This window comes from Enterobacter cloacae complex sp. IR5402 (assembly GCF_049238125.1).
In the GTDB taxonomy this organism is placed as follows: Bacteria; Pseudomonadota; Gammaproteobacteria; order Enterobacterales; family Enterobacteriaceae; genus Enterobacter; species Enterobacter hormaechei_C.
Genome location: NZ_JBMKHO010000005.1, coordinates 170581 through 283998, shown reverse-complemented (window position 1 = coordinate 283998; position 113418 = coordinate 170581). Strand labels below are relative to the sequence as shown.

The 113418-nt window shown below is 55.5% G+C and carries 110 protein-coding genes and 4 tRNA genes (2 of these 114 cut by a window edge); 43 read left to right on the top strand and 71 right to left on the bottom strand.

What is annotated here, in order from left to right:
* Positions 1 to 681, top strand: the 3' portion of a protein-coding gene (ghrB, locus tag ACOTXL_RS11815; RefSeq protein WP_023315194.1) for a glyoxylate/hydroxypyruvate reductase GhrB. Its footprint begins 294 nt before the window's first position; the window shows 681 of its 975 coding nt (coding positions 295-975); the start codon falls outside the window, past its left edge; the stop codon is at positions 679 to 681.
* A 58-nt stretch (positions 682 to 739) separates the two neighbouring features.
* Here the strand turns inward: ghrB and cspE are convergent, their stop codons facing one another.
* Both cspE and ACOTXL_RS11805 read right to left on the bottom strand, forming a co-directional pair.
* Positions 740 to 952, bottom strand: coding sequence for a transcription antiterminator/RNA stability regulator CspE (gene cspE / locus ACOTXL_RS11810; protein ID WP_003860775.1), 213 nt, complete (start codon positions 950 to 952; stop codon positions 740 to 742).
* 243 nt (positions 953 to 1195) lie between these two features.
* Positions 1196 to 1906 (bottom strand): DUF3053 domain-containing protein, encoded by a 711-nt coding sequence (locus ACOTXL_RS11805; protein WP_017383576.1) that lies wholly within the window; start codon positions 1904 to 1906, stop codon positions 1196 to 1198.
* A gap of 330 nt (positions 1907 to 2236) precedes the next feature.
* On the opposite strand from ACOTXL_RS11805, the gene ACOTXL_RS11800 reads away from it, so the two are divergent.
* The gene (locus tag ACOTXL_RS11800; protein WP_003860776.1) at positions 2237 to 2524 is read left to right on the top strand and encodes an HTH-type transcriptional regulator; all 288 of its coding nucleotides are present in this window, start codon (positions 2237 to 2239) and stop codon (positions 2522 to 2524) included.
* A gap of 38 nt (positions 2525 to 2562) precedes the next feature.
* Here ACOTXL_RS11800 and ACOTXL_RS11795 read toward each other — a convergent pair whose 3' ends face one another.
* The 3 genes from ACOTXL_RS11795 to ubiD all read right to left on the bottom strand — a co-directional run bounded on the left by ACOTXL_RS11795 (position 2563) and on the right by ubiD (position 6636).
* A complete protein-coding gene (locus ACOTXL_RS11795; protein WP_045350333.1) occupies positions 2563 to 4182 on the bottom strand; it encodes an ABC-F family ATP-binding cassette domain-containing protein in 1620 nt (539 codons plus the stop codon).
* A 216-nt stretch (positions 4183 to 4398) separates the two neighbouring features.
* Complete coding sequence (gene fre / locus ACOTXL_RS11790; protein ID WP_003860778.1) at positions 4399 to 5100, bottom strand: NAD(P)H-flavin reductase; 702 nt, start codon at positions 5098 to 5100, stop codon at positions 4399 to 4401.
* A gap of 39 nt (positions 5101 to 5139) precedes the next feature.
* Complete coding sequence (gene ubiD, locus ACOTXL_RS11785; protein WP_032608225.1) at positions 5140 to 6636, bottom strand: 4-hydroxy-3-polyprenylbenzoate decarboxylase; 1497 nt, start codon at positions 6634 to 6636, stop codon at positions 5140 to 5142.
* 169 nt (positions 6637 to 6805) lie between these two features.
* On the opposite strand from ubiD, the gene rfaH reads away from it, so the two are divergent.
* Positions 6806 to 7297, top strand: a complete 492-nt coding sequence (gene rfaH, locus ACOTXL_RS11780; protein ID WP_003860779.1) for a transcription/translation regulatory transformer protein RfaH — start codon at positions 6806 to 6808, stop codon at positions 7295 to 7297.
* Here the strand turns inward: rfaH and tatD are convergent.
* The 9 genes from tatD to udp all read right to left on the bottom strand — a co-directional run bounded on the left by tatD (position 7294) and on the right by udp (position 15204).
* On the bottom strand, positions 7294 to 8076 hold the full coding sequence (tatD, locus tag ACOTXL_RS11775) for a 3'-5' ssDNA/RNA exonuclease TatD (protein WP_045350335.1): 783 nt from the start codon (positions 8074 to 8076) through the stop codon (positions 7294 to 7296). The two genes, rfaH and tatD, sit on opposite strands and share 4 nt — an antisense overlap.
* Positions 8077 to 8117: 41 nt before the next feature.
* A complete protein-coding gene (gene tatC, locus ACOTXL_RS11770) occupies positions 8118 to 8888 on the bottom strand; it encodes a Sec-independent protein translocase subunit TatC (RefSeq protein WP_023315191.1) in 771 nt (256 codons plus the stop codon).
* A gap of 2 nt (positions 8889 to 8890) precedes the next feature.
* The gene (gene tatB, locus ACOTXL_RS11765; RefSeq protein WP_003860783.1) at positions 8891 to 9433 is read right to left on the bottom strand and encodes a Sec-independent protein translocase protein TatB; all 543 of its coding nucleotides are present in this window, start codon (positions 9431 to 9433) and stop codon (positions 8891 to 8893) included.
* Between the two features lie 3 nt (positions 9434 to 9436).
* Positions 9437 to 9691, bottom strand: coding sequence for a Sec-independent protein translocase subunit TatA (tatA, locus tag ACOTXL_RS11760; RefSeq protein ID WP_003860787.1), 255 nt, complete (start codon positions 9689 to 9691; stop codon positions 9437 to 9439).
* 76 nt (positions 9692 to 9767) lie between these two features.
* A complete protein-coding gene (gene ubiB, locus ACOTXL_RS11755; protein WP_022650180.1) occupies positions 9768 to 11408 on the bottom strand; it encodes a ubiquinone biosynthesis regulatory protein kinase UbiB in 1641 nt (546 codons plus the stop codon).
* Positions 11405 to 12010, bottom strand: a complete 606-nt coding sequence (gene ubiJ, locus ACOTXL_RS11750) for a ubiquinone biosynthesis protein UbiJ (RefSeq protein WP_003860788.1) — start codon at positions 12008 to 12010, stop codon at positions 11405 to 11407. Before ubiJ ends, ubiB begins: the two co-directional genes overlap by 4 nt.
* A gap of 13 nt (positions 12011 to 12023) precedes the next feature.
* On the bottom strand, positions 12024 to 12779 hold the full coding sequence (ubiE, locus tag ACOTXL_RS11745; protein ID WP_003860790.1) for a bifunctional demethylmenaquinone methyltransferase/2-methoxy-6-polyprenyl-1,4-benzoquinol methylase UbiE: 756 nt from the start codon (positions 12777 to 12779) through the stop codon (positions 12024 to 12026).
* Between the two features lie 66 nt (positions 12780 to 12845).
* Positions 12846 to 14303: a DNA recombination protein RmuC gene (gene rmuC / locus ACOTXL_RS11740; protein WP_023315189.1), complete on the bottom strand. Its 1458-nt coding sequence runs from the start codon at positions 14301 to 14303 to the stop codon at positions 12846 to 12848.
* A 139-nt stretch (positions 14304 to 14442) separates the two neighbouring features.
* Positions 14443 to 15204: a uridine phosphorylase gene (gene udp, locus ACOTXL_RS11735; RefSeq protein ID WP_003860792.1), complete on the bottom strand. Its 762-nt coding sequence runs from the start codon at positions 15202 to 15204 to the stop codon at positions 14443 to 14445.
* 259 nt (positions 15205 to 15463) lie between these two features.
* On the opposite strand from udp, the gene ACOTXL_RS11730 reads away from it, so the two are divergent.
* Positions 15464 to 16270: a dienelactone hydrolase family protein gene (locus ACOTXL_RS11730; protein WP_023302906.1), complete on the top strand. Its 807-nt coding sequence runs from the start codon at positions 15464 to 15466 to the stop codon at positions 16268 to 16270.
* A 47-nt stretch (positions 16271 to 16317) separates the two neighbouring features.
* On the opposite strand, the gene metE is transcribed toward ACOTXL_RS11730, so the two are convergent.
* Positions 16318 to 18579 (bottom strand): 5-methyltetrahydropteroyltriglutamate--homocysteine S-methyltransferase, encoded by a 2262-nt coding sequence (metE, locus tag ACOTXL_RS11725; protein ID WP_023315188.1) that lies wholly within the window; start codon positions 18577 to 18579, stop codon positions 16318 to 16320.
* Positions 18580 to 18695: 116 nt separating this feature from the next.
* Here metE and metR point away from each other — a divergent pair, with 116 nt between their 5' ends.
* Complete coding sequence (gene metR / locus ACOTXL_RS11720; protein ID WP_045350336.1) at positions 18696 to 19649, top strand: HTH-type transcriptional regulator MetR; 954 nt, start codon at positions 18696 to 18698, stop codon at positions 19647 to 19649.
* Here the strand turns inward: metR and ACOTXL_RS11715 are convergent.
* From ACOTXL_RS11715 to pldB, 3 genes are all read right to left on the bottom strand, one after another.
* A complete protein-coding gene (locus tag ACOTXL_RS11715) occupies positions 19537 to 20436 on the bottom strand; it encodes a carboxylate/amino acid/amine transporter (protein WP_003860795.1) in 900 nt (299 codons plus the stop codon). The two genes, metR and ACOTXL_RS11715, sit on opposite strands and share 113 nt — an antisense overlap.
* An 82-nt stretch (positions 20437 to 20518) precedes the next feature.
* Positions 20519 to 21319 carry a sugar/pyridoxal phosphate phosphatase YigL gene (gene yigL, locus ACOTXL_RS11710; protein WP_003860797.1) on the bottom strand — a complete coding sequence of 267 codons (801 nt, stop codon included), beginning with the start codon at positions 21317 to 21319 and terminating at the stop codon, positions 20519 to 20521.
* A 31-nt stretch (positions 21320 to 21350) separates the two neighbouring features.
* On the bottom strand, positions 21351 to 22343 hold the full coding sequence (gene pldB / locus ACOTXL_RS11705) for a lysophospholipase L2 (RefSeq protein WP_015570002.1): 993 nt from the start codon (positions 22341 to 22343) through the stop codon (positions 21351 to 21353).
* 111 nt (positions 22344 to 22454) lie between these two features.
* On the opposite strand from pldB, the gene rhtB reads away from it, so the two are divergent.
* Positions 22455 to 23075, top strand: coding sequence for a homoserine/homoserine lactone efflux protein (gene rhtB, locus ACOTXL_RS11700; protein ID WP_045350337.1), 621 nt, complete (start codon positions 22455 to 22457; stop codon positions 23073 to 23075).
* Here the strand turns inward: rhtB and rhtC are convergent.
* The 3 genes from rhtC to pldA form a co-directional block, all read right to left on the bottom strand.
* On the bottom strand, positions 23072 to 23692 hold the full coding sequence (gene rhtC, locus ACOTXL_RS11695) for a threonine export protein RhtC (protein WP_023323988.1): 621 nt from the start codon (positions 23690 to 23692) through the stop codon (positions 23072 to 23074). The two genes, rhtB and rhtC, sit on opposite strands and share 4 nt — an antisense overlap.
* A 61-nt stretch (positions 23693 to 23753) precedes the next feature.
* Positions 23754 to 25583, bottom strand: a complete 1830-nt coding sequence (recQ, locus tag ACOTXL_RS11690) for an ATP-dependent DNA helicase RecQ (protein WP_003860800.1) — start codon at positions 25581 to 25583, stop codon at positions 23754 to 23756.
* Between the two features lie 90 nt (positions 25584 to 25673).
* Positions 25674 to 26543, bottom strand: a complete 870-nt coding sequence (gene pldA / locus ACOTXL_RS11685) for a phospholipase A (RefSeq protein ID WP_003860803.1) — start codon at positions 26541 to 26543, stop codon at positions 25674 to 25676.
* A gap of 160 nt (positions 26544 to 26703) precedes the next feature.
* Here pldA and yigI point away from each other — a divergent pair, with 160 nt between their 5' ends.
* Positions 26704 to 27171 carry an acyl-CoA thioesterase YigI gene (yigI, locus tag ACOTXL_RS11680; RefSeq protein WP_006812366.1) on the top strand — a complete coding sequence of 156 codons (468 nt, stop codon included), beginning with the start codon at positions 26704 to 26706 and terminating at the stop codon, positions 27169 to 27171.
* A gap of 51 nt (positions 27172 to 27222) precedes the next feature.
* Positions 27223 to 28119, top strand: coding sequence for an EamA family transporter RarD (gene rarD / locus ACOTXL_RS11675; protein WP_045350338.1), 897 nt, complete (start codon positions 27223 to 27225; stop codon positions 28117 to 28119).
* 83 nt (positions 28120 to 28202) lie between these two features.
* Here rarD and corA read toward each other — a convergent pair whose 3' ends face one another.
* The 8 genes from corA to lptM form a co-directional block, all read right to left on the bottom strand.
* Complete coding sequence (gene corA, locus ACOTXL_RS11670) at positions 28203 to 29153, bottom strand: magnesium/cobalt transporter CorA (protein ID WP_003860807.1); 951 nt, start codon at positions 29151 to 29153, stop codon at positions 28203 to 28205.
* A 150-nt stretch (positions 29154 to 29303) separates the two neighbouring features.
* Positions 29304 to 29360, bottom strand: a complete 57-nt coding sequence (gene ysgD / locus ACOTXL_RS11665) for a YsgD/CorL family protein (protein ID WP_212743980.1) — start codon at positions 29358 to 29360, stop codon at positions 29304 to 29306.
* Between the two features lie 149 nt (positions 29361 to 29509).
* The gene (gene uvrD / locus ACOTXL_RS11660) at positions 29510 to 31672 is read right to left on the bottom strand and encodes a DNA helicase II (RefSeq protein WP_017383586.1); all 2163 of its coding nucleotides are present in this window, start codon (positions 31670 to 31672) and stop codon (positions 29510 to 29512) included.
* 79 nt (positions 31673 to 31751) lie between these two features.
* Positions 31752 to 32468 (bottom strand): 5-amino-6-(5-phospho-D-ribitylamino)uracil phosphatase YigB, encoded by a 717-nt coding sequence (yigB, locus tag ACOTXL_RS11655; RefSeq protein WP_003860811.1) that lies wholly within the window; start codon positions 32466 to 32468, stop codon positions 31752 to 31754.
* Positions 32468 to 33370, bottom strand: a complete 903-nt coding sequence (gene xerC / locus ACOTXL_RS11650) for a tyrosine recombinase XerC (RefSeq protein WP_022650173.1) — start codon at positions 33368 to 33370, stop codon at positions 32468 to 32470. The genes yigB and xerC overlap by 1 nt, the downstream gene beginning before the upstream one ends.
* A complete protein-coding gene (locus ACOTXL_RS11645; RefSeq protein WP_045350339.1) occupies positions 33367 to 34074 on the bottom strand; it encodes a DUF484 domain-containing protein in 708 nt (235 codons plus the stop codon). The genes xerC and ACOTXL_RS11645 overlap by 4 nt, the downstream gene beginning before the upstream one ends.
* Positions 34071 to 34895: a diaminopimelate epimerase gene (gene dapF, locus ACOTXL_RS11640; RefSeq protein ID WP_022646661.1), complete on the bottom strand. Its 825-nt coding sequence runs from the start codon at positions 34893 to 34895 to the stop codon at positions 34071 to 34073. Before dapF ends, ACOTXL_RS11645 begins: the two co-directional genes overlap by 4 nt.
* Before the next feature lie 35 nt (positions 34896 to 34930).
* Entirely contained in the window at positions 34931 to 35134 is a 204-nt protein-coding gene (lptM, locus tag ACOTXL_RS11635; protein ID WP_003860815.1) for an LPS translocon maturation chaperone LptM, read from the bottom strand.
* A 135-nt stretch (positions 35135 to 35269) separates the two neighbouring features.
* On the opposite strand from lptM, the gene cyaY reads away from it, so the two are divergent.
* Positions 35270 to 35590, top strand: coding sequence for an iron donor protein CyaY (gene cyaY, locus ACOTXL_RS11630; protein ID WP_003860816.1), 321 nt, complete (start codon positions 35270 to 35272; stop codon positions 35588 to 35590).
* A gap of 91 nt (positions 35591 to 35681) precedes the next feature.
* Here cyaY and cyaA read toward each other — a convergent pair whose 3' ends face one another.
* Positions 35682 to 38225 (bottom strand): class I adenylate cyclase, encoded by a 2544-nt coding sequence (gene cyaA / locus ACOTXL_RS11625; protein ID WP_045350340.1) that lies wholly within the window; start codon positions 38223 to 38225, stop codon positions 35682 to 35684.
* A gap of 350 nt (positions 38226 to 38575) precedes the next feature.
* Here cyaA and hemC point away from each other — a divergent pair, with 350 nt between their 5' ends.
* The 5 genes from hemC (at position 38576) to ACOTXL_RS11600 (ending at position 44050) form a co-directional block, all read left to right on the top strand.
* On the top strand, positions 38576 to 39517 hold the full coding sequence (gene hemC / locus ACOTXL_RS11620) for a hydroxymethylbilane synthase (RefSeq protein WP_032628002.1): 942 nt from the start codon (positions 38576 to 38578) through the stop codon (positions 39515 to 39517).
* A complete protein-coding gene (hemD, locus tag ACOTXL_RS11615) occupies positions 39514 to 40254 on the top strand; it encodes a uroporphyrinogen-III synthase (protein ID WP_045332949.1) in 741 nt (246 codons plus the stop codon). Before hemC ends, hemD begins: the two co-directional genes overlap by 4 nt.
* A 20-nt stretch (positions 40255 to 40274) precedes the next feature.
* Positions 40275 to 41468 carry a uroporphyrinogen-III C-methyltransferase gene (gene hemX / locus ACOTXL_RS11610; RefSeq protein ID WP_006812379.1) on the top strand — a complete coding sequence of 398 codons (1194 nt, stop codon included), beginning with the start codon at positions 40275 to 40277 and terminating at the stop codon, positions 41466 to 41468.
* Between the two features lie 2 nt (positions 41469 to 41470).
* A complete protein-coding gene (gene hemY, locus ACOTXL_RS11605) occupies positions 41471 to 42670 on the top strand; it encodes a protoheme IX biogenesis protein HemY (RefSeq protein WP_026080629.1) in 1200 nt (399 codons plus the stop codon).
* Between the two features lie 168 nt (positions 42671 to 42838).
* Complete coding sequence (locus tag ACOTXL_RS11600; protein WP_045346008.1) at positions 42839 to 44050, top strand: hypothetical protein; 1212 nt, start codon at positions 42839 to 42841, stop codon at positions 44048 to 44050.
* Positions 44051 to 44555: 505 nt separating this feature from the next.
* Here ACOTXL_RS11600 and ACOTXL_RS11595 read toward each other — a convergent pair.
* From ACOTXL_RS11595 to trxA, 17 genes are all read right to left on the bottom strand, one after another.
* Positions 44556 to 44632: transfer RNA gene (locus ACOTXL_RS11595), tRNA-Pro, on the bottom strand.
* A 44-nt stretch (positions 44633 to 44676) separates the two neighbouring features.
* Positions 44677 to 44763: transfer RNA gene (locus tag ACOTXL_RS11590), tRNA-Leu, on the bottom strand.
* A 21-nt stretch (positions 44764 to 44784) separates the two neighbouring features.
* A tRNA-His gene (locus tag ACOTXL_RS11585) sits at positions 44785 to 44860 on the bottom strand.
* Between the two features lie 67 nt (positions 44861 to 44927).
* Positions 44928 to 45004, bottom strand: a tRNA-Arg gene (locus tag ACOTXL_RS11580).
* 102 nt (positions 45005 to 45106) lie between these two features.
* Positions 45107 to 46492, bottom strand: a complete 1386-nt coding sequence (gene thrP / locus ACOTXL_RS11575; protein WP_023315180.1) for a bifunctional threonine/serine APC transporter ThrP — start codon at positions 46490 to 46492, stop codon at positions 45107 to 45109.
* A 198-nt stretch (positions 46493 to 46690) separates the two neighbouring features.
* Positions 46691 to 47431 carry a lipopolysaccharide N-acetylmannosaminouronosyltransferase gene (wecG, locus tag ACOTXL_RS11570; RefSeq protein ID WP_045332951.1) on the bottom strand — a complete coding sequence of 247 codons (741 nt, stop codon included), beginning with the start codon at positions 47429 to 47431 and terminating at the stop codon, positions 46691 to 46693.
* A 12-nt stretch (positions 47432 to 47443) separates the two neighbouring features.
* Entirely contained in the window at positions 47444 to 48796 is a 1353-nt protein-coding gene (gene wzyE / locus ACOTXL_RS11565; RefSeq protein ID WP_023323983.1) for an ECA oligosaccharide polymerase, read from the bottom strand.
* Positions 48793 to 49872 carry a TDP-N-acetylfucosamine:lipid II N-acetylfucosaminyltransferase gene (locus tag ACOTXL_RS11560; RefSeq protein ID WP_032608216.1) on the bottom strand — a complete coding sequence of 360 codons (1080 nt, stop codon included), beginning with the start codon at positions 49870 to 49872 and terminating at the stop codon, positions 48793 to 48795. Before ACOTXL_RS11560 ends, wzyE begins: the two co-directional genes overlap by 4 nt.
* Positions 49869 to 51119, bottom strand: a complete 1251-nt coding sequence (gene wzxE / locus ACOTXL_RS11555; RefSeq protein ID WP_032665664.1) for a lipid III flippase WzxE — start codon at positions 51117 to 51119, stop codon at positions 49869 to 49871. The genes ACOTXL_RS11560 and wzxE overlap by 4 nt, the downstream gene beginning before the upstream one ends.
* Position 51120: 1 nt before the next feature.
* Positions 51121 to 52251 (bottom strand): dTDP-4-amino-4,6-dideoxygalactose transaminase, encoded by a 1131-nt coding sequence (gene rffA / locus ACOTXL_RS11550; RefSeq protein WP_032608214.1) that lies wholly within the window; start codon positions 52249 to 52251, stop codon positions 51121 to 51123.
* A 4-nt stretch (positions 52252 to 52255) separates the two neighbouring features.
* Complete coding sequence (rffC, locus tag ACOTXL_RS11545) at positions 52256 to 52933, bottom strand: dTDP-4-amino-4,6-dideoxy-D-galactose acyltransferase (protein ID WP_045350341.1); 678 nt, start codon at positions 52931 to 52933, stop codon at positions 52256 to 52258.
* Entirely contained in the window at positions 52930 to 54192 is a 1263-nt protein-coding gene (wecC, locus tag ACOTXL_RS11540; RefSeq protein ID WP_022650164.1) for a UDP-N-acetyl-D-mannosamine dehydrogenase, read from the bottom strand. The genes rffC and wecC overlap by 4 nt, the downstream gene beginning before the upstream one ends.
* Positions 54189 to 55319 (bottom strand): non-hydrolyzing UDP-N-acetylglucosamine 2-epimerase, encoded by a 1131-nt coding sequence (wecB, locus tag ACOTXL_RS11535; RefSeq protein ID WP_006812390.1) that lies wholly within the window; start codon positions 55317 to 55319, stop codon positions 54189 to 54191. The genes wecC and wecB overlap by 4 nt, the downstream gene beginning before the upstream one ends.
* Before the next feature lie 56 nt (positions 55320 to 55375).
* Positions 55376 to 56422: an ECA polysaccharide chain length modulation protein gene (gene wzzE, locus ACOTXL_RS11530; protein WP_017383601.1), complete on the bottom strand. Its 1047-nt coding sequence runs from the start codon at positions 56420 to 56422 to the stop codon at positions 55376 to 55378.
* A 13-nt stretch (positions 56423 to 56435) separates the two neighbouring features.
* Complete coding sequence (wecA, locus tag ACOTXL_RS11525; protein WP_045350342.1) at positions 56436 to 57539, bottom strand: UDP-N-acetylglucosamine--undecaprenyl-phosphate N-acetylglucosaminephosphotransferase; 1104 nt, start codon at positions 57537 to 57539, stop codon at positions 56436 to 56438.
* Positions 57540 to 57781: 242 nt separating this feature from the next.
* Positions 57782 to 59041 carry a transcription termination factor Rho gene (gene rho / locus ACOTXL_RS11520; protein WP_001054528.1) on the bottom strand — a complete coding sequence of 420 codons (1260 nt, stop codon included), beginning with the start codon at positions 59039 to 59041 and terminating at the stop codon, positions 57782 to 57784.
* Positions 59042 to 59382: 341 nt separating this feature from the next.
* Positions 59383 to 59712, bottom strand: a complete 330-nt coding sequence (trxA, locus tag ACOTXL_RS11515; protein ID WP_006812392.1) for a thioredoxin TrxA — start codon at positions 59710 to 59712, stop codon at positions 59383 to 59385.
* A gap of 144 nt (positions 59713 to 59856) precedes the next feature.
* Here trxA and rhlB point away from each other — a divergent pair, with 144 nt between their 5' ends.
* A complete protein-coding gene (gene rhlB / locus ACOTXL_RS11510) occupies positions 59857 to 61125 on the top strand; it encodes an ATP-dependent RNA helicase RhlB (protein WP_003860827.1) in 1269 nt (422 codons plus the stop codon).
* Positions 61126 to 61131: 6 nt separating this feature from the next.
* Entirely contained in the window at positions 61132 to 62616 is a 1485-nt protein-coding gene (gppA, locus tag ACOTXL_RS11505) for a guanosine-5'-triphosphate,3'-diphosphate diphosphatase (protein WP_045350344.1), read from the top strand.
* Positions 62617 to 62666: 50 nt separating this feature from the next.
* Here gppA and rep read toward each other — a convergent pair whose 3' ends face one another.
* Complete coding sequence (gene rep, locus ACOTXL_RS11500) at positions 62667 to 64691, bottom strand: DNA helicase Rep (protein ID WP_045350345.1); 2025 nt, start codon at positions 64689 to 64691, stop codon at positions 62667 to 62669.
* Positions 64692 to 64776: 85 nt separating this feature from the next.
* Here rep and ppiC point away from each other — a divergent pair, with 85 nt between their 5' ends.
* Positions 64777 to 65058, top strand: a complete 282-nt coding sequence (gene ppiC, locus ACOTXL_RS11495; protein WP_006812396.1) for a peptidylprolyl isomerase PpiC — start codon at positions 64777 to 64779, stop codon at positions 65056 to 65058.
* A 54-nt stretch (positions 65059 to 65112) separates the two neighbouring features.
* On the opposite strand, the gene cysE is transcribed toward ppiC, so the two are convergent.
* The 5 genes from cysE to ACOTXL_RS11470 all read right to left on the bottom strand — a co-directional run bounded on the left by cysE (position 65113) and on the right by ACOTXL_RS11470 (position 68222).
* Positions 65113 to 65934 (bottom strand): serine O-acetyltransferase, encoded by an 822-nt coding sequence (gene cysE / locus ACOTXL_RS11490; protein ID WP_022646641.1) that lies wholly within the window; start codon positions 65932 to 65934, stop codon positions 65113 to 65115.
* Between the two features lie 75 nt (positions 65935 to 66009).
* Positions 66010 to 67029, bottom strand: a complete 1020-nt coding sequence (gene gpsA / locus ACOTXL_RS11485) for an NAD(P)H-dependent glycerol-3-phosphate dehydrogenase (protein ID WP_006812398.1) — start codon at positions 67027 to 67029, stop codon at positions 66010 to 66012.
* The gene (gene secB / locus ACOTXL_RS11480) at positions 67029 to 67496 is read right to left on the bottom strand and encodes a protein-export chaperone SecB (protein WP_003860835.1); all 468 of its coding nucleotides are present in this window, start codon (positions 67494 to 67496) and stop codon (positions 67029 to 67031) included. Before secB ends, gpsA begins: the two co-directional genes overlap by 1 nt.
* A 31-nt stretch (positions 67497 to 67527) precedes the next feature.
* Complete coding sequence (grxC, locus tag ACOTXL_RS11475) at positions 67528 to 67779, bottom strand: glutaredoxin 3 (protein WP_045332955.1); 252 nt, start codon at positions 67777 to 67779, stop codon at positions 67528 to 67530.
* An 11-nt stretch (positions 67780 to 67790) separates the two neighbouring features.
* Positions 67791 to 68222 carry a rhodanese-like domain-containing protein gene (locus tag ACOTXL_RS11470; protein WP_003860840.1) on the bottom strand — a complete coding sequence of 144 codons (432 nt, stop codon included), beginning with the start codon at positions 68220 to 68222 and terminating at the stop codon, positions 67791 to 67793.
* Between the two features lie 248 nt (positions 68223 to 68470).
* Between ACOTXL_RS11470 and gpmM the strand changes: the two genes are divergently transcribed.
* From gpmM to ACOTXL_RS11455, 3 genes are read left to right on the top strand one after another with little or no spacing between them, the layout of a single operon-like run.
* Positions 68471 to 70015, top strand: coding sequence for a 2,3-bisphosphoglycerate-independent phosphoglycerate mutase (gene gpmM / locus ACOTXL_RS11465; protein WP_022650159.1), 1545 nt, complete (start codon positions 68471 to 68473; stop codon positions 70013 to 70015).
* Between the two features lie 33 nt (positions 70016 to 70048).
* Positions 70049 to 71308 (top strand): murein hydrolase activator EnvC, encoded by a 1260-nt coding sequence (gene envC, locus ACOTXL_RS11460; protein WP_026094345.1) that lies wholly within the window; start codon positions 70049 to 70051, stop codon positions 71306 to 71308.
* Between the two features lie 3 nt (positions 71309 to 71311).
* Positions 71312 to 72244: a divergent polysaccharide deacetylase family protein gene (locus ACOTXL_RS11455; RefSeq protein ID WP_032634365.1), complete on the top strand. Its 933-nt coding sequence runs from the start codon at positions 71312 to 71314 to the stop codon at positions 72242 to 72244.
* An 11-nt stretch (positions 72245 to 72255) separates the two neighbouring features.
* Here the strand turns inward: ACOTXL_RS11455 and ACOTXL_RS11450 are convergent, their stop codons facing one another.
* The gene (locus tag ACOTXL_RS11450) at positions 72256 to 73056 is read right to left on the bottom strand and encodes a glycosyltransferase family 2 protein (protein WP_045332956.1); all 801 of its coding nucleotides are present in this window, start codon (positions 73054 to 73056) and stop codon (positions 72256 to 72258) included.
* Positions 73057 to 73261: 205 nt separating this feature from the next.
* Between ACOTXL_RS11450 and ACOTXL_RS11445 the strand changes: the two genes are divergently transcribed.
* Positions 73262 to 74467, top strand: a complete 1206-nt coding sequence (locus ACOTXL_RS11445) for a glycosyltransferase (protein ID WP_045350346.1) — start codon at positions 73262 to 73264, stop codon at positions 74465 to 74467.
* 15 nt (positions 74468 to 74482) lie between these two features.
* Positions 74483 to 75397 carry a hypothetical protein gene (locus ACOTXL_RS11440; RefSeq protein WP_045350347.1) on the top strand — a complete coding sequence of 305 codons (915 nt, stop codon included), beginning with the start codon at positions 74483 to 74485 and terminating at the stop codon, positions 75395 to 75397.
* A 27-nt stretch (positions 75398 to 75424) separates the two neighbouring features.
* On the opposite strand, the gene tdh is transcribed toward ACOTXL_RS11440, so the two are convergent.
* Together tdh and kbl are read right to left on the bottom strand one after the other, a co-directional pair.
* Entirely contained in the window at positions 75425 to 76453 is a 1029-nt protein-coding gene (tdh, locus tag ACOTXL_RS11435; RefSeq protein ID WP_017383610.1) for an L-threonine 3-dehydrogenase, read from the bottom strand.
* A 9-nt stretch (positions 76454 to 76462) separates the two neighbouring features.
* Positions 76463 to 77659 (bottom strand): glycine C-acetyltransferase, encoded by a 1197-nt coding sequence (kbl, locus tag ACOTXL_RS11430; RefSeq protein WP_045332959.1) that lies wholly within the window; start codon positions 77657 to 77659, stop codon positions 76463 to 76465.
* Positions 77660 to 77872: 213 nt separating this feature from the next.
* On the opposite strand from kbl, the gene rfaD reads away from it, so the two are divergent.
* The 6 genes from rfaD to ACOTXL_RS11400 are packed head-to-tail and all read left to right on the top strand — an operon-like array spanning position 77873 to position 84058.
* The gene (rfaD, locus tag ACOTXL_RS11425; protein ID WP_045332960.1) at positions 77873 to 78805 is read left to right on the top strand and encodes an ADP-glyceromanno-heptose 6-epimerase; all 933 of its coding nucleotides are present in this window, start codon (positions 77873 to 77875) and stop codon (positions 78803 to 78805) included.
* Between the two features lie 2 nt (positions 78806 to 78807).
* A complete protein-coding gene (gene rfaF / locus ACOTXL_RS11420; protein WP_003860863.1) occupies positions 78808 to 79854 on the top strand; it encodes an ADP-heptose--LPS heptosyltransferase RfaF in 1047 nt (348 codons plus the stop codon).
* A 3-nt stretch (positions 79855 to 79857) separates the two neighbouring features.
* Complete coding sequence (rfaC, locus tag ACOTXL_RS11415) at positions 79858 to 80841, top strand: lipopolysaccharide heptosyltransferase RfaC (RefSeq protein ID WP_032608202.1); 984 nt, start codon at positions 79858 to 79860, stop codon at positions 80839 to 80841.
* A gap of 3 nt (positions 80842 to 80844) precedes the next feature.
* Positions 80845 to 81954, top strand: a complete 1110-nt coding sequence (locus ACOTXL_RS11410; protein WP_032608201.1) for a glycosyltransferase family 9 protein — start codon at positions 80845 to 80847, stop codon at positions 81952 to 81954.
* Positions 81955 to 81959: 5 nt separating this feature from the next.
* Positions 81960 to 82859 carry a glycosyltransferase family 2 protein gene (locus ACOTXL_RS11405; RefSeq protein WP_045350349.1) on the top strand — a complete coding sequence of 300 codons (900 nt, stop codon included), beginning with the start codon at positions 81960 to 81962 and terminating at the stop codon, positions 82857 to 82859.
* Positions 82847 to 84058 (top strand): O-antigen ligase family protein, encoded by a 1212-nt coding sequence (locus tag ACOTXL_RS11400; RefSeq protein WP_023315170.1) that lies wholly within the window; start codon positions 82847 to 82849, stop codon positions 84056 to 84058. The genes ACOTXL_RS11405 and ACOTXL_RS11400 overlap by 13 nt, the downstream gene beginning before the upstream one ends.
* 26 nt (positions 84059 to 84084) lie before the next feature.
* Here the strand turns inward: ACOTXL_RS11400 and ACOTXL_RS11395 are convergent, their stop codons facing one another.
* The gene (locus ACOTXL_RS11395; RefSeq protein ID WP_022650150.1) at positions 84085 to 85038 is read right to left on the bottom strand and encodes a polysaccharide deacetylase family protein; all 954 of its coding nucleotides are present in this window, start codon (positions 85036 to 85038) and stop codon (positions 84085 to 84087) included.
* Positions 85039 to 85188: 150 nt separating this feature from the next.
* Here ACOTXL_RS11395 and rfaQ point away from each other — a divergent pair, with 150 nt between their 5' ends.
* From rfaQ to coaD, 7 genes are all read left to right on the top strand, one after another.
* Positions 85189 to 86259, top strand: a complete 1071-nt coding sequence (rfaQ, locus tag ACOTXL_RS11390) for a putative lipopolysaccharide heptosyltransferase III (protein ID WP_003860870.1) — start codon at positions 85189 to 85191, stop codon at positions 86257 to 86259.
* Positions 86256 to 87383 (top strand): glycosyltransferase family 4 protein, encoded by a 1128-nt coding sequence (locus ACOTXL_RS11385; RefSeq protein WP_045350351.1) that lies wholly within the window; start codon positions 86256 to 86258, stop codon positions 87381 to 87383. The genes rfaQ and ACOTXL_RS11385 overlap by 4 nt, the downstream gene beginning before the upstream one ends.
* A gap of 2 nt (positions 87384 to 87385) precedes the next feature.
* On the top strand, positions 87386 to 88486 hold the full coding sequence (locus ACOTXL_RS11380) for a glycosyltransferase (RefSeq protein WP_022650148.1): 1101 nt from the start codon (positions 87386 to 87388) through the stop codon (positions 88484 to 88486).
* A gap of 11 nt (positions 88487 to 88497) precedes the next feature.
* Positions 88498 to 89487, top strand: a complete 990-nt coding sequence (locus ACOTXL_RS11375) for a glycosyltransferase (RefSeq protein WP_045332963.1) — start codon at positions 88498 to 88500, stop codon at positions 89485 to 89487.
* A gap of 66 nt (positions 89488 to 89553) precedes the next feature.
* Positions 89554 to 90828, top strand: coding sequence for a lipid IV(A) 3-deoxy-D-manno-octulosonic acid transferase (waaA, locus tag ACOTXL_RS11370; RefSeq protein ID WP_003860874.1), 1275 nt, complete (start codon positions 89554 to 89556; stop codon positions 90826 to 90828).
* Entirely contained in the window at positions 90828 to 91598 is a 771-nt protein-coding gene (locus ACOTXL_RS11365) for a glycosyltransferase family 2 protein (RefSeq protein ID WP_003860875.1), read from the top strand. The genes waaA and ACOTXL_RS11365 overlap by 1 nt, the downstream gene beginning before the upstream one ends.
* A gap of 3 nt (positions 91599 to 91601) precedes the next feature.
* The gene (gene coaD / locus ACOTXL_RS11360; protein ID WP_023315165.1) at positions 91602 to 92081 is read left to right on the top strand and encodes a pantetheine-phosphate adenylyltransferase; all 480 of its coding nucleotides are present in this window, start codon (positions 91602 to 91604) and stop codon (positions 92079 to 92081) included.
* A 2-nt stretch (positions 92082 to 92083) separates the two neighbouring features.
* Here the strand turns inward: coaD and mutM are convergent, their stop codons facing one another.
* The 4 genes from mutM to radC all read right to left on the bottom strand — a co-directional run bounded on the left by mutM (position 92084) and on the right by radC (position 94275).
* Complete coding sequence (gene mutM, locus ACOTXL_RS11355; protein WP_003860879.1) at positions 92084 to 92893, bottom strand: bifunctional DNA-formamidopyrimidine glycosylase/DNA-(apurinic or apyrimidinic site) lyase; 810 nt, start codon at positions 92891 to 92893, stop codon at positions 92084 to 92086.
* A gap of 72 nt (positions 92894 to 92965) precedes the next feature.
* On the bottom strand, positions 92966 to 93133 hold the full coding sequence (gene rpmG / locus ACOTXL_RS11350) for a 50S ribosomal protein L33 (protein WP_003024094.1): 168 nt from the start codon (positions 93131 to 93133) through the stop codon (positions 92966 to 92968).
* A gap of 22 nt (positions 93134 to 93155) precedes the next feature.
* Positions 93156 to 93392 (bottom strand): 50S ribosomal protein L28, encoded by a 237-nt coding sequence (gene rpmB / locus ACOTXL_RS11345; RefSeq protein ID WP_002436699.1) that lies wholly within the window; start codon positions 93390 to 93392, stop codon positions 93156 to 93158.
* A 217-nt stretch (positions 93393 to 93609) separates the two neighbouring features.
* On the bottom strand, positions 93610 to 94275 hold the full coding sequence (gene radC / locus ACOTXL_RS11340) for a RadC family protein (protein WP_006812419.1): 666 nt from the start codon (positions 94273 to 94275) through the stop codon (positions 93610 to 93612).
* A 173-nt stretch (positions 94276 to 94448) separates the two neighbouring features.
* On the opposite strand from radC, the gene coaBC reads away from it, so the two are divergent.
* The 3 genes from coaBC to slmA all read left to right on the top strand — a co-directional run bounded on the left by coaBC (position 94449) and on the right by slmA (position 96814).
* On the top strand, positions 94449 to 95660 hold the full coding sequence (coaBC, locus tag ACOTXL_RS11335) for a bifunctional phosphopantothenoylcysteine decarboxylase/phosphopantothenate--cysteine ligase CoaBC (RefSeq protein ID WP_086532025.1): 1212 nt from the start codon (positions 94449 to 94451) through the stop codon (positions 95658 to 95660).
* A complete protein-coding gene (dut, locus tag ACOTXL_RS11330) occupies positions 95638 to 96096 on the top strand; it encodes a dUTP diphosphatase (protein WP_045350353.1) in 459 nt (152 codons plus the stop codon). Before coaBC ends, dut begins: the two co-directional genes overlap by 23 nt.
* Positions 96097 to 96217: 121 nt before the next feature.
* On the top strand, positions 96218 to 96814 hold the full coding sequence (gene slmA / locus ACOTXL_RS11325; RefSeq protein ID WP_003860901.1) for a nucleoid occlusion factor SlmA: 597 nt from the start codon (positions 96218 to 96220) through the stop codon (positions 96812 to 96814).
* Between the two features lie 82 nt (positions 96815 to 96896).
* Here the strand turns inward: slmA and pyrE are convergent, their stop codons facing one another.
* Both pyrE and rph read right to left on the bottom strand, forming a co-directional pair.
* Positions 96897 to 97538, bottom strand: coding sequence for an orotate phosphoribosyltransferase (pyrE, locus tag ACOTXL_RS11320; RefSeq protein WP_003860903.1), 642 nt, complete (start codon positions 97536 to 97538; stop codon positions 96897 to 96899).
* Positions 97539 to 97604: 66 nt separating this feature from the next.
* A complete protein-coding gene (rph, locus tag ACOTXL_RS11315; protein ID WP_015570044.1) occupies positions 97605 to 98321 on the bottom strand; it encodes a ribonuclease PH in 717 nt (238 codons plus the stop codon).
* 125 nt (positions 98322 to 98446) lie between these two features.
* Between rph and ACOTXL_RS11310 the strand changes: the two genes are divergently transcribed.
* Together ACOTXL_RS11310 and ACOTXL_RS11305 are read left to right on the top strand one after the other, a co-directional pair.
* Positions 98447 to 99310, top strand: a complete 864-nt coding sequence (locus ACOTXL_RS11310; RefSeq protein ID WP_003860907.1) for a YicC/YloC family endoribonuclease — start codon at positions 98447 to 98449, stop codon at positions 99308 to 99310.
* 208 nt (positions 99311 to 99518) lie between these two features.
* Positions 99519 to 100136 carry a trimeric intracellular cation channel family protein gene (locus ACOTXL_RS11305; RefSeq protein WP_015570045.1) on the top strand — a complete coding sequence of 206 codons (618 nt, stop codon included), beginning with the start codon at positions 99519 to 99521 and terminating at the stop codon, positions 100134 to 100136.
* A 26-nt stretch (positions 100137 to 100162) separates the two neighbouring features.
* On the opposite strand, the gene etk is transcribed toward ACOTXL_RS11305, so the two are convergent.
* From etk to ligB, 8 genes are all read right to left on the bottom strand, one after another.
* A complete protein-coding gene (gene etk, locus ACOTXL_RS11300) occupies positions 100163 to 102340 on the bottom strand; it encodes a tyrosine-protein kinase (RefSeq protein ID WP_045350354.1) in 2178 nt (725 codons plus the stop codon).
* Positions 102341 to 102362: 22 nt separating this feature from the next.
* Positions 102363 to 102806: a protein-tyrosine-phosphatase gene (locus tag ACOTXL_RS11295; protein WP_015570047.1), complete on the bottom strand. Its 444-nt coding sequence runs from the start codon at positions 102804 to 102806 to the stop codon at positions 102363 to 102365.
* Positions 102794 to 103927: a polysaccharide export protein gene (locus tag ACOTXL_RS11290; RefSeq protein ID WP_045342684.1), complete on the bottom strand. Its 1134-nt coding sequence runs from the start codon at positions 103925 to 103927 to the stop codon at positions 102794 to 102796. Before ACOTXL_RS11290 ends, ACOTXL_RS11295 begins: the two co-directional genes overlap by 13 nt.
* A 43-nt stretch (positions 103928 to 103970) precedes the next feature.
* The gene (locus ACOTXL_RS11285) at positions 103971 to 106064 is read right to left on the bottom strand and encodes a YjbH domain-containing protein (protein WP_072223425.1); all 2094 of its coding nucleotides are present in this window, start codon (positions 106062 to 106064) and stop codon (positions 103971 to 103973) included.
* The gene (locus ACOTXL_RS11280) at positions 106064 to 106801 is read right to left on the bottom strand and encodes a capsule biosynthesis GfcC family protein (protein ID WP_045350356.1); all 738 of its coding nucleotides are present in this window, start codon (positions 106799 to 106801) and stop codon (positions 106064 to 106066) included. The genes ACOTXL_RS11285 and ACOTXL_RS11280 overlap by 1 nt, the downstream gene beginning before the upstream one ends.
* Entirely contained in the window at positions 106798 to 107442 is a 645-nt protein-coding gene (locus ACOTXL_RS11275; protein ID WP_045350357.1) for a YjbF family lipoprotein, read from the bottom strand. Before ACOTXL_RS11275 ends, ACOTXL_RS11280 begins: the two co-directional genes overlap by 4 nt.
* Before the next feature lie 115 nt (positions 107443 to 107557).
* Positions 107558 to 107854 (bottom strand): hypothetical protein, encoded by a 297-nt coding sequence (locus ACOTXL_RS11270; RefSeq protein WP_022650140.1) that lies wholly within the window; start codon positions 107852 to 107854, stop codon positions 107558 to 107560.
* Positions 107855 to 108562: 708 nt separating this feature from the next.
* The gene (gene ligB, locus ACOTXL_RS11265) at positions 108563 to 110233 is read right to left on the bottom strand and encodes an NAD-dependent DNA ligase LigB (RefSeq protein WP_045350359.1); all 1671 of its coding nucleotides are present in this window, start codon (positions 110231 to 110233) and stop codon (positions 108563 to 108565) included.
* A gap of 250 nt (positions 110234 to 110483) precedes the next feature.
* Between ligB and gmk the strand changes: the two genes are divergently transcribed.
* The 3 genes in view from gmk to spoT are tightly spaced (at most 54 nt apart) and all read left to right on the top strand, a layout consistent with a single transcriptional unit that may run on beyond the window.
* On the top strand, positions 110484 to 111107 hold the full coding sequence (gmk, locus tag ACOTXL_RS11260) for a guanylate kinase (protein ID WP_006177710.1): 624 nt from the start codon (positions 110484 to 110486) through the stop codon (positions 111105 to 111107).
* 54 nt (positions 111108 to 111161) lie between these two features.
* Positions 111162 to 111437: a DNA-directed RNA polymerase subunit omega gene (gene rpoZ / locus ACOTXL_RS11255; protein ID WP_000135058.1), complete on the top strand. Its 276-nt coding sequence runs from the start codon at positions 111162 to 111164 to the stop codon at positions 111435 to 111437.
* A 19-nt stretch (positions 111438 to 111456) separates the two neighbouring features.
* Positions 111457 to 113418, top strand: the 5' portion of a protein-coding gene (spoT, locus tag ACOTXL_RS11250; RefSeq protein ID WP_003860921.1) for a bifunctional GTP diphosphokinase/guanosine-3',5'-bis pyrophosphate 3'-pyrophosphohydrolase. 153 nt of this gene lie beyond the right edge of the window; the window shows 1962 of its 2115 coding nt (coding positions 1-1962); its start codon is at positions 111457 to 111459; its stop codon lies beyond the right edge, outside the window.

Here is a 113418-nt window from a genome sequence, read left to right as displayed (position 1 = left end):
CTGACGGAGACCGTCGCCGACACGCTGATGGCGCTGGTGCTTAGCACCGCCCGTCGTGTAGTGGAAGTGGCCGAGCGCGTGAAAGCGGGCGAATGGACCAAAAGCATTGGCCCGGACTGGTTCGGCGTGGACGTTCATGGCAAAACGCTGGGGATTGTTGGGATGGGCCGTATCGGTCTGGCGCTGGCACAGCGCGCGCATTTTGGCTTCAACATGCCCATTCTGTATAACGCGCGCCGTCACCACAGTGAAGCTGAAGAACGTTTCAACGCCCTTTATTGCGAGCTTGATACGCTGTTGCGGGAAGCCGACTTTGTCTGCCTGATCCTGCCGCTGACGGATGAAACGCGTCATCTCATCGGCAAAGCGGCGTTTGAAAAGATGAAGAAATCGGCCATTTTCATCAACGCGGGTCGTGGTCCGGTGGTCGATGAGAAGGCGCTGATTGAGGCACTGCAAAACGGTGAGATCCACGCCGCTGGTCTGGACGTGTTTGAACAAGAGCCGCTGCCGGTGGATTCTCCGCTACTGACCATGCCGAACGTCGTCGCCCTGCCTCACATCGGCTCTGCAACTCATGAAACACGCTACAACATGGCGGCGACCGCCGTGGATAACCTGATTGCCGCGCTCGGCGGTAAAGTGGATAAGAACTGCGTTAACCCGCAGATACAACAGTAGAAACGAAAAAACCCGCCAGAAGGCGGGTTTTTGAATTTAGTGCTACTGGGCTGGAAGCTTACAGGCTTACAACGTTACCAGCTGCTGGGCCTTTAGCGCCGCTTTCGATGGTGAAGGAAACTTTCTGACCTTCATCCAGAGATTTGTAGCCATCGTTCTGGATAGCAGAGAAGTGTACGAACACGTCTTTAGAGCCATCGTCAGGAGTGATGAAGCCGAAACCTTTATCAGCGTTGAACCATTTTACCAGACCAGTCATTTTAGCAGACATAGAAATTACCTTATTAACAAATATATTGTGCCTTCCGGCTTGATGGATTGCGTTACAGATTTTTAAGCGATGAAGGAAGGGTCACTACGAAGGGTATCTATGGATAACAATCTGGACTGCTTTACTAAACTGCTTTAGGTCTGTGTAACAAACCGACGAACATAGTTATACCGATGTGGTAGATGAATGACAAGCGTTATTTTCATCAAGCATAAAAAAACCCCGCCGAAGCGGGGGTTTTTCTTATTCCGTAGCAGCGACCGCTGCGCTCCAGGCCTGGCTAAAGGCCTGATGCTGGGACGCGAGCGGACCGATCAGCGCGTTATACTGGCTCGCCTGCTGGGAGGTCGGGAACTGGATACCGTTAGAGACAAAGCTCACCTGCGTACCTTGTTCACTAATAAAGTCACCCACCTGGACCAACTGCTGAGTAAAGACCTGCGCCGCCGGGATCAGCGGTTGCAAAGCGTTTGACGGCTTGGTCACGACTTTCTCATACACCTGGTCATAGACCGGTTTAAGATCCTCGCCCTGCTTCAACGCGGAACGCGACGCATCAGCCTGCATTTTGGCATTTTGCAGCTGCTGGCTCAGTACCCCAAGCGCGCCATTTGACTGGCGTAGCGGTTCGCGCTGGGTCATATAATCCTGTGGAACACGGATGGCATTCACGCTATCCACTACCGGGCGAATACCGGAATCCATCGCCTGGCTTACCTGCTGAGAATAGCCATACAGAATGGCGTAATCCGACACGAATGGACCAAACTGTTTTTTCTGATCCGCAGTCAGCGTTGGTAAACGCTCGCCGCTACGCATCACTGTATTCTGTAGAAAATCGATAAACGCTTTGCGCTGATCGCCTTCTTTATCGAAACACCCACTCAGGCTAACAACCATCAATAACGCCGCAATAGGCGCAAACCAGCGAGAGCAGGACTTTCCTGTCGCCATTTTATTACTCCTTTCACCCAAAAAGCGCACACCGGCACACGCGTGCCCAACGCTGACAAGGATAGTCCAGGTCAGCCTTGCAAGATAGAGTTTTCATGCAAAACGGGTATTCCCGTTTTTGTACTGACTATTTACAAAAAAATACCTGTGAATCCCTACATATGACTAATCAGGTAATTAGCATAACTATCCATATAGCTGAAACGTGTAAAGCGATCGTTATCGCACAATTAATCACAGCCGTGACGATCCTGTGTCTGGTTTAGGGACTATTCTTAACAGGCTCTCTGATGTTCATGATCCCGATGTGTGATTTATGAGGAGTTCTCAATGGAATTAAAAGATCCTGAGTTTGAGCTGCTGAGCAGCCTGGAACAGATTATTTTTAAAGATGTACCGCCGACGGTTACCCTGAATCAAAAGTCCAATCCTTTTAGTGAATTTGAGCGTTTACGCAAAGGATCGGGCCTGAAAACAGATGAATTCGCAAGAGCGATGGGTGTCAGCGTAGCAATGGTGCTGGAGTGGGAGTCAAAACGTGAAAAACCTACCCCAGCCGAGCTAAAGCTGATGCGCCTGATCCAGGCAAACCCTGACCTTCGCAAGCAGTTAGCCTGATAAAGTTTGTTTGCCCCCGCCCTTGCGGGGGCTTGTGCTTACAGGCTTTCACATCGCCATCCCGTCTCTTCCCACACCAGTTCATGCGTCAGCTTCAGCCCTGCCAGAAAAGCTTCATCGTGCGACACCACCAGCAGCGCGCCGGGATAATCGGCCAGGGCCGCTTCAATGGCCTGAACAGAGGCCAGATCAAGATGGTTGGTCGGCTCATCCAGAAGCAACAGCTGCGTTGCCGCTTCACGCCACAATACGCAGGCCAGCGCGGCCTTCAGGCGCTCGCCGCCACTCAGTTCGGCCAGTGGTAGTGTCACTTTCTCTGCGCCCAGTTGAAGCTGCGCTAAACGGGTACGCAGCGCCCCCTCTTCGAGCGGCGTATTGCCCAGGCTAAGGTGAGTCATCACCGACTGCGACAGATCCAGCCGGGAAAGATGCTGATCGAGATAAGCACACCTGACAGAGACCTTACAGATTCCCGTAACACGGGCGGTTTCGCCCAACATCACTTTCAACAGCGTGGATTTTCCACAGCCGTTCGGCCCGCGTAGCGCCACGCGCATCGGGCCATCCATTCGCCAGTTTATCGGTGGGACAGGCACGTGCGGAAGCACCAGTTCTTCCAGCACCAGCACCTGTTTCCCTTCCGGGATTTCACTGCCCGGCAGGGTAAACATCACCGCATTATCCTCTTCAACCCGCTCGCGTGCCTGGTTGACCGCAGCGTTCAAAGCATGGTTTTGATCGCTATGCTGTTTTTTCCAGGAACCAATACGCTCTTTCGCCGCCCCTTTGTATTTGACCCGTTCAAACGAGGCGATGTTAAGGCTGTCGACCGTGCGAAGCGTTTTGGCTGAACGCCGCAGGCTGTCGTCATGCTCTTTATGCATACGGGCGCGGGTACGCTTGCGCTCGGTGGCAGCATGCTCCAGCGCGGCGCGGGCAGCCAGCTGTTCAGCATCACGCTGGGTTCGATAGTCAGCATAATTCCCACCGTAGCTGCGCAAGCCCAACGCGCTCAGTTCAAGGATTCGCGGTACCTGGGCCAGCAACTCACGGTCGTGAGAGGCCACCAGCACCCCGCCCTGATACCTGGAAAGCTGCTCGTAGAACCACTTGCGGCCTTGCCTGTCGAGGTGGTTGGTCGGTTCGTCCAGCAGCAGGTAGTCAGCATCCGCGGTGAATGCGCTGCACAGCAAGGCACGAATGCGCTCGCCACCGCTCAACTCTGCCGCGCGTTTACTCGGGTCAAAAGGGGGAAGTTTTGCAGCGATAAAAGCCTGGCTCAGCCGTTCAGCCAGATCCCAATAACCGTCGAGCGTGTCGAGATCGTCGGGTTCATAATGACCGCTGTCGATGCGCGTGCGCGCCGCAAAGATCGCGTCGTAACCAAGCAGTTCGGCAAGCGTGGTATCCGCAGAAATATCCTGCTGCTGCGCCACGTAGACGTGTGTACCAAAGCGTTCAATATGACCGCTGGCGGGTTCATCAACTCCTGCCAGCAACCGGAGAAGGCGTGTTTTACCGCTGCCGTTGCGGCCAACCAGCGCGCACACTGACGCATCCAGAGAAAGATTCAGTGGACCAAAAAGGATATCGCCCGTCGCAAACTGACAGGTGACCTGATGCAAAATAAAAGAGGGGGACTGCGCAAAATGAGCCATAAGCACTCCTGAATGAAATCAAAACATCCCCTGCCGACGCGATGCGTTGAGCAAGGATCGAAATTCATCAGTCGTGTTTGTTCATTTTTGGGGGGCGCTCCTGAGGGCGAAATTTAACGGGAACAAGAATAACGGCAATGCGCCGCCCATTTCAAGGTTAAATTTTCACCAGGCTATTGCCCGAGCATAAAAAACCCGCCGAAGCGGGTCTCTCAATCAGATAAACGCAAACGCATCGCCAAACAGACGATCTTCCCGCGCGTCACGCTCGTTGCAGAACAGGTCGCGGGCAATTTTTGCCATTTCAAAGCGACCGGCAATGTAGATATCGTGCCCGGCCAGCGTCCCGTGATCCTGCAATACCGCAGTCAGCACCGTACCGCTGCGCCCGCGCCAGCCCTCTTCCGGCTGCTCGACAACCGGCTCAATGCGCAGGTTTGGATGATTTACGCTCAGCGCCTCCAGCTCAGACAGATCGTAAAGGTGCTTCTCTTCACGGCCGCCCCAGTAGATGGTGATATCGCGATTTGGATTACGCGCCAGCGCCGTCAGCAGAATAGAGCGGACATAGGAGAAGCCCGTGCCACCGGCAATCAGGATCAGCGGACGGTCTTCGTCTTCACGCAGCCAGGCCTCGCCATGAGGAATATCGACCACGATTTCACGCTCTTTCAGGATGCGGTCCATCACGGCCATCGCGTACAGGTTAAGCTCAGACGCACCAATATGCAGCTCAATAAATTCCTTCTCTGCTGGCGTTGAGGCCATAGAGAAAGGACGCTTATCACGCTCGTCCATCACGACCATCAGGTACTGACCGGCACGGAATGAGAATGCCGCTTCAGGAACCAAACGGACGCGATATACGGTGTCGGTAATAGCATCTACCGACGTCACTTTACAGCTTAAGGTTGTCATTCGCTCTCTCTGTCGGGAAGTCTATAGGGCTAAACGGTCTTATTCTGCCTTACCGTTATTCATTATGGCCAGCTCGTCCCAGATCGCGTCAATTCGCGCGGTCACGGCAGGATCTTTTTCGATCGGGCGACCCCATTCACGGTCGGTTTCGCCAGGCCATTTGTTCGTGGCATCCAGTCCCATTTTTGAGCCAAGTCCGGAAACCGGCGAGGCAAAATCCAGGTAATCAATCGGCGTGTTTTCCACTAACACCGTATCACGCGCCGGATCCATACGCGTGGTGATGGCCCAGATAACGTCATTCCAGTCGCGGGCATTGACGTCATCATCGCAGACAATCACAAACTTGGTATACATAAACTGGCGCAGGAAAGACCATACGCCCATCATCACGCGCTTAGCGTGACCGGCATACTGCTTCTTCATCGTCACCACCGCCAGGCGATACGAACACCCTTCCGGCGGCAGATAAAAATCAACGATTTCCGGGAACTGCTTTTGCAGGATCGGCACGAACACTTCGTTCAGCGCCACGCCCAGTACCGCCGGTTCGTCGGGTGGACGGCCGGTATAGGTGGAGTGATAGATGGCATCTTCACGCTGGGTAATGTGGGTGACGGTGAACACCGGAAAGTTATCCACTTCGTTGTAATAGCCGGTGTGGTCGCCGTACGGCCCTTCGGGTGCCAGCTCGCCCTGTTCAATGTAACCTTCCAGCACAATCTCTGCGCTGGCCGGTACTTCCAGGTCATTGGAGATGCACTTCACCACTTCGGTTTTGGTGCCGCGCAGCAGCCCTGCAAAGGCATATTCAGACAGCGTATCAGGAACAGGCGTCACCGCGCCCAGGATGGTTGCCGGATCGGCACCCAGCGCGACGGAAACCGGGAAGCGTTCGCCCGGATGGGCCGCGCACCACTCCTGGAAATCCAGCGCCCCGCCGCGATGGGACAACCAGCGCATGATGAGCTTGTTTTTGCCAATCAGCTGCTGGCGGTAAATGCCGAGGTTTTGACGCTCTTTATGCGGCCCACGCGTCACGGTGAGGCCCCAGGTGATCAGCGGTGCGGCATCTTCAGGCCAGCACTGCATGATGGGAATATTGGTCAGATCCACCGCATCGCCTTCCAGCACTTTTTGCTGGCACGGCGCACCGCGCAGGCGTTTGGTGGGCATATTCAACACCTGCTTAAACTGCGGCAGTTTGTCGAACAGGTCGCGGAACCCTTTTGGCGGCTCCGGCTCTTTCAGAAAGGCCAGCAGTTTGCCCACTTCACGTAACGCCGTGACATCTTCCTGCCCCATCCCCAGCGCCACGCGGCGAGGTGTGCCAAACAGGTTGCACAGCACCGGCATGGTGTAGCCTTTTGGGTTTTCAAACAGCAACGCCGGGCCGCCCGCGCGCAGGGTGCGGTCAGCGATTTCTGTCATTTCCAGATACGGATCAACAGGAAGCGTAATGCGTTTGAGTTCGCCCTGCTTTTCCAGCAGCGCCAGGAAGTCGCGTAGATCGTGGTATTTCATGCAGTTAATCATGGCCTCTCTGTAAGCGCTTCATTATACGGCGTAAGACCGCGTGATGCTGTAATTTTGTTAAATTAGCGTGAACTTCCACGACTTACTCTCTTTTTCGCCATTATAATCACCTTAGCGATCCCGCCAGGGTTTTGGTATGCTTGCGCCCCGAACAATGGGAAGAGTGATTATGCAGGCCTGGTATTTACTGTATTGCAAACGCGGGCAACTTCAGCGCGCGCAGGAACATCTTGAACGTCAGTCTGTTAACTGCCTGACACCCGTGATCACGCTTGAAAAAATGCAGCGTGGAAGACGCACGACCGTCAGTGAGCCTCTGTTCCCGAATTACCTGTTCGTCGAATTCGACCCCGAAGTGATCCACACCACGACGATCAGCGCCACGCGCGGCGTCAGCCATTTTGTGCGTTTTGGCGCCCATCCGGCAAGAGTACCGTCATCGGTTATTCATCAGCTTTCTGTCTACCAGCAGCCTGAAGATATTACCGATCCGGAAACCCCTTATGCCGGCGACAGCGTGGTGATCACCGAAGGCGCCTTTGAAGGCTTACAGGCCATCTTCGCTGAGCCGGACGGTGAAGCGCGCTCCATGCTGCTGCTCAACCTGCTGAACAAAGAGGTGTTGCAGAGCGTGAAAAACACCGATTTCCGCAAAGTTTAGAACTGCACGCCGAACAGACGACGCACGTTATCATCGGTTTGTGCTGCCAGCCACTGCGCATCTTCTCCCAGCCAGTGCGCCACTCGCTCAGCAATATGCCCCAGGTAGGCCGGTTCATTACGTCGTGATGGCGGTTTGGGCTGCATATCCCGGGGCAACAGATACGGCGCATCCGTTTCCAGCAGCAAACGATCGGCCGGGATAACGGGTAACAGCTCACGCAGTTCCAGCCCACGACGCTCATCGCAGACCCAGCCCGTGATACCCAAATAAAGCCCGCGGTTCAGGCAATCCAGCGCTTCCTGACGGGAGCCCGTAAAGCAGTGCAACACCGCGCCCGGCAGTTTCTCCAGCCAGGGTTCCAGTAGCGCCATAAAACGTTCATGCGCATCGCGACAGTGCATAAACACCGGCATCTCCAGCTCTGCTGCCAGCGCGAGCTGGGCGGTAAATGCCTTCTCCTGCTCTTCAGGCGTCGAGAAGTTACGGTTGAAATCAAGCCCGCATTCGCCAATGGCAACCACTTCTGGCGTTTGTGCCAGACGATGAAGCGCCTCAGCGCTTTCATGCGTCCACTGGCTGCTGTCATGAGGATGCACGCCTGCGGTGGACCAGCAGTGTTGATAGCGTTGCGCCATCTGCCGTGCCTGCTCACTCTCATGCAGATTCGTTCCCGTCAGTAGCAGCCCACCCACGCCGGCGGCAAAGGCGCGCGCCACCACCTCATCGTGGTCTTTCGCAAACTGGGAGCTAGTGAGGTTAAGCCCGATATCAAACATACGTGTCCCCATATGACAACCGCCCTGACGGGCGGTTGGTTTTATTCTTTAGTGGTCTCTTCAGACGGCTCGTCTTCTTCGTCCCGGGTACGCCCCTTTCCGACGTAGAAACGAGCGAAGAATACGCCGACTTCAAACAGGCAGTACATCGGTATCGCCAGTAAGGTTTGCGAGAAGACGTCCGGTGGCGTTAACAGCATACCTACAACAAATGCCCCCACCAGGATGTACGGGCGCTTCTTACGCAGATCGTCAGGCGTGGTCACCCCTACCCAGCAGAGCAGGACAATCGCTACGGGCACCTCGAAGGCGACACCAAAGGCCATAAACAGCGCCATCACGAAGCTGAGGTAGCTGGCGATGTCCGTCGACACCTGCACCCCTTCTGGCGCGGTATGCGTCAGGAAGCCAAAGGCCAGCGGGAAGACAACGAAGTAGGCGAACGCCATGCCGATATAAAACAGCAGCGAACTGGACACCAGCAGCGGAATAACCAGCTTGCGTTCATGCCTGTACAGCGCGGGCGCCACAAATGCCCAGACCTGATACAAAATGACCGGTGCAGATGCAATCAACGATACCCAGAAGGTCAGCTTGATGGGGGTAAAGAACGGTGAAGCAACGTCCGTTGCAATCATCGTCGCGCCCAGCGGCATCTGTTTAATCAGCGGCGCGGAAACCACCTGATAGATATCGTTGGCGAAATAGACCAGACATAAAAAAATGAGGAAAACCGCAATAATGCAGTTTAACAGGCGCTTACGCAGCTCAATGAGGTGCGCAATCAGCGGTTGAGTATCATCTACTGCCATGTTTACGCTTTATCACTCGACGAGGGGGATGATTCGGAAACGGGCGCGGCGGGTTTTACCTCAGCCGTTTTGACCACGGGCTCTTCCGGCGGCACCTGCTTTTTCACTTCGGGCTCCTGCGGCGATTGCTCTGGCGAAGCAGCCTGATGCTCCGCGCTGGAAGGCGTTACACCCTCGCGCTGCTCTTCGCTACCCTTCACCACCGGATTGTGGATGGTGTTTGCTTCATCGCTCGCCTTCTCAGGATCGTTAATGCTGTAAGAGCGCTTCATGGATTCAGCCGCTTCGCGTAACTCATCCATTGATGCTTTCAGCTCCGGCGTCAGGTTATCCATGCTCGCCTTTTCAACCTTTTTCAGGCTGTCCTGAAATTCCTGAAGCTTCAGCTCCTGCGCCAGCTCGTTCTGCACGGTAGTTGCCAGCGAGCGAAGTGCCCGCACCCAGCCCACGACGGTTTTCACCGCAACGGGTAAACGCTGCGGCCCCAACACAATCAGACCAATCACAAAGACCAGCAGTAACTCACCAAAACCAATGTCGAACACGAATTACACCTGCTCTTTATCGTGACGTTTAGCCTCTTCCTTTTTGGCTTCGTCCTGCTTATCGGCGATGGATTTAGCGGTAAAATCAGCATCCTGACTGGTTTTTTCCTGCTTATTCTCATCATCGCTCATGGCTTTCTTGAAGCCTTTGATTGACGCGCCCAGGTCGGAACCAATCGATCCGAGTTTTTTCGTGCCAAACAGCAGCACAACGATGACGGCAATGATCACTAACTGCCAGATACTGATACCACCCATGCGTGTTCCCCAGTGATAGATGATTAATTAGTCAGATCGCATTATACGTATGCAATCTCTCGATAGCGACGCTAATTCAGCGCGTTTTTCGCCAGCCAGCAAGCCAGACAACCACACCGGCAGCCATAATCCAGGCTGGCATCATTTCCCAGTCCGGACGATTGATCAACAGCAACGTGCCGCTTATCAGCAGCGTCGCGCCAATTCCGAAGAGATAGCGGGACTGCCCCTGACGCACGCGACTGGATTGAAGCTCGTGCGCGATTTTATCCATGCTGTGCTGAAGGTTCTTGCTCTGACGCAAACTGTCGTAAACCAGTTCAGGAATTTCAGGCATTTTTTCAATCCAGAACGGGCCTTTCTCTTTAAGCGAGCGAACCAGGGCTGGAATACCGACCTGATCCTTAATCCAGGATTCGAGGAACGGTTTCGCGGTTTTCCACAAGTCTAACTGAGGATAGAGCTGGCGGCCTACGCCCTCAACGTAAAGTAATGTTTTCTGAAGTAAAACTAATTGTGGCTGCACTTCCATATTGAAACGGCGTGCGGTGTTGAACAGGTTGAGAAGGACGTGTCCGAAAGAGATCTCCGAGAGCGGCTTTTCAAAAATCGGCTCACAGACGGTGCGGATCGCAAATTCAAACTCTTCCACGTTGGTATCTGGCGGAACCCAGCCTGAATCCACGTGCAGCTCGGCCACCTTACGGTAGTCGCGATTGAAGAAAGCGATAAAGTTCTCGGCGAGATAACGCTTATCCTCTTTATTCAGCGAGCCGACAATACCGCAGTCGATGCCGATGTATTTAGGATCTTCCGGGTGCTCATAGCTGACAAAAATGTTGCCCGGATGCATGTCAGCATGGAAGAAGCTGTCGCGGAAAACCTGAGTAAAGAAGACCTGCACGCCACGTTCGGCCAGCAACTTCATGTTGGTGCCCTGTTTTTCCAGCGCCGTCACGTCCGAGACCGGAATACCGTAGATACGTTCCATCACCATCATGTTCTGACTGCAATAGTCAGAATAGACTTCAGGAACATACAGCATCGGGCTGTCTTCAAAGTTTCGACGCAGCTGAATGGCGTTCGCCGATTCACGCAGCAGGTTAAGCTCATCAATCAGCGTTTTTTCGTATTCCCGTACCACTTCCAGCGGACGCAGACGGCGGCCATCCGGCAACAGACGCGGCACCCAGCGAGCCAGGCGATAAATCAGCTTCATGTCTGCTTTGATAACCGGCAGGATATCCGGACGAATCACTTTAATGACCACCTCTTTGCCATTTTCCTTCAGGCGCGCAGTATGAACCTGCGCAATAGAGGCAGAGGCCAGAGGCTGAATATCGAAATCATCAAACCAGGTCTCGATGGGGATATTGCCCATCGCTTCTTCGATTTGTTTCTTCGCTCTCTCTCCGTCAAACGGAGCGACGCGATCCTGCAATAGTGCGAGCTGATCGGCAATCTGCGGTGGAAAAAGGTCGCGACGTGTTGAGAGCATCTGCCCAAACTTGATCCAGACCGGTCCCAGCTCCTGCAACGCAAGACGCAGGCGTGCGCCCAGCTCCTGATCCTTATGGCGATTCGGCATCCAGAACAGCGTGCGACGCCAAAGCCGAAGCGGCAGAGTGATACGCATTCTGGGGATAAGCTCGTCGAGCCCGTAGCTCAAAAAGGTGCGAACGATAAAATAGAGGCGCCGAATTTCACCAGGCGTCATTTGCCCTCCAGTTTTTCCAGCCGTTTGGTTAACGCATCAACTGCGCGCTCAACTGCCGCGGTCTCTTCTGCAAACCAGGCGACTTCTAAAGGCCCCGGCGCCATACGCCACTCTTCGGTCAGCACCTCGGCAGCATAGCGCTGTTGACGGAGCAGACCTTTACGCAGGAAAGCGGAACCCGTGCGCAGCGTTTTGCTTATCCCTTCAGCCGCGATGTCGCCGATATAGGGCGCCAGCAGTTCCGCCGGGTCGAATTCAGCCTGATCGCTGAGTGCAACGAAGTTCTGTACCACCTGAATATCGCCTTCGACCTCCAGCTCACCGCTGCGAATAAGCGCCGTCATCTGCTGACGGTCACGCAGTTTTGGTAAGACGCTCATGTGCGTAATTACCGAGCAATCAGCTTCGCCTTCCCACTCCCCCAGAACGTCAAGCTGACGTTCGCTGAAGACCAGCACAAGCGGCGTCGAGAACTCCTTTAACACGATGCGCAGCACCTTTCCGTTAAGCCGCTGACGTGCGGTTTTCAGCGCCGGAGCGCGATACAGAAAGGCATTCAGTACATTCTCGATGCCTGCGGTGACTAAGGGTTTAATGGGCACGGGAAACCTCCACTCAGAACTTGTAACCACGATGCAGCGCGACGACACCCGCCGTCATATTGAAGTATTCCACGTTTTCAAACTCGGCATCCTGCATCATCGCTTTCAGCGTGTCCTGATCCGGGTGCATTCGGATGGATTCGGCCAGATAACGGTAACTTTCTGCATCGTTTGCCACCAGCTCGCCGATGCGCGGCAGAACGTGGAAGGAATAGGCATCGTAAGCTTTGCTCAGCGGGTCGATAATCGGTTTAGAAAACTCGAGAACCAGCAGTCGGCCGCCCGGCTTCAGCACGCGGTACATGGAGCGCAGCGCTTTATCTTTATCGGTCACGTTACGCAGACCGAAAGAGATGGTGATGCAGTCGAACGTATTATCCGGGAACGGCAGCGCTTCGGCGTTGGCCTGAACATATTCAACGTTGCCTACCACGCCGATGTTACGCAGCTTTTCGCGTCCCATTTTCAGCATGGAGTCGTTGATATCCGCCAGCACCACGCGGCCGGTTTCGCCAACCAGACGGGAGAATTTAGCGGTCAGATCCCCTGTGCCTCCGGCTAAATCCAGCACCGTTTGTCCACGGCGCACGCCGCTGCAATCAATAGTGAAGCGTTTCCACAAGCGATGAATGCCGAATGACATCAAATCATTCATCACATCGTACTTCGCCGCCACGGAATGAAATACGTGGGCCACCATGTCAGCTTTCTGCGCTTTGGCGACAGTCTGAAAGCCAAAGTGCGTTGTGTCTTGTGAATCGTCAACCATCTCAGAGCCTGCTAATCAGTCAAATGTTCGTGAAGTGTAACAGATTGGGCGCATTTGCCCTACGTTTCAACCACCGTGAAAGAAACGTGCCGGCTGCGCTTCGGGGGATAAACTCGCCGCTAAACCGTTGTCTTCATTGCGGCTATTTTGCTCACCGTCGCCTTCACGCAGACGAAACTCTTCGTCCTGAGCGGTAGCCTGCTCCACCAGTTCCGGATTAATCTCGCGTTTAACTTCCACCCCCAGGCTGCGAAACGCCTCCGCCTGCGCCAGCAAATTGCCACGCCCGGAGGAGAGTTTTTTCATCGCCTGTCGGTAGTTATCCTGCGCGCGATCCAGGCTTTGCCCCACCGAGGACATATCGTCCACAAACAGCCGCATTTTGTCGTACAGCTTGCTGGCGCGATCGGCAATCTGCTGCGCGTTACGGCTTTGGTGCTCATAGCGCCACAGGTTGGCAATGGTACGTAACGCCACCAGTAGCGTGGTGGGGCTGACCAGCATAATGTTATTTTTCAGCGCTTCGGTGATCAGTTCGGGCTGTCTGTCGAGCGCCAGCAGGAAGGCTGGCTCAACCGGAATGAACATCAGCACATAATCCAGCGATCGCAGCCCCGGCAACTGCTGATAATCTTTTCTGCCCAGCAGACGGATATGGTTACGCACGGAGGCGATGTGCTCCTGCAACGCTGTTTCGCGGGTGTAGTCATCTTCCGCGTTGAAGTAGCGCTCATAGGCCACCAGCGTCATTTTGGCGTCGATAACCACATCTTTGCCCTGTGGCAGACGAACAATGACATCCGGCTGCATCCGCGAGCGCGCATCGTTTTCAATGCTGACCTGCGTTTCGTATTCGTATCCTTCGCGCAGGCCAGAGGCCTCCAGCACGCGCGTCATGACCACTTCGCCCCAGTTTCCCTGCGCTTTGTTATCACCTTTCAGTGCGCGCGTCAGGTTAACCGCCTCCTGCGCCATCTGCGCATTCAGCTGCTGGAGATTACGAATTTCATGCGCCAGCGTGTGGCGCTCGCGGGCCTCCTGACCAAAGCTGTCCTGTACCTGACGTCGAAAGCCGTCCAACTGCTCACGCAGGGGCGTCAGCAGGCTGTTCAGGCTCTGACGGTTCTGCTCATCCACGCGGCGATTGCTGTGCTCAAAAATGCGGTTCGCGAGGTTCTCAAACTGCTCGCTAAGACGCTGCTCGCTGTTGATCATCTGACGGATTTTGTCTTCGGCGTGCAGTTGGGTGGACTCAAGGCGGGTGGTCACTTCCCGGAGATCGGCCTCCAGCGAGGTGTTAATGTCGCGCAGATTGCGCAGTTCGTTATTGAGCAGTTCACACTCATCGCGCCAGTGGTCACTCAGCGCAAGCTGTTGTTTCGTCGCGCTGAGTTCGGCGACGATCTCTTCGCGCTCTGCCAGCTGTTCGGCTTTCTGCTGCGCATGCTGGTAGCCGGAAATGAGCCAGCCAATCCCCACGCTCACCAGCGCAACTACCGCATAAACCAGGATTGAGATATCCACAATGCCCCCTGCATCCACGTCTAACCCGCACAAAATAGAATTGTGCTGTATGAACGTCCAGTTTGAAAGGGTTTTCCTGCGAGGCGTTACGCAAAAAGAAAAGGCCGAGCATGTCGGCCTTTTAGCACTGAAGAGAGAATTAGATCAGGCGGCGCGCCGCTTCAACCACGATTTTCACCGCATGGCTTTCAGTCTGCTTCATGGTTTCAGCGTTCGGGATCTCCTGTTGGGTACGGTTGACGATAACGCCCGCCACCATACCGGCACGCAGACCCTGGCTCGCGCACATGGTCAGCAGCGTCGCAGATTCCATTTCGTAGTTCATGACGCCCATCGACTGCCACTCTTCCATGGAGCCTTTGAAACGGCTCACCACGCGACCAGAGAAGGTGTCGTAACGCTCCTGGCCCGGGTAGAAGGTATCGGAAGAGGCAGTTACGCCCACGTGGGTGGTGGCGCCCACGGATTTCGCGGCTTCAACCAGCGCGGTGGTGCATTCGAAATCAGCCACTGCCGGGAATTCCATCGGTGCAAAGTGCAGGCTTGCCCCGTCCAGACGCACGGATGCGGTGGTAACCAGCACGTCGCCCACGTTGATGTGCGGCTGAATGGCGCCTGTGGTGCCGATGCGCAGGAAAGTACGAATGCCCAGCTGCGCCAGCTCTTCAACGGCGATAGAGGTAGACGGGCCACCAATACCGGTAGAGCACACGATCACCGCTTTACCGTCCAGCTCTGCGCGCCAGGTGGTGAATTCGCGATGCGCTGCCAGCTTAACCGGCTTATCCATCAGCGCGGCGATCTTTTCCACACGCTCTGGATCGCCAGGGACGATAGCAAGCGTAGCCCCTTGTAAATCGTTTTTAGTGAGGCCGAGATGAAAAACATCAGACTTAGACATAGGTGACTCCTCTGTGGGTCGGTTTGTCAGAAGAAGTAAAACGGTACTTTACAGAAGCAATGTGCATTATTTCGTGACACACCTCACCATGAATGAAAATGATTGCAGCTAATTTCCATAAAACAGTGATTCACATCACATTAACAAGTTATATCGCCGGGTGCTGCACAAAAGATAGACGCTATAAGGCACTGTGGGTTGTTAACCTGGTGTCTATATTTATCTTTGCGCTAATCCATTCATTGGTACGGAGAATGCCATGACTGAAAAAATCGGTTTTGCACCTGCTGCGGCCCCGCACGCTTCAACCATCGTCTCAACCCCTGAAGAAGCCATTACCGCAGGCGAGACCTCCATTCCCTCCCAGGGAGAGAACATGCCAGCGTACCACGCGCGGCCAAAATCTGCCGATGGCCCGCTGCCCATCGTGATCGTGGTGCAGGAAATATTTGGCGTTCATGAACATATTCGCGACCTCTGCCGCCGTCTGGCGCTGGAAGGTTACCTGGCCGTTGCGCCGGAACTCTATTTCCGTCAGGGCGATCCGAATGATTACAGCGACATCCCGACGCTGTTCAGCAACCTGGTCAGCAAAGTGCCGGACGCGCAGGTACTGGCCGATCTCGACCACGTTGCCAGTTGGGCGGCGCGCAACGGTGGCGACCCGCACCGTCTGATGGTGACCGGCTTCTGTTGGGGTGGACGCATTAGCTGGCTGTATGCCGCGCACAATCCGCAGTTGAAAGCGGCCGTGGCCTGGTACGGCAAACTGGTGGGCGAAAAGACGCTGAACTCGCCGAAACATCCGGTTGATATCGCCACCGATTTAAATGCCCCGGTGCTAGGGCTGTATGGCGGTCAGGATACCGGCATTCCGCTTGATACCGTCGAGACCATGCGCCACGCGCTGCGGGCGGCAAACGCGAAGGCCGAAATCGTGGTGTACCCGGATGCGGGACACGCGTTTAATGCCGATTATCGTCCGAGCTATCACGCGGAATCCGCGAAAGATGGCTGGCAGAGAATGCTGGCGTGGTTCAGCCAGTACGGCGGGAAGAAAGCGTAATACCAAAAGCCCGGTGGCGGCTACGCCAACCGGGCAATCCAGCACCACTACGCCTGACGCAAATTCTGCGCCGCCTGCACCATGTTCGCCAGCGCCGCGCGGGTTTCAGGCCAGCCACGGGTTTTCAGGCCGCAATCCGGGTTTACCCACAGACGTTCCGCCGGGATGCGCTGGGCCGCTTTTTGCAGCAGCGATTCAATCCACTCCACGCTTGGCACGTTAGGGGAGTGAATGTCATACACGCCCGGCCCGATTTCGTTCGGGTAGTCGAACTCTTCGAACGACTCCAGCAGCTCCATGTCTGAACGCGAGGTCTCGATGGTGATCACATCGGCGTCGAGCGCGGCAATGGAGTCCATGATGTCGTTAAATTCGCAGTAACACATGTGGGTGTGGATCTGCGTGTCGTCCTTCGCGACGGCCGCGTTGAGGCGGAAAGCCTCCACGCCCCACTGTAAGTAAGCATCCCAGTCGCTGCGACGCAGCGGCAACCCTTCACGCAGCGCCGGTTCGTCGATCTGAATGATGCCAATCCCCGCCGCTTCCAGATCTGCCACTTCATCACGCAGCGCCAGGGCGATCTGTTTGGCGATGGTTTCCCGGGATACATCTTCACGCGGGAACGACCAGCAGAGAATGGTCACCGGCCCCGTCAGCATGCCTTTTACCGGTTTGTCGGTCAGAGACTGGGCATACTTCGCCCACTCCACGGTGATCGCTTCCGGGCGGCTGACGTCGCCGATCACCACCGGCGGCTTCACGCAGCGGGAGCCGTAGCTTTGCACCCAGCCGTTCTGGGTAAAAACGAAGCCGTCCAGGTGTTCACCGAAGTATTCCACCATATCGTTACGCTCGGCCTCGCCGTGCACCAGCACGTCCAGACCCAGACGTTCCTGCTCGACGATCGCCTGTTTGATGTGTTCCGCAATGCCGGTGCGGTAGTGATTCGCATCCAGATTGCCCTTTTTGAAGTCCAGGCGCAGGCCGCGGATCTCGGTAGTCTGCGGGAAGGAGCCGATGGTTGTGGTCGGCCACGCGGGCAGGTTAAAGCGCGCACGCTGGGCTTCGGCGCGCACTTCATACGGGCTCTGGCGCTGGCTGTCCCGGGCGGTGATGGCCGCCAGACGTTTTTCCACCACAGGGTTATGCACGCGCGTCGAGTGACGGCGCGCCTGGATCGGAGCGCTCCAGTCGGTAATCGCTGCCGTGTCGCCGCTGTTTAGCGCGTCGCGCAGCAGAGCCAGCTCCTCACACTTTTGCAGAGCAAAGGCAAACCAGCTTTTCACCTCAGGGTCGAGTCGGGTCTCCACGCTCAGGTCGATCGGGCTGTGCAGCAGGGAACAGGAAGAGGCTACCCACAATTCACGTTTACCGACAATGTCCTTAATTTGTGCATATTTCTCGGTGAGATCGGCACGCCAGACGTTACGACCATTCACCAGACCGGCAGAGAGCAGCCACTCCGCAGGCAGACGCTTGTGCAACTCTGCCACATCGTCTTTGCCGTGAACGAGATCAACATGCAGACCCTGAACCGGCAGCGCAGTAATGGTGTCGAGGTTAGGCGTTACGCCCTCGAAATAGGTGGTCAGCAGCAGCTTCACCTGGCCCGTGAGCGCGTCATACGCCGGTTTGAAGGCATCCAGCCACGCCTGCGGCAGCTCAAGCACCAGCGCCGGTTCATCGATTTGCACCCACTGAATACCGCGCTTACCCAGCTCAATCAGCACCTGCTTATAAACCGGCAGAATATCGTTCAGCAGGCTGAGGCGGTCGAACTGCTCACCTTTCACTTTGCCCAGCCACAGGTAGGTGACCGGCCCCAGCAGCACGGGTTTCACCTGGTGACCCAGCGCCAGCGCTTCGTCCACTTCATCCAGAAGCTGGGTCCAGGTCAGTTTGAACTGCTGGCCCTTAACGAACTCCGGCACCATATAGTGATAGTTGGTGTTAAACCACTTGGTCATTTCCGCCGCTGCCGCTGGCTCACCCGTTGGCGCGCGGCCACGGCCGATGCGGAACAGGGTATCGATATCCACCGATCCATCGTTGTTCTGATGACGAGCCGGCACGTTGCCAAGCAGCAGGCTGGTGGTCAGAACATGGTCGTACCAGGCGAAATCGCCCACCGGCAGCAGGTCTACGCCCGCCTGTTTTTGCTGATCCCAGTGACGCGCGCGCAGCTCGCGTCCCACCGCCAGCAGTTCTTCGCGGGTGGCGTTACCCGCCCAGTAGCTTTCTTGCGCTTTTTTCAGCTCGCGACGCAGACCAACGCGAGGGAAACCGAGAGTGTGAGTGCGGATTGTCATGGCATACCCCTTGTAGAAATTCGTTATTTAGACGTCCAGATGTTTACACTTCTATAATTGGCAGGTACTGTATATTCCTCAAGCGCAAAATGTTCATGCCGAAGTGAAGGACTTTCATGATCGAGATTAAACACCTGAAAACGCTACAAGCGTTGCGGAACTGCGGTTCTCTTGCGGCGGCAGCGGCCACGCTGCACCAGACTCAGTCTGCCCTTTCTCACCAGTTCAGCGATCTGGAACAACGCCTCGGCTTTCGTCTTTTTGTGCGTAAGAGCCAGCCTTTGCGCTTTACGCCGCAGGGCGAAATTTTGCTTCAGCTGGCGAACCAGGTGCTGCCGCAGATTGCCAGCGCGTTGCAGTCCTGCAACGAGCCGCAGCAGACCACCCTGCGCATCGCCATTGAGTGTCACAGCTGTATTCAGTGGCTGACCCCCGCGCTTGAGAACTTCCGCCAGAAGTGGCCGCAGGTGGAGATGGACTTCAAATCCGGCGTCACGTTTGATCCGCAGCCGTCGCTTCAGCAGGGTGAGCTGGATCTGGTGATGACCTCAGATATTCTGCCACGCAGCGGTCTGCACTATTTGCCAATGTTTGATTTTGAGGTGCGTCTGGTGCTGGCCCCGGACCATCCGCTGGCCGCCAAAACGCGTATCACGCCGGAAGATCTGGCAACGGAGACGCTGCTGATTTACCCGGTACAGCGCAGTCGTCTGGATATCTGGCGCCATTTCCTGCAACCCGCAGGCATCAGCCCACAGCTGAAAAGCGTGGATAACACGCTGCTGTTAATTCAGATGGTGGCGGCCAGAATGGGAATTGCGGCGCTGCCGCACTGGGTGGTCGAGACGGTTGAACGCCAGGGTCTGGTGGTCACCAAAACCCTGGGTGAAGGACTGTGGAGCCGGCTGTACGCCGCCGTGCGCGATGGCGAGCAACGTCAGCCAATTACGGAAGCGTTTATTCGCTCAGCGCGGAACCACGCGTGCGACCATCTTCCGTTTGTGCGGAGCGCGGAGCGACCCAGCGGCGATGTACCCACAGCGAAGCCAGGATCACCGTTCCCCCAATAAGGAAACTCGGCCAGTGCGGCTGCTCCTGCCAGATGGCGAGGTTCACCAGTAGCCCTGCCGGCACGTGCACGTTGTTCATGATCCCCAGCGTTCCGGCGTCTACCTGCGTCGCGCCGTAGTTCCACATAAAATAGCCCAGCCCCGAGGCCACCACGCCCAGCCAGACCAGAACGCTCCACTGCACGGGGGTGGTCGGCAGCTTTTGCGGGTTGCCGAGCATAAACCATGCCGCAATCGCGACAATCGCCGCGCCCATATAGAACCACGCAAACGCGTTATGCTGCGGCATCGGGCGGGTCTCCATCAGGCGTTTGTAACCCACCATCCCGATGGCAAAGCTGATATTAGCGAGCTGGACGAACATCAGCCCGGTCCAGAAGTGATCGCTTACCTTGTCATAGCGAATAATCGCCGCGCCAATGACTGCCAGCGCAGCGCTCAGCAGATATCCCCAGCGCAGGCGGCGCCTGCTGAGCAAGTCATAAATCAGCGTGATGTAGAGCGGCGTCAGCACGGTGAAGAGCAGAAATTCCGAGACGGACAGGTAAACGTAGGCCCGGAAGCTGAACAGGTACATGATGCCGAGCTGCATCGCGCCTACCAGCATGTACAGCAGAATAGTTTTTAGCGACTGCCCGCGGGTACGCAGGAACGGCAGGAACACCAGCGCCGCCAGCCCCACGCGCATCAGCACCGAAAAGTAGCTGTCGACCGATCCGGCAAGGTATTCGCCAATCAGACTAAAGGAGAAGGCCCACAGGATAGTCGTGATAATGAGTAGCGCCACAATGCTTGTCTCTCAGAAAGAAGGAGAGGCATTGTAGCGAACTCTTTAGTTGACATCTGAATAATAAACAATCAAATGAAGATTATTCAAGGAACAGTTTGCGCAGATACTTAGGTACCGCGTTGTCTGCGTTCGTGCCAATCACTTCCAGCTCCGGGTGCAGATCTTTCAGGCGCTGGTGCGCGTTCTGCATGATGCAGCCTTTACCCGCCATGGAGAGCATCTCGGCATCGTTCATGCCATCGCCAAAGGCGATACAGTCTTTCAGATCAAAACCCAGCCGTTTCGCGACCGCTTCCAGCGCGTGACCTTTGGACACCCCGCCCGCCATCACTTCCAGACAGGTCAGCGTGGAGAAGCTCACGTTCACGCGGTCGCCCCAGCGGGCGTTGATCGCCTGCTCCAGCGGCAGTAACTCCTCATGATTTACACAGGTGAAGAACACCTTACTGATCCCTTCCGGCTCCAGCAGACCCGGCTCGTACAGTGAGTACTGGAATACGGCTTCCTTGAAGAAGCGCATCTCTTCCGGGCGATGGCGGTTCATAAACCACTCGTCGTCGCGGTAAACGTTAGTCACGATATCCGGGTTGTTATGCACAATGCCGAACAAATCGGTGGCGATGTCACGATCGAGATTATGGGTAAAAATCAGGTTGCCGTCCGTGTCATGTACGCGCGCACCGTTAGAGGTGATCATGTACGACTTGATCTCCAGGTTATCGCGGATCTGCCCCACGTCCACGTGGTGGCGACCGGTGGCGAACACGAAGTTCACGCCACGGGCAGTCAGGAGTTTTAGGGTCTCTTTCGCATAAGGCGACAGGGTGTGGTCGGGGGAAAGCAGCGTGCCATCTAAATCAGATGCAACAACCTGGTACATAGGGATTTCAACCTCTGGTGGAAAACAATAATCAGTTATGCCTGTTGAAAAATTCAACAATGGCGTTGAGCGCGACTGAGCGCATAGCGTCCTTTTCAAAAAGGATCTCATGGTACGCACCGTTGATGACCAGCGGTTTACCCCCTTCACAGGGATGGCCCGCAGCGGCGCGAAGTTCACAATAGCGGTCATGCATGCGGTTATCCACCACACGCTCTTCTTCCGCCTGGATCAGGAGCGTCGGCGTGTCATCATCGCCTACGCCTGCCAGCACCTGTTCACCGGCATGAATACCTTCCCGCACCCAGTGCCAGGTGGGGCCGCCGACCCGCAGACGCGGTTCATCGGCATAAAAACGCAGGTTGCGCCGATAACGCTGCCGACTGTGGGTTAACACGTTGATGGCAAACGGTAACGCCCGCCAGCGTCCTGTTCCGATGGCATAGCCTTCTCGAATGCGCTGATGGCCCTCAGCCCAGTCGAGAAGATGGCGCACCATCCAGTCAGGAAAACGTATCACAATGCCGTACATCGGCGCGGTCAGCGCAATGGCGTCGCACTGGTGCTTATGGCGCTGCAAAAACAACGTCGAGATCGCGCCCCCCATGGAGTGGGCAAGAATATAACGCTTGCGCCACGGTCCGGGCTGCACTTCCTGCTGCCAGAACGCGGCCAGATCGTCGACGTAATCGCTGAAGTTATCCACGTGGCCGCGATGGGTATCCGGTAACATCCGGCCAGAAAGCCCCTGCCCGCGATGGTCGATAATTAACACATCAAAGCCCAGATGGAACAGGTCATACGCCAGCTCGGCATATTTGATATAGCTTTCGATGCGCCCGGGGCAGACCACAATCACCCGGTCATTTTTTTCATCACGGAAACGAACGAAGCGTACCGGGATTTCCCCGACGCCCATAAACTCATCTTCCTCACGCTGGCGCCAGAAATCGGTCAGCGGCCCCATGGAGAAAGCAGCAAATGCGTTTTCTCGTGTTTCCCAGTCCTTTTTCTGCTGAAACATTGGGTTTCCACCCCCCGTAATTCAGGGAATATCGTTTTTTTCGTCACCGGTCACAAAATGACTCAACAATAGCGTATTGTGGCATAAAAACAGACGATCCGGGAGTTTCAAATGACCTTCGAGTGGTGGTTCGCCTACCTGCTGACATCCATCATCCTCAGCCTTTCACCTGGCTCGGGCGCAATCAACACCATGACCACCTCCCTTAATCACGGCTATCGCGGCGCGGTGGCGTCAATCGCCGGTTTACAGACCGGGCTTGGCATTCATATTGTGCTGGTGGGGATTGGTCTGGGCACGCTGTTCTCCCGTTCGGTGCTGGCCTTCGAGGTGCTGAAATGGGCTGGCGCAGCGTATCTTATCTGGCTGGGTATTCAGCAGTGGCGCGCCGCAGGCTCGATTGATCTGCATACGCTCTCCCGGACGCAAACACGCGGCCACCTGTTTAAGCGCGCGGTGTTCGTTAACCTGACCAACCCGAAAAGCATCGTGTTCCTCGCCGCCCTGTTCCCGCAGTTTATCGTGCCGCATCAGCCACAGGTGATGCAGTACGTGGTGCTGGGCGCAACCACCATTATTGTCGATATCATTGTGATGATTGGTTACGCGACGCTGGCGCAGCGAATTGCGGCGTGGATCAAAGGGCCTAAGCAGATGAAGGCCCTGAACAAAGTCTTTGGTTCGCTGTTTATGCTGGTTGGCGCGCTGCTTGCGTCAGCGCGTCATGCTTAGCGAGAAATGATGAGATGAATGCCGAAGCCGGCGAACAACGCGCCGGCGAAGCCGTCGATCCACTTCGCGATGCGCTGGTAGCCGCGACGCATCGCCGGTAAGGCAAACAGGCTTGCCACAACGGTAAACCAGGCGAACGTTTCCACAACGATCAGCAGGAAGATCCCCCAGCGCGCGCCCGCGCCGACGTTATCCCCCACAAACAGCGAGAATACCGAGCCGAAGTAAATAATTGCTTTCGGGTTCGCCAGGTTGGTCAGCAGCCCTTTCACAAAGCTACGGCCGCCCGTTGCCAGCTCAACCTTTGGCTCTTCCGGCTTGTTCTCTTCTTTCTTCAGCGCCCCGCGCAGCATCTGGTAGCCCATCCAGCACAGGTACAGACCGCCGCCAACCATAATGATGTTATGCAGCCACGCCATTTTCGCCAGGATCAGGTTCAGACCGAGCAGCGCAACCGCCGCCCAGACCATGACGCCCATGGTAATACCGAGCACACCCATCATCGCCTCTTTGCGGGAGCGGCTGACGGCCGTTTGCGACACGAAGAAAAAATCAGGGCCTGGGCTCATCAGCGCAACGATGTGCACTAACGCCACGGTGAGAAATAGCATTAACATAATTAGCTCGCGGGGAAATAATACAGTGAGTCACCATCCTGGCACTTTTTCGCCCGGCTGACTACTCCTCATCATCACCATCAGCGTGGGAACGGATGAGCGCCATAAACTCTTTACCGAAGCGCTCCAGCTTACGCGTGCCGACGCCGTTGACGCTGAGCATCTCGCTGGCGCTGAGCGGCATTTGCTCGGCCATCTCGATCAGCGTCGCGTCGTTGAACACCACGTATGGCGGGATGTTCTCTTCATCGGCAATAGCTTTACGCAGCTTACGCAGCTTGGCGAACAGCTTGCGGTCGTAGTTACCGCCGTAGGATTTTTGCATCACGCGCGGCTTCAGGGCGACGACGCGCGGAACGGCGAGCTTCAGTTCAACCTCGCCACGCAGGACAGGTCGCGCCGCTTCGGTCAGCTGAAGCGCAGAATGCTGGGCAATATTTTGCGTGGCAAAGCCGAGGTGGATCAGCTGGCGGATAATACTCACCCAGTGCTCATGGCTCTGGTCTTTCCCGATGCCGTAAACCGGTAGCTTGTCGTGACCCATATCGCGGATACGCTGGTTGTTAGCCCCGCGCAGCACTTCAACGACGTAGCCCATCCCAAAGCGCTGGTTCACGCGTCCGATAGTCGAGAGCGCTTTGCGCGCGTCCATCAGGCCATCGTACTGCTTCGGCGGGTCGAGGCAGATATCGCAGTTGCCGCACGGCGCCTGACGCCCTTCACCAAAGTAGTTGAGCAGCACCAGACGGCGGCAGGTTTGCGCTTCGGCGAAGGCCCCCATCGCGTTAAGCTTGTGGCGTTCGATATCCTGCAACTGCCCCTGCGGTTTCTCTTCCAGACAGCGGCGCAGCCACGCCATATCCGCCGGGTCGTAAAACAGCATCGCTTCCGCAGGCAGGCCGTCACGCCCGGCGCGGCCGGTCTCCTGATAGTAGGATTCGATATTGCGCGGAATGTCGAAATGCACCACAAAGCGCACGTTGGGCTTATTGATCCCCATCCCGAACGCCACCGTTGCGACCACGATTTGCAGGTCGTCGCGCTGGAATTTTTCCTGCACGTCGGCGCGGATGTGGTTCTCTAACCCGGCATGGTATGCCGCCGCGCTAAAGCCGCGATTTTGCAGACGCGCAGCGGTGTCTTCCACCTTTGCGCGGCTGTTGCAGTAGATGATGCCGGACTTGCCGCGCTGCTCCTGCACGTAGCGCAGGAGCTGATCCAGCGGCTTGAACTTTTCCATCAGCATATAGCGGATGTTCGGGCGGTCGAAGCTGCTGACCTGAATATACGGGTCGTTCAGTCCCAGCAGGCGAACGATGTCCTGACGCGTGGTGTCGTCCGCCGTGGCGGTAAGCGCCATAAACGGCAGCTCGGGGAAGCGCTGACGAAGCTGGCCGAGGGCGGCGTATTCCGGGCGGAAATCGTGTCCCCACTGGGAGATACAGTGCGCTTCATCCACCGCCAGCAGCACCGGGTTCCAGTGCGCCAGGTGGTCGAGGAAGTTGTCCAGCATCAGGCGCTCTGGCGCGATATACAGCAGGCGAACCTGTCCGGTGCGGCACCCGGCCATCACCTCTTGCTGCTGCTCGCGAGTTTGCGTTGAGTTAAGACAGGCCGCCGCCACGCCGTTGGCGAGCAGCTGGTCGACCTGGTCTTTCATCAGGGAAATAAGGGGTGATACCACAACCGTCAGGCCATTAAGCACCAGCGCGGGTACCTGATAGCAGAGCGATTTACCGCCGCCGGTCGGCATGACCACCAGGCAATCGCGGCCTTCCAGCACGGTTTCAATGATGGTTTCCTGGCCAGGACGGAACTGCTGGTAGCCAAAGGTTTCATGCAAAACCTGTTTAGCCAGCGATTCCTGATTCAATACTTCCGCCTGCGCCACGTTAACCCCATATGCCAGAAATGAAACAGGCGCTATTTTCAGCGCCTGAGAGAGAAACTTCAACGTTTAACGCAAAAACATTCGAGCAGCTTAGAAAATATCGTTCAGCATGACGCCCACACCGACGCGGGTCTGGTTGAAGTTGTAGTCGATCAGCGATTCGCCATACCCGCTATACACCTGAGTATAGAGACGAACGTGTTTCGTTACCGGGTAGCTCAGGCCCAGCTCTGCACCGCCGTAGCCGGTATTCCAGTTGTACTGGCCTTTGGCACTTAGCACCGCGTCACCCAGCTGATAGCCCACTTTAAGCTGATAGTAGCCCATATATTTGGTGATATCCGGGTTGTCATCGGTGCTGCCTACTACGTACCACGGCTTCACTTCCACCATGAAATTGCCGTTCTGCGCCATCAGACGCGTATAGATGCGGTTCCAGCTGCGTGAGGTTGGGTCGGAACGACCGTTGGAATCGTGGTTATAGCCCACCTCCACGTCTCGCAGCGTCCAGCCTGCAAACTCATAATCGGTGGCGAAACCGAGGAACAGCTGCGGTTCATAGTTGGTTTCGCGGAACGGTGATGATTCCCCGCTGTTGGAGAGCTGCCACCATGACTTCTGCGTGTAGGACGCGCCAAGTACCGAGTTCGGCCCCAGGATGCCGCGCCAGAACGGGAAGGCGAGGCTGAGCTGGAACTTCACCTCATCTTTACGCGCATTATCAGACCAGTTATAGGAGCTTATCGCCTCTTTGTTGAGATCGCTGGTCTGGGTGTAGATCACGTAGTTTGTGTCATACGGGTACAGCGTGAACGGATTGTCATGCTCCTGAAGCATATTGGCGATGATGCTACCCTTAACGGCAGGTTTATCATGCACCTCTTTGATCGTCGCTTCCTGCGCATATGCTGTGAGGGGCAGCGCAACCGCCGCCAGTAACCAACCCAGATACGTCCGCATCGGTGGTGTTCTCCTGAAATGGTGACATTTAATGAATAGTTTTGTCCGGGCATTCTACAGACTTCTGCGATAACTTCCGCTTCCTCGTTTCTTAAAGTGGCATTCCTTTATCCTGAAGCATAAAATCAACATTTTGTTAACAACAAGGATGCCACGTCAGATGTCAGCCACACTCACCGCCGAAGAAACCTTAAAGCTCGTGGGCGAGATTTTTGTGTACCACATGCCGTTCAACCGTGCACTGGGTCTTGAGCTGGAGCGATACGAAAAAGACTTCGCTCAGCTGAGTTTCAATAATCAGCCAATGATGGTCGGTAACTGGGCGCAAAGCATTTTGCACGGCGGGGTAATTGCCTCCGCGCTGGACGTGGCGGCCGGTCTGGTGTGCGTGGGCAGCACGCTGACGCGCCACGACACCATCAACGAAGATGAATTACGCCAGCGCCTGTCGCGCATGGGCACCATCGATTTACGCGTCGACTACCTGCGCCCAGGACGCGGAAACCGCTTCACCTGTACCAGCAGCCTGCTGCGCGCCGGGAATAAAGTTGCCGTCGCCCGCGTTGAGCTGCATAACGAGGAGCAGGTTTATATCGCCAGCGCAACCGCCACTTATATGGTGGGTTGAGACGGCAAATTCGGGTAAAATTACTTCACTTTTTTGTAACGGATTTTCCCGATGGATGCTAAACAGACGCGGCAGGGCGTTTTACTCGCCCTTGCCGCTTATTTTATTTGGGGTATAGCACCGGCGTACTTCAAACTTATTGCCTATGTTCCGGCGGACGAGATCCTCACTCACCGCGTCATCTGGTCGTTTTTCTTCATGATTGCGCTGATGAGTATCAGCCGTCAGTGGTCAGGCGTCAAAACGCTGCTGAAAACCCCGAAGAAGGTCTTCCTGCTCGCCCTCTCTGCGGTGCTGATTGGCGGAAACTGGCTGCTGTTTATCTGGGCGGTGAATAACCATCACATGCTCGAAGCCAGCCTGGGCTACTTTATTAACCCGCTGGTCAATATTTTGCTGGGGATGATTTTCCTCGGCGAGCGCTTTCGCCGGATGCAGTGGGTGGCAGTGATTCTGGCCTTCTGCGGCGTGCTGGTACAGCTGTGGACCTTCGGCTCACTGCCGGTTATCGCCCTGGGGCTGGCGTTCAGCTTTGCCTTCTACGGCCTGGTGCGTAAAAAAATCGCCGTGGAAGCGCAGACGGGAATGCTGTTTGAAACCCTGTGGCTGCTGCCTGTCGCCGCGATCTACCTGTTCGGTATTGCCGACAGCGCCACCAGCCACATGGGCAGCAACCCATGTTCGCTGAACCTGATGCTGATAGCCGCGGGCGTGGTCACGACGATTCCCCTGCTGTGCTTCACCGGCGCGGCAACGCGTCTGCGCCTCTCCACGTTGGGCTTCTTCCAGTACATTGGCCCGACGCTGATGTTCCTGCTGGCGGTGGTGTTTTACGGCGAGGTGCCGGGTGCGGATAAGATGGTGACGTTCGCCTTTATCTGGGTGGCGCTGGCCATCTTTGTTGCGGATGCGATTTATACCCAGCGCAGGGTGCGCAAAGGGCTGTGATGTTGCCCTCACCCTAACCCTCTCCCACAGGGAGAGGGAATTCGATCGTAGGGCGGGTAAGCGCAGCGCCACCCGCCAGATTTTTACAGCCAGTTCTTCCGCTTAAAGTACAGATACGGCGCCAGCCCGGCGAGGATCATAAAGATAATCGCCCCCGGGTAGCCAAAGCTCCACTTCAGCTCCGGCATAAACTCGAAGTTCATCCCGTAGCTGGACGCCACCAGCGTCGGCGGCAGGAACACCACGGACACCACCGAGAAGATCTTGATGATGCGGTTCTGCTCGATGTTGATAAAGCCCATCGCCGCCTGCATCAGGAAGTTGACCTTCTGGAACAGGGATTCGTTGTGCGGCAGCAGGGATTCGATATCGCGTAAGATCTCACGCGCCTGCTCCAGCTGACCGCCCGGCAGACGCGCCTTGCGCACCAGGAAGTTCAGCGCGCGCTGGGTATCCATCAGACACAAACGCACCTTCCAGCCGATATCTTCCAGCTCAGCCAGCGTGGACAACGCTTCGTCGTACTCATCGCCCTGATGGCCTTCCATGATCACGCGGCTCAGCTTTTCCAGGTCGCTGTAGATGTTTTCGATTTCATCCGCCAGCTGTTCGATTTTGGTTTCGAACAGATCCAGCAGCAGCTCATAAGCGTTGCCGTCCATCATCGCCTGGCTGCGGGCGCGCATACGGTAGAGACGAAACGCAGGCAGTTCGCGCTCGCGCAGGGTGAACAGGCGGCCATCGCGGATGGTAAACGCCACGGTGGAGTTCCCCGCGTGGTCTTCGGCATCCTCGAAAAAGAAGAAGGAGTGAATGTGCAGGCCGTCTTCGTCTTCAAAAAAACGGGCGGATGCTTCGATGTCTTCCAGTTCCGGGCGTGTCGCCAGGCTTTGCCCCAGTTCAGATTGTACGCGAAGGCGCTCATCGTCGTCCGGCTCGACCAGATCCACCCATACGGCATCAATGAGGGGCTGTGACTCTTCGGCTTCAAGCCGAGTCAGTCGGTTATTTTCGAGTTGAAATGCGCTCAACATGACCGGGACTCCCAATGCAAAAAATATCGGACAGTTCGGTGGGCACACAGAAACAAATTGGGTTTCAGACCATTAAACAGCCTGACTCAGCGCGACGGGAATGATGCAGTCGCTGACAACCACTAAGGCCATCAGCAAGAGGAGATAGCCTTAGGAGTTGTTCCTGGATGACAGGGAATTGAGCCAGTATCTACTGGGTGTGTCCAAGGCGAATGTCCTCTTAGCGTAATCGTGCGCGCATGTTACGCCAGCAATAACTGTGGCGTCAACACGCAACGGAACGCTGAAGGGCATTAATTGACCTTCAACGTATAAGGCTAGCAGATTATTACAAAATAGTGATATTTTTCTGAAAGTTACACACTTTCCAGCTTGGCATAGGCTGCCACCAGCCATTTGATCCCCTGCCCCTGGAACGCTACCTGCAAACGGCTGTGCTCGCCGCTGCCTTCCAGGTTGACGATGGTGCCTTCGCCAAACTTCGAGTGGCGCACGCGCTGGCCCAGCTTGTAACCGGTGTCGGTTTCAGAGATCGGCGAGCCCATACGCTGATGGCTGACCGGACGGCTGATGCTGGCGCGCAGGCGCACCTCTTCCACACACTCTTCCGGCAGTTCGCCGATAAAGCGCGACGGACGGTGATACACCTCTTTCCCGTACAGGCGGCGGGTTTCCGCGTAGGTCAGAGTCAGTTTCTGCATCGCACGGGTCACGCCCACGTAGGCCAGACGACGCTCCTCTTCCAGACGCCCGCCTTCATCCAGCGACATCTGGCTCGGGAACATCCCCTCTTCCATCCCGACGATGAACACCTGCGGGAACTCCAGACCTTTCGCGGAGTGCAGGGTCATCAGCTGAACCGCATCCTGCCAGGTATCGGCCTGCCCTTCACCCGCCTCCAGCGCGGCGTGAGAGAGGAATGCCTGCAACGGCATCAGGTCTTCGTCTTCTTCGTTGTAGCTGAACTGGCGCGTTGCCGTCACCAGTTCCTCTAAGTTCTCAATACGGGTCTGGCCCTTCTCGCCTTTTTCCTGCTCGTACATGGTGCGCAAGCCGGAATCTTTAATCACCCGGTCGGTCTGGACGTGCAGCGGCATGTCGGCCGTTTCCTGCGCCAGCGCGTCGATTAACTCCAGGAAGCGCTGCAATGCGCTGGCGGCGCGCCCGGCAAGGGCTTTTTCCTGTAACAGCTCGCGGCACGCCTGCCACAACGTGAGCTGACGATCGCGCGAGGCCTGACGCACCACGTCCAGCGTACGATCGCCGATGCCGCGCGTCGGCGTGTTCACCACGCGCTCAAACGCCGCATCGTCGTTACGGTTGGCAATCAGACGCAAATACGAGAGCGCATCTTTGATCTCCTGACGTTCGAAGAAGCGCATACCGCCATAAATGCGGTACGGCATGCTCACCTGCAACAGCGCCTCTTCCAGCACGCGCGACTGGGCGTTGCTGCGATAGAGAATGGCACACTGCTCCAGCGCGCCGCCGTTCTCCTGCCAGGTTTTAATGCGGTTCACCACGAAGCGGGCTTCGTCGAGCTCGTTGAAGGCGCAGTAAATCGAAATCGGTTCGCCGTCTACGCCATCGGTCCACAGCTTTTTACCCAGGCGCCCGTTGTTGTTCTCAATCAGGGCGTTGGCCGCGCTCAGAATGTTGCTGGTAGAACGGTAGTTCTGCTCCAGACGGATGGTTTGCGCGCCGGGGAAATCGTTGAGGAAGCGCTGGATGTTCTCCACCTGCGCGCCGCGCCAGCCGTAGATAGACTGGTCGTCATCGCCTACGATCATCACCTTGCCGGTATCCCCGGCCAGCAGGCGGATCCAGGCGTACTGGATGTTGTTGGTATCCTGGAATTCGTCCACCAGGATGTTGGTAAAGCGTTCACGGTAGTGTTGCAGGATATGCGGTTTGTTCAGCCACAGCTCGTGGGCACGCAGCAGCAGTTCGGCGAAATCCACCAGACCGGCGCGATCGCACGCTTCCTGATAGGCCTTGTAGACGTTCTGCCAGGTCTGCTCGACCGGGTTACCGAAGCTCTGAATATGATGCGGACGCAGCCCTTCGTCTTTCTGACCGTTGATGTACCACATCGCCTGACGCGGCGGCCACTGCTTCTCGTCGAGATTCATCGCCTTGATCAGGCGTTTCAGCAGGCGCAGCTGATCTTCGCTGTCGAGGATCTGGAAATCCTGCGGCAGGTTAGCGTCCATATGGTGCGCGCGCAGCAGACGGTGCGCCAGGCCGTGGAAGGTGCCAACCCACATGCCGCCCTGGCTGGTGCCCATCAGCTGTGCGATACGGTGGCGCATCTCCGCCGCCGCCTTGTTGGTGAACGTCACGGCCATAATCGAGTACGGCGAACAGTTCTCCACGCTCTGTAGCCAGGCGATACGGTGAACCAGCACGCGCGTCTTACCACTGCCCGCTCCAGCCAGTACCAGCAGGTTTGTACGCGAGGCGGCAACCGCGTCACGCTGTTTATCATTAAGGCTGTCGAGCAGGTAAGAAACGTCCATTGGCACCGTCACGTCATGGCGGGCAGGCAAATGTTTCCATTCGCCAAAACCCTGTTAATTTATACAGAACAATTGATGATTATATCAGCGTCGTGAGGGATGCCAACCGTGAAATTTCCACGTGCGGCAGAAGACGGCTATCCGGGGTAGTCATCAGATCGGCATTTTCCGGCTTGATCCAGCAGGCCTGCATGCCGCAGCGGATCGCCCCGGCGACGTCCGTGGTCAGGTCGTCGCCCACGTGCAGGATCTCACCGAGCGGCAAATCCAGTTTTTCCGCTGCCAGATGATACATATCGTTGAACGGCTTCGAGCGTCCGTGCGGGCCCGCGCGCAGAACGAACTGAAAATAGTTCCCCAGACCAAACAGTTCAGGCTGAGCGTTGCCGTTGGTGATGGCCACCAGCGGCCACTTTTCGGCGAGCTTCGCCAGCGTGTCGTGGGTCTCCTGCGGCACGTCGATCCGACTGCGCCATTTGGCAAAGTTTTCCATGGCCGCTTCGGCACCCGTGGCCGCGTCCTGCGCGCTCAGGCCGGCATTGAGCATCGCCTGCTCAACCGCACGGCGGCGCCATTCGGTCACGTCATGGTAAATTTCCGGCTCGGTTTCCCGCAGGGACTGACGCAGCTTCTGGAAGTCTTTGTTCTGCATCGTTTTCAGCGCAGGATGGTAGTTCTGCACAAACGCCAGCGACTCCTGCTCGGTACGCAGGATCACCGGACGATTGTCGTAAAGGGTGTCATCAAGATCAAACGTCAGGGCTGAGATCTGACCGAGTGGGCGGTAAAAACGCATTATTTCCCCCGTTTGGCGCGTGGATGCGCCGCGTCATACACCGAGGCAAGGTGTTGGAAGTCTAAGTGGGTATAGATTTGGGTGGTCGACAGATTCGCGTGACCAAGCAGCTCCTGTACGCCGCGCAGGTCGCCGCTTGATTCCAGCATGTGCGTCGCAAAGGAGTGGCGCAGCTTGTGGGGGTGAACGTGGCTGTTCAGCCCCTGCTTAATGCCCCACTCCGCAAAGCGCTTCTGCACGTTACGCGCCGAGATCCGCTTGCCGAGTTTCGACAGGAACAGCGCATCTTCGTCGGCGCCAAACAGCCCGCGAAGGTCCAGCCAGTGCTCAATCCAGGAGACCGCATTGCGGCCGATCGGCAGGCGGCGCTCTTTGCTGCCCTTGCCCATCACCCACACCTCGCCGGATTCCAGATCGAGGTGCTTCAAGTCGAGGTTCACCAGCTCAGAGAGACGCAGGCCCGCGCCGTACATCACCTCCAGCATTGCGCGGTCGCGAACGGCCAGCGGATCGTTAAGATCGATATCTAGCAGGCGGTTTACGTCGTCGACGTCGATATTTTTCGGCAGATGACGCGGGGCTTTCGGCGTGGCGATCCCTTTCGCCGGGTTGGCTTTCAGACCGCCCTGACTGACCAGCCAGTCGAAGAAACTGCGCAGGGCAGAGAGCCGGAGCGCCAGGCTCGCCGGGCTTAAGTTTTTTTTACGGCTACGCACGACGAACCCGCGTACCGTGGCGGCGTCACATTGTTGCCAGCTTTTCAGGCCGATTTCATCGGCAATCTGCATGATGGCATCAAGCTGACGCTGATAGTTGAGCAGCGTAATAGGGCTGAGCTGACGTTCTACGCCCAGATAGCGCAGAAAGCGGGTGACGTCAGTGGCGAGCAGTCCGTCCGTCATACGCGCTCAATCCAGCGCTCCAGCAACTCAGGCAACATCAGGGCGATCTCCTGCAACAGTTGCGTACCCTGCCCCTGTTCATAGTGATGCGCGTCGCGGCTGGTAAATAACATCACGCCCAGGTCACCATCGCGCCCCATCAGCGACATCGCCACCGAGCCGATAGCTTTGGCTTCCGGCAGCATCACCAGCAGTTCTGGCCCGTTGAGCGGCCCCAGATAATGGTGCTCATGGCCCAGACGCTGAATGCGCAGCGGCTCAAACGCCTGACGGCTCAGCGCCAGATGGGTAAACCCGGACGGCGCGCCAATGCGCCAGCGGTCAGGGAAGAGACGGATCGTCGCGCCTGCCAGCCCCAGCTCGCGCGCCCAGCGGTGGAAGCGGTTGAGGAACTCTTCGAGACTGTGTGCGGAAGCCAGACGCGCCTGAAGGTGCAGAAGACGGTAGAACAGGCTTTCGTTATTGCTGGCCTGCTCCATCAGCAGCGTCATGTTCTCTTCGAGCTGATTGATGTGGTTGCGCGAGCGCGCCATGTGCCATTCAACCAGCGACACGGTCTCGCGAACCGGATGCGGCACGCGCATCCGTTCGACGACGCGTGCATTGCGGATAAAAAACTCAGGATTGTGCAGCAGATAATCCACAACAGTGCTGTCGTCCAGCTCTGTTACAGGTTCCCGCAGTTCTTCCCCTGGTTGCTTCATAGATGGATAAACCCGTCATAAACATGTGTCGCCGGGCCAGTCATGTACAGTGGATGACCCGCTCCTTTCCAGGCGATATCAAGCCGACCGCCTGGTAATTCCACGCGAACCTCTTCTGCCAGTAACCCCTGTGAGATACCGACGGCCACCGCCGCACAGGCACCGCTTCCGCAGGCCTGGGTTTCGCCCGCGCCGCGCTCGTAAACCCGCAGGCGAATATGTTCACGCTTCACCACTTGCATGAAACCGATGTTCGCCCGCTCCGGGAAGCGCTCGTGGCTTTCCAGCACCGGGCCGAGCGTTTCAACCGCCGCGGTTTGCACATCATCCACCTGAATCACGCAGTGCGGGTTACCCATTGAGACGACGCCGCACAATACTGTCTGCTCGGCGGCACGCATGATATAGGTCTTTTCCGCTTTGTTGGCGCGAAACGGCACGGCAGAGGGTTCGAAGTTCGGCTCTCCCATGTTCACGCGCACCAGTTCGTCGTCGGTGACGCTGAGCACCATCCGGCCATTGGCGGTGCTGACGCGGATATCGCGCTTGTTGGTCAGCCCTTTCAGCCGTACAAAGCGGGCAAAACAGCGCGCGCCGTTGCCGCACTGGGAAACTTCGCTGCCGTCGGCGTTAAAAATGCGATAGTGAAAGTCCAGGTCAGGATCGTAAGGCGGCTCCACCACCAGCAGCTGGTCAAACCCCACGCCCACGTGTCGATCCGCCAGACGACGGATCAGTTCCGGGGAGAAAAAGACATTCTGCGTTACCGCGTCGACGACCATAAAGTCGTTGCCAAGGCCATGCATTTTAGAGAACTGCATCATTTGCTCCATTGCGCGGGTACAGAACGTAATTGTCAGAGATTGACCTGAGTCGGGCCGCCGTTATTGCCGCGATCGTTGGTATCCGGCGTAGATGACTCGATACCACTTTGCACCGGTTTTGTCGGCGGTGGTGCGTTTTTATCCTCTGGCGGGAAGTACAGTGGTCCCTTCAGTCCACAGCCGGTCAGGCTAAACAGAGTGACAAGAACGACAAGCGTTCGGAAGACGTTTTTCATGTAGAGGTTGCCCGTAAGTTCAAATCTGTTTCTATCATCGCAGGAGAAGACACAAAAGCAAGAGTTTGCCGCTTTCCTGCAACGGGAATTATTTAGCGTTATACTGCCGCCATCACGAAAAACAGGAATAAAACCATGAACGACAGTGAATTTCATCGCCTTGCCGATACCCTGTGGATGACCATCGAAGAGCGTATCGACGACTGGGACGGCGACAGCGATATCGATTGTGAAATCAACGGCGGGATCCTGACCTTAAGCTTCGAAAACGGCAGCAAGATTATTATTAACCGTCAGGAGCCGCTTCACCAGGTGTGGCTGGCGGCGAAACAGGGCGGCTATCACTTTGATCTGAAAGGTGACGAGTGGGTCTGCGACCGCAGCGGCGAAACGTTCTGGGATCTGCTGGAGCAGGCGGCGACCGCGCAGGCGGGTGAGGACGTGAGTTTCAGGTAGTTTTGTTGCCCGGTGGCGGCTACGCCTTACCGGGCCTACAACGGCTCGGACCGTAGGCCGGGTAAGCGATAGCGCCACCCGGCGAAAAGCCTCAGGAAAAATACTGCTGCAACAGCGGCGCAGTTTCCTGGTTAGCGGGCGCCGCAGGGGTAATCGCCTGCGTACGGAACGGGATCACCTGCGCTCGCCCATCCACATTCACAATCTGGTAGAACTGCGGCAGGTTGAAGTTGATAAAGCTTGAGCCGTAGGTAAAGCGATCGTGCGAAGACGAATAGAAGCGGCTGACGTCGCGCACCAGCTCCTCTTTGCTGCCTTCACAGTGGTGATACACCTCGGCACGGTTGGTTTCATCCAGAATGTAGATGTTAAACCCGGCATTATCGCCCGACTCTTCGAAGAAGAACTGAATAATCCCTTCACTCGCAAAGCCATCTACCACCTGCGGCAGCTTAACGTGATTGGTTTCCACCTGAACCGACAGGCCATGCAGTTTGTTGTGTGAAATCGCGCCGTAGAATTCAATGGCGTTCTCCAGCTTCTGCACCGACACGTTCAGGCGCTCAAAGAACAGGCCCCAGGTCTGGCCGGAGACGCGCAGCGCTTTAAAGCGCCCGGTTTCCTGACGGGTGCTGGAGAGACGCAGTTCGATGCACTCAGACACCAGCTGCTGCACGCGGGTACGAATCAGGCCGCGCAGGTGCTGGCTGTAGCAGAACACCTCCACGCTGTCCGGGGGTGCGGCATCCTGGTGCATCTTGCCGAGGATCGTTTTCAGCGCCTCGATCATCGCCTGCTCGCCGTTAAAGTGTAAGGTACGCACTTCGTTCCACGAGTTGCGGTACAGCAGATCCACGCTACCCACCAGGCAGTTTTGCTGCTCGCCGAAGCTAAAGACGTCCAGCTTGCGGAAGTCAAAGTGAACCACCTGATTGCGGAAGGCCGCCGTCGGGTCGTATTCCAGGTTGACGATGATCGCCAGATGGCGGATCTCACACGGGCTGTAGAGCGCCTTTGGCGTCGGCGCAGGCAGACGCAGTGGGAAGTGGTGCGAGACATCCGCCACCATCTCCTGCAACTTGGCTAAATCGACCACCTCGTTACCCTTGATAAACAACCGGGTGCGTGAGGTGAGAAGGCCGTTAAACCAGGCCCAGGCCACCAGCTTGTTCAGATAGCGGTTATATTCCAGCGGCTGATGGCTGATGATCGAATCCATGCTTGGCGCACGGTTGTACAGATACCACCCGGTGCGGTTTGCGCGGCCCGGCGGCACGTAGATAAAGGTCAGATTCGGCTCAGACAGGTCAGGCGAAATCTGTGGGTTAACCAGCGTAACCTTGCCCGGCAACGCTTCAAACGCGGCGTACAGTTTACGGGTCAGCACCCCGATATCCTGTGGGCTGGCAGAAACGCTAAGGTTGTTACGGCGGGCAAAGCGGATCAGGTTGCGGTAGCTCTGCATCATCGCATCAAGCAGCTCGTTGTGCGCCTCGCGCACCTGATCGATCTTCCAGTTGGCGCGGTTGTCCAGCATGGCGAGACGCGCATCGTCCCATCCCCACTCTTTGACTAACTGGCTGACGACTTCACGACGCCAGCCCACGCAGGCGCGTTCGCGGCTCAGTTTTTCACAAACTTTGAGATAGAAACATCGACGCACCAGGTCAAGACGCGTGGCGTCCTCAATGGCGGTCAGGTATTCGGTGACGCGTTCCAGCATCATGCAGTAGGCATCAAGCCCGTAGGAGACGATCTCCCCGTCGTGCAGACGCTGTTTAATATCTTTCGCCAGCAGGCGCGGCGTGGGGTATTCCCAGGAGTAAGCTTCCAGCAGCAGGGTTTTCAGCACCGCTTTGTACGGTGAATCAATGCTCTTGTAAAGCTGCCAGAGGCTTGCGCCAAAGTACTCTTCGGCGGACAGGGAGCTCAGGCCGCCCAGATCCAGCCACTCGTTTGGCGTCAGAACGCCCTGCGAGTAAAGCGACATGACGTAGTCGTCATAATTCTCTTCTTCATCGCACGGCACCATATTCCACAGAATACGTTTCCCGGCCAGGCGAACGGCAGTACGGTAAAACTCATCCAGCAACAGGATGTGCTGAGTCGAGCCGCAGTCTTCACCACCCAGACTGCCGCTTTCGTTATGGCGGAAACGGTTTTCATCAATCAGGAAGAAGCTCACTTCCACGCCGAGCGACGCCGCCCAGCTCTCCAGCAGGCTGCATTTACGCTGCAACAGCTGGCGCTCTTCATTGTCGAGCCAGGACTGATGGCAGACCCAGATATCCAGGTCAGAAGAGCAGCTTTGCCCAACCGATGATGTGCTGCCCATGGAGTAAACCCCGGTAATCGGTAGCTCGCCTTTCGGCGAATCCTGCGGCGGCATACCACGGTAGAGTTCAAGTTCAGTCAGGTAATGCTGTTGGGTTTCATCAGGCGTGAAGAGGCAAATGCCCTGGGGAACGTTACCATCGAGGTAACCCGGCATTAGCGGATGGTGATAGTGCAACAATGTCGGCAGAAGACTGTATACCTGCTGGAAAGCAGGGCCCATGGCAGCAAGCGCGCGATCCACGCGCAATTGATTGATGGCATCCAGTCTCTGTTTCAGAGTCTCAATATAGAGGTACAAGACGTATCGCCTGATGTTTCCTGGTGTCGCATGCCAGTCAGAACAGAAAAAGCAGCGGACCCGCAGTATTTCAAAAAATAACCGTTACCCTTTTTTCGCCTTTTGCTTTTCTGGTGGTACAGACGAAAAAATGGTCTAAAACGTGATCAATTTAACACCTTGCCGGTTGACCGTAAAGAAAGATGCGCTACATACAAGTGTAGCACCGTTCTGTACGTGTAAATTCCTGAATACGGCGATGGCTGACGAATACGCCGCCCTGTCCCTCTCACTCTTCATCAACCGTAAAACTGCCATCCGAGTGTCAACAATGTTAGGATGGTTAGCGATTGATAATGACGGTAACAAGCATGTTAGACAATGTTTTGAGAATTGCCACACGCCAAAGTCCTCTTGCACTCTGGCAGGCACATTATGTTAAGCAGCGCCTGGAAGCCTGCCACACCGGATTACGCGTTGAGCTGGTGCCAATGGTTACGCGTGGCGATGTCATACTGGATACGCCGCTGGCCAAAGTGGGCGGAAAAGGTCTGTTTGTCAAAGAGCTGGAGCTGGCATTGCTTGAGAACCGCGCCGATATCGCCGTGCATTCGATGAAGGATGTGCCCGTTGAGTTCCCGGAAGGGCTGGGGCTGGTGACCATCTGCGAGCGCGAGGATCCGCGCGATGCGTTTGTCTCTAATCGATATGACTCGCTCGATGCGTTGCCGGCAGGCAGCGTGGTCGGCACGTCAAGTTTACGCCGCCAGTGTCAGCTGGCTGAACGTCGCCCGGATCTGGTGATCCGTTCGCTGCGCGGGAACGTCGGCACACGCCTTGGCAAGCTGGATAACGGCGACTACGATGCCATTATTCTTGCGGTTGCGGGCCTGAAACGCCTGGGGCTGGAAGAACGTATTCGCGTGGCGTTGCCGCCGGAGCTGTCGCTCCCCGCCGTCGGCCAGGGCGCCGTCGGCATTGAGTGTCGTCTGGATGATGTGCGCACTCAGGCACTGCTGGCGCCGCTGAATCATGACGATACCGCCGTTCGCGTAAAAGCCGAGCGCGCGATGAATACACGCCTCGAAGGAGGCTGTCAGGTGCCAATTGGCAGCTATGCTGAATTAACTGACGGTGAACTGTGGCTGCGTGCGCTGGTTGGCGCGCCGGACGGCTCGCATATGGTTCGCGGTGAACGTCGCGGCAAACCGCAAGATGCCGAGGCGCTTGGCGTATCGCTGGCGGAAGAGCTGCTAAATAACGGCGCACGTGAAATTCTGGCCGAGGTCTATAACGGAGAGCCCCCTGCATGAGCATACTTGTCACCCGCCCTTCTCCCGCAGGAGAGCAGTTAGTGAGCCGTCTGCGCGCACTGGGGCAGGTGGCCTGGAGTTTTCCGCTGATTGAATTCTCCCCCGGTCGCGAGCTGCCTGAGCTCGCTGACCAGATGCGTCTCTTGCAGGAAGGCGATCTGCTCTTTGCGCTGTCGCAGCATGCCGTGGAGTTTGCCCATGCGCAGCTGCAACAACAGGGCGTTCGCTGGCCTCACGCCCCCCGCTATTTCGCCATCGGGCGCACTACGGCGCTGGCCTTACATACCGCGAGCGGAATCGATGTTCGTTACCCGTTAGATCGGGAAATCAGCGAAGTCTTGCTACAATTACCTGAATTACAAAACATTGCGGGAAAGCGCACACTTATTTTGCGCGGCAACGGTGGCCGCGAACTGCTGGGCGAGACGCTGCGCGAACGCGGCGCAGACGTGACGTTTGTGGAGTGCTATCAGCGTTGTGCAAAACACTATGATGGCGCGGAAGAAGCAATGCGCTGGCACGCCCGCGGTATTAATACGCTGGTGGTCACCAGCGGTGAAATGTTACAACAGCTTTGGTCGCTGATTCCGCTTTGGTATCGCGAAAACTGGTTACTCCGCTGTCGGCTTCTGGTCGTCAGTGAGCGTCTGGCGAACCACGCCCGGGAACTGGGCTGGCAGGATATTCGGATCGCTGAAAACGCCGACAACGATGCGCTGCTGCGCGCATTACAATAACTCTCAAATGGGAAGCCATAATGACGGAACACGAAAAATCCTCCGCCGTGGTTGAAGAGACCAGGGAGACTGTGGACACCACGTCACAGCCAGAGACGACAGACACAACCGTTGAGAAGAAAAACGGCAGCAATAAAACCAGCCTCACGCTGAGCGTGATTGCCATCGCGATTGCGCTGGCCGCAGGCGTGGGTCTCTACGGACTGGTGAAGAAACAAGGCACCAACCAGACGGCCACCAGCGACGCGCTGGTTAACCAAATCACTGCCCTACAGAAAGCGCAGGAGACGCAAAAAGCTGAGCTGGAAGGTGTGATCAAACAGCAGGCTGCCGCCCTCGCCGACGCGAACAGCAAACGTGAAGAGTTGACCAAACAGCTGAGCGAAGTGCAGGAAAAAGTCGCCACAATTTCGGGAACCGATGCCAAAACCTGGCTACTTTCACAGGCCGATTTTCTGGTGAAACTAGCCGGGCGCAAGCTCTGGAGCGATCAGGATGTCACCACCGCCGCCGCGCTGCTGAAAAGCGCCGACGCAAGCCTGGCTGATATGAACGATCCGAGCCTCATCAACGCACGCCGCGCTATTACGGAAGATATCGCCAGCCTGTCCGCGGTTTCTCAGGTCGACTACGACGGTATCATCCTTAAGGTGAATCAGCTCTCGAACCAGATTGATAACCTTCAGCTGGCCGATAACAACGACGATGACTCTCCGATGGATTCCGACGGTACCGAGCTGTCCAGTTCCCTGAGCGAATGGCGTATCAACCTGCAAAAGAGCTGGCAGAACTTTATGGACAGCTTTATAACCATTCGCCGCCGCGATGAAACTGCCGTGCCGCTGCTGGCACCGAACCAGGACGTCTATCTACGCGAAAACATTCGTTCCCGCCTGTTGGTCGCGGCGCAGGCCGTGCCGCGTCACCAGGAAGAGACCTACAAACAGGCGCTGGATAACGTTTCAACCTGGGTACGTGCTTACTACGATACCAATGATGCAACCACGACCGCGTTCCTCGAGGATATCGACAAGCTGAGCCAGCAAAACATCACCATGAACGTACCGGACAAGCTGGAAAGTCAGCCGATTCTGGAGAAGATCATGCAGACGCGCGTGCGTAACTTGCTGGCCCAGCCGGGCGTTCCGGCAGAGCGTCCGGCTGAAGCACCTGCCGCCGCGCCAGCGCCTGAAAGCGCGCCGCAAGGAGAGTAATGATGCTAAAAGTCTTCTTACTCTTCATCCTGCTGATCGCCGGGATTGTACTGGGGCCGATGCTTGCGGGTCACCAGGGTTACGTATTGATCCAGACCGATAACTACAACATCGAAACCAGCGTAACAGGGCTGGTGATTATCCTGATCCTGGGTGTGGTCGTTCTGCTGGCAGTGGAGTGGCTCCTGCGTCGTATTTTCCGTACCGGCGTACATACGCGCGGCTGGTTCGTTGGCCGTAAGCGCCGTCGCGCCCGTAAGCAGACCGAGCAGGCATTGCTGAAGCTGGCCGAAGGTGACTATCAGCAGGTTGAAAAGCTAATGTCGAAAAATGCCGACCATGCAGAACAGCCGGTTGTTAACTATCTGCTGGCCGCTGAGGCGGCGCAACAGCGAGGCGATGAGGCCCGCGCCAATCAGCATCTTGAACGCGCGTCTGAGCTCTCTACTAAGGATCCGATTCCGGTTGAGATCACCCGCGTTCGTCTGCAACTGGCGCGCAATGAAAACCATGCCGCACGTCACGGCGTTGACCGTCTGCTGGAAATTACCCCTCGTCATCCGGAAGTGCTGCGTCTTGCTGAGCAGGCATATATTCGGACCGGTGCATGGGGCTCGCTGCTGGACATTATCCCTTCCATGGCGAAAGCCGACGTGGGCGATGATGAACATCGTGATGAACTTCAGCGTCTGGCCTGGATTGGCCTGATGGATCAGGCGCGCGCCGATCTCGGCAGCGACGGCCTGAAAACCTGGTGGAAAAACCAGAGCCGCAAAACGCGCCAGCAGGTTCCTCTTCAGGTTGCGATGGCAGAACATCTGATTGAGTGTGACGACCATGACACCGCGCAGGAGATCCTCCTCGACGGTCTCAAGCGACAGTATGATGACCGCCTGGTGATGGTCATCCCGCGTCTGAAAACCAACAATCCGGAACAAATTGAAAAAGCACTGCGCCAGCAGATCAAAACCGTGGGCGATCGTCCGCTGCTGTGGAGTACGCTGGGCCAGTCTCTGATGAAACACGGCGAGTGGCAGGAGGCGAGTCTCGCCTTCCGCGCCGCGCTGAAGCAACGCCCGGACGCATTTGATTACGCCTGGCTTGCTGATTCGCTGGACAAGCAGCACAAGCCGGAAGAGGCCGCAGCTATGCGCCGTGATGGGCTGTTATTGACGTTGCAAAATAACGGAACGCAGCAGTAATTAACAGGAGGCCAGATGGCCTCCTTTTTTTATCTCATTTCTCCTGCTACATTCTTTTAACACTTACCAGCAAACGAACCCGCCAATGTAACGATGTCTTTTCCTTAACTTTTTTTTTGCACACGCGCTTACCCGCGTGGAATAAACCGTTTCTGAAAGGATATCGTCATGAACTCGCTTTTATATGCGCTTTTCGAAGCGCTGCGGTGCTATCGCTGGCTCCGCCTGCTGGCCTGCGCCTTTATCTTTAGCTCCCTGGGTAATGGCTTAACTCAGGTTGTTGTTTTCGGATTATTGTTACAGTGGTCAGCCCCGTCAGCGCTGTTAACCCTCGCCTTCCTTTTTGCTACGGTGCCCGGTTTTATCGGCAGCCTGATTGGTGAAAAGCTGTGCCAGCGGTTTTCACCTCTCTACCTGTTGATGCTGACCGAATGGCTGGGCTTGCTCGCCCTGCTCTTTCCCCTTTCAGGCGCACATTACCACAGCATACCGGCGCTGCTTGCGGTGCAATCCACAGAAGCGTTGCTGAGCGGGATGAGCTGGCCTGCGTTAACGCTTCTGTTTAAACGCGGACTGCATGAGGCAGAACTGCCTGCGGCAACGTGTCTGGAAAATGTGATTTTTGCCTCCCAGGTTTTGTTAGGAACCGGGCTGGGTGTGGTGTTGTTCCAGCGCATCCCGGTCTTCGCCTTACTGGTCATCGACGCCGCCAGTTTTATGGGATCGCTGGTCATGCTGTTTCTCGCAGAACGCCAGTATGTAGCGCGTCCAGCACCGTTGCCTGTCGGGGACCCTCAACCTGTGGCATTGCGCTGGCAAACTCTGACCCTTCGACAAAAACGCAGTTTGCTGATTTTGCCTGCCCTTGCTGCCGTAGGCTCGCCTGCAATGGCGTTGCTGCCAGCACTGGCGCAGCAGATCAACCCCGAGAATGCCGCTGGGCTTGCGCTGCCCTTGCTTTTTGCCAGAAGCCTGGGACAGCTTTGTGGCCCCTTGCTGCTCAGAAAAGAGAGTCTGACGCGCTTTGCAGCAAGAACGCCTTTGCTACTTAGCTGTCTTGCTCTTTTTCTGGCAGCCTATGGGTTGCTTCCGTTTTTATCCGCATGGGTCGTGCTTGCGCTGGGGATGATCTTTATCGCGCATCTGGCGTCGAATATCGTTTTTGCGGCGGGTACGTTTGGGGTACTGAGTAATTTTCAGGCTATACAGATATCCGCTGCCAGCGGTAAGGCCTGGCGCTGGCAAACGTTGAGCGCTTCCCTTTTTACGGGCCTCGCCGCAATGACGGCGACGATATTGGGAGCGGCTCAGACGCTATATGCTGTCTCTGCTATCGCACTGCTGTTGGTGGCGCTGGTCCTGGCCCATTATCGTGAATAAGGCATAAAAAAACGCCTGCTATAAAAGCAGGCGTTAAAACAGGTCTGTAAGACAACATATTTGGTGCTTCACTCAACGTTGTGTCCATGGTGTCTGATGAGGCCGAAGCGACATCTGTCAGTGGACGATAAGCACCGTAAACGGCTCTGCGTCATTCCTGAGTTTATGAGGCCTTAAGGCGAACATAAGAGATGGAATGAGCATCTACACGCATATTATTGCATGTAATGTGCCAGGTTTACACGCAGAACTTTTACATCGCGCAACATTTTAAGATAAAAGGAAATTATGCTGTTAAGAACCGCCTGAAGCCATACAACATCGCGCTAAAGTCGGTGAACTGTCGCCACAAGGAGACAGGTTAAGAGGTAAAATAACAAATACTTAAATATTAATGGTTTATATGTCGCTGAATCGCGACAAGGATGTGGGGTGTTGTCGGGAAATGACTACAGGATAAAAAAACGCAGAAAACAAAAAACCCCGCCGAAGCGGGGTTCAAAATTGGTCGGCGAGAGAGGATTCGAACCTCCGACCCACTGGTCCCAAACCAGTTGCGCTACCAAGCTGCGCTACTCGCCGATGTACTGCTTTTTTGAATTTTTAGTTCAACTCATTAAAAGTCGTGGTGCGAGGGGGGGGACTTGAACCCCCACGTCCGTAAGAACACTAACACCTGAAGCTAGCGCGTCTACCAATTCCGCCACCTTCGCAATTCACAACTCTTTCAATAATGGGGTGGCTAATGGGATTCGAACCCACGACAACTGGAATCACAATCCAGGGCTCTACCAACTGAGCTATAGCCACCACTGTATTCTTTCACGCGGTTCTGACTACTTCTCAGACCACCGCAGCTCTAGCGCCGGGACTAAAATGGCGCGCCCGACAGGATTCGAACCTGAGACCTCTGCCTCCGGAGGGCAGCGCTCTATCCAGCTGAGCTACGGGCGCTTAGCGCCGTTGCGGGGCTGGATATTACGTACCTCCGTCCCCGCTGTCTAGTGCTTTTTTGAAAAAAATGCGCGTTTGGTTATGGTTTGCACATTTTGCCGCTTATTCCTCCACTTTATGGGCGGAGCCACGGCGACCCAGGCCAAAAAGTTTATATGCAGCTGTGACGGCAGCCAGGAAGATCATCCCGACAAACAGCGACATGCGGGTATCTTCATTAAAGTACATTCCAATTAATACGCAAATCAGGAACGCCATCGTCAAATAGTTCGCATACGGGAACAGAATGGAGCGGAACGGATGGCTGGCGATCGCTTTTTTGTGCGCCTGCCGGAAACGCAACTGGCTAATCAAAATGACAAACCACGGTACCATCCCCGGCAGCACGCTGGCGCTATAGACGTAAACAAACACGCGCTGCGGATTTGGGATGATGTAGTTCAGGCAAGAGCCAATCAGCAAAATCACAATCGACACCGCTACGCCCGCCACCGGTACACCTACGCGGGAGACTTTGCCCATCACAGCCGGCAGCTGTTTGTTTTGCGAGAGCGCGTAAAGCATACGCCCACAGCTGTACATTCCGCTGTTACAGCCGGAAAGCGCCGCCGTCAGTACCACAAAGTTGATAATGGCGGCTGCCGCCGTGATGCCAATCTTAGCGAAAGTTAGGACAAACGGGCTGCCGGTGGTGCCGATCTCGTTCCATGGGAAAATGGTCACGATAACGAAGATCGCGCCCACATAGAAAATCAGGATACGCCACAGCACCTTGCCTACCGCGCTACGCAGTGTGACCTGCGGGTTTTTCGCCTCACCGGCGGTAATGCCGATCAGCTCAACGCCCTGATAGGAGGCGACAACGATACAGAGCGCCGTCAGAAAGCCCTTCCAGCCACCCGCAAAGAAGCCGCCGTGCCCGGTCAGGTTACCGAAACCGACAGCGTGCCCGCCGTTACCGAAGCCAAAGAAGATGACACCCAGACCCACAACAATCATCACGATGATGGTGGTAACTTTGATCATCGCAAACCAGAACTCGATTTCACCGTAAAGACGAACGGCGGCAAGGTTCGCCAGCGCCACCAGCCCTACGGCAATAAGCGCAGGTATCCACTGGGCCATCTCCGGGAACCAGAACTGCACGTAGACCCCGATGGCGGTGATCTCCGAAATCCCGACGGCCATCCACATAAACCAGTACGACCAGGCCGTGAGATAACCAAAGAACGGGCTCATATACCGGTGGGCGTAAACGGCGAAAGAGCCCGTTACCGGCTCCAGGAACAGCATTTCGCCCATTGAGCGCATGATGAAGAAGACGAACAGTCCGGCAATAATATACGCCAGCAGGACGGAAGGCCCCGCCCATTTCAGCGTGCTTGCCGAGCCCATAAACAGGCCAACGCCGATAGTCCCGCCCAGCGCGATCAATTCAATATGTCGAGCTTCCAGCCCACGCTGAAGCTCCGGTTTTTTCTCTGCCATAATTCCTCGGTTGTGTTTGCTGTTTCCCGACTTATTGCCGGGTATTGTTTTTGAGGGGTACTGAAATACGGAGCGAATGGTTTCTTAAATTCTGGCAAATGGCAAACAATGCATTAAAAAAATGAATGCATTGCACAGAAATTCAGCAGCTTTGCAGGGGGCGTTGCAGCGCGAACAGCAGATCGCGCTGCATATTGATTACATTTTCCCGGTGTAGTGCCAGGCGAGGTAGCGCAGAAGACGGATCTGTCGTTTGATTCGTGTCGGTTGAGAAAGCAGGCGGTAGAGCCACTCCAGCCCCAGGTTTTGCCAGACTTTGGGCGCACGCTTAACGTGGCCGGTAAAGACGTCGTAGGTGCCGCCGACGCCCATATAGAGCGCATCCGGGCTGACCAGACGGCAATCGCGCATCAGAATTTCCTGGCGCGGCGACCCCATGGCGACAGTGACAATTTTCGCCCCGCTGTCGCGTACGCGCTCATATAACGTCTGGCGATCTTCCGGCCTGAAATAGCCATCCTGACTGCCCACGATGTTAACATTCCACTGGTTACGCAGCTTTTGTTCGGTCTGCGCCAGCACCTCTGGCTTGCCGCCGATCAAAAATACCGGTGTGCCTTCAGCGCCTGCGCGTTCCATAAGCCGCTCCCAAAGGTCAGCTCCCGCCACGCGAGACACATTAGCGTCTGGAAACTTTTTACGAATTGAACGCACCACGCTAATACCGTCTGCGTATTTAAACTCCGCGGCTTCAATCAGGCTTTTCACTTCCGCATTATCTTCAACCGCCAGCATTTTTTCTGCGTTGATGGCCACAAGCGTGCCCGATTTCATCTGCCCGTCCGCGAACAGGAAATCCAGCGCGTGCTGCATGTCTCGCCAGCCAATCAGCTGTAGCCCGCGCAGCGCATAACGCGGGGCTGAAGTTGTATCCGTCATGATAATCCCTACTCAGACTTGCGACAGCGTTGTGCTGCCCTGTGGCTCACGTCTGTGCACAAGCCCTGCACTGTCAAACAACCAGTACAGCAGTTTTGCCAGCAGCAGACAGAGTCCGAAAACGACCATAAAGAACACCACGCGTGAGACGAATGAATCCAGCCCCTCGCGCGCCAGAACGATCATATTGAAAATGGCACCGAAACAGAAACTGTGCAAAACAGCGGCTTTGTAGCGGTTGGTCTCTTCGTTACCCAGCGTATATAGCCAGTCGAACCATTTTATTATCAACCCGACCGCGATCGCGCCCGGCAGGATAAACCACGTTCCGCCCATCACTACCAGCGAGCCAATCAGGGTTGGGGAAATCGCCAGGCCCGAATGGTTGTTCAGCACTTCCCAGGTAAAGTAGTTCGCCGTGTTCAGGACAATACCGGGACGGTCAGGCCACAGCCACGTCGGTATAAAGACATAGAAATCGCGAACAATCGGCGCCAGCCCCTGGAATTCGATTTTGTCGTAGTTTTGCAGCAGCAATGCCAAGTTTTCCCACGGCGAGAAGGTGTCGCGCGTCAGATACAGGAAGGTATAAAACGCTTCGTCGCCCGCCACGTTCAGTCCGTAGCGCTTCAGCGCCAGCCAGAACATCCCCACAATGCCAAAGACGCCTGCCGCCGCCAGCATCCACAGCGAGATCCAGCCGCGAATAATGCCGATAAACAGGAAAATCGCGAAGGCGATAATGATGTTGGCGCGGGTGCCGCCGACGATCATGTAGGTCAGAATGCCAAATGCGACGGTGCTGACCAGGAAGAACAGCCAGGCTTTGCTGTCCTGACGCAGGAAAAAGACCACCAGCATCGCCGGAATGAAGAAATAGAAGAAACGCTTGAGTGCGACACCAGAGACTTCGGCGGAGAAAATCTGGCTATAGGACTGTAACTTAAACAGTAAAAAGCCGTTATGCATGAAGAAAATCGCCACGCTGACGAGGGCGATTGTCATCAGCATAACCCACGTCAGATGGGTTTCTACCCGGTTCATGGTAAACAGCGGACGACGGGGTGCGGTGTCTTTCGCCGCGCGCAGGCGCGTTTTATAGGTGACGTAATACACCGCGTAGAAGCAGGTCGCAGAGAGCAGTGCCTGCAACAAGATTTCCGGCGGAGCGACGCCAACATCAAAGCGGAACACGAGGATGCTGGTCAGCGGGAAGCCAAAGAAAAAGGTCAGCAAAAACAGCAGCGAGAAGAAAACGTTGAAGTTAAAACGTACGCGCCGGAACTCAAACCAGGTGAGCGTGGCGATAAACAGCGTGCTCAGCAGCCAGACCACCAGCAAGCCGCTAAATTGCAACTGGCTCATGCGTTGTCTCCTGAAGCAATACGCAGCGCGTGGTGCCACGGCGTGAGGTAGTTCGGGCTGAAAAAGTCGATGCTATTTTTATCCACCAGCGTGAGCTGACGCTGCGCTTCCCGTACTACCTCGACATTAAGCGTGTCAGAGGTAAACAGCACCGGAATATGCTGTTCGGCCATGTCCTGCCAGAACGGGTTTTCGCGGTTGAGCACGCACGGTACGCCCGCCTGAATCAGCAGACACAGCGTACCAATCCCCTGCTGACGGGCAAAGATGAAATAGCCCAGATCGCATTTTCGCAGGAGCGCGAGATAGTCATCAAATTCCAGCTTATCGTTGAGAATGTGCAGATTTTCCGCGCTAAACAGCGCAAGCCCCTGCTGGCGAACGTCATTGATGTAGGCGTCGTTATTGGCGGGATAGCCCATCGGCACCACTACGTTCACCGTATCGCCAAACTGCTGATGTACCGCCCGCAGCGCCGCGACATGCTCGTTACTGCGATCGCCGGAATTTCCCACCAGGATGGTCAGTTTGCCCTCACGAACCGCGTCATTCGCCAGGGTGTTCAGCGCAGGATCCATACGGGTCGGAAAATAGAGCAGCTCCCCGCGAACCTTCGGGTGCTGTTTAGCAAAATAGTTGAGATCGCCACGGGTAGCAAAAACGCAGCCCACGCGCGCCTGGGCCAGACGACGCAGCGGATAGAAAAGACGGAATTTCCAGCCACGGGAGACTTCGTAGAGATCCGCTCCCCAGATATGCCAGCTGAACTGGGAAGGTTTTATCCCGCCGCTTAACAGCGCCAGCCACAGGCCAGTATTGAACTGTCCGTGGAAGAAGAAACGCTGGCTTCGGTCCGCTTTAGCTTTCGCGACAACGGCTTTGGTCAGCGCCGCTTTGTCTGGCCAGAAGGTGATGTGCAATGCCGGACACGCCGCGCTCAGACCGTTATCGCGTCCAACGACCATAAACTCGCGCGCATCGGGCGTGCCGGATGCCAGTTCATCATTGAAGAAACGTAGAACGGTCTGGTTGTGATGCGGGATATCCGATCCCAGTATGTGTATCAGTGCAGTCATGCGCGTTTACGCCAAAGTAAAAATACGCCGCAACAGGCAGCGAAATAAACGATATAAGTTGCCATATAGGCCTGAGCCGCCCCCAGCGCACCGTGGGTGGGGATCAGCCAGTGAGAAAATGCCGTCAGCAGCGCAAACTGGCCGATCTCAGCCAGGATATACAACCGCAGCGAAGCCTTCGCAATCACCAGATAGCCGAAAACGTATGCCCCCACTTTCAGCACATCGCCGACCAGTTGCCAGGCAAACAGATCGCGCATGGCGGTAAACTTCGCCGAAAACAGCAGCCAGATGGCGAAATCACGCATTAACCAGACGGTAAAGCTGGCGATCGCAACCGCCGGCAACACAAAACGCAGGGAGCGAAAAATCTCGCGGGTAATATCCTGCCTGGAAGTCAGGCGCGATAAGGTTGGCAGCAAATAGACGCTAAAGGAAGCCGTAATAAATTGGAGGTAAGCATCTGAAATACTGCTCACGCCCTGCCAGATCCCCACTTCATCCCAGCTGTAATGCGCTGCCAGCAGGTTTCGCATCATCACGTAGGCAACGGGAAGCGTTACCGAAGTGATGAGCGCCATCAGGGTAAACTTACCGAGCTGCCCCGCCAGTATCTTGTCCCACTGCGGTTTCAGGTAACTCAGCGGGACATTGCCTCTGCGCATCAGCATAAACGCAGCCGGAATGACAACGAGCGCAGGCACCAGCGCCAGCCCCAGCAGCGCGCCTTCATAGCCGCCCAGCCGATAGCAAAAGTAGTAGGCGATAACGCCGATGATGCTGCCGAGGATCAGCGCCAGCGCATTCCCGGCGGCATCACGGAAGCCTTTCATCAGCGCCAGCAGCAGGTTTGCCCAGGCGATCCCCATCTGAACGAGCGCCACCAGGCGCACCAGCCCCTGATAATGCGTGTGTCCGAACAGCCCCTGGCTGATGGGTGCCGCCGCCAGCAAAAAGACGACGGCCAGCAACGTAGAGAAGCCCAGCACCATAGCCGAGGAGGTGCCCACCACCGTGCGGAGCTTTTCGGCATCGTCATGATGCTGCGCGACGTATTTGGTGACGCCATTGAATATCCCGGCTCCCGCCAGCACGCCAAGCACCGTGACCAGCTGGCGGAAGTTCCCTGCCAGCCCAACGCCTGACGGACCAAATGAGACGGCCAGCAGCTTGACGACCAGTAACCCGGCGCCAATTTTTACTAGCGTGGACGCTGCCGTCCACACCGACGCTTTTGCCAGAGACATATCAGGCGAAATAACTCAGAAGCGAATTGATCACCGTACGCTGGTTCACCGGCGCGAGGTTGTAGAACAGGGGCAGGCGGAGCAGACGTTCGCTCTCTTTGGTGGTGTAGCGGTCTTCACCGGCAAACATCCCGAAGGCTTCGCCAGCCGGGCTGGAGTGCAGCGGAATATAGTGGAATACCGCCATAATTTCCGCCTCTTTCAGCCAGGCAATCAGCTTGCTGCGATCGTCGTTATCGCGCAGCTTGATGTAGAACATGTGAGCGTTGTGGATACAGTCTGCCGGAATAGTCGGCAGTTCAATACGTCCGGCTTTTGCCAGCGGCTCCAGCGCGTCGTAGTAGGTTTGCCACAGGGAGAGGCGTTGCAGATTGATTCGCTCTGCCGCTTCCAGCTGCGCCCAGAGATACGCGGCCTGCAAATCCGCCATCAGGTAGCTTGAGCCGATATCGCGCCAGGTGTACTTATCCACCTGACCGCGGAAGAACTGGCTGCGGTTGGTCCCTTTTTCACGGATCACTTCCGCACGCTCCACCAGGGCACGATCGTTAATCAGCGTCGCGCCGCCTTCGCCGCCTGCGGTGTAGTTTTTGGTTTCGTGGAAGCTAAAGCAGCCGATATGACCGATGGTGCCCAGCGCGCGCCCTTTGTAGGTGGACATCACGCCCTGCGCGGCGTCTTCCACCACAAACAGGTTGTGCTTTTTGGCGATGGCCATGATGGTGTCCATCTCACAGGCCACGCCCGCGTAATGCACCGGCACAATCGCCCGCGTTTTGTCAGTGATCGCCGCTTCAATCAGCGTTTCGTCGATGTTCATGGTATCCGGACGGATATCCACAAACACGATTTTCGCCCCGCGCAGGACAAACGCGTTCGCCGTGGAGACGAAGGTGTAGCTCGGCATGATCACTTCATCGCCAGGCTGGATATCCAGCAGCAGCGCCGCCATCTCGAGCGATGCGGTACAGGACGGCGTCAGCAGCACCTTGGCACTGTGAAAACGTTGCTCCATCCACTGCTGGCAGCGGCGGGTAAAACCGCCGTCGCCACAGAGCTTGCCGCTGCCCATAGCCGACTGCATGTAATCAAGTTCAGTGCCCACAACGGGAGGCGCGTTAAATGGAATCATCTTGTCACCTGTATAACCAGTAGGCGGTGGCGTCGATGCTGGCACCACTCGCAATATAACGTTTAAGCGCAGCGGTGTTGCCCATCTGGGTTGCGACCCGCAGCGTCGATACCTGTTGTTGCTCCGCCCAGTGCAGCGCCGCCTGCATGAGTTTCTCGCCCATGCCGCGCCCGGCTAACAGTCCGATGCGCGCCTCGTGCTCGGTGAGCCTGCGAAGCGAAACAAAACCCTGAATCTGTCCCCCGTCAGTACGGAACACCAGACATACGTGGTCAAACGTGCCTTTGACCGCATTCTCTATCCACTGAGCATAAAAGCGACCGTTGTCATCGGGCGCATACCAGGGCGCCCGGAAACGGCTCTGAGCGAAGGCCAGCGCCGCCATCTTGCGCAGCGTGGGGATATCCTGCTCCGTTGCAATTTCCGCGCCCGGTGAGGCGTAGCGAGCCACGGTAACAGAGAGATCAACCTCGCCCTCGACCAGCCGGAATCCGTGCTGCTGGAGGGCGTCCAGCAGATCGGCGCGGTCCGCCGGGATCTTAGCCTGTACGCGCTGCCAGGCGCTGAAGTCTGCATCCTGCAACGCAGGGGCATTGTCGCGCAGACGCACTATCGCTGAGGGACGCGCAAAAAATGCGCTTTCCCACTCAAGAGACTCCAGCACGCCGTTGAGGATACTCAACGCCACACGCCTTTGGTATCAACAACATACTGCTGACGTACGGCATCACCGGAAACCGCTTTAAACGCATTGTGATCCACCAGCAGCACCAGCACATCCGCCGTCGCCAGCGCGTCATCCAGGGCGGTAAGGGTGCAGTGACCGGCAAGTTTTGCCGGCAACGCATGAATATTCGGCTCAACCACCAGCGTTTCACCGCTGTGCCAGGCAGCGATCATTTCGGCAATTTCCATCGCCGGGCTTTCGCGCAGATCGTCAATATTCGGTTTGAATGCCAGACCAAAGCAGGCAATTTTCAGCTCACTGGCGCGTTTGCCGCTGTCGGCCAGGCAATCCGCGACCGTGGCTTTGACCTGGTTGATAACCCAGTGCGGTTTATGGTCGTTTACTTCGCGCGCGGTGCGAATCAGGCGTGCCTGTTCCGGATTTTGCGCCACGATAAACCACGGATCGACCGCGATGCAGTGCCCACCCACGCCCGGCCCCGGCTGAAGGATGTTCACGCGGGGGTGACGGTTGGCAAGACGAATAAGTTCCCAGACGTTAATCCCCTGATCGGCGCAAATCAACGACAGTTCATTCGCAAACGCGATGTTAACGTCGCGGAAACTGTTTTCGGTCAGTTTGCACATCTCGGCGGTGCGGGAGTTGGTCACCACACATTCGCCTTCAAGGAAAATTTTATACAGCTCGCTGGCGCGCGCGGAGCAGACTGGCGTCATGCCGCCAATCACGCGGTCATTTTTAATCAGTTCCACCATCACCTGGCCTGGCAGTACGCGCTCAGGGCAGTAGGCGATATTGATATCGGCCTGGTCGCCCACCTGCTGGGGGAAGCTAAGATCGGGACGCGCCTCGGCCAGCCACTGTGCCATCTGCTCGGTTGCCCCAACAGGTGAAGTGGACTCAAGGATAACCAGCGCCCCTTTCTTCAGCACAGGCGCAATGGATTTTGCCGCCGCCTCGACGTAAACCATGTCAGGCTCATGATCGCCTTTAAAGGGCGTTGGAACCGCAATCAGGTACGCATCGGCTTCTACCGGCGTGGTGCTGGCGCGCAGGAAGCCACCGTCCACCGCCTTTTTCACCACGCGATCGAGATCGGGCTCCACGATATGAATTTCGCCACGGTTGATGGTTTCCACCGCGTGCGCGTTGATATCTACGCCAACGACCTGCTTTTGACGAGAGGCAAAGGCCGCCGCAGTAGGCAGCCCGATATAGCCAAGACCAACAACAGAGATGGTAGTAAAACTCATAGCGTTACCCGATTGTGTTTAAGTGCGTGCAAAATACGACCACAAGCCTGCCCGTCACCGTACGGATTGTGGGCCCGGCTCATCGCCTGATACTCTTCATCGTCATGCAGTAAGCGCGTGACCTCTTCGACAATACGACGCGGATCCGTTCCCACCAGACGCACGGTACCGGCAGTAACCGCTTCCGGGCGTTCGGTGGTTTCACGCATCACCAGTACCGGCTTACCGAGGGAGGGCGCCTCTTCCTGAATGCCGCCAGAATCGGTCAGGATCAGCCAGGCGTGGTTCATCAGCCAGACAAATGGCAGATAGTCCTGCGGCTCGATCAGGAGCACGTTTTCCACGTGACCCAGGATACGGTTGACCGGTTCGCTGACGTTCGGGTTGAGGTGCACCGGATAGACAATCTGCACATCCTCGTTCTGCGCGGCGATTTCAGCCAGCGCGTGGCAGATTTGCTCAAAGCCACGGCCAAAGCTTTCGCGGCGGTGGCCCGTCACCAGAATCGTTTTCTTGCCGTTGTTCAGGAACGGATAGCGCGCAGCAAGTTCTGCCTGAAGCTCGCTGTTAGCCAGCACGCGGTCACGCACCCAAATCAGCGCATCAATGACCGTATTGCCGGTGACGAAGATCTTGCTGTCGCTGATATTTTCGCGCAGCAGGTTTTGGCGTGAGTTCTCGGTTGGCGCAAAATGGTACATCGCCAGGTGACCGGTGAGCGTACGGTTGGCCTCTTCCGGCCACGGGGAATAGAGATTGCCGGTACGCAGACCCGCTTCAATATGACCAACGGGGATACGCTGATAGAACGCGGCCAGGCTGGTTGCCACGGTAGTAGTGGTGTCGCCGTGCACCAGCACTACATCCGGCTTGAACGACTCCAGAATAGGCTTTAATTCTTGCAGAATACGGCAGGTTATTTCCGTCAGTCCCTGTCCCGGTTTCATTATATTGAGATCGTAATCCGGGACGATAGAAAAGAGGGTTAAGACCTGATCGAGCATCTCACGGTGCTGGGCAGTCACGCACACTTTCGCTTCAATATCAGGATCTCTGGCCAGCGCATGAACCAGAGGCGCCATCTTGATGGCCTCCGGCCTGGTGCCAAATACGGTTAGTACTTTCACATCGATTCTCTTCGATTAGACGATGAAGGTCACAGCCTTCATCGTAGACGGCGTTCTTAGTTTGTGCGGCGACGCAATAACGCTACGCCAGCGCCAGTCAGTGCGCCCACAATCCCCCACATGATCATCAGGAATGCGCGACGCGGACTATCGCGTTTTACAGGCTCTTCAGGCGTTCTTAAATAACGATAGGTCTGAAAACGCGGGTCCAGCGTTGGACCGACGTTGAGCGTATTGAGCATGGCGCGGTTTTGGTCGTAATCAAGGTCAAAGTCAGGGCCAACGGCCTGGATATTTTCCAGACGAGCCTGAAGCATTGGGCGACCAAGAAGGAACATTTCTGAATCCGGGAGTTCGTCCGCCGGAACATCCGTTTCGCTACGGGAAATATTGTGCTGTTCCGCAATCTTCAGCGCCTGCTCAAGATTATGCACGCGACGGGCGAAGATGGCCTTAGCGACCTCTTCCTGGCGTTTGACCTGCGCTTTCATCTGGATAGTGCGCGCAGCCCAGGCGCCTTTCAGCTCGTCATTCAAATGGCTGGCCGCGCGCTGGCTGGCAAAAGCAACGTACTGACGCAACAGGTTATTGGCGTCCGGCGCCGTTTCCGCAATCAGCTTCACGCTGTCGCTAACGTTACGAAGCACATCGCCAGGCATAAACTGAATGTTATTAATCAGATCATCCAGCAGCGCGGCATCCGCTTTGCTGTTACCGACCATGCGCTGCTTGTAGTAGTCCGTCTGGGACCAGAAATCGCGACGTGTATCCCACGACGCCAGCTGCATCACAAACTCTTTGTAGGATTCATCCATCACCGAGGCCTGATCCGGGGTCGCCAGATTGGCCTTGATATCAAGATTACGCAGGAATTGCTGCTGGGAGTAGTAGCCTCCAAGCATATTCACCGTTGGTCGGTCTGTGATCGCCGTGGCGCTCCACTCTTGTTTTGCAAAGAAGGTGTAAGCAAGCGCTAACAGCGCGAACCCCAAGGCAATCCCTACAATCCACAGTTTGCCCTGCCATAACACGCGAAACAAACCACGAATATCCAGCTCGTTCTCAGTGCCCACTGATTTCGCTCCCGCCAACGGTTGAGTCATCATAGTCCCGGTTTTACTTAGTTAATGTTGTGTTTTTGCCACTGTTCCGACGCATCCTGCGTTTTAAACGTTTAATAAAACGCGCGACTTTCCATGCACGCTTGATGCAGTAACCGTACATGAAAAATGCTAGCAAGAATAATACCAACATTACCCATTCAGGAATGAAATGTGCGTATTCTGCGGCAACGCCAATCGCAGCCAGAATAGCAGCCGCAAGCGTAATCAACACAAATGCCTGACGAGACGTGAAGCCGGCGCGCATAATCAGGTGGTGAATATGCTGCCGATCGGGAGAAAACGGGCTCATTCCTTTACGCAGACGGCGGTACATAATAGCGACCATGTCCATCAGCGGGATGGCGATAATCCAGAGAGCCGTTACCGGGCTGATAGGGTGCGTTTTACCCTGCGTGGTTTCCAGCAGGACCCAGATAACCGTAAAGCCAATCAGGGTACTGCCCGCATCGCCCATAAAGACTTTATAGCGACGCCCTAACACACCCAGGTTCAGGCAGATGTATGGCAGGATGGCGGCAATCATAGCAAAGCACCACATTGACAGGCTGTACTGGCCGTCAAACCATAAGATGATGCCGATCGCGCCAAACGAAACAGAGGACAGCCCACCAAGCAGACCGTCTATACCGTCAACCATGTTAAAGGCGTTGATAGCCGCCCACACGGCAAACAGCGTCAGGAAGAAGCCGAATGGCCCAAGCACCAGCTCCCAGGGACCAAACACGTAGCCCAGGCTTCTGAGATAGAGGCCGCCTACCACCATCATAATGATGCCAATGGCCGCCTGTACCGTCGCGCGGAACTTCACGCTGATATCAAAACGATCATCAAGGGCGCCGACCAGTACCAGCACACCGGCACATGCCAGATAGAGTGCGGCATGGGGGATATAATAATCCGCGATCCCGAATGTGAAACAGATGCCTGCGTATACCGAAACGCCGCCCACCAGCGGAATAAGCCCCTGATGACGTTTACGGAAGTTCGGTTTGTCCACTAACCCAATTCTTTTTGCTACCTTGCGCGCAATGAACAAAAAACAGGTTGTGAATAAAAAAATACTGATCAGCTCAGTTACTGCAGTGAGTAGATTCACAATGGATTGCTCTCAACAAATGTTAGTCCCGGAAGTATAACCATGAAGCCACTGCCTCAGAAGGATTAAAGATGGCTTCTCACAACTCCCTTTGTATGTTTTTCAATCAATTATTTCTTTGACTGTGCAAACATTCTTATTGTCGCACCGACAGGTCAAAATTGGGAGTGTGTGGTAATAGCGTATAGTCCATAAATAAAAAACGCCACGTAAAAACGTGGCGTTTACTGGGATTATTTGCGTTACGAGCGTTTCATCATGTCGAAGAAATCGTCGTTCGTTTTGGTCATCGCCAGTTTGTTGATGAGGAATTCCATTGCGTCGATTTCGCCCATTGGATGGATGATTTTGCGCAGGATCCACATTTTCTGAAGCTCTTCCTGAGTGGTAAGCAGCTCTTCTTTACGGGTACCGGAACGGTTGTAGTCGATCGCCGGGAAGACGCGTTTTTCTGCGATTTTACGAGAAAGGTGCAGTTCCATGTTGCCTGTACCTTTGAACTCTTCGTAGATAACTTCGTCCATTTTGGAGCCGGTATCGATCAGCGCCGTCGCGATAATGGTCAGGCTACCGCCCTCTTCCACGTTACGCGCCGCACCGAAGAAACGCTTCGGACGATGCAGGGCGTTGGCATCCACACCACCGGTCAGTACTTTACCGGAAGCCGGCACCACGGTGTTGTAGGCACGCGCCAGACGGGTGATGGAGTCGAGCAGGATGATCACATCTTTCTTGTGCTCAACCAGGCGTTTCGCCTTCTCGATAACCATTTCCGCAACCTGAACGTGGCGGGAAGCAGGCTCGTCGAAGGTAGACGCAACCACTTCCCCTTTCACCAGACGCTGCATCTCGGTCACTTCTTCCGGACGTTCGTCAATCAGCAGCACCATCAGCACACAGTCTGGGTGATTGTAAGCAATGCTCTGCGCGATGTTTTGCAGCAGCATGGTTTTACCGGCTTTTGGCGGCGCTACAATCAGACCACGCTGGCCACGACCAATTGGCGATGCCAGATCCAGCACACGCGCGGTTAAGTCTTCAGTAGACCCGTTACCACGCTCCATGCGCAGGCGAGAGTTCGCGTGCAGCGGCGTTAAGTTCTCGAACAGGATCTTATTGCGGGAGTTTTCCGGTTTGTCGTAGTTGACTTCGTTAACCTTCAACAGCGCAAAGTAGCGTTCACCCTCTTTTGGAGGACGAATCTTACCTGAAATGGTGTCACCAGTGCGGAGGTTGAAACGGCGGATTTGGCTAGGGGATACGTAGATGTCGTCAGGGCCGGCGAGGTAGGAGCTGTCTGCGGAGCGGAGGAAACCAAATCCGTCTTGCAGTATCTCCAGCACACCGTCGCCAAAGATATCTTCGCCACTCTTAGCGTGCTGCTTCAGGATGGCGAAAATGATGTCCTGCTTGCGCATACGAGCCTGGTTTTCCAGTCCCATATTTTCGCCGAGAGTGATCAGCTCAGAAACCGGCGTATTCTTTAATTCGGTAAGATTCATAATGGTGTGGGTTCTTAAACTCGGGGTGATTCTCGAACTTAATGTTGTGAATGGTATGGCAGGGTCATCCATGCCTGTTTAGCGGCCATCACCTCATGTCTGTTCGCTGTCTGGTCACAGGGAAAGAACGCAGAACTGAAACGACAAGACGGATTGAGTGACAAGCCCGGAATCTAGCAACTTCACGCACTGTTTATGTTAACAACGGGAAGTATCGGGTAAAACAAGATTCAAACAACAAGATATGTTTAAAACGTAGTCATAGCTAACTTAGCACGACTAAAGCCGGGCGTCCAGATCTCGCCGTTAATTAGGCGCTCTGGACGCTCAGCTGAGAAACCTTACGCCAGGTTAGCGTCCAGGAACTCTTTCAGTTGACCTTTGGACAGTGCGCCCACTTTGGTCGCTGCCACGTCACCGTTCTTGAACAGCAGCAGGGTCGGGATGCCACGGATACCGTATTTTGGCGCGGTGCCCGGGTTCTGGTCGATGTTCAGCTTGGCAACGGTCAGTTTGCCCTGATATTCGTCAGCGATTTCATCCAGAATCGGAGCGATCATTTTGCAAGGACCACACCATTCAGCCCAGAAATCAACGAGGATCAGCCCGTCAGCTTTAAGTACGTCCGTGTCAAAACTGTCGTCAGTCAGGTGAATAATTTTATCGCTCATATATAACTCCACAGGAATAAGCCTGGTACGTTGGTTTTGTCTCCACCAACGACGTGTTGATGTCGCATTAACCAACTAAAGGTTGACTTTATTTCACCGGATACGCTTTCGTAAAGCAATAGTAAGCTGATATTCTACCACACTATGAGCAAAACACATTTAACAGAACAGAAGTTTTCCGACTTCGCCCTGCACCCAAAGGTGATCGAAGCCCTTGAAACTAAAGGGTTTCATAACTGCACGCCCATTCAGGCTCTCGCCCTGCCGCTGACGCTGGCCGGTCGCGATGTTGCAGGGCAGGCGCAAACCGGTACTGGCAAAACGATGGCGTTTTTAACGTCAACGTTTCATTATTTACTTTCTCACCCAGCGATTGCAGACCGCAAAGTTAACCAGCCGCGCGCGCTAATTATGGCCCCGACGCGAGAACTGGCGGTACAGATCCACGCAGACGCTGAGCCCCTGGCGCAAGCCACCGGCCTGAAACTTGGCCTGGCCTACGGCGGCGACGGCTACGATAAACAGCTGAAAGTGCTGGAAAGCGGCGTCGATATCCTGATTGGGACCACCGGCCGTCTTATCGACTACGCCAAACAGAACCATATCAACCTCGGCGCAATCCAGGTCGTGGTGCTGGATGAAGCAGACCGCATGTACGATCTGGGCTTCATTAAAGACATCCGCTGGCTGTTCCGCCGTATGCCTGCGGCAAACCAGCGTCTGAACATGCTGTTCTCCGCAACCCTGTCATACCGCGTACGTGAACTCGCATTCGAGCAGATGAACAATGCGGAATATGTGGAAGTAGAACCGGAGCAGAAAACCGGGCACCGCATTAAAGAAGAGCTTTTTTATCCTTCTAATGAAGAGAAAATGCGCCTGTTGCAAACCCTGATCGAAGAAGAGTGGCCGGATCGCGCGATTATCTTCGCGAACACCAAACACCGCTGTGAAGATATCTGGGGTCACCTGGCGGCAGATGGTCACCGTGTCGGCCTGCTGACCGGCGACGTGGCGCAGAAAAAACGCCTGCGCATTCTCGACGAATTTACTCGTGGCGACCTTGATATTCTGGTCGCGACCGACGTGGCGGCCCGTGGCCTGCACATTCCAGCCGTGACGCACGTCTTTAACTATGACCTGCCAGATGACTGTGAAGACTATGTACACCGTATCGGTCGTACTGGTCGTGCAGGCGCAAGCGGTCACTCCATCAGCCTTGCGTGTGAAGAGTATGCGCTGAACCTTCCGGCCATTGAGACCTACATCGGTCACTCTATTCCACAGAGCAAATACAATCCGGAAGCGCTGTTAAGCGAGTTGCCGCCACCTAAGCGCCTTACACGTCCACGCTCCGGCAATGGCCCGCGTCGTTCCGGCGGTGCACCGCGTAATCGTCGTCGTTCAGGTTAAGAAAATATGCTCAGCTCCACCTCGCTTTATGCGGCAATTGATCTCGGTTCGAATAGTTTTCATATGCTGGTTGTGCGCGAGGTGGCGGGAAGCATACAAACGCTGACGCGCATTAAGCGCAAGGTCCGCCTCGCGGCGGGCCTGAGCAGCGATAATCATCTCTCCCCGGAAGCCATGGAACGTGGCTGGCAGTGTCTGCGTCTGTTTGCAGAACGTTTACAGGATATCCCGCTCAGTCAAATTCGCGTTGTTGCCACGGCGACCCTACGTCTTGCGGTTAACGCTGGCGATTTCATTGCCAGAGCACAGGAAATTCTGGGCTGTCCGGTGCAGGTCATCAGCGGTGAAGAAGAAGCGCGTCTGATTTATCAGGGTGTGGCGCATACGACCGGCGGCGACGATCGTCGTCTGGTGGTCGATATCGGTGGCGCCAGTACCGAACTGGTCACGGGCACAGGCGCGCAGGCGACGTCGCTCTTCAGCCTGCCAATGGGCTGTGTGACCTGGCTGGAACGCTACTTTACCGATCGAAACCTTGCCAAAGAGAATTTTGACGAGGCGGAAAACGCGGCGCGTGCGGTCCTGCGCCCGGTCATGGACGAACTGCGCTATCACGGCTGGAAAGTGTGTGTCGGCGCGTCTGGAACCGTGCAGGCGTTGCAGGAAATCATGATGGCACAGGGGATGGACGAGCGGATCACGCTTGCCAAACTCCAGCAGCTTAAACAGCGCGCCATCCAGTGTGGTCGTCTGGAAGAGCTTGAAATAGAAGGGCTGACGCTTGAACGCGCGCTGGTTTTCCCCAGTGGGCTCGCCATACTGATTGCCATTTTCACCGAGCTTAATATCCAGTGTATGACCCTGGCAGGCGGTGCGCTGCGTGAAGGTCTGGTCTACGGAATGCTGCACCAGTCGGTCGATCAGGACATCCGTAGCCGTACGCTGCGTAACGTTCAACGCCGCTTTATTGTGGATACCGACCAGGCGCAGAGAGTGAGTCAACTGGCGTCACAGTTTGCCGATCAGGTGAAAAAAAGCTGGGATATTGAACCGTTAAGCCGCGATCTGTTGCTAAGCGCCTGTGCGCTACATGAAATTGGTCTCAGCGTGGAGTACAAGCAGGCACCGCTGCACGCGGCCTGGCTGGTGCGTAATCTCGATTTGCCGGGTTATACGCCCGCCCAGAAGAAGCTGCTGGCCACCCTGCTGCTGAATCAGACTAACGCCGTCGATCTCTCTTCCCTTCACCAGCAGAACGCTGTGCCGCCGCGCGTGGCGGAGCATCTGTGTCGTCTGCTTCGGCTGGCGATCCTGTTTGCCAGTCGGCGTCGAGATGATTTGCTGCCAGCGATTACGCTGGCGGCAGACGATGAGAAACTGACGCTGACGCTACCGGAAAACTGGCTTGAGGATCATCCCCTTGGGGCGGAACTGATTGAGCAGGAGTACCAGTGGCAGAGCTATGTGCACTGGGCGCTTGATGTGAAGTGACCCTTGAAGCGTGCCGGGTGGCGGCTTCGCCTTACCCGGCCTACAAATAGTTATCCCTTCTCTTTGGCTTTTGCCAGCATCGCGCGAATGTTTGCCACGTTTGCCTGCCCTTTATGCATACGCTCTTCAGCGGTAATGACTTTACGCTCCTGCTCCCAGATAAGATCGCCCTGAGGCAACTCCAGCAGAAAACGGCTCGGCTCCGGGCGCACCAGCTCACCATACTGACGGCGCTCTTTGCACAGCGTAAACGTCAGCTCTTTCTGCGCACGGGTGATCCCAACGTAGGCCAGACGGCGCTCTTCGTCGACGTTATCTTCATCAATGCTGCTCTGGTGCGGCAATAGGCCCTCTTCCATCCCCACCAGATAGACATAAGGGAACTCCAGCCCTTTCGAGGCATGTAACGTCATCAGCTGAACCTGATCGGCCTCTTCTTCGCTTTCCCCGCGCTCCATCATATCGCGCAGCGTGAAGCGGGTGACCACCTGCGTCAGGGTCATGGGCTCGTCAATCTCAGATCCTTCAAGCATTTCGGTCATCCAGCTGAAGAGCTGGTTAACGTTTTTCATGCGCATCTCTGCCGCTTTCGGGCTGGCGGAGGTTTCATACAACCAGGATTCGTAATCAATGCCGTGGATCAGATCGCGTACTGCCGCCACAGGCTCGCGCTCAGCCAGACGCTGCACCTCACCCAGCCAGTGGGTAAAGCGGGTTAAGGCCTCATAGCCGCGCCCGGTCAGGGTCTGGCTCAGCCCCATATCGAAGCTGGCGGTGAACAGGCTTTTGTTGCGGGTCATCGCCCATTCACCCAGCTTTTGCAGCGTCGCAGAGCCAATCTCGCGCTTCGGCGTATTTACAATGCGCAGGAAAGCGCTGTCGTCATCCGGGTTGGTCAGCACGCGCAGATAGGCCAGCAGATCCTTGATTTCCGGACGCGAAAAGAACGACGTACCGCCGGAGATTTTGTAGGGGATGCGGTTCTGCATCAGCATCTTTTCAAAGACGCGCGACTGGTGGTTACCGCGATAGAGGATCGCGTAATCCTTGTATTCAGTTTTGTTGACGAAGTGATGGGCAATCAGCTCGCCGGTTACGCGCTCCGCTTCGTGCTCTTCGTTATTGGCGCTAAGGACTTTCAGCTCGGTGCCGTAACCCAGTTCGGAGAACAGGCGCTTCTCAAAGACGTGCGGGTTATTGGCAATCAGGATGTTCGCCGCCTTCAGGATACGCCCGGAGGAACGGTAGTTCTGCTCCAGTTTAATCACCTGCAACGCCGGGAAGTCTTTGCTCAGCAGCACCAGGTTTTGCGGACGTGCGCCACGCCAGGAGTAAATCGACTGATCGTCATCGCCTACAACGGTAAAACGCGCGCGCTGTCCTACCAGCAGCTTTACCAGCTCGTACTGGCTGGTGTTGGTATCCTGGTATTCATCCACCAGCAGGTAACGAATTTTGTTCTGCCAGCGCTCGCGCACCTCTTCATTCCGCTGAAGCAGCAGCGTCGGCAGCAGGATCAGATCGTCGAAATCCAGGACGTTACAGGCTTTCATATGCGCGTCGTAAAGACCGTAGCAGTGGGCAAAGATGCGGTCGCGCTCGCCTTTGGCACTTGCCGCTGCCTGGGCCGGCGTCATCAGATCGTTTTTCCAGTTCGAGATCGTCGAGATCAGCTGTTGCAACAGCACTTTGTCATCTTCGATCAGCCCTTCCGTTAGCTCTTTAAGCAGCGCCACCTGGTCGGTGTCATCAAAGAGAGAAAAGTTGGACTTCATGCCCAGCGCCGCGTATTCGCGCTTGATAATATCCAGACCCAGCGTGTGGAAGGTGGAGATCATCAGCCCGCGCGCCTCTTTACGGCCCAGCGTCTGGCCGACGCGCTCTTTCATCTCACGCGCCGCTTTGTTGGTAAAGGTGACCGCCGCGATATGGCGCGCCTGGTATCCACAACCCCGAATTAAATGGGCGATTTTGTTGGTGATCACGCGTGTTTTACCGGATCCCGCTCCCGCCAGCACCAGGCAGGGTCCGGTGACGAATTCGACAGCTTGTTGTTGTCCGGGGTTTAAACGCATAAATGATCACTCAATGAAAGTCGGGAGAGGAGGAAAAACGCGTGGTAGTATACCGACCGTAAACTCGTTGACTCAAGGCACGATCATGGCAAAAACAGCAGCAGCACTGCATATCCTTGTTAAAGAAGAGAAACTGGCACAGGATCTGCTCGAACAGATTAAAAACGGCGCCGACTTCGGCAAACTGGCGAAGAAACACTCGATTTGCCCGTCAGGCAAACGCGGTGGTGACTTAGGCGAGTTCCGCCAGGGCCAGATGGTCCCGGCATTTGATAAAGTGGTTTTCTCCTGCCCGGTGCTGGAGCCAACCGGCCCACTGCATACGCAGTTCGGCTATCACATTATCAAAGTGTTATACCGCAACTAATCAAAAGCCCGGTGCATTGACTCACCGGGCTTTTTTATTTGGCTGTTCCGGCGTTCAGATGCCGTCGCCGTATTCGAAGGTGTGGTGAATACCGTTGAAGTGCTGATCCATATCCATCGACGGCTTATCGCTGTCTGGCTTACCGACGATGCGCGCCGGGACGCCAGCGGCGGTGGTGTGCGGCGGTACAGGCTGGAGCACAACCGACCCCGCGCCAATCTTCGCGCCGCGTCCGACTTCAATATTGCCGAGGATTTTAGCACCCGCGCCAATCATCACCCCTTCACGAATTTTCGGATGGCGATCGCCGCTGGTTTTACCGGTACCGCCCAGCGTAACGGATTGCAGGATCGACACGTCATCTTCGATCACCGCCGTTTCACCGACAACAATGCCGGTGGCGTGGTCGAGCATGATCCCGCGGCCAATTTTCGCCGCCGGATGAATATCGACCTGGAAGGTCACGGAAACCTGGTTTTGAAGAAAGATGGCCAGCGCGCGGCGTCCCTCATTCCATAACCAGTGGCCGATGCGGTACGCCTGTAAGGCGTGGAATCCTTTGAGATACAGTAGCGGCGTGGAGTATTTATCCACCGCCGGGTCACGCGTACGCACGGCCTGAATGTCGCAGGCGGCAGAAGCAATCATCTCCGGATCTGCGGCGTAGGCCTCTTCCACCACCTCGCGAATGGCAATAGCAGGCATGATAGGGGAAGCCAGTTTATTGGCGAGCATATAGCTCAGGGCGCTGCCGAGATTTTCGTGCTTAAGTAGCGTCGCGTGATAGAAACTGGCCAGCATGGGCTCACAGTCGGCCAAAGCTCGGGCTTCGGCTTTAATATTATTCCAGACGATATCCAGTTCTTCACACGGCATTGCTTGCTCCAGACGATAGTTAATGACCAGCCAGTTCTGCGCTGGCTGGGTCATTCAGGTGACGATACTTCCCGGCTAATTGCTGCTGCGCTCGTCCTTGCGCGCACGACCTAATAAGGTCAATGCTGCCTCGCGCGCATTTTTTCCGCAATACAATACCTGATAAATTTCCTCGGTTATTGGCATTTCGACACCGAAACGGTGCGCCAATTCGCGAACTTCTTTGGTATTGCGATAGCCTTCAACCACCTGACCAATCTTCTCCTGCGCGCTTTTTACATCGCTGCCCTGTCCGAGCATCATGCCAAAGCGGCGGTTACGCGACTGGTTATCGGTGCAGGTCAGCACCAGGTCGCCCAGCCCAGCCATTCCCATAAAAGTGGCCGGATCGGCACCGAGCGCTTCGCCCAGGCGGGACATTTCGGTCAGACCACGGGTGATCAGCGCCGTACGCGCATTCGCGCCGAAACCGATGCCGTCAGACATCCCGGCCCCGATGGCAATGACGTTCTTCACCGCACCGCCCAGCTGTACGCCGATAAAATCAGGGTTGCTGTACACGCGGAAGCTTTTGCCGCAGTGCAGCAGTTGCTGAAGATCGTCGGAAAATGCCTGGTCGGTGGACGCCAGCGAGATCGCCGTCGGCAAGCCCGCAGCCAGCTCTTTGGCAAAGGTCGGCCCCGAGATCACCGCCAGCGGGATCGCTGTTCCCAGCGCTTCGCGGGCAACGTCCTGCAACAGACGTCCGGTTTCCGCTTCCAGCCCCTTCGTCGCCCACACAATACGCGCATCCGCACGCATCAGCGGCTTAATCTGACGCAGGACTTCGCCAAACACGTGGCTTGGCACCACAATCAGAATATTGCGGCTGGCCGCCAGCGCGGTCGCGAGGTCGCTTTCCAGATAGAGAGAGTCAGGGAACGGAACGTCCGGGAGAAACGCCACGTTGCAGCGGTCGTGTTGCAACGTCGCGATATGTTTTGGATCGTGGCCCCACAGGACCACGTCGTGACCATTTCTTGCCAGCGTGATGGCAAGAGCGGTGCCGTAAGAGCCGGCACCGATCACAGTCATTGACGCATTAACAGTGCTCATCAGGCATCCTGATGTTGTTCGGCACCTTCGCCAGCCTGCTGCTGTAGATAGTTCATGAACAGCGCATCAAAGTTTACTGGCGCGAGGTTCAGTTGCGGGAATGTACCGCGAGAAACCAGGCTGGTGATGCATTCACGCGCATACGGGAACAGGATGTTCGGGCAGTATGCACCCAGGCAATGCGCCATCTGGTTGCCTTCGATGCCGCCGATGGAGAAGATACCGCCCTGCTGAACTTCGCACAGGAACGCAGTTTCTTCGCCCAGAGAGGCGGTCACGGTGACACGCAGTACGACTTCATACACATCATCCGCCAGCTGGGTGGATGCGGTATCCAGATCAAGTTTAACCTCTGGCTGCCAGTCTTTCTGGAAAACGTGCGGCGCATTTGGCGCTTCGAAAGAGACATCCTTGGTGTAGATGCGCTGGATCTGGAAAGTCATCTCGGTGTTATTTTGTTCTGACATGGAAAAACCCTTTTTAATTGTCCTAAAGTCTCTAGCTCAGCAGCGGATCGAGTCCACCACGGGCGTCGAGCGCATACAAGTCATCACAGCCGCCAATGTGCTGCGCATCAATAAAAATCTGTGGAACCGTTGTGCGACCACTGCGTTGGATCATCTCTTCGCGTTTAATCGCGTCACCATCGATCGGCAGTTCCTTGAACTTTACGCCTTTGCTGGACAGCAGCGCTTTCGCTCGGTGGCAGAACGGGCACGTTGCTTTGGTGTAGATCTCAATATTGGCCATCACTTAACTCCTTATTTACCGCGCACTAAAGGAAGATTCTCCCCGCTCCAGCCGGAGATGCCTTCTTTCAGCACCGTTACGTTTTCAAAGCCTGCTTTATGCAGTGCGTTGGCAGATTCCTGCGCCTGCATGCCAGTGCCGTCAACAACAATAATCGGCTGAGCTTTATGCTTCTCCAGCTCACCAATGTTGTTCGCTTTAATTTCCGCTGGCAGCAGGTTGATAGCACCTGCAATATGGCCCTTGCGGAAATCGTCGCGCTGACGCAGATCGACAACCACGGCGTCCTCTTTGTTGATCAGACGTGTCGCTTCACCGCGGGTGATCACCTTAATTTTAGACGTCAGTCCTTTAAATGTGGTGAACAGTACAGCGACCAGCAGGCCAATCCACGCGATGCTCAGAACCGGGTGGCGGCTAACGAATTGCATAATTTCTTGCATGGGGGGTAACAACTCCCGACTAAGTGATTAAAAAAACCAGGACAGGAGTATACCTGTGCGCTGTGGCAAATACAGCCAGCGACATAAAGCTAATCTATTTTCTGCGGCATGCCACGTAAAAAAAGCCTCAAAATGGCCTGAGAACAGCCTTGCCCCCGCGCTTTCTTTGATCTTCTGCGGCTATTTTATCGATTCAGCTGTAGTAAAATTACGCAAATTTTTTGTCTCTTGAGCATGAGGTTGTCGCAATGTCGGTTTCTAAAAAACCTATGGTACTGGTGATTCTGGATGGCTATGGCTACCGTGAAGATCAACAGGATAACGCCATTTTCAACGCCAAAACCCCGGTTATGGATGCGCTATGGGCAAAACGTCCCCACACCCTGATTGATGCGTCTGGCCTGGAAGTGGGTCTGCCGGATCGTCAGATGGGCAACTCAGAAGTGGGTCACGTTAACCTGGGTGCGGGCCGTATCGTTTATCAGGACCTGACACGCCTGGACGTTGAAATCAAAGAACGTACATTCTTTGCCAACCCAACGCTCACCGGAGCGGTTGATAAAGCCGTTGCCGCAGGCAAGGCCGTTCACATTATGGGTCTGCTCTCTGCGGGCGGTGTTCACAGCCACGAAGATCACATCATGGCGATGGTAGAACTGGCCGCTGAGCGCGGTGCGGAAAAAATCTATCTGCACGCCTTCCTGGATGGTCGCGATACGCCACCACGCAGCGCAAAAGGTTCTCTTGAAGCGTTTGAAGACAAATTTGCCGCACTGGGCAAAGGCCGCGTGGCGTCCATCATTGGTCGTTACTATGCCATGGACCGCGACAACCGCTGGGACCGCGTTGAGCAAGCCTATGATCTGCTGACCCTGGCAAAAGGCGAGTTCCAGTTCCCGACCGCCGTTGAAGGCCTGGAAGCGGCTTACGCGCGTGATGAAAACGACGAATTTGTGAAGGCAACCGTGATCCGCGCTGAAGGCCAGGCCGATGCCGCCATGGAAGATGGCGATGCGCTGATCTTCATGAACTTCCGTGCCGATCGCGCGCGCGAAATCACCCGCGCCTTCGTCAACAGCGATTTTGACGGTTTCGCCCGTAAGAAAGTGGCGAAAATTGATTTCATCCAGTTGACCGAATATGCAGCGGATATCAAAGCCCCATGCGCGTATCCGCCCGCCTCGCTGGCAAACACCTTCGGCGAGTGGATGGCGAAAAATGACAAAACGCAGCTGCGCATCTCCGAAACTGAGAAGTATGCGCACGTGACATTCTTCTTTAACGGCGGCGTAGAAGAGCCGTTTAAAGGCGAAGACCGCATCCTGATTAACTCACCGAAAGTCGCCACTTACGATCTCCAGCCAGAAATGAGCTCTGCGGAGCTGACCGAAAAACTGGTGGCCGCGATCCAAAGCGGTAAATACGACACCATCATCTGTAACTATCCGAATGGCGATATGGTGGGCCACACCGGCGTGATGGAAGCAGCCGTTAAAGCGGTTGAAGCGCTGGACCACTGCGTTGAGCAGGTTGCGAAAGCGGTTGAATCCGTAGGCGGCCAACTGCTGATTACCGCTGACCACGGTAACGCAGAACAGATGCGTGACCCGGCAACCGGTCAGGCACATACCGCCCATACCAACCTGCCTGTTCCACTGATTTATGTGGGTGATAAATCAGTGAAAGCAGTGGAAGGCGGCAAGCTTTCCGACATCGCGCCAACCATGTTGTCGCTGATGGGTATGGAAATCCCTGAAGAGATGACTGGCAAGCCGCTGTTCATCGTGGAATAATCGCTCCCCATGAGGGGAAAGGCGATTTTTTCAATCACATGGGTCGTGAAGCCGCTTCGGTTATCAGTCAGACCTCTGCTTTGCGCCAGCGCACTCAGCGCTGGCGTATTGCTGTGCGCCGCATCCGCCCACGCGGATGACCGCGATCAGCTTAAATCCATTCAGGCCGATATCGCCGCCAAAGAGCGTGCGGTACGTCAGCAGCAACAGCAGCGCGCCACCCTGCTCGCCCAGCTTAAAAAGCAGGAAGAGGCCATTTCCGCCGCCGCGCGTAAGCTGCGTGAAACACAAAACACCCTTGCCCAGCTCAATAAGCAAATCGATGAAATGAACGCGTCGATTGCGAAACTGGAGCGTCAGCGCGATGCCCAGGAGCGGAACCTTGCTGCACAGCTTGATGCTGCTTTCCGTCAGGGTGAACACACAGGTCTTCAGCTGATCCTCAGCGGTGAAGAGAGCCAGCGAGGCCAGCGTTTACAGGCCTATTTCGGCTATCTTAACCAGGCGCGTCAGGAGACCATTGCGCAGCTGAAACAGACGCGCGAAGAAGTCACCACGCAAAAAGCCGAGCTGGAAGAGAAGCAGAGCCAGCAGCAAACGCTGCTCTACGATCAGCAGGCGCAGCAGGAGAAGCTTGAGCAGGCGCGCAATGAGCGTAAGAAGACGCTCGCCGGGCTGGAGTCCTCTATCCAGGCAGGACAAAGCCAGCTGAGCGAAATGCGCGCCAACGAATCGAGACTGCGTAACAGCATTGCCCGGGCAGAAGCCGCGGCCAAAGCGCGCGCCGAAAAAGAAGCGCGCGAAGCGCAGGCGGTGCGTAACAAGCAGCAGGAAGCCTCCCGGAAAGGCACCACCTACAAACCGACTGAAAATGAACGTTCCCTGATGTCCCGTACCGGCGGCCTCGGCTCCCCGCGTGGTCAGGCTTACTGGCCCGTTCGCGGTACGATCCTGCATCGCTATGGCGAACAGTTGCAGGGTGAGCTACGTTGGAAGGGGATCGTTATCGGTGCGTCTGAAGGTAGCGAAGTGAAAGCCATCGCCGATGGCCGCGTGATCCTGGCCGACTGGCTACAGGGTTATGGGCTCGTGGTGGTGGTTGAACACGGTAAAGGCGACATGAGTCTTTACGGCTACAACCAGAGTGCGCTAGTCAGCGTTGGCACTCAGGTGCGCGCGGGTCAACCCATTGCCCTTGTGGGCAGCAGTGGCGGTCAGGGCCGCCCGTCACTCTATTTCGAAATTCGTCGTCAGGGTCAGGCGGTCAATCCACAGCCGTGGTTGGGAAGATAAGTTTTGCTTCAATTTCGTCGAATTGTTTTTTCCGTAGTCAGCGCACTGGCGCTGGCTGCACCGGTTTATGCAGGCAAACTCGCGATTGTGATTGATGACTTCGGTTATCGACCACACTATGAAAATCAGGTGCTGGCGATGCCGTCAGCCATCTCTGTCGCCGTCCTGCCTAATGCGCCTCACGCGCATGAAATGGCGACCAAAGCGCACAATGGCGGCCATCAGGTCCTTATCCATCTGCCGATGGCCCCCCTCAGCAAGCAGCCGCTGGAAAAAGATACCCTGCGCCCGGACATGAGCAGCGACGAGATCGATCGCATCATCCGCGATGCGTACAATAAAGTGCCGTATGCCGTGGGTCTGAATAACCATATGGGCAGCGCGATGACCTCCAGCCTGTACGGTATGCTGAAAGTGATGCAGGCGCTGGAGCGTTACAACCTCTATTTCCTCGACAGCATGACCATCGGCAACAGCCAGGCGATGCGTGCCGCTCAGGGAACGGGCGTGAAAGTCATCAAGCGCAAAGTATTCCTGGATGACTCCCAGAACGAAGCGGATATCCGCGTCCAGTTCAACCGCGCGGTACAGCTGGCGCGCCGTAACGGTTCGGCGATTGCCATTGGGCATCCGCATCCATCTACCGTTCGCGTTTTGCAGCAAATGTTGCCGGGCTTACCCGCCGATATCACGCTGGTGCGTCCGAGCGATCTGCTCAATGAACCTCAGGTGGATACTTCTCGTCCGGGTAGCGCGCAACCACCCGCAACGCGGCCACGTAATCCATTCCGCGGCGTGAAGAACTGCACGCTGAAACAGCCGCCTGAACCGGTCTATGCAACCCGCTTCTTCACGGTGATTGGCGAAAGCATCAGCAGCAGTACGCTGGTTAAATACGTCCAGCAACAGTGGCAGGGTTGGGGAAAAAAAGCCTGATCGGCTAACGCCTATTCTGCCAGATAAGAGTCCGACTGCTCTTTTGCAACGGACTCTTTCTTTTCCCGATTCTGATACCAGGCCTTGAAATACTTCAAAAAACTGTACGCCGTGGCATAAAACCCTGTCACCACACCCACTTTGCCCTGACGCCAGGCACCACTAAACAGATACCATTTGAAAAATGCGCCGATAGCGCTGATCGCGCCGCGACCAAGAGAGGGACGTATCGTCTGATATTGAACCAGGCGAGTGGTATATCCGTTTAATTTATTGAAAAGTTCATGCAGTGAATAAAACGTATCATGTCTGACATAGCCAGGAATACGTTCAGAACGGAGAAAACCTTCGACCTGATCGTCTACTGGCCGGTTATTAAATCGCGACTGCGTACGGTTAAAAAGACGCACCGGATAATCCGGTGATGAGACGGGATAAATCGTTCGGACATTTTCTCCCAGAACAAACCAGTGACGACATATCCGCCACGCCATATCCGATTCGGGTTCATCGCCCATTTTTAATTTTAAAATAGCATCAACGGTTTCTTGATCGAGTATTTCGTCGCTGTCCATGCACAGCACCCAGTCGTTGTGTGCATGGGATACGGCATGGTTCATCTGCTCGCCGTGCCAGCTATATTTTTTGAATATGGCCGACAATCCATAACTCTGGCAAATATATATCGTTGCGTCTGTACTTCCGGAATCAACTACAACGAATTCATCCGCTATTTTTAAAAGAGGAGGAATAACATCGTGCAACGTTCTTTCGGAGTTAAACGTTAATAAGCAGACCGTTATTTTAAACATTTTCTCACTCTCTCAATAACAACATAAATACTTTCGCTAATAGTATCTAATTGAGAAGAGGCGATTAAAGTCTTAAATCACACTTTTAAAATAAGCGCGTTTAAAACGTTTTCTTATAAAAAGACAAAGAAATACAAAAAATCTATTTTATTTCAACAAATTCTTTATAATGCGGTCAGATGAAGGGTAGCATACGGATTCAGACATGCCGCAAAAACGTAAAATCCTCCTCCTGGACACGGGCAAAGAATGGGGGGGAGGTACCAACAGTATGCTTGAGCTTCTGAAGCGAATCAACCGCGAAAAATTCGACATTACTTGTTGTTTTTACAGTGATTATAGTCGTGCTGAAGGTGAAACGATAGGCCAGGTGCTCAATAGCATTGGGATACCTCTACTCGTTATCCCTCAACGTAAGCAACCGGCATGGGCAAAACTCCTGAAAGAAGCGGGACGTGGTCTGCTGTTTTTCTCGCGTTCGGCGCGCAAAGCATTTACGCGACATATCGATACCCTGTGGCGCATTCGCCCCAACGTCAGCAAGATCGAGACCATTTTCAGGGAAGGTGGTTTCGATACGCTGTATATGAACAACCAGCCAGGCTCTAACGAAGAAGGGTATCTGGCGGGCGCAAACCTGCATGCGCGGATAATCCAGCACTGCCGGATTGAACCGGTGCTGACCCCGCCGCTGGTGAAGCTGGTGAATGCCCATGCCACAAAAATCATCGCCGTCTCGCACGGCGTTGAACGTGTGCTACTTCAGCATGGCGTCCGGCCAGCGCTGTGTACCACGGTCAACAATGCTATCGACATCCACCAGCCTTTGCCTGACCGACGCGCGATGCGCCAGCGCCTGAACATTGATGACGACACGTTTGTGTTCGGCAGCATTGGCTCGCTAATCCCTCGCAAAGCCAACCACCATACGCTGGAGGCGCTGGCACAGTTCAGCCAGAGGCACCCGCAGGCAAAATGGAAGATGGTGCTGGTCGGTGAAGGGGCGGAGCGCGGCGCACTGGCGGCACAGGCTGACGCGCTGGGTATTGCTGAGCACGTCATTTTTACCGGTTTCCAGAACACGCCTTTTGACTATCTCGCCACCTTTGACGCATTTATTCTGGCCTCGAAGAGCGAAGGCCTGCCGCGCGTCGTGCTGGAGGCAATGCTGCTGAATATTCCCGTGATTGGTTCAAAGGTGACCGGCACGGCAGAATTGATCGATCATGAGTCGACCGGCCTGCTGTTTCCCTGGAGCGACGTGTCGCAACTTGCTCAACATCTGGATAATATCTGGCAGGATCCTGCTCTGCGCGCCCGGCTCGCCGCTGCCGCACACCAGAATGTCTGCAACATGTATGCCATTGAAAGCTATGTTAACGGTGTCGAGGCCGTTCTTGGCGCGCAATAACCAAACGAGAAGAACATGTTTAAATTCCTGAATGCTCGCTACCGCCACATTACCGGGCGTCATAACATTCCCTACGCTTCCCTTCCGGTCACGCGCGATCTCGTTGCGGTTGATTCCATCGTGATCCCGTGTACGGGCGCGGATTTCGTCGAAGAGGCGTTATTATCAGCGACCTTTGCAGAGCGTTACGCCACCGACGTCAGCGAGATTGTTATCGTCAGCGATCAGCCTGAATCCGCTTTCGGCGAGCTGCCGCTAAAAACCCGCGTTGTGACCCTCACGCTTCCAAAACGTGAAGAAGACTACCGCTATAAGCAAATCTACCTCAGTCGTCTGGTGAAGCTTAATGCTCCGTTGCAGGCGCGCGGTGAAGGGGTGCTGATGATCGACTCCGATCTCAACCTGCTTAAAATGCCAGAGATCAACATGGCGGATATGCACATCTACTCCAGCTTCCGTCAGGGCAAAATGATTGCCAAGCTGGACGGTGCGCCAGCGGAGAAAGTGCCGGCATATTACAAAGAAACGGTGCGCCCGTATCTGGTCGATCACGTTAACGGCGCGTTTCTTGCGGCCACCAAAAAGACCTGGCGCCGTATCTGCCCGCTGTGGCTGACGCTGTTCCAGGATACCTGGGAGCTGATGGACGATACGCAGCCGCCGACCGATCAGCTGCCGCTCGCTGCGCTGCTGGACATGCTGGATGTAAAAACGGTTAACCTGGGCGACTGGATGAACTGGCCGGTCTCCAAGAAGATCGGCGGTCAGGAAGCCGTTGTGCCGAAAGAAGTGATTGGCGCGCACGGTGGTTTCCCGCTTTCCGAGTGGCAGAAGTATCTGGAATCGCCGGATAACAAACTGCTGTTCAAAGGTCAGGACTACACCCGCAAGGTGCGTTACCTGACGGACGAAGAGAAAAAGAATCAGTAAAAAAAGGGGCCGCTGGCCCCTTTTTCATTATTTATCCCAGCTCAGGATCACTTTCCCTGACTGGCCGGAACGCATCGCGTCAAAGCCCTGCTGGAACTCATCGATGGAGAAACGGTGAGTGATAATCGGGGACAGATCCAGACCAGACTGGATCAGCGCGGCCATCTTGTACCAAGTCTCAAACATCTCGCGGCCATAGATGCCCTTAATGAATAGCCCCTTGAAGATGACTTTGTTCCAGTCGATGGACATATCTGACGGCGGAATACCCAGCATCGCGATACGACCACCGTGGTTCATGGTGTCGAGCATGGTGCGGAACGCGGGTGGCGCGCCGGACATCTCCAGACCCACGTCAAAGCCTTCGGTCATGCCCAGCTCTTCCATCACATCGGTCAGGCTCTCTTTCGAGACATCCACCGCGCGGGTGACGCCCATTTTGCGCGCCAGCGACAGGCGGTATTCGTTCACGTCGGTGATCACCACGTTGCGCGCACCCACATGCTTCGCCACGGCTGCCGCCATAATACCGATGGGGCCTGCGCCGGAGACCAGCACGTCTTCCCCCACCAGGTCGAAGGAGAGCGCCGTATGTACCGCGTTGCCGAACGGGTCGAAGATGGAGGCCAGATCGTCAGAGATATTGTCCGGGATTTTGAACGCGTTAAACGCCGGGATCACCAGGTATTCCGCGAAGCAGCCCGGACGGTTCACGCCCACGCCGACGGTGTTGCGGCACAGGTGGGTACGCCCACCGCGACAGTTGCGGCAGTGACCACAGGTAATGTGGCCTTCACCGGAGACGCGGTCGCCAATGTTGAAGCCTTTCACTTCCTGGCCGATGCCGACTACTTCGCCGACATATTCGTGGCCGACTACCATTGGCACGGGAATAGTTTTTTGCGACCACTGGTCCCAGTTGTAGATGTGAACGTCAGTACCGCAGATGGCGGTTTTACGAATTTTGATCAGCAGATCGTTATGACCGACTTCCGGCTCCGGTACGTCGGTCATCCAAATCCCTTCTTCCGCTTTCAGTTTGGATAACGCTTTCATCACACGTCCTCAGGCAATTACGCCCAGCTGTTTGCCGATGCGGGTAAAGGCTTCCACCGCACGTTCAATTTGTTCAGGCGAGTGCGCCGCAGACATCTGGGTGCGGATACGCGCCTGACCTTTTGGTACCACCGGGAAGAAGAACCCGGTCACGTAAATCCCTTCTTTCTGAAGCTCACGAGCAAATTGCTGCGCGACAACCGCGTCGCCCAGCATCACCGGAATGATCGCGTGGTCAGCACCGGCCAGGGTGAATCCTGCGGCACTCATTTTTTCACGGAACAGGCGGGCGTTAGCCCACAGGCGGTCGCGCAGCTCAGCGCCGGATTCCACCATCTCCAGCACTTTAATAGAGGCAGCCACAATCGCCGGCGCCAGGGAGTTGGAGAACAGGTACGGGCGGGAGCGCTGACGCAGCCACTCAACCACCTCTTTACGCGCAGCGGTATAACCGCCAGACGCGCCGCCGAGCGCTTTGCCCAGCGTACCGGTGATGATGTCCACGCGGCCCATTACGTCACAGTATTCGTGGGAGCCGCGACCGTTTTCGCCGACAAAGCCAACCGCGTGAGAGTCATCCACCATCACCAGCGCGTCGTATTTATCCGCCAGATCGCACACGCCCTTCAGGTTGGCGATCACGCCATCCATGGAGAACACGCCGTCGGTGGCGATCAGCACGTGGCGGGCACCGGCTTCACGGGCCTCTTTCAGGCGGGCTTCCAGCTCAACCATGTCGTTGTTGGCGTAGCGGAAACGCTTCGCTTTACACAGGCGAACACCGTCGATGATGGAGGCGTGGTTCAGGGCGTCGGAGATAATCGCATCTTCTGCGCCGAGCAGGGTTTCAAACAGACCGCCGTTGGCGTCGAAGCAGGATGAGTACAGAATCGCGTCTTCCATTCCGAGGAAGTTCGCCAGCTTTTGCTCAAGCTGCTTGTGGCTGTCCTGGGTACCGCAGATAAAGCGAACGGAGGCCATACCGAAACCGTGGGTGTCCATGCCGCTTTTCGCCGCGGCAATCAGCTCAGGGTGATTCGCAAGACCTAAGTAGTTGTTCGCGCAAAAGTTGATCACATGGCTGCCGTCGGCAACGGTGATGTCCGCCTGCTGGGCAGACGTGATAATACGCTCTTCTTTGAACAACCCTTCCGCACGTGCGGTCTCGAGGTCGCTGTTTAACTGTTTGTAAAAATCACCACGCATTGCAATTCTCCAGACTCGGCAAATTTTGGCACATATTACCCAAACCAATAGTTCATGACGAGATGACGCAGTATCTCTTCTCGTTTTTGCAGCATAAATCACGCGTACCCCTGCTGCATATCGGTGAATGGCTGAAGCCTGAGCATTGTGATGATATGATAAAGAGATTAGCGTTCGGGATACTCCCCGACTCATACTTCAAAGGTTACAGTTATGATCATCGTTACTGGCGGCGCGGGCTTTATCGGCAGCAATATTGTTAAGGCCCTCAATGACAAAGGCATCACCGACATTCTGGTGGTGGACAACCTGAAAGACGGCACCAAGTTCGTGAACCTGGTGGATCTGAACATCGCTGACTACATGGATAAAGAAGACTTCCTTATCCAGATTATGGCGGGTGAAGAGTTCGGCGAGATCGAAGCCATCTTCCACGAAGGTGCGTGCTCCTCCACCACCGAGTGGGACGGCAAGTACATGATGGATAACAACTATCAGTACTCCAAAGAGCTCCTGCACTACTGCCTGGAGCGTGAAATTCCGTTCCTGTATGCCTCTTCCGCGGCAACCTACGGTGGGCGCACTTCAGATTTCATCGAATCCCGCGAATATGAGCAGCCGCTGAACGTCTACGGTTACTCCAAATTCCTGTTTGATGAGTACGTGCGTCAGATCCTGCCAGAAGCGAACTCGCAAATTGTCGGCTTCCGCTACTTCAACGTCTACGGGCCGCGCGAAGGCCACAAAGGCAGCATGGCGAGCGTGGCGTTCCACCTGAACACCCAGTTAAATAACGGCGAAAGCCCGAAACTGTTCGAAGGCAGCGACGGCTTCAAGCGTGACTTCGTCTACGTGGGCGACGTGGCGGCAGTGAACCTGTGGTTCCTGGAAAATGGCGTGTCCGGCATTTTCAACCTGGGCACCGGCCGCGCGGAATCCTTCCAGGCGGTGGCAGACGCGACGCTGGCGTACCATAGGAAAGGCAGCATCGAGTACATTCCGTTCCCGGATAAGCTGAAAGGCCGCTACCAGGCATTCACTCAGGCGGACCTGACTAACCTGCGCGCCGCAGGCTACGACAAGCCGTTCAAGACCGTTGCCGAAGGCGTAACGGAATATATGGCCTGGCTGAACCGCGACGCATAAGTATGAAAATTCTGGTGATCGGCCCGTCATGGGTGGGCGACATGATGATGTCGCAAAGTCTCTATCGCACGCTCAAGGCGCGTTATCCCCAGGCGATAATCGACGTGATGGCACCCGCATGGTGCCGTCCGCTGTTATCGCGTATGCCGGAAGTGAACGAGGCGATCCCGATGCCGCTCGGCCACGGGGCGCTGGAAATCGGTGAACGCCGCAAACTCGGCCACAGCCTGCGCGAGAAACGCTATGACCGCGCCTACGTGCTACCTAACTCCTTCAAATCTGCCCTTGTGCCCTTCTTTGCGGGCATCCCGCATCGTACCGGCTGGCGCGGTGAAATGCGCTACGGCCTGCTGAACGATGCTCGTGTGCTGGATAAAGAGGCCTGGCCACTGATGGTCGAGCGCTACGTGGCGCTGGCCTACGACAAAGGCGTGATGCGCAGCGCGAAAGATCTGCCGCAGCCGCTGCTGTGGCCGCAGCTCCAGGTAAGCGATGGGGAGAAATCCCACACCTGCAACGCATTTGGCATTTCGTCCGAACGCCCGATGATTGGGTTCTGCCCTGGCGCGGAGTTTGGTCCGGCAAAACGCTGGCCGCACTATCACTATGCAGAGCTGGCGAAACAGCTTATCGATGAAGGCTATCAGATTGTGCTGTTTGGCTCGGCGAAAGATCATGAGGCGGGCAATGAAATTCTCGCCACGCTCAGTACCGAGCAACAGGCCTGGTGCCGAAACCTGGCCGGGGAAACGCAGCTCGAGCAGGCGGTTATTTTGATTGCCGCCTGTAAAGCCGTGGTGACGAACGACTCCGGTTTAATGCACGTCGCCGCCGCGCTGGATCGTCCCCTGGTTGCGCTGTATGGCCCAAGCAGCCCGGACTTCACGCCGCCGCTGTCGCACAAGGCGCGCGTGATCCGTTTAATCACCGGCTACCACAAGGTGCGTAAAGGCGATGCCGCAGAAGGCTATCATCAGAGCCTGATCGACATCACGCCGCAGCGCGTCCTTGAAGAACTCAACGCATTGCTGTTGAGCGAAGAAGGATAACGGATGCGGGTATTGATCGTTAAAACCTCCTCAATGGGTGATGTTCTGCATACGCTGCCGTCGCTGACGGACGCCATGCGGGCCATTCCCGGCATCCGTTTTGACTGGGTGGTGGAAGAAGGCTTCGCGCAGATCCCCACCTGGCATGAAGCGGTTGATCGCGTGATCCCGGTGGCCATTCGCCGCTGGCGCAAAGCGTGGTTCTCCGCACCGATTAAAGCCGAACGCAAAGCCTTCCGCGAAGCGGTGCAGGCCCGGCGTTACGACGCGATCGTCGACGCCCAGGGGCTGGTGAAAAGCGCCGCGCTGGTCACGCGTCTGGCGCATGGCGTAAAGCACGGCATGGACTGGCAAACCGCCCGCGAACCGCTGGCGAGCCTGTTCTATAACCGTCGACACCATATTGCGAAACAACAGCACGCCGTGGAGCGCACCCGCGAGCTGTTCGCGAAAAGCCTGGGCTATGCAAAACCTGAAGCCCAGGGTGACTACGCTATTGCACAGCATTTTTTGCGCGAGACGGAGGAGCATGCCGCGCCGTATCTGGTGTTCCTGCATGCCACAACGCGCGACGATAAGCACTGGCCGGAAACGCACTGGCGAAGGCTGATTGAACTAATGCAACCTTGCGGTATCCATATTAAACTCCCGTGGGGCGCTGAACATGAGCGTCAGCGTGCGGAGCGTCTGGCAGCCGGTTTTTCCCATGTCGAGGTGTTACCCAAACTCACGCTGGCGCAAGTTGCCGCACAGCTGGCGGGCGCAAACGCCGTCGTTTCTGTGGATACAGGGTTAAGCCATTTAACCGCCGCACTGGATCGACCTAATATCACGATTTTCGGCCCGACCGATCCGGGGTTGATCGGGGGTTACGGTAAAAACCAGCATCAGATGGTCAGCCCTACGCAACAAACGAAGGATATTAGCGCAGATGCTATTTTTTCATTTTTACAGGGCAGCCATCGGCTTTCCAACAGGGATATTTAACCCATGAGTTATGTATTTCTGCTGATTTTACTCTTTCCGGTGAAACTCATCCGGAAGCTGTTTCGAAAGGACACGGGCAAGAACCTTGTCATTCAAACAGCCAAAATCGGTGACTTTATTAATGCGACGCCTCTTCTGGCCTGGCTGCAAAAAAGCGATGTGTTGATCAGTCGCAGCGTTGGTGCGCTGGCGAAGCATGATGAGACTATCGAGCAGATCTATTTTATTGAGCAGCATAAGCGCAACCTGTGGCGTAAACTGTGCTTCGCGTGCAGGATCATGAACCGCTACGACAACGTCTACCTGCTACAGCCCAACAGCGTGAACCTCTTTTTTGCCGCCGTCTGCAATGCCAAAAACAAACAATTTTTAAGCATTTACACGCGCAGGTGGTATCACGGGATTTTCTATCTCGCGGCCGACGGTACCGTTGAGCATGGCAAAAAAACGCTTTCGGTGACGAACTACCTGAAACTGGCCGACCGCTCGCTCACATGGCAAGACTCTCCCAAGCACGCCACAAAGCCGCTCTTCAAGCCGACGACCTGGCCGGCTATTCTTGATAAACCTGACGTTATCCGCATCGGCATCAGTATTGCGGCAGGCAATAAAGCCAAAACCGTCCCTCCGGGTATCTGGAAGCGGATTGTTGATCAACTCGCTGATTTACCCTGCGAGTTTTATGTCTTCGGCGCGCCAAACGAACAGTCGTGGATGGATGATATCACCCGCCTTTACGGTGAAATCCCTAATTTTATTAATCTTATTGGCAAAATTTCGCTAGAAGAGCTTCCCTGGGCCATTTCAAAGATGGACTGCTATATCGCGTCTGACTCGGGGAATGTCTATATCGCAGACGCCGTCGGCGTGCCGGTGGTCCTGCTGTTTGGACCGTGTTGTCATTACGAACAGCGTCCGCTTGGCAATGTGATGCTGATCGGGAATGACGACAACATTTGTTCTTATGTGTTTGAAACGCGCTATTACTTCCCGCAAGAACGGGAAGCGCTATTCTCTGTCACTGACTCCGCGTTACACGATCTTCAGCAGTTTGTCCGTACATTACCCAAAGCCCGCTCACTGGCTAGCGCTACCGACGCTCAAGGAAACTAATTTTTATGGCTTTTTTAAGCGTCATTATTGCTGCGCATAACGCTGAAGCTACGCTGCACGCCACGCTTTCAAGCCTGCTGGCAGCAATCGGTCAGGACACTGAAGTCATTATTTTCAATGACAGTTCTGAGGATGCCACGCAGGCAATAATTGAAGAGTGGTCGCCGAAATTTCCTCAGATCATCACGCGCACCGTGAACTTTCGTAACGTAGGCCGGGTACGAAACAGCGCTGTCGCGCTGGCATCGGGAGAGTATATTACGATGCTCGACAGTGACGATTGCTTAAAGCCGGGCAGCCTCGGGGACGCAATAGCCTTCCTGAAAGCGCAACGTCCGGATATGTTACTGACACGTTTGCTTGAGATTCGCGATCCCCGGAAAATGACTTCAGACTGGCAGGGATTTAATCCTGTGCCATTGCCACAACATGAAGCAGTCGCTCGTTTCTTGCGCCATAAAGACTTTCAGGCGCATCTCATTGGCCAGTTTATTCATCGTAGCCTGTACGAGAGTAACCCTATTCCTCCGATGTTATGTTATGAGGATTTCGCTGTCTTCCCTGGAATGCTGATGCAATCGAACAAAATAGTCTATCAACGCCAGGGGCATTATTATTACATCAAGCGTCGCGACAGTTTGTCGAGCACTCTGGACGCCAGCAAAATTTCAACGCTTGTCGAATGCACGTTACAGATGGAAAGAACATTTCCGTCACGCTACAAACATCTCGTCAATTGCCACTGGTTTGATATTTACAGCAACCATCGGTCCTGTCTGACAGACCAACAATTGCAGCTCGTGAAACAACGCGTAAAGGCCATGTATACATTGTCTTTTTTCCTCTCCACCGATGTTCGTTTTAGCTATAAAAAAAGGGTTATTGAGGCATTATGGAAAAAATAAAACCACGGCTCTATCAACTGACGATCGCTTTGAGCCTCATCTCTTTGATACTGGCTTTAGTCAGTTCAGGGAAGCAAAGAGAGTTTTTCTATATTGCTATTTACGTCAGTATTATTGGCCTGGCTTTCGAATATAAAAAAATCACTCTGCGACCTTTTACTATAGCGCTGCCCATTCTGCTGATTGGATTACTTAACCTCGGCTGGTATTTACTCTATGAGTATCATAACGAGGGACTCAACCTTTACAGCGACTATCTCGGTGCCAGCAAAAAATTAATTTTAGCGAGTGTCCTGATTTTCTATATTGACCGCTTTAAGTTTTATATCGATAAGGACACCTTCAGGAAATTTTTCTTCTTCGCAACGGCCTTAGGGTTTGTGCTCGCCACAGGGTATGGCTTGTGGCAGGCCTCACAAGGTATGACTCGCGTTGAGATGGCAATTAACCGTGCCACCGTTTCAGCCTATGTTTATTCTGTCCTGTCACTGGCTTTCGTATACAGTCTTTACCTTCAACAGAACGTGAAGCTGTATGTTGTTGCGGGCTTCACTATATTAATCTCTTACTTCGTCATACTGTTGACGGGGACCCGTGCTGCGATGGGTTTATATCTGCTTCTGGCAATTGTGCTCACGCTTTATCATTTCAGAAAGATTCATCTTAAATCCGCCCTCATCTTTCTATGCATTGTTGCAGGCGTTGTAATCGTTAGCTACAAGCCATTGATTTCGCCGAAAATTAAACAAACCCAACGTGAGGTTGAACGTTATCAACAAGGTTTTGACCGCACGTCATTGGGCGCACGTTTTTCGATGTGGACTGTCGGGATCGAGAATGGTCTTGCGCATCCGTTAGGGCAATCGCTGGAACAGCGTGAAGCGTGGACGCGGCAGTATATTAAAGACGGACATCCGCACCTTGGCAGTGCACTCGAATACATCAAAGTTCATCTGCATAATGAATTTATTGAGAAATACTCTTTGCAGGGGATCCCCGGCGTAGCGGTAATGCTCTTTTTCTTCGTTTCGATGATTGCGTATGCCCTACGAAACAGAAACGCGCTGCTGCTAACGTCAATGCTTCTTTTGCTTTTGTATGGACTGACGGATGTCATACTGCTCAGTTCAGAAGCCTTAATCTTCTTTATGATTTTGTTTGCGTTAAGTACACCTTTCTCACAAACAAAGCAGCAATAATAAATATGCCCGCCTGGCGGGCATAACTATTTTTTGTACTGGTAAAACTCCGCAAGCGTCATCCCCACGGTCTTATCTGATAACCAGGTAAAGAGCTGCTCCAGATCCTGATACAGTCCCTCAATCGCGGCCTGGTCTTTAAAAGTAGGGCTGCCGCCAGGCATAAATTCCGACGAATGCAGCATGAACTCTACGTAGTCATTCCCCTGAGCCAGGCACTGCTGCGCAACCTTAATCATCTCCTGCGCGTTACCGCCGGACGGGCGTAACCAGTTAACTGACGGAGAACGGTATTTACCGCGCAGACGATCGTAACCCTGCTTCAGGGAATTCAGCCATGCCGGGTGTTTATACTGGATACTCATCGGCACTTCGAGGAGAGGGCTGTTTCCCGGCCGGGAAATGTCGTCTACGTCCAAAAAATAGGCGCGATCGGGAAAATGCTGGTAATTCGTTCCGCCATTACCCTGCGGGGCACCTTTCGCGTTGCGCCAGTTCACGCGCGGCGTAACGGAACAATCTACCTGATACCCCAGCTCAATCAGCAACCGGGCGTAACGGCTGTCGAATGCCCAGCGCCCGGCGCGATGGCTGAGCATTTTTGTCTGGAAAGTCTCTTCCAGTAAGCGGGTCATGAACAGCACTTTCTCACGCATGACCTCGTCTGAAAACTCAATCAGATAAGGCTGCCAGCGCCAGTCATCACCGGTCAGATCGTGCTCCGGAGGGCTATTCCAGGCATGGAGATGCATTCCCACCTCACCCTGGCCGCGGGCTATGACCTCTTTCGCGAACTCAATGAATACCGGTTCGACGGCCATCTCGTAGTTGGTCAGCCAGACGGGCTTAAAGCCGAAGCGTTCACAAAGCGCCTGAAACCGCGCCAGGTAGCGCGCGTTTTCCGTTTTGATCACCCGGTGGTTCTGCCAGAGATTATCCCCTTCGGTATCGATCGTGATGATAAACGCTGGTTTTTTCATAATAAGTCCGCAAGACAAAATAGTTAGCGCTATGTTACGCACGCCCGAAAGCAGGAGTAAACCCTTCCAGGGAAATTCCTGACATTATGGAGAAAGAGTGCAAGTCGTTACCAGGTCTATTAGAATTGCCAATAGTACAACGCCGATAAGATGATGATGAATAACTTACCTGACACGCCTGATTTGCGCATTTTACTGATCAAACTTCGCCATCATGGCGACATGTTACTCACCACCCCCGTCATCAATTCATTACGCCAGAAATGGCCTGAAGCCCAAATCGACGTGCTTCTCTATGAAGAGACGCGAGACATGCTCGCCGCGCATCCGGCAATCGGGACGATCTATGGTATCGATCGTAAATGGAAGCAGCTGGGGACGCTGAAGCACCTGCAAAAAGAGTGGCAGTTGCTTCGTGCTTTACGCGCTCAGCATTATCATCTGGTGATCAATCTTGCCGATCAGTGGCGCAGCGCGATTGTTACCCGCTTCACCGGCGCACCGGTTCGGCTCGGGTTCGCTTTTAACAAGCGCAAGAATGCCTTCTGGCGTTTTTGTCACAGTGAACTGGTCTCGGTCGCCAGCCATCAGTCGCTGCACACCGTTGAACAAAATCTCTCCATACTGTCAGCGCTGCCGGTAATGGCCAACCCTACCGTCACCATGGCTTACAGCGCGGATGACTGGCGCCATGCTCACCAAAAGCTGACACAAAAGGGCGTGGGAGACCGCTACATCGTTATTCAACCCACGTCACGCTGGTTCTTTAAGTGCTGGGACGAAGGCAAAATGGCGCAAACTATCGCCGCGTTGCAGCAGGACGGCCACACTATCGTCCTTACGGCGGGACCGGATAAGAAAGAGCTGGCGATGATTGACCGCATTCTTGCCGCCTCCCCGCAGACGGGTGTTGTATCGCTGGCAGGGCAGTTAACCCTGCGCCAGCTGGCCTCGCTAATCGATCACGCGATCCTGTTCATTGGCGTTGACTCCGTACCCATGCACATGGCCGCCGCCCTTCAGACGCCCTGCGTGGCGCTGTTTGGCCCGTCAAAATTGACGTTCTGGTCGCCATGGCAGGTTAACGGCGAGGTCATCTGGGCAGGTAACTACGGCCCGCTTCCCAACCCTGACGCCATTGATACAAAAACGACAGAACGTTATCTCGACGCCATCCCCGTTGATGCTGTCGTCTCCGCCGCAAGGAGATACCTGCAATGAAGCTTCATCGTCTGGCCATTGTGCGCCAAAAATATCGTCCGGATGGAGGAGCAGAACGTTTTGTCTCCAGGGCACTTACCGCGCTGAGCAATCAAAATCTTGAGCTCAACGTCATCACCCGCGAGTGGCAGGGCGAAAAGCAGGACGACTGGCATATTCATATTTGCGATCCACGAAAGTGGGGCCGCATCAGCCGTGAGCGCGGCTTTGCACACGCCGCACGCGCGCTGTGGCAGCAACAGCAGTTTGATATTGTCCAGAGCCACGAACGTATTCCGGGCTGCGATATTTACCGCGCCGGGGATGGTGTACATCGACGCTGGCTGCTACAGCGTACGCGTATTCTTCCCGCCTGGCGTGCGAAGCTGCTTATGCACGATCGTTATCACCGCTACGTGATGAACGCAGAACGTGAAATGTACCAGGCTCCCGAGTTGAAAGCCGTTATCTGTAATGCGGAGATGATCAAACGCGAAATCGTCGAAGACTTTGATATTGACGCAAAAAAGATACATGTGATTTATAATTCAATAGATTCCAGCCGCTTCGTTCCGGCAGAAGAGAGACAACGCGCTGTACTGCGTCAGCAATTTGGCTTACCCGCTGATGCCGTCATTTTCTGCTTCGTGGGTTCAGGGTTTGAACGCAAGGGGCTGGCAAGCGCTATTCGGGCTATAGCAGGAACATCGGCGTGGCTGGTTGTGGTCGGTCAGGATAAAGCGGAAAGCCGTTATCGCGACCTCGCCCGTTCATTAGGCTGTGAAAGGCAAATCCGTTTTCTGGGGATGCAAAAAGAGACGCTGCCATTTTATCAGCTTTCTGATGGTTTACTGCTGCCGACGCTGTATGATCCTTTCCCTAACGTCATACTTGAAGCAATGGCCTGTGGATTGCCCGTCATTACGTCAGAGAGTTGCGGTGGTTCAGAATTTATTGAGCAAGGCCAGAACGGGTTTTACTGTGATGCACTTGATATCCACACATTGAAGGAGGCCGTCATGTCCATCCCTTCACTGGAAAAAAATAATAATATGGGGCTTGCGGCGCGTGAACGCGTCAGAGAAGCAACCCCTGAAAAACTATCAAGTCAGCTTATTTCGCTTTATCAAAAATTACTGGATTAATAATGCGCATCCTAATGATTATTGATGGTTTACCCGGTGGAGGAGCCGAAAAAACGGTTCTCACCCTCTCCAGCGGACTGACAGAACTGGGGCATCAGGTCACCCTTTTCTCCTTACGGAAGGTGTGCGACTACGCCATTCCGGAAGGCATCGATTTTCAGATTGTGCAGGATACCTGTAAAAAACCCTGGCGGAAGCTGACCGAGATCCCGCGTCGCGCCCGTTTGCTGGATCGCGCCATCGAGAAGGCAGAACGCAGCGGTAAATTTGACGTCGTGTTCTCGCATCTGCATAAAACCGACCGTATCGTGGCGCACAGCCGCGTGCTGGATCGGGATAAGGTCTGGTTCTGCGTTCACGGGATGTTCTCCTTCTCCTATTTGCGCCATCGCAGCGGGCTTTCTCGCTGGTTTAAGCATTATAAAATTCGGCATACCTATGAAAACCGCAACGTGGTGGCGGTTTCCGGCGCCGTGCTGCACGACCTCTCTGAAGTACTCGCGATCCCCCTGCGGCGCAAAGCGGTTATCCATAACCCCTTTGATATCCCTGAAATTCAGCGTCTGGCGGAAGCGCCCTTTGAGATGCAGGGGCAGGATTACATTATCCACGTTGGCCGTTTTCATGAACACAAACGTCACGACCGGCTGCTGCGGGCGTTTGCGCTGAGCAAGATCGACGCATCGCTGGTGTTGATGGGCAAAGGTTCTGACGCGAAAATAAACCAGCTCAAACAGCTTGCCGCTAAGCTGGGAATTGAAAACAAGATCGTCTTCCGCCCGTTCGAAACCAACCCCTACCCGTGGATCAAAGGGGCACGCCTTTTAGTGTTAAGTTCCGACTGCGAAGGTTTTGGTAATGTACTGGTAGAGTCCATTATCTGTCAGACCCCACCGGTGAGTACAAACTGCCCTGGCGGTCCTGCTGAGATCCTTACTGGCCCCCTGGCGCGAGGTCTGACAGCGTTAACCGACGAATCACTGGCGAAAACACTGGCAGAATTGTATGCCTCTCCGCCAGTTGTTGATCGCGAAACGATCGCATCGTTCGGTATTAACGCCATTTGCCAGCAATACATTGCTTTGGTCGACAACCAAAAATAATCAGGTTTCATATGCAAAATTCAGCGCCTTTATTAAGCGTGGTGGTTGCCGTTTATAACGGTGAAGCTTTTCTCGATCAGTTCTTTACCTGCCTTGTAAATCAACACATCGACAGTATGGAAGTCATCATCGTGAATGACGGCTCCACTGACCGCTCGATGCAAATTGTCGAAAAATGGCGCGAAAAGCTGCCACAGATGCAGGTTATTGAACAACCTAATCAGGGCGTGTCCATCGCGCGTAATACCGGCCTGGCGGTTGCGACCGGGCAGTATCTCTCTTTCCCGGATATTGATGATGTCTTCAAACCCGGCATGTACCAGCGTCTGCTGGATATGGCCGTCAAGCAGAACCTGGATGTCGCCACCTGCAATGGCAACTACGTCTGGGAAAATAACAAAAAACCGTCTCGCCCTATCTTCCCTGAAGATAAGCTCGCCTCAACGGGCGTCATGAATGGTGCGGCATGGTTAAAAAAGGCGCTGGATTCACGTAAGTTCCTGCATGTGACCTGGCTGAATATCTATCGTCACGATTTTATTCGTCAGCACGGCTTCCGTTTCGAGCCTGGCCTGCGCCATCAGGATATTCCGTGGACGACTGAGGTGCTGCTTGCCGCGGAACGCGTTCAGTACACCAGCGAACGCTTTTACGACTACTACATTCACTCCGCCTCGGTATCGCACACCCCGGATAATGACGACACGCTGATTCGCTCTGCGCGCCATTACATGAAGATACTGAAGATGCTTGATGCCATTAACCAGCGCTACCCGGATAAAGTGAAAAATATCCCGGCCTGCCACTGGCAAATCGCCAAAGAGGGTCTGGGAATTATTCATACCTTCGACAACATGAAGGATGAGGCGAAGAAAGCAATGATAATCAAAGAGTTCTTCGACACCGGGATCTGGAAGCTCATCTGGAAAAGTGCCAAAAGCCCGCGTTTGCGCTGGCGCCTGGGCCGACGCTACTTCCGTTTAAAACGGTATCTGGCATAAGAGATAGCTTTAGCACGCTTAAATGCTTAGAATTTCCCGGCCGAAACTAAAAAAACGGATAATCGCTTGGAATTGTTGTATACCGCCCTGCTCTACATCATTCAGCCACTGGTTTGGCTGCGACTGTTGCTTCGTAGCCGTAAAGCGCCTGCGTACCGTAAACGCTGGGCCGAACGCTATGGCTACTGCCGCAATAAAGTGGCGCCGGACGGTATTCTGCTGCATTCCGTGTCAGTCGGGGAAACGCTGGCCGCCATTCCACTGGTGCGTGCCCTGCGCCACCGTTATCCGTCACTGCCCATCACCGTCACCACGATGACGCCAACCGGCTCAGAGCGCGTGATGTCTGCCTTCGGTAAAGACGTGCATCACGTCTACCTGCCGTACGATCTCCCCTGCGCCATGAACCGTTTCCTGAATACCGTGCGCCCTAAACTGGTGATCGTCATGGAAACCGAACTGTGGCCGAATATGATTTCCGCCCTGCATGCCCGTAAAATTCCTTTGGTTATCGCCAACGCGCGTCTGTCGGAACGCTCGGCTAAAGGGTACGGCAAGCTGGGTAAATTTATGCGTCGCCTGCTCAGCAAAATCACGCTGATCGCCGCGCAGAACGAAGAAGATGCCGCGCGCTTTATCGCCCTCGGCCTGAAGCGCAACCAGCTTGCGGTCACGGGTAGCCTGAAGTTCGATATTTCCGTCACCCCTGAACTCGCCGCCCGTGCGGTAACGCTGCGTCGTCAGTGGGCGCCGCGTCGCCAGGTCTGGATTGCCACCAGCACCCATGATGGCGAAGAAGCCATTATTCTTCAGGCTCACCGCCAGCTGCTGGAAAAATTCCCTGATTTACTGCTGATTCTGGTTCCTCGCCATCCTGAGCGTTTTAAAGATGCCCGCGAGATGGTGCAAAAAGGCGGTTTCAGCTTTACCCTGCGCAGCAGCGGCGAAATCCCCTCTGGCAGCACGCAGGTGGTGATTGGCGATACGATGGGCGAACTGATGCTGCTGTACGGCATTGCAGACCTCGCCTTTGTTGGAGGTAGCCTGGTGGAGCGAGGTGGTCATAACCCGCTGGAGCCGGCAGCCCACGCCATTCCCGTGCTGATGGGTCCACACACGTTTAACTTCAAAGATATCTGCGCGAAATTGCAGCAAGCCGATGGCTTAATCACCGTGACCGATGCGGACTCGGTGGTCAAAGAGGTCTCAACCCTTCTGACTGACGAAGATTACCGCCTGTGGTACGGTCGTCACGCCGTTGAAGTCCTGCATCAGAACCAGGGCGCACTGACCCGTCTGCTGCAACTTCTGCAACCTTATCTGCCGCAGCGGAGCCACTAATGTCAACGCGTCTGTCGGTCGTGATGATCGCCAAAAACGCCGCCGACCTGCTTCCGGATTGCCTGGCCTCTGTTGCCTGGGCTGACGAAATCGTCATTCTCGACTCCGGAAGTACGGACAATACGGCGGACGTTGCCCGTGCAGCCGGGGCAAAAGTCTTTACCGACACCGACTGGCAGGGCTACGGTATTCAGCGTCAGCGTGCGCAGGGTTACGCCACGGGCGATTACGTGTTGATGATCGATACCGATGAGCGCGTCACCCCAGAACTCCGACAGGCCATTCAAACGGTGCTTGCCGCGCCACAGCCTGGCGCGGTCTACAGTATCGCGCGTCGTAACTATTTCCTGGGCCGCTTTATGCGCCACAGCGGCTGGTACCCCGACCGCGTGATGCGCCTCTATGCCCGCGAGCGTTATCAGTACAACGATAACCTGGTCCATGAGTCTCTGGCCTGCGATAACGCTCAGGTCATCCCCCTGACGGGCGATCTGCTTCATCTGACCTGCCGCGATTTCGCCAGCTTCCAGCGTAAACAGCTGAACTATGCCACCGCCTGGGCACAGGAGCGGCATGCGCGCGGCAAGAAGGCCACGCTGACCGGCATCTTCACCCACACGCTGGGCGCGTTTCTGAAAACGCTGCTGCTGCGTGGCGGCGTGCTGGACGGCAAACAGGGCTGGTTACTGGCCGTAGTGAATGCCCAGTATACTTTTAACAAATACACCGAGCTGTGGGCGCTGAACCGCGGCTACTCAGAGAAAACGTGAGCCATGAGCACAAAAGCGATTTATCCGGGTACCTTCGATCCGATCACTAACGGTCATCTTGATATCATCACCCGTGCGGCGTGTATGTTCGACAAGGTGATTCTGGCCATTGCCGCCAGCCCGAGCAAAAAGCCGATGTTCGACCTGAACGAACGCGTGCAGCTTGCCACCGATGCGATTTCGCATCTGTCGAATGTTGAGGTCGTCGGATTCAGCGACTTGATGGCAAACTTTGCCCGTGACCGGCATGCCAATATCCTGATCCGCGGTCTTCGCGCGGTAGCAGACTTCGAATATGAGATGCAGCTGGCACACATGAACCGCCATCTGATGCCGGAGCTGGAGAGCGTATTCCTGATGCCCTCCAAAGAGTGGTCCTTCATCTCTTCTTCGCTGGTGAAAGAGGTGGCGCGCCATCATGGGGACGTTACCCACTTCCTGCCGGTTAACGTCCACCAGGCGTTGATGGAAAAGCTAAAGTAACCCTACTTCTGGCACTGACGGCAGTAAAACGTGGCGCGCTGAGCGTGCTTCGTGGCAATAATCGGCGTCCCGCAGGCTCTGCACGGCTCACCCTTACGGCCATAAACCTGCAACTCCTGCGCAAAATAACCCGGCTTCCCGTCGCTTTGCAGGAAATCCTTCAGCGTCGTCCCGCCCTGCTCAATTGAGCGCAGCAGTACCGCTTTAATAACCCTGACCAGCAGTTCGCACTCCTGCGCCGACAGCGAGGAGGCCAGCCGATCGGGATGGATCCCGGCGGCAAACAACGATTCGCTGGCGTAGATATTCCCCACGCCCACCACCAGCTTGTTATCCATCAGCCAGGGTTTAATCGGGGTTTTCTTTTTCGCGCACTTCTCTTTGAGATAATCTGCGTTAAACGCCTCTGAGAGCGGCTCAGGTCCGAGATGCGCCAGCACGTTGTGTCCTTCCAGCTCTTTGGTCCACAGCCATGCGCCAAAGCGACGCGGGTCGGTGTAACGCAGCACTTTGCCGTTACTCATCACCAGATCAACGTGGTCGTGCTTTTCCGCAGGCAACTCTTCGGTAAGAATACGCAGGCTTCCCGACATTCCCAGATGGATAATGATCCAGCCGTCAGGCAGCTCCAGCAGCAGGTATTTCGCGCGGCGCTGCACGCTCAGGACGGGTTTGTCACTTAACGCGTGGATCTCATCGGACACCGGCCAGCGCAGACGCCCGTTGCGAACGACAGCATGAAGAATAGTCGCGCCAACCAGATGGGGCTCAATGCCGCGGCGGCTGGTCTCTACCTCAGGTAATTCAGGCATGGTTCCTCCGTTGAGATGCAGAATGCAAAAAACCCCGCAGTTGCGGGGTTTTTCAATACAAGGAGACTAAAATTATTTGATTTTAGCTTCTTTGTACAGTACGTGCTGGCGTACAACTGGATCGAATTTTTTCAGTTCCAGTTTTTCCGGCTTAGTACGTTTGTTCTTCGTGGTGGTGTAGAAGTGACCTGTACCAGCAGAAGAAACCAGCTTGATTTTCTCGCGAATACCTTTAGCCATGATTTATTTCCTCTTTAAGTACTTAGTACTTTTCGCCACGGGCACGCAGTTCGGACAGAACTGTATCGATGCCTTTCTTATCGATTACACGCATACCTTTAGCAGATACGCGCAGGGTGACAAAACGCTTCTCGCTCTCAACCCAGAAACGGTGAGAGTGCAGGTTCGGCAGGAAACGGCGTTTAGTCGCGTTCAGTGCGTGGGAACGGTTGTTACCGGTCACCGGACGCTTGCCAGTAACTTGGCAGACTCGGGACATGTCTATTCTCCAAAAATCAAATTAGCTCGAGCTTCGTATGGGGTATCGGCGCCTCGTCAGGCTTTACAGCCCGGTCATCGCATAGTTCTATTGAACTCTCGATTGCCAGGCCCAAATGCCAAACCCGAGATTCTCAAAGGTGGCGTAGTATACGCTGACTCGGCGGTGTGCTCAAGTCCCGAACAGACAAAGATCCCGATGGATCGCGAGAAAAGGCCTAAATCCAGCCACGTTCGGCAAAAGAAATGTACTCTCCGCGGCCAATTATCAGATGGTCCAGCACACGAATGTCCATGAATTGACAGCATTTGATAATACGTTCGGTAATTGCTTTGTCAGCTCTGCTTGGTTCTGCACAGCCAGAGGGGTGATTATGCGCGAGGATCACTCCGGCTGCATTCACTTTTATCGCTTCCCGCACAATTTCACGCGGATGCACCTCAACATGGCTCAATGTTCCCGAAAAAAGGCGGGTATGTTTCAGTACCCGGTTTTTGTTGTCAAGAAAGATCACCATAAAGATCTCCCGCTCCAGATCGGAGAGCTGGCTTTGCAGAAATTCGCGGGTCATGTCGGGGGTGAGGATCGGGTCTTCTTCCTCCATACGCACGTTGTAAAATCGCCGGGCCAGCTCGGCAATGCCCCGCAACTGGGCATATTTCGCCACGCCAATGCCCTCAACGTGCGTAAACGCCTCCAGCTCAGCGGTCAGCAATCCATACAGTGAACCGAAATGGTCTATCAGTTCTTTCGCCAGCGTAAATACCGTTTTCCCCGGCGTGCCTGTGCGTAAAAAGAGCGCCAGCAGCTCGTCGTCCTTTAACAACGTGACGCCATGACGCAGCATTTTTTCACGCGGTAGCAGCAGTTCAGTCTCTTCCATGCCTGGCCTCCTTCTGTTTGCCATTATGCTGCCACAGGCAAATTCGGGGTTCGATGCTGGCATTTCGTTCTTGCGTAACGCCTCGCAAAGTGAATTAAGGACATCATCACCCCGTTTTAGGGATTGTGATAAAATGCCCGCTCTCTGGTGAAACCCAACAGGAAAGAATCATGATGAGCCTGGCCGGTAAAAAAATCGTTCTTGGCGTCAGCGGCGGTATTGCTGCCTATAAAACGCCAGACCTGGTGCGCCGTTTGCGCGAGCGCGGGGCCGACGTACGGGTCGCGATCACCGAAGGCGGCAAAGCCTTTATCACCCCGCTGAGCCTGCAAGCCGTCTCGGGATACCCGGTATCCGACAGCCTTCTCGACCCGGCGGCCGAAGCCGCAATGGGCCACATTGAGCTGGGGAAATGGGCCGATCTGGTTATCCTTGCCCCCGCCACGGCAGATTTAATTGCCCGCCTGGCAGCCGGTATGGCGAACGATCTGGTAACGACCATTTGCCTCGCCACGCCTGCGCCCGTCGCGGTTGTGCCCGCAATGAACCAGCAGATGTACCGCAACGCCGCTACCCAGCACAATCTGGACACGCTGGCCTCGCGCGGCCTGCTGATTTGGGGACCGGACAGCGGCAGCCAGGCCTGCGGCGACGTGGGGCCAGGGCGTATGCTCGACCCATTAACGATTGTTGATATGGCCGCCGCCCATTTCTCGCCTGTCAACGATCTGCAACATCTCAACATCATGATTACCGCGGGCCCCACGCGCGAGCCGCTGGATCCGGTGCGTTACATCACCAACCACAGCTCCGGCAAAATGGGCTTTGCGATTGCTGCCGCGGCAGCCAAACGCGGCGCGAACGTCACGCTGGTGAGCGGCCCGGTGTCGCTTACCACACCAGCGTTTGTGCAGCGTATTGATGTGACGACCGCGCTGGAAATGAACGCCGCCGTACTGGCGCATGCTCAACAGCAGCATATTTTTATCGGCTGTGCGGCCGTCGCTGATTACCGCGCCGAAACTATTGCTGACGCCAAAATTAAAAAGCAAGGCGATGAATTAACAATAAAAATGGTGAAGAACCCGGATATCGTTGCCGGTGTCGCCGCACTGAAAACTCATCGTCCTTACGTTGTTGGGTTTGCCGCAGAAACGAATAATGTGGAAGAATATGCCCGGCAAAAACGTACCCGCAAAAACCTCGATTTAATTTGCGCGAACGACGTATCGCTGTCCACGCAAGGATTTAACAGCGACAGCAACGCATTGCACCTTTTCTGGCAGGATGGAGATAAAGTCTTACCGCTTGAGCGCAAAGAACTCCTGGGCCAACACTTACTGGACGAGATCGTTACCCGTTATGATGAAAAAAATCGACGTTAAGATTCTGGACCCGCGCGTTGGCGAGCAATTTCCGCTGCCAACGTATGCCACCTCCGGCTCTGCCGGTCTTGACCTGCGCGCCTGTCTCGATGACGCCGTAGAACTGGCGCCGGGTGCAACGACCCTGATCCCGACCGGGCTGGCGATTCACATTGCTGACCCGTCACTGGCAGCGGTGATCCTGCCGCGCTCTGGCCTGGGCCATAAGCATGGCGTCGTGCTGGGTAACCTGGTCGGCCTGATCGACTCTGACTATCAGGGTCAGCTGATGGTATCCGTATGGAACCGTGGCCAGGACAACTTCACCATTGAGCCGGGCGAGCGTATCGCGCAGATGGTGTTTGTACCGGTGGTGCAGGCAGAATTTAACCTGGTGGCAGACTTCGACGCTACCGACCGTGGCGAAGGCGGCTTCGGCCATTCCGGGCGCAAATAACCGCCCGACAAACACGCATCTCACAGCGCCATAATGCAATAACAAACCGCAAACGTCAGTTTGCGGGTCGCTGTGTGGTTGCCAGCCTGACAAGTGCTTATTTTCAGGGGTATTTTGTAACATGGCAGAAAAACAAACCGCGAAAAGGAATCGTCGCGAAGAAATACTTCAATCTCTGGCTCTGATGCTTGAATCCAGCGACGGCAGTCAACGCATCACCACCGCAAAACTGGCGGCCTCTGTGGGCGTGTCAGAGGCGGCGCTGTATCGTCATTTCCCGAGCAAAACCCGGATGTTTGACAGCCTGATCGAGTTTATCGAAGACAGCCTGATCACGCGCATCAACCTGATTCTGAAGGATGAAAAAGACACCAGCACGCGTCTGCGTCTGATTGTGCTGCTGATTCTGGGCTTTGGTGAACGTAACCCGGGTCTGACCCGTATTCTGACCGGCCACGCGCTGATGTTTGAACAGGATCGTCTGCAAGGCCGTATAAACCAGCTTTTTGAGCGTATCGAAGCCCAGCTGCGTCAGGTTCTGCGCGAGAAGAAAATGCGGGAAGGCGAGGGATATAATACGGATGAAACCCTGCTGGCAAGCCAGATCCTGGCATTTTGCGAAGGGATGCTCTCCCGGTTTGTGCGCAGCGAGTTTAAATATCGACCAACGGACGATTTTGACGCCCGCTGGCCGTTAGTGGCTGCTCAGTTACAGTAACGCCATCGCCGGATGGCGGCTTCGCCTTATCCGGCCTACGAACGGGTAGGCCCGGTAAGCGCAGCGCCACCGGGCAATTGAATTAAACGCCAAACTCTTCGCGGTATTGACGCACCGCCGCCAGATGATCAGCCATCTCAGGCTTCTCTTCCAGATACGCAATCAGATCTTTCAGGGTGATAATCGACGTCACTTTGCAGTTGTAGTCGCGCTCCACTTCCTGAATAGCAGAGATGTCGCCGCGCCCACGCTCCTGACGATCGAGCGAAATCAGCACGCCCGCAAGCGTTGCACCGTTAGCCTGGATTATCTCCATCGATTCACGGATCGCGGTACCTGCGGTGATCACGTCATCCACCAGCATCACGCGGCCCTGCAACGCACTGCCTACCAGATTGCCGCCTTCACCGTGGGTTTTGGCTTCTTTACGGTTAAAGCAGTACGGTACGTCGCGGTCATGGTGCTCCGCCAGCGCCACCGCCGTGGTGGTTGCGATTGGAATGCCTTTGTACGCGGGGCCAAACAGCAGGTCGAAATCAATCCCGGAATCCACCAGCGCTTCGGCATAGAAGCGGCCTAACAGTGCCAGGTCGCGCCCGGTATTAAACAGCCCGGCGTTGAAGAAATACGGGCTTTTACGCCCGGATTTCAGCGTGAACTCGCCAAACTTAAGTACCTGCTTGTTAAGCGCAAACTCAATAAACTGGCGCTGATACGATTTCATGGATTTGCTCCTTTGTCTTTTCAGTCTTACAGGCAAAAAAAAGGCGACTCATTGGTCGCCTTAAAATCAATTTTCTAACGCCGCTTTCTGCGTCGCTACAATAGATTCGATTCCCCCTCGGGCCAACGCCAGCAAGGTGAGCAGTTCTTCGTGGGTGAATGGCTCGCCTTCTGCCGTACCCTGCACTTCAATGATGCGACCATCTTCGGTCATCACCACGTTCATGTCGGTTTCTGCGGCAGAATCTTCAACGTATTCCAGATCGCAAAGCGCTTCGCCGTTAACGATACCAACGGAGACAGCAGCAACCATCCCTTTCATTGGGTTGGTTTTCAGCTTACCGGCGGCAACCAGCTTGTTCAGGGCGTCTGCCAGCGCCACACAAGCACCGGTAATAGAGGCCGTACGCGTGCCACCATCGGCCTGGATCACGTCGCAGTCCAGCGTGATGGTGAACTCACCCAGCGTTTTCAGGTCAACCGCGGCGCGGAGCGCACGCGCGATCAGGCGCTGAATCTCCATAGTACGGCCGCCCTGCTTACCTTTTGCCGCTTCACGGGCATTACGGGTATGGGTTGCGCGCGGCAACATACCGTATTCGGCGGTGATCCAGCCCTGGCCCTGACCTTTCAGGAAGCGAGGCACGCCCTCTTCAATGGACGCGGTGCAAAGCACTTTGGTGTCACCAAACTCAACCAGCACGGAGCCTTCAGCGTGTTTTGTATAGTTACGGGTCAGGGTGACGGGACGCACCTGGTTGGCGCTACGACCTGCTGGACGCATGATGGATTCTCCGGCTTGAAACGAATGTGGCTGCGCATTATACGGATAAAGGACGCTTATTCCTATCCTGAGAAGCCCCTGAAAGCTATAATCCCCCCATCTCTCCTTTAAAAACGGGAATGTCTATGATCCGCAGTATGACCGCCTACGCCCGGCGTGAAATCAAGGGTAGCTGGGGTAGCGCTACCTGGGAAATGCGCTCGGTAAACCAGCGCTATCTGGAAACGTATTTCCGTATGCCGGAACAGTTCCGCAGCCTGGAGCCTGTGGTGCGTGAGCGTATCCGTACGCGTCTGACCCGCGGGAAAGTGGAATGTAACCTGCGTTTTGAGCCCGATGCCAGTGCACAGGGCGAACTGATCCTGAACGAAAAGTTGGCAAAACAGCTGGTTAATGCGGCGAACTGGGTCAAAATGCAAAGCGATGAAGGCGAGATCAACCCGGTTGATATTCTGCGCTGGCCTGGCGTGATGGCCGCCGGAGAGCAGGATCTGGACGCGATTACCGCTGAGATCCTGGCTGCACTCGACGGCACGCTGGACGACTTTATCGTTGCCCGCGAAACCGAAGGCCAGGCGCTGAAAGCGATGATTGAGCAACGCCTTGAGGGCGTGAGCGCCGAAGTCGCTAAAGTGCGCGCTCATATGCCAGAAGTGCTGCAATGGCAGCGTGAGCGTCTTGTCGCCAAACTGGAAGAGGCGGAAGTCCAGCTGGAAAACAACCGTCTGGAACAAGAGCTGGTGCTGATGGCGCAGCGTGTGGACGTGGCTGAAGAGCTGGATCGTCTGGAAGCGCACGTTAAAGAGACCTACAACATTCTGAAGAAGAAAGAAGCGGTAGGCCGCCGTCTCGACTTTATGATGCAGGAGTTCAATCGCGAGTCGAACACGCTGGCGTCTAAGTCTATCAATGCAGAGGTAACCAATTCAGCGATTGAACTGAAGGTCCTGATTGAGCAGATGCGCGAGCAGATCCAGAATATCGAGTAATTCCTTTCAGGGTGGTATTGCCTCGCATACCACCCATTACTTTTTCTAATCCTTTCTTAGCCCTACTTCCTTTCTATCCCGCCTTATATCAAGCCTGCCTGGCATGCGTTGATAATTTTCTGTAGGGCAAACCCCCTCACCTTAGAAAATCTCAATCGTGATCTTCCGCACAAATCGCTAATCTCCTTCTCTTCATTCCGGAGGGTTTATGCTGCTTCACATTCTTTATCTTATTGGCATTACCGCAGAAGCCATGACCGGCGCGCTCGCTGCCGGACGTCGCCGTATGGACACCTTCGGCGTGATTATCATTGCCACAGCCACCGCGCTCGGCGGCGGGTCCGTACGCGATATCCTGCTTGGCCATTATCCGCTCGGCTGGGTAAAAAACCCTGAGTACGTCATTATCGTGGCAACGGCAGCCGTGCTAACCACGATTGTGGCCCCGGTGATGCCTCATCTGCGCCGCGTGTTCCTGGTGCTGGATGCGCTTGGGCTGATTGTTTTTTCCATCATTGGCGCACAAATCGCTCTCGATATGGGTGAAGGCCCGGTTATCGCCACCATTGCTGCCGTGATCACGGGCGTGTTTGGCGGGGTGCTGCGGGATATGTTCTGCAAACGTATCCCGCTGGTTTTCCAGAAGGAACTGTATGCCGGCATCTCCTTTGCTGCGGCAGTGCTTTACGTCGCCTTGCAGCACTATGTCACCAGCCACGATGTGGTGGTTATCTCCACCCTGCTGTTTGGTTTCACCGCGCGTATGCTGGCATTGCGCCTGAAGCTGGGCCTGCCCGTTTTTCATTACAAACACAATGCGCATTAATGTCAGAACGGGCAGGCGCCGGATAATCAGTTACTCGAATAGTTGTAACCGTAGTGATGGTAGCCGTAGCCGTAAGCGTTGCTTGCCCGCTTAACGACGCCGTTGAGAATCACTCCTTTGGTATTGACGCCACTCTGCTCCAGACGCTGTACACAGACCAGCATCTCCTTCACGCTGTTCATCCCGAAGCGGGCGACCAGCAGCGTGGTGCCTGCGCGACGGCCGACAACCGCCGCGTCGGTGACCGCCAGGATCGGTGGCGTATCGATAATCACCAGATCGTAGCGTTCATTCGCCCAGTCCAGCAGCTGCTGGAAACGCGTATGCATCAGAAGCTCCGCCGGATTAGGAGGGATCTGCCCGCGCACGATGGTATCGAACCCGCCTTTATCGAAGGTCTGAACGCCCTGGGTATACTCCGCCTTACCGGACAACATCTCCGACAAGCCGCAGGTATTGTCGAGCTTAAACAGATCATGGGCATACCCGCGACGCATATCCGCATCAATATAGAGCACTTTCTGGCCCGCCTGCGCCACGACGGCCGCCAGGGTACTGCTGACAAAGGTTTTACCGCTGTCAGGCGTGGCGCCAGAGATCATCAGTATATTGTTCGCTGACTCCATCATCGCGAAATGCAGGCTGGTGCGCAGGCCGCGAATCGCCTCCACGGAGAGATCGACCGGATTATCCGCCGCCAGGAAGGGGATATGTTTGGTCTTATGGCGCAGCCCTGGGGACATAAAGTCTTTTTTACGCAAACGCATCTTTTTAGCCAGCCATTCTGACAGCGGTACGGTGGCATAGACGTTAATCCCGTGCTCCTCCAGCTGCTCCGGCGTTTCAATGCCCATACGCAGCATACTGCGCGCCAGGATCCAGCCCGCAGAGACGAACAGACCCAGGAGACCCCCCAGAACGACGACCAGCGCTTTTTTCGGCTTGACTGGCTGCGGCCGGGTCACGGCCGGATCGATAATGCGGACGTTACCAATTGCGCTCGACCGGGCGATGCTCAGCTCCTGTTCGCGGTTAAGCAGCTGCTGGTAGATAACGCGTCCCGACTCCACATCACGGCTCAGGCGCAACACCTCCTGCTGGGTTGACGGCATGGACGATACCCGTTTATTCAGGCGGTTTTTTTCCTGCTCCAGCGTCTGCCGTTTCTCAATCAGCGCCCGGTAGGTGGGGTGATCTTTTTTGTAGAGCTGCGAAATTTCCGCTTCCCGGAAGGTCAGTTCATTGAGCTGATTGTCCGCATTTACAATCTGCTCCAGCACCGCTTTTGCCTCCAGGTTCAGGTCAACGGAGTCGTTTTGCTGGCGATAGCGGTTGAGCTTCTCCTCGGCCTGGTCCAGCTCGCTGCGCACCTGCGGAAGCTGCTGCTTCAAAAATTGCAGGCTTTTCGCATCCTGCGCCGCCTGGCGAGCCACGTTCTGTTGTAAATAGTTGTCGGCGATGCAGTTAAGCACGCGAGCCATCTCATCGGGATCTTCTCCCGTGATGGTCAGGCCAAGCATCCCGCTGTCCTTGCTGCGCTCGCTCACGGAAAAACGCAGCTGTAGCGCGTCAATGGCCTCCAGCTCACTCTGCTGTGTAATCGTAAATTGCGTACCCGGCTTCGCCTGGATATCGGCAATGGTAATGGCGATATTCGCCGCGCTCAGGGGTTGTCCCACAACGCCCTGTAACGTCACATTATCGCCTTCCAGCTGATAGTGGCCCTTCTCGCCGACGGTCAGCGTCAGCTTTTGCGCCCGGCCCGCGACAGGGGGAAGATTGAGCATACGGATATCGACGATGCCAGGCTGTTGGCCGGTGAGCCGCGCCCAGCCGCGTCCGACAAGGGGAAAATAGTTTTCACTTACCTGCGTGCGCAGGTTCAGGTCATCAATCGTTTTACCGAGGATCATGCGCGACTGGAGAAGCTGAAGCTCCGGTGCCGACTCCGGCGAGGAGTCAGGGATGAACTCGCTAAGGTTACTGAGTAGCGCGTTGCCCTGCTTCTGTTCCACCTGTATCAGCGCATCGGCCTGATAAACCGGTGTGGCAAAGAGCGCATAAAGCAGGGCCACCAGCGTGAACAGCGCGGTAAGGATGAGAATAAATTTTCGGTGGTCGAGCAGCTCACCCAACAGGCGCACAAGATCGATCTCGTTATTCGCGGCAGACGCATCATGGGCGTGAAGGTTATTTGTTGACATAAAACGTAACTATCCCGTGTGATTAACTGAGCCGTTTCGCCCATTCCAGACTGGCCTGCTCCAGCAGCCCATAAACATATTCAAATGCGTCCCGGTTTTTACGGTAGGGGTCCGGGATCTCTTTTCTGCCCGTCCAGTGACCAAAGAGCATCATTTTGCCGCGCGCCTCCGGTGCGATAGCCGTGACCTGCTCGATATGTTCCAGCTCCATCGCCAGAATCAGATCGTAGTCGCGCACCATGGCGGGGGTGAGCCTGCGCGCCACGTGGCCCTCAAGCAGGGTGCCGCGTTCGGCGGCGATCTCTGTCGCCTGTGAATCGGCGGTGCGCCCTTCCAGGCCACACGTTCCCGCTGAATCGACCCGGGCAGCGGGAAGCAGCCGGCGCAGCAGCCGTTCCCCAATGGGGGAGCGGCAGATATTGCCGGTACAGATCACCAGGATGGCGTTAAACGTTAGTTTGGCCATGTTCTGATATATCTCCCTGTTTCAGTCAGGTCATGTACGCCGGTAATGGTCGGCACAAGCTGAGAGATCACGCGGTTCCAGCGCACCAGCGGCGCGGTGGTGACATAGACGATGTCGTAAGGCTCAAGCTGAAATTCGGTGCTCAACACCATCGCGGTGGCATCCCGGGCGTTAAGCTGGTAGACGTTGGCGATTTTGCCGTTCTGCTTGCCCTGTAACGGACGAATCACAAAGATTCCGGTGGCGTCGGCCATATCCTGATTCACGCCCTGTGCATTACCCAGCGCTTCCGCCAGCGTCATGCCGCTACGGTCCATCTTCAGGGTGCTCTGTTTACCCACCTCGCCCATGACAAACACTTTCAGGTCGTCATTACGGGGAATGAAGAGAATATCGCCCGGATAGAGGAGTTTGTTCTGGGTGAGATCGCCGCGCTGCATCAGCGCGTAGAGCGAAATGTGCGTGTCCTGGCCGTTGTGGGTCAGCACCACATGGCGCCAGTCCGCCTCAGATGTCAGGCCGCCAGCCGCATTGATCGCATCCATTATCGTCAGCGGAATGTTGGTGATGGGCTGCTGGCCCGACTTAGCCACTTCGCCCGTCACGTAGGCTTTTTGCGAGCGGAATGCCGCGACGCTGACATCCACCTGCGGGCTCTCAATCACCGAGTCCAGCCGGGCGGCGATCTCATCGCGCACCTGGGCCAGCGTTTTGCCGACGACGCGGATTTTGCCGATATAGGGGTAGAAGATCGTGCCATCGGCATTCACCCAGTTGCCCGTATCGCTGGCGCTGCGGTACTGACCTGCGGGGGTGGTCAGCTCCGGGTGGTCCCAGACGGTAACCATCAGCACGTCGCCGACGCCGATGCAATATTGGTAGTTCTGAAGCTGGCGATCCAGTTCAGGATTCGCGCGGGAGTCGACTTTGCCAGGCAGCAACTGCTCCACCAGCCCCGGCGTGAGGGGATAGACGTTGACCATCTTATTCAGATCGTAATTGCTGTCAGGCAGATCGATAATATCTTTGCCCTGGTTGCTAAGTCCCTGGCCCGGTACGATAGTACAACCGCTTAACGCCATCATAGCCAACGCCAGCACGGAAAATTTAACGTTTTTCATTCAGGAAAATCATCTGGTTAAGTAATGCCTGTTTCATCCGGTACTACTGCCCTACCGGGGTTTCGCGTTCTGACGTCATGTCATAGAGCTGATATTTACGGCCTAACATCTGGCCGCCATCACGCGTGAGAGGCGTCCACGAGACCACCACCCGGTTGCGATTTGGGCCGATCGTCATCAGATCAAGCGGGATCGAGATGTAGAAGCCTTTGCTAAAGCCACCTTCGCCATAATCCTCTTTCGAGACGTTGGTCAGCGCCGCCCAGACGCCTACCGTCACGCCGCTGTCGAATCGCTTCGCGACGTCGAGGGTGGCGCCTTTATCCTTCGCCAGGTACTGCCCGACGCTCAGCTTCATTAGCACACTGTTGAGCTTCGCCGGGTTCCAGTAGGCGGTGATAAATCCGGTTGGCACGCTGTAGTCGGTGAAGCGCATCATGTCGTCCCAGTCGCGCTGCTTGACGTAATTCGCATCCACGCCCAGCGCCCAGTCGCTATCCAGCGGGCGCCAGAGCGCCTCTGCTCCCACGCCGCCGTACATGGTTTCGAGGTAGCCGCCATAAATCTGGGCATAGAAGCCGTTCCCCAGCGCATCGACATAGTTGGCTTGTAAGTTGTTGATGTAGAAGTCATTGCTGACATAATCGCGAATATGGGTTCTGACGCGCGGCAGGCTGGAGTCAGCGGGAAGTAGCGAGGATTTGAACTTGTCGTAGTTGTTATAGAGGTTGGCGAACACGCCGCCGTCGAGCAGCAGACGATCGGTCAGCCAGTAGCTGGCGCTGGCCATCACCCCCACCTGGAACATATAGAAATCTTCCGGACCGCCCAGCGACTGCGCCAGCGTCGGTTTAACGCTGTAGCTGAAGCGATCGGCGCGAATACGGTAGCCACGCCCGAATGCTGTGGTATCCACAGGCTCGACGCGCTGCTGCCTGAGCGCCTCCTCCTGGCCGAGCGGCTGCCCCGCCAACTGTTTGCGCAGGCTGGCGACATCGGTTTGCGTCGTGACCAGCGGCAGATGATCACGCTGCTGGGTGATAGCGATCGTGTCGACCCCGTCGGGCAGGTTATTGATCAGAATACGGTTGGCACGATCCACCGCTTCGCGCGGATCGCGATAGCGATACTGTTCGCCGGTCATGTATAAGGTATTGCCGTGCTGAAGGATCTCCGGCGCATCGAAGCCTGCGTTGTACTTAAGCGCGGTGAGCTGGTTCGCCGCAGAGGTATAGTCCAGCGTCTCGCCTGCCGGTGCCGGTTGCCAGGCCGGTTTCGGGTTATCACGCAGCGCGGGGCGCAGGTCGTTAAAGTTGGTCCGCAGGGTGAAGCCAAACATCAGCGTATTGCCGCGCTCGTAGCTGAGGTTGAGATCGGCCCAGTCGGCAACGCGATAGACCGCCCCCACGTTAATATGGCTCGACTGCTTAATGGAGCCGGCAAAATCATCGGCATAATTGTTGCCGTCATACTCAAGCTTCAGGCGCAGGGGCTGCCAGGGCGTCTGATACTGGAGGCCGCCAAACAGAGACGCCGGACCACGAAACATATCGCTAAAGCTGATATCTCCGGCATCATGCGACTCGCCGCGGGTGCAATACTTATTGTTGTCATGGCAAAGCGGGTTACCCACGTTGTCGCTATTACCGGGATATCCCCAGGCTATTCCAAAGGTAAAATCGACCGGTCCGGCCATTTTACTGGCAACCAGATATTCACCATCGAACAGGCCGGTGCCTGCAATATCACGCTTGCCGAGCGCCACCTGCGGCAGGCTATAGTCCTCTTCCCACAGACGAACTTTAAAGTCGAACGACTTATCCTTGTAGCTTTGATCGCCGCTGAAATCCTCGTCGCTGCTGTATTTACGGGTGCGGACGTCGGTATAGCGAATTGTCCCTTCCAGCCACGGGAAGAGCACGACCGAAGAGGAGTAAAAACGGTACTGGTTGTTATCGCGGTAGTTGACGCTGAATTCCCCTTCCCGGCCAAAGCGCGCGTCGGGCATTTGCATCAGGCCGGTGCCGCCAAAATCGGACTGTGACGGTCCGGTCGGATCGGGCCAGGTACGCAGCTCCGCGTGGCAGGCAGAAGAGATCGCCAGAGCAAGGCCGCTCAGTAAAAAAAGTTTGTTCATCAGTCAGGTATCCGCCGCGTCAGGAGCGCAACGATTTGCTCATTCAGACCGGTAAAATCGTCCGGTACCGCCCGGGGATCAAACCCCACCCACAGAACAGCGCCCGGCTCTGCTTCAATATGGCGTGCGTTCCAGTACGCCACCGGCGCAACAACCGTACTGCCGTCAGGATCGATAACGGTCACGTTATTCCTGTCGGCGCCGGCCAGCCGCAACTGCCCCTGTAAGTAGTCCCGGATGCTTGCGCCCGGTCGCCAGGCCCGTTTCCCCGGCGTGACGACCGTCCCCATCAGCGTGACGGTACGGGGCGCAGGAGAGAGCCACAGATCGTAACGGCCCTCAAGGGAGCGATCGCCGCGGGCGTCGGTACGCACGGCATCTGGGTCGAGGCTGACAAACTGCCGCCCGACGATCCGCAGCGAGCGGATCTGTGCAGCGACAGCGCGAATGGTCGCGATCCGCTCGTCATCGGCGCGATTCTGCCACGCTGAAAGCGACGCCAGCACCTGCTGTTGCGTCTGTTGCGCGCGCAGCGTGGCGGAAGGGGTTGCGATGACAGCCCCCTGCCACCAGACGTTGTTCAGCTGCGGCTGGGTGACCAGCCGGGAGAGCGTATCAGCCGGTTCAGCAGACCACGTTTTGCCCGGCTGATGCACGTTAACGACACTTGCGCATAAGGCGGACAGGCTGAAGAGAGATAGCCCTACGCCAGGTAACCATTTTCTGAGTCTGTTCATGGGGCGGGCTTCAACATCGTCATGGCGACAGGGAATACGCCCGCGCCGAGCATCTGTTCGCTCTGGCGTACCTGGCCGGTAGCGGAATCAATCCAGAAGGTGTTATGCCAGCGACGATCGAGGCCGTCGGCCTGCACCGCCTCCTGCCAGACCTGACAACGTAGCGTGTTTCCGGCAAGGGTCAGGTTTTCCGTCCCGCTCAGGGAGAAGCGCGAGGTCAGGTGTGCGGAGCGATACCGCCCCTTTTCCTGCCAGCGCACATCACGCGACCACTGGCTGCCGTCGCGGAGCTGCGGCGTGTGGCGCAGCGGATCGTGCTCAAGATTGGTTACCTCAAGCAGGTTATAAGGAAGCTTGAGCGTGTGGATAAGGCGACCGTTATGCGTGACGATCATCGCATCATCCTGCGATAACCATTTACTGTTTCCCTGTTCGATGTATCCGAGAACCACCAGGATCCTCGGGCCATTATCCAGTCGCAGGTACATGGTTGAGTATGGGAGCGCCTGAATCTGCCCGTCCGTTACCGTCACATCCTGGCGCCCGTCCAGACTGGCGTTAAAGGTCTCAATAATGCTCTGCTGGCTCGGCGTACACCCCTGGATCAGCAGAGTCATGATGAGCAGAATAAACAGTCTCACCAGAAATCCTTGATTAAATAACATTGAAATCAATTAAATACCCGGCTTTGATATCGACGCCGGGTCAAGTCGTTGCGCTGTTCAGCGCAAGGTTATATCGCCTTGCGCACCAGCCTTAGCGGGTAACTGTCGTCGTGGAAGTACCATTGCTTGAGTCATCGCCACTGTCGCTTGCCGCGACAACGGCTAACGTCGCTACGCCGGCAATCGCAGCGGTGGTGACAACAGCGGTTGTCCCAATCGCCCCTGCCGCCAGTCCCCCCGTAGTGCCAGCGGTAGTTCCCACCGTTGCTCCGGTTGTTGTTCCGGTTGTTGCTGCGCTGGTGCTACCTGCTTCGGTGGTAGCGCCTATAGCAGGCAAGGCAGTCGCCAGCGTGAGTGCCGTCAGCACTGTACAAAGCGTCCTTTTCATTTTTGGTCCTCATTCAAATGAAGGAAAATATGAGCACCTGGAAACCAGGTCCCGGTTAACGGGCATAAAGCCCGGGGCTGAATTCCGGCCCGACAGGGACGGAAAATCATCCATGTAAAAGCCCTGGGCTCTGAACACCAGCGCACATAAACCGCCAGGATATATTTCGGTACCCTTAATTGCTTCAATTGGAGTTCAGATAGTTAACTCCCTCACGGGGTGCAAAAAGAAAGGAAAACGCAGAAGTGATGCAAAATGCACCCCAGCGGTAACTACCTTAAAAATTTTGGATAAGATAATTCTTATAATAATTTGACGCAATGATTTCCGGCAGAATAAATATGACCAATTGTTAACCAGAAAAAACTCAATATATTATTAATTAAACATTTAACCAACTGAAATTAAAAGCAAAACCACGTCAAGCACACAGACTACATCACCTATAACGCCTTCATTACCGGCTAGTGTTCTCGATTAATAATGATTGAGATCAATTAAACCAACCTCTCGAGAAAAATAAAAACACAAGCAGAGCAAACCCTTAAATCAGGATCGGGAATAATATTTCCTCAAAATATATTTATCATGAATAATTCATTTATATTCATAATTACTGCGTATATAAACCGCGTCTCATAAATACGCTATTTCACGGCAGCGAAAATGTTTTCCTCCCTCGCCAGTCTGTTCAGGAGCGCACGCAGATTAAAATCCACCGATGTGCTCTGCGGCCAGCCACTTTGCCAGGGCATCAATCTGAGGCTGATGCAGCCAGTTTACGATCTGGCGGGCTTTCTCCTGCCCGACACCCGGTAGCATCCGCCACTCCGCTTCGCTTCGCTGAATCAGCGCCTGCCAGGTGCGATCCCCTGCCGCCTTGATCGTCGACCGGGCCAGTGGTATTCCCATCGCGGTGATCCAGCGGATAAAAGGACGCTCCCGCGCCAGGTTAAACTGATGCCACAGCGCAGCGCCATGCGATGCCGATATCCCCGGCGTCGCGGTGAGCTGCGCCTGCGTGAGCTGTAGCCAGGAGAAGAGGTGCTCAAACCGATGCGCCTGATAGAGGGTCCGCCATCCTGATTCGCCCATACCTTCGATATCTAACGCCTGCCTGGAACTTAGCCACGTCAGCCGGGCAAAAAATTGCTCCATGCACTCCGGGGAGGCATAGAAACAGGTTAAGCCGTTATAGCGCGATGAGGGCGGCTGTGGTTTACGGCGATCCACATTGCGCCACACCACGTTATCCAGCCGGGGAATACCTTGTCCCGCCAGGCTTACCAGCACCTGATCGCCGGGGGCAATATCCAGCCTCTGCCAGCGGTTAACTGACCCTAAGCTGACGCGCTGTACGCGTTTATCGTCGAGCATCAGCGGCTCAAGCTGCGCAATCGCGGTGATCCGCCCGGTACGGCCAACGGTAAAGTGAATCGCTTTGACTTCCGTCACCTGGGCCACAGGAAGGTATTTCCATGCGACGACCCAACTTCCTTCCCCCGGCAGCCACTCCTCGCCCGGCGGCTCTGCCGAGGCGCGGACCACGATGCCATCCGTGGCGAAGGGCAACGAAGCCTTAAACCAGGCCGTCCGCTGCGCTTCCACGTCAGCCGCGTTTTTAACCGGCAGGGTATAGCGCGCCGTCAGGGTAAAACCAGCCTCCGCCAGCGCGGAAAGGCGTGCTTTCATCACTTTTGGGCCGTTCGGCCAGGCCCAGATAAAAATGCCTGTCTGCTTCAGCGCTGCGCGATCGTTCGCGCGCATCATCGCCCCCGCTACCTTCGCACGCGCGTTCATCCCCCCCATCCGCTGCTGGATATGCCCCTCGCGCAGCAGAAAAAGTTCCCCCTGCAACACGCTGTTGGCAAGCGGCCCGGCCAGTGTTTGCGGAATAGCGGGGATCATTCGCGCCTGTGCCGTCCACTCTTCCCCCTGTAAGCCGTCGCCCCGGCTGATCGCCTGCGCCAGCTTGCCGTTTTTGTAGACCAGGGTGACCGCAACACCATCCACCTTTGGCTGTACCCAGAGATCCTGCTGCGTCGCCATCCAGCGGCTAAGCGCCTGCTTGCTTTCTACCTTATGCACGCCGGTATGGGCGAAGGGATGCTTCACCGTCCCGCTGGCGGCAGGAGGATCGTCATGCAGCGGCTCATCGTGAAAACAGCGCTGCCACTGTTTTAAGCGGGCGTTAAGCCTGTCGTAAACGTCGTCGCTCACCTCGCTGCTGCCCTGCTTCCAGTAATCTTCATTCCAGCGGGTCAGCTGCGCCTTCAGGGCCGCGATCTCCTGCCCGGCTTTAGCCGGTGACCAGACCGGGCAGATAGCCATCGCCCCGCTGCTTAAGAAGATCATCAGTATGCTTATCCATTTCACCATTATTACCCCTCCCTGTTTTGCGAAGGGTATACCCTGCCCGGGAGCCGCAGACCAGCTGCAAAAATGCATTTTACGAGCGCGCTTCAGCGCATTGTTTTTGTTGCAGCAAAAGGAAGGTAAAAGCTGAAAACGGCACGCAAAATTTAATCATCCGGGGGAAAAAGTGTGACAAAGACTACGTCACACAGCGGCGACGTGTATAATAAGCCCGTATGTAGGACTTCTTCGTTAACACATACAAAAGACTCTCATGGCTCAAGGCACGCTTTATATTGTTTCTGCCCCTAGTGGCGCGGGTAAATCCAGCCTTATTCAGGCACTGTTAAAAACCCAACCGTTGTACGATACGCAGGTTTCTGTTTCTCACACCACGCGAGCACCGCGTCCGGGTGAAGTGCACGGTGAACACTATTTCTTTGTAAATCACGACGAATTCAGAGCGATGATTGGCAGAGACGCGTTTCTTGAACACGCAGAAGTATTCGGTAACTACTACGGTACTTCGCGTGAAACCATTGAGCAGGTTCTGGCGACCGGCGTGAACGTGTTCCTGGATATCGACTGGCAGGGCGCGCAGCAAATTCGTAAGAAAATGCCTGATTCGCGCAGTATCTTTATTTTACCGCCATCGAAAGATGAACTGGATCGCCGCCTGCGTGGTCGCGGCCAGGACAGCGAAGAAGTTATCGCGAAGCGTATGGCGCAGGCTGTTGCAGAAATGAGCCATTACGCGGAATATGATTACCTTATTGTGAATGATGATTTTGATGCCGCGCTGAGCGATCTCAAAACTATCCTTCGCGCAGAACGCCTGCGTATGAGCCGCCAGAAGCAGCGACATGACGCATTAATCACCAAACTGTTGGCAGACTGAACCCACTTTCAGTATCATGCCCAGTCATTTCTTCACCTGTGGAGCATTTTAAGTATGGCACGCGTAACTGTTCAGGACGCTGTAGAGAAAATTGGTAACCGTTTTGACCTGGTGCTGGTCGCCGCGCGTCGCGCTCGTCAGATGCAGGTAGGCGGTAAAGATCCGCTGGTACCGGAAGAAAACGATAAAACCACCGTTATTGCACTTCGCGAAATCGAAGAAGGTCTGATCAACAACCAGATCCTCGACGTGCGTGAGCGCCAGGAGCAGCAAGAGCAGGAAGCCGCTGAATTACAAGCTGTTACCGCTATTGCTGAAGGTCGTCGTTAATTAAACCTGCGGGTCGCCCTTGTATCTGTTTGAAAGCCTGAATCAACTGATTCAAACCTACCTGCCTGAAGACCAGATTAAGCGTCTTCAGCAGGCGTATCTCGTTGCACGTGACGCTCACGAGGGCCAGACACGTTCAAGCGGTGAACCCTATATCACGCACCCGGTAGCGGTGGCCTGTATTCTGGCCGAGATGAAACTCGACTACGAAACGCTGATGGCCGCCCTGCTGCATGACGTGATTGAAGATACCCCTGCCACCTACCAGGACATGGAACAGCTGTTTGGCAAAAGCGTTGCCGAGCTGGTGGAAGGGGTCTCTAAGCTTGATAAGCTGAAATTCCGCGATAAGAAAGAGGCGCAGGCCGAAAACTTCCGCAAGATGATCATGGCGATGGTGCAGGATATCCGCGTCATCCTCATCAAACTCGCTGACCGCACCCACAATATGCGCACGCTGGGCTCACTTCGCCCGGATAAACGTCGCCGCATCGCCCGTGAAACCCTCGAAATCTACAGTCCGCTGGCGCACCGTTTAGGTATTCATCACATTAAAACCGAGCTGGAAGAGCTGGGTTTTGAGGCGTTGTACCCGAACCGCTATCGCGTGATTAAAGAGGTGGTGAAAGCCGCTCGCGGTAACCGTAAAGAGATGATTCAAAAGATCCTCTCTGAAATCGAAGGGCGTTTGCAGGAAGCGGGCATTCCGTGCCGCGTGAGCGGTCGCGAAAAGCATTTGTACTCTATCTACTGCAAAATGGTGCTCAAAGAGCAGCGTTTTCACTCGATCATGGATATCTACGCATTCCGCGTGATCGTCCACGACTCGGACACCTGCTACCGCGTGCTGGGGCAGATGCATAGCCTGTACAAGCCACGCCCGGGGCGCGTCAAAGATTACATCGCCATTCCAAAAGCGAACGGATACCAGTCTTTGCACACCTCGATGATTGGCCCGCACGGCGTTCCGGTTGAGGTGCAAATTCGTACCGAAGACATGGATCAGATGGCGGAAATGGGTGTCGCGGCACACTGGGCCTATAAAGAGCACGGTGGTGAAAGCAGCACCACCGCGCAAATCCGCGCCCAGCGCTGGATGCAGAGCCTGCTGGAGCTGCAACAGAGCGCAGGTAGCTCGTTTGAATTTATCGAGAGCGTTAAATCCGATCTCTTCCCGGATGAGATTTACGTTTTCACGCCGGAAGGGCGCATTGTCGAACTGCCTGCGGGCGCGACACCGGTCGACTTCGCTTACGCCGTGCATACCGATATCGGCCATGCCTGCGTAGGTGCCCGCGTCGACAGGCAGCCTTATCCGCTGTCGCAGCCGCTCTTCAGCGGACAGACGGTGGAGATCATTACCGCGCCGGGGGCACGTCCTAACGCCGCCTGGCTGAACTTTGTCGTGAGCTCAAAAGCGCGCGCAAAAATCCGCCAGCTGCTGAAAAACCTTAAGCGCGACGACTCCGTTAGCCTGGGGCGTCGTCTGCTCAATCACGCGCTGGGTGGCAGCCGCAAATTGGCAGAGATCCCGCCAGAAAACATTCAGCATGAGCTGGAGCGTATGAAGCTCGCCTCGCTGGATGACCTGCTGGCAGAGATTGGTCTCGGCAACGCCATGAGCGTGGTCGTGGCGAAGAACCTGCAACAAGGTGAAACGACAGCCGTTCCTGCCACCACGCAAAATCATGGTCACCTGCCGATCAAAGGCGCTGACGGTGTGCTCATCACCTTCGCCAAATGCTGCCGTCCTATCCCAGGCGACCCGATTATTGCGCACGTCAGCCCGGGTAAAGGGCTGGTGATCCACCACGAATCCTGCCGTAACATCCGTGGCTATCAGAAAGAGCCTGAGAAGTTCATGGCGGTCGAGTGGGATAAAGAGACGGCGCAGGAATTTATCACTGAAATCAAGGTGGATATGTTCAACCACCAGGGTGCACTGGCGAACCTGACGGCAGCGATTAACACGGCCTCGTCC

What these genes read in the sequence shown, in the direction of transcription:
- fre (WP_003860778.1), bottom strand. Translation starts at nt 5,100, where the DNA reads ATGACAACCTTAAGCTGTAAAGTGACGTCGGTAGATGCTATTACCGAC.
- ACOTXL_RS11795 (WP_045350333.1), bottom strand. Translation starts at nt 4,182, where the DNA reads ATGGCTCATTTTGCGCAGTCCCCCTCTTTTATTTTGCATCAGGTCACC.
- yigI (WP_006812366.1), top strand. Translation starts at nt 26,704, where the DNA reads ATGTCAGCCACACTCACCGCCGAAGAAACCTTAAAGCTCGTGGGCGAG.
- pldB (WP_015570002.1), bottom strand. Translation starts at nt 22,343, where the DNA reads ATGTTTCAGCAGAAAAAGGACTGGGAAACACGAGAAAACGCATTTGCT.
- gmk (WP_006177710.1), top strand. Translation starts at nt 110,484, where the DNA reads ATGGCTCAAGGCACGCTTTATATTGTTTCTGCCCCTAGTGGCGCGGGT.
- yigL (WP_003860797.1), bottom strand. Translation starts at nt 21,319, where the DNA reads ATGTACCAGGTTGTTGCATCTGATTTAGATGGCACGCTGCTTTCCCCC.
- gppA (WP_045350344.1), top strand. Translation starts at nt 61,132, where the DNA reads ATGCTCAGCTCCACCTCGCTTTATGCGGCAATTGATCTCGGTTCGAAT.
- rfaC (WP_032608202.1), top strand. Translation starts at nt 79,858, where the DNA reads ATGCGGGTATTGATCGTTAAAACCTCCTCAATGGGTGATGTTCTGCAT.
- rpmB (WP_002436699.1), bottom strand. Translation starts at nt 93,392, where the DNA reads ATGTCCCGAGTCTGCCAAGTTACTGGCAAGCGTCCGGTGACCGGTAAC.
- ACOTXL_RS11310 (WP_003860907.1), top strand. Translation starts at nt 98,447, where the DNA reads ATGATCCGCAGTATGACCGCCTACGCCCGGCGTGAAATCAAGGGTAGC.
- ACOTXL_RS11285 (WP_072223425.1), bottom strand. Translation starts at nt 106,064, where the DNA reads ATGAACAAACTTTTTTTACTGAGCGGCCTTGCTCTGGCGATCTCTTCT.
- kbl (WP_045332959.1), bottom strand. Translation starts at nt 77,659, where the DNA reads ATGCGTGGTGATTTTTACAAACAGTTAAACAGCGACCTCGAGACCGCA.
- ACOTXL_RS11730 (WP_023302906.1), top strand. Translation starts at nt 15,464, where the DNA reads ATGACTGAAAAAATCGGTTTTGCACCTGCTGCGGCCCCGCACGCTTCA.
- ACOTXL_RS11365 (WP_003860875.1), top strand. Translation starts at nt 90,828, where the DNA reads ATGTCAACGCGTCTGTCGGTCGTGATGATCGCCAAAAACGCCGCCGAC.
- gpsA (WP_006812398.1), bottom strand. Translation starts at nt 67,029, where the DNA reads ATGAGCACTGTTAATGCGTCAATGACTGTGATCGGTGCCGGCTCTTAC.
- ACOTXL_RS11645 (WP_045350339.1), bottom strand. Translation starts at nt 34,074, where the DNA reads ATGAAGCAACCAGGGGAAGAACTGCGGGAACCTGTAACAGAGCTGGAC.
- pldA (WP_003860803.1), bottom strand. Translation starts at nt 26,543, where the DNA reads ATGCGGACGTATCTGGGTTGGTTACTGGCGGCGGTTGCGCTGCCCCTC.
- lptM (WP_003860815.1), bottom strand. Translation starts at nt 35,134, where the DNA reads ATGAAAAACGTCTTCCGAACGCTTGTCGTTCTTGTCACTCTGTTTAGC.
- ACOTXL_RS11450 (WP_045332956.1), bottom strand. Translation starts at nt 73,056, where the DNA reads ATGTTTAAAATAACGGTCTGCTTATTAACGTTTAACTCCGAAAGAACG.
- wzxE (WP_032665664.1), bottom strand. Translation starts at nt 51,119, where the DNA reads ATGTCTCTGGCAAAAGCGTCGGTGTGGACGGCAGCGTCCACGCTAGTA.
- ACOTXL_RS11560 (WP_032608216.1), bottom strand. Translation starts at nt 49,872, where the DNA reads ATGACTGCACTGATACACATACTGGGATCGGATATCCCGCATCACAAC.
- rhlB (WP_003860827.1), top strand. Translation starts at nt 59,857, where the DNA reads ATGAGCAAAACACATTTAACAGAACAGAAGTTTTCCGACTTCGCCCTG.
- uvrD (WP_017383586.1), bottom strand. Translation starts at nt 31,672, where the DNA reads ATGGACGTTTCTTACCTGCTCGACAGCCTTAATGATAAACAGCGTGAC.
- ACOTXL_RS11800 (WP_003860776.1), top strand. Translation starts at nt 2,237, where the DNA reads ATGGAATTAAAAGATCCTGAGTTTGAGCTGCTGAGCAGCCTGGAACAG.
- secB (WP_003860835.1), bottom strand. Translation starts at nt 67,496, where the DNA reads ATGTCAGAACAAAATAACACCGAGATGACTTTCCAGATCCAGCGCATC.
- grxC (WP_045332955.1), bottom strand. Translation starts at nt 67,779, where the DNA reads ATGGCCAATATTGAGATCTACACCAAAGCAACGTGCCCGTTCTGCCAC.
- ACOTXL_RS11385 (WP_045350351.1), top strand. Translation starts at nt 86,256, where the DNA reads ATGAAGCTTCATCGTCTGGCCATTGTGCGCCAAAAATATCGTCCGGAT.
- coaBC (WP_086532025.1), top strand. Translation starts at nt 94,449, where the DNA reads ATGAGCCTGGCCGGTAAAAAAATCGTTCTTGGCGTCAGCGGCGGTATT.
- cysE (WP_022646641.1), bottom strand. Translation starts at nt 65,934, where the DNA reads ATGCCGTGTGAAGAACTGGATATCGTCTGGAATAATATTAAAGCCGAA.
- etk (WP_045350354.1), bottom strand. Translation starts at nt 102,340, where the DNA reads ATGTCAACAAATAACCTTCACGCCCATGATGCGTCTGCCGCGAATAAC.
- ACOTXL_RS11400 (WP_023315170.1), top strand. Translation starts at nt 82,847, where the DNA reads ATGGAAAAAATAAAACCACGGCTCTATCAACTGACGATCGCTTTGAGC.
- wecG (WP_045332951.1), bottom strand. Translation starts at nt 47,431, where the DNA reads ATGACGGATACAACTTCAGCCCCGCGTTATGCGCTGCGCGGGCTACAG.
- ACOTXL_RS11405 (WP_045350349.1), top strand. Translation starts at nt 81,960, where the DNA reads ATGGCTTTTTTAAGCGTCATTATTGCTGCGCATAACGCTGAAGCTACG.
- ubiB (WP_022650180.1), bottom strand. Translation starts at nt 11,408, where the DNA reads ATGACGCCTGGTGAAATTCGGCGCCTCTATTTTATCGTTCGCACCTTT.
- ppiC (WP_006812396.1), top strand. Translation starts at nt 64,777, where the DNA reads ATGGCAAAAACAGCAGCAGCACTGCATATCCTTGTTAAAGAAGAGAAA.
- rhtC (WP_023323988.1), bottom strand. Translation starts at nt 23,692, where the DNA reads ATGTTAATGCTATTTCTCACCGTGGCGTTAGTGCACATCGTTGCGCTG.
- rho (WP_001054528.1), bottom strand. Translation starts at nt 59,041, where the DNA reads ATGAATCTTACCGAATTAAAGAATACGCCGGTTTCTGAGCTGATCACT.
- rarD (WP_045350338.1), top strand. Translation starts at nt 27,223, where the DNA reads ATGGATGCTAAACAGACGCGGCAGGGCGTTTTACTCGCCCTTGCCGCT.
- yigB (WP_003860811.1), bottom strand. Translation starts at nt 32,468, where the DNA reads ATGCGTTTTTACCGCCCACTCGGTCAGATCTCAGCCCTGACGTTTGAT.
- udp (WP_003860792.1), bottom strand. Translation starts at nt 15,204, where the DNA reads ATGTCTAAGTCTGATGTTTTTCATCTCGGCCTCACTAAAAACGATTTA.
- ACOTXL_RS11280 (WP_045350356.1), bottom strand. Translation starts at nt 106,801, where the DNA reads ATGAACAGACTCAGAAAATGGTTACCTGGCGTAGGGCTATCTCTCTTC.
- corA (WP_003860807.1), bottom strand. Translation starts at nt 29,153, where the DNA reads ATGTTGAGCGCATTTCAACTCGAAAATAACCGACTGACTCGGCTTGAA.
- ACOTXL_RS11375 (WP_045332963.1), top strand. Translation starts at nt 88,498, where the DNA reads ATGCAAAATTCAGCGCCTTTATTAAGCGTGGTGGTTGCCGTTTATAAC.
- tatD (WP_045350335.1), bottom strand. Translation starts at nt 8,076, where the DNA reads ATGTTTGATATCGGGCTTAACCTCACTAGCTCCCAGTTTGCGAAAGAC.
- wecC (WP_022650164.1), bottom strand. Translation starts at nt 54,192, where the DNA reads ATGAGTTTTACTACCATCTCTGTTGTTGGTCTTGGCTATATCGGGCTG.
- mutM (WP_003860879.1), bottom strand. Translation starts at nt 92,893, where the DNA reads ATGCCTGAATTACCTGAGGTAGAGACCAGCCGCCGCGGCATTGAGCCC.
- ubiD (WP_032608225.1), bottom strand. Translation starts at nt 6,636, where the DNA reads ATGATTAACTGCATGAAATACCACGATCTACGCGACTTCCTGGCGCTG.
- rfaD (WP_045332960.1), top strand. Translation starts at nt 77,873, where the DNA reads ATGATCATCGTTACTGGCGGCGCGGGCTTTATCGGCAGCAATATTGTT.
- ACOTXL_RS11470 (WP_003860840.1), bottom strand. Translation starts at nt 68,222, where the DNA reads ATGCAAGAAATTATGCAATTCGTTAGCCGCCACCCGGTTCTGAGCATC.
- slmA (WP_003860901.1), top strand. Translation starts at nt 96,218, where the DNA reads ATGGCAGAAAAACAAACCGCGAAAAGGAATCGTCGCGAAGAAATACTT.
- rpmG (WP_003024094.1), bottom strand. Translation starts at nt 93,133, where the DNA reads ATGGCTAAAGGTATTCGCGAGAAAATCAAGCTGGTTTCTTCTGCTGGT.
- ACOTXL_RS11440 (WP_045350347.1), top strand. Translation starts at nt 74,483, where the DNA reads ATGTTTAAATTCCTGAATGCTCGCTACCGCCACATTACCGGGCGTCAT.
- hemC (WP_032628002.1), top strand. Translation starts at nt 38,576, where the DNA reads ATGTTAGACAATGTTTTGAGAATTGCCACACGCCAAAGTCCTCTTGCA.
- hemD (WP_045332949.1), top strand. Translation starts at nt 39,514, where the DNA reads ATGAGCATACTTGTCACCCGCCCTTCTCCCGCAGGAGAGCAGTTAGTG.
- rffA (WP_032608214.1), bottom strand. Translation starts at nt 52,251, where the DNA reads ATGATTCCATTTAACGCGCCTCCCGTTGTGGGCACTGAACTTGATTAC.
- wzyE (WP_023323983.1), bottom strand. Translation starts at nt 48,796, where the DNA reads ATGAGCCAGTTGCAATTTAGCGGCTTGCTGGTGGTCTGGCTGCTGAGC.
- cyaY (WP_003860816.1), top strand. Translation starts at nt 35,270, where the DNA reads ATGAACGACAGTGAATTTCATCGCCTTGCCGATACCCTGTGGATGACC.
- rph (WP_015570044.1), bottom strand. Translation starts at nt 98,321, where the DNA reads ATGCGTCCAGCAGGTCGTAGCGCCAACCAGGTGCGTCCCGTCACCCTG.
- tatA (WP_003860787.1), bottom strand. Translation starts at nt 9,691, where the DNA reads ATGGGTGGTATCAGTATCTGGCAGTTAGTGATCATTGCCGTCATCGTT.
- radC (WP_006812419.1), bottom strand. Translation starts at nt 94,275, where the DNA reads ATGGAAGAGACTGAACTGCTGCTACCGCGTGAAAAAATGCTGCGTCAT.
- metE (WP_023315188.1), bottom strand. Translation starts at nt 18,579, where the DNA reads ATGACAATCCGCACTCACACTCTCGGTTTCCCTCGCGTTGGTCTGCGT.
- dapF (WP_022646661.1), bottom strand. Translation starts at nt 34,895, where the DNA reads ATGCAGTTCTCTAAAATGCATGGCCTTGGCAACGACTTTATGGTCGTC.
- ACOTXL_RS11600 (WP_045346008.1), top strand. Translation starts at nt 42,839, where the DNA reads ATGAACTCGCTTTTATATGCGCTTTTCGAAGCGCTGCGGTGCTATCGC.
- ubiE (WP_003860790.1), bottom strand. Translation starts at nt 12,779, where the DNA reads ATGGTTGACGATTCACAAGACACAACGCACTTTGGCTTTCAGACTGTC.
- pyrE (WP_003860903.1), bottom strand. Translation starts at nt 97,538, where the DNA reads ATGAAATCGTATCAGCGCCAGTTTATTGAGTTTGCGCTTAACAAGCAG.
- rpoZ (WP_000135058.1), top strand. Translation starts at nt 111,162, where the DNA reads ATGGCACGCGTAACTGTTCAGGACGCTGTAGAGAAAATTGGTAACCGT.
- ACOTXL_RS11270 (WP_022650140.1), bottom strand. Translation starts at nt 107,854, where the DNA reads ATGAAAAGGACGCTTTGTACAGTGCTGACGGCACTCACGCTGGCGACT.
- ACOTXL_RS11395 (WP_022650150.1), bottom strand. Translation starts at nt 85,038, where the DNA reads ATGAAAAAACCAGCGTTTATCATCACGATCGATACCGAAGGGGATAAT.
- dut (WP_045350353.1), top strand. Translation starts at nt 95,638, where the DNA reads ATGATGAAAAAAATCGACGTTAAGATTCTGGACCCGCGCGTTGGCGAG.
- tdh (WP_017383610.1), bottom strand. Translation starts at nt 76,453, where the DNA reads ATGAAAGCGTTATCCAAACTGAAAGCGGAAGAAGGGATTTGGATGACC.
- xerC (WP_022650173.1), bottom strand. Translation starts at nt 33,370, where the DNA reads ATGACGGACGGACTGCTCGCCACTGACGTCACCCGCTTTCTGCGCTAT.
- rfaQ (WP_003860870.1), top strand. Translation starts at nt 85,189, where the DNA reads ATGATGATGAATAACTTACCTGACACGCCTGATTTGCGCATTTTACTG.
- rep (WP_045350345.1), bottom strand. Translation starts at nt 64,691, where the DNA reads ATGCGTTTAAACCCCGGACAACAACAAGCTGTCGAATTCGTCACCGGA.
- thrP (WP_023315180.1), bottom strand. Translation starts at nt 46,492, where the DNA reads ATGGCAGAGAAAAAACCGGAGCTTCAGCGTGGGCTGGAAGCTCGACAT.
- gpmM (WP_022650159.1), top strand. Translation starts at nt 68,471, where the DNA reads ATGTCGGTTTCTAAAAAACCTATGGTACTGGTGATTCTGGATGGCTAT.
- ACOTXL_RS11805 (WP_017383576.1), bottom strand. Translation starts at nt 1,906, where the DNA reads ATGGCGACAGGAAAGTCCTGCTCTCGCTGGTTTGCGCCTATTGCGGCG.
- ACOTXL_RS11445 (WP_045350346.1), top strand. Translation starts at nt 73,262, where the DNA reads ATGCCGCAAAAACGTAAAATCCTCCTCCTGGACACGGGCAAAGAATGG.
- coaD (WP_023315165.1), top strand. Translation starts at nt 91,602, where the DNA reads ATGAGCACAAAAGCGATTTATCCGGGTACCTTCGATCCGATCACTAAC.
- ACOTXL_RS11305 (WP_015570045.1), top strand. Translation starts at nt 99,519, where the DNA reads ATGCTGCTTCACATTCTTTATCTTATTGGCATTACCGCAGAAGCCATG.
- metR (WP_045350336.1), top strand. Translation starts at nt 18,696, where the DNA reads ATGATCGAGATTAAACACCTGAAAACGCTACAAGCGTTGCGGAACTGC.
- trxA (WP_006812392.1), bottom strand. Translation starts at nt 59,712, where the DNA reads ATGAGCGATAAAATTATTCACCTGACTGACGACAGTTTTGACACGGAC.
- ACOTXL_RS11410 (WP_032608201.1), top strand. Translation starts at nt 80,845, where the DNA reads ATGAGTTATGTATTTCTGCTGATTTTACTCTTTCCGGTGAAACTCATC.
- wzzE (WP_017383601.1), bottom strand. Translation starts at nt 56,422, where the DNA reads ATGACTCAACCGTTGGCGGGAGCGAAATCAGTGGGCACTGAGAACGAG.
- ligB (WP_045350359.1), bottom strand. Translation starts at nt 110,233, where the DNA reads ATGGTGAAATGGATAAGCATACTGATGATCTTCTTAAGCAGCGGGGCG.
- ACOTXL_RS11380 (WP_022650148.1), top strand. Translation starts at nt 87,386, where the DNA reads ATGCGCATCCTAATGATTATTGATGGTTTACCCGGTGGAGGAGCCGAA.
- ACOTXL_RS11295 (WP_015570047.1), bottom strand. Translation starts at nt 102,806, where the DNA reads ATGGCCAAACTAACGTTTAACGCCATCCTGGTGATCTGTACCGGCAAT.
- hemX (WP_006812379.1), top strand. Translation starts at nt 40,275, where the DNA reads ATGACGGAACACGAAAAATCCTCCGCCGTGGTTGAAGAGACCAGGGAG.
- rhtB (WP_045350337.1), top strand. Translation starts at nt 22,455, where the DNA reads ATGACCTTCGAGTGGTGGTTCGCCTACCTGCTGACATCCATCATCCTC.
- ACOTXL_RS11290 (WP_045342684.1), bottom strand. Translation starts at nt 103,927, where the DNA reads ATGAAAAACGTTAAATTTTCCGTGCTGGCGTTGGCTATGATGGCGTTA.
- hemY (WP_026080629.1), top strand. Translation starts at nt 41,471, where the DNA reads ATGCTAAAAGTCTTCTTACTCTTCATCCTGCTGATCGCCGGGATTGTA.
- tatC (WP_023315191.1), bottom strand. Translation starts at nt 8,888, where the DNA reads ATGGCAGTAGATGATACTCAACCGCTGATTGCGCACCTCATTGAGCTG.
- cspE (WP_003860775.1), bottom strand. Translation starts at nt 952, where the DNA reads ATGTCTGCTAAAATGACTGGTCTGGTAAAATGGTTCAACGCTGATAAA.
- rfaF (WP_003860863.1), top strand. Translation starts at nt 78,808, where the DNA reads ATGAAAATTCTGGTGATCGGCCCGTCATGGGTGGGCGACATGATGATG.
- rfaH (WP_003860779.1), top strand. Translation starts at nt 6,806, where the DNA reads ATGCAGGCCTGGTATTTACTGTATTGCAAACGCGGGCAACTTCAGCGC.